Raw genomic sequence first — 111,263 nt, 5'->3', positions numbered from 1 at the left:
GAAATCGCCGGGGCGAGGAAATTCTTCGGCTGGGATTCGGCGCCGTTCGATGTCCCTGCCGACATCCTCGATGCCTGGCGCGACGCCGGCAAGACGGGTGTCAAGGCACGCACCGACTGGGAAGGCCGCCTCGCCAAAGCCGATGCCAATTTGCGCAGCGAATTCGAGCGCCGCATCAGCGGCACGCTGCCGGCGAATTTCGACGCCGTCATCACCGACTACAAGAAGAAGCTCGCCACGGACAAGCCAAAGGTCGCCACCCGCAAATCGTCGGAAATGGCGCTCGAGATCATCAACGGCGCGGTGCCGGAAACCATCGGCGGCTCGGCCGACCTGACTGGCTCCAACAACACCAAGACCAGTCAGACCAAAAACATCACATCAGACGATTACGGCCAGCGCTACGTCCACTACGGCATTCGCGAGCACGGCATGGCGGCCGCGCTCAACGGACTGACGCTGCATGGCGGCCTCATCGCCTATGGCGGCACCTTCATGTGCTTTTCCGACTACGCCCGTCCTGCGATGCGGCTTGCGTCGCTGATGGGCATCCGCTCGATCTTCGTCATGACCCATGATTCCATCGGTCTCGGCGAAGACGGCCCGACCCATCAACCGGTCGAGCATCTGGCCGCACTGCGCGCCATTCCGAACCACAATGTCTTCCGCCCAGCCGACGCGGTCGAGACCGCCGAATGCTGGCAATTGGCCATTGAGCAGGAAAAGACGCCTTCAACGTTGGCGCTGACCCGGCAGAACCTGCCGACGGTGCGCAACGACTTCGTTGCGGAAAACCTCAGCCGCCAGGGCGCCTATGAGCTGGCCGCCGCCAATGGCGATGCGGCGGTGACGATCTTCTCTTCGGGCTCCGAGGTCGAAATCGCGCTGGCGGCGCGCGAGGCGCTGGAAAAGCACGGCCATCCGACCCGCGTCGTCTCGGTCCCCTGCTTCGAATTGTTCGACAAGCAGAGCGCCGACTATCGCAAGAAGACGATCGGCAACGCGCCGATCAAGATCGCCATCGAAGCCGGCATCCGCCAGGGCTGGGATCATTTCATCGGCACCGACGGCATCTTCATCGGCATGACCGGCTTCGGCGCCTCTGGCACGATCGAACAGCTCTATCCGCATTTCGGCATCACCGCCGAAGCGACGGTGAAGGCGGCGGAAGCCCGCCTGCACGGCGAATAAAGCTTGGCGCCCGCGAAAACGCGCGTAGCGGTTTTGCGGGCAGCCTCAGTTTGGTGGACTTAAATCCAACCCATCGACGGCTGGATTCTTTGGCAGCCCGCCGTTATGAAGCTGCGGACTTGATCTTCGGCCTCCAACTCCCAGGGAGAAAAAAATGACCGTCAGAGTTGCCATCAACGGATTCGGCCGCATCGGCCGCAACATCCTGCGCGCCATCCACGAATCCGGCCGCAAGGACATCGATGTGGTTGCCGTCAACGACCTCGGCCCGGTCGAGACCAATGCGCATCTGCTGCGCTTCGACAGCGTGCACGGCCGCTTCCCGCACGAAGTGACGGTTGACGGGGACCAGATCACTGTTGGCACGGAGAAGTTCAAGGTCACCGCGATCAAAGATCCGACGCAGCTGCCTTGGAGGGAGCTCGGCATCGACATTGCGCTCGAATGCACCGGCATCTTCACCGCCCGCGACAAGGCAGCGGCGCATTTGACCGCCGGCGCCAAGCGGGTCCTGGTCTCGGCGCCTGCGGAAGGCGCCGACCTCACCGTCGTCTATGGCATCAACCATGACAAGCTGACCAAGGACCACATCGTCATCTCCAACGCCTCCTGCACCACCAACTGCCTGGCGCCGTTGGCAGCCGTGCTGCATGAGGCCGTCGGCATCGAGAAGGGCATGATGACGACGATCCACTCCTACACCGGCGACCAGCCGACGCTGGACACCATGCATAAGGATCTCTACCGCGCCCGCGCCGCGGCCCTGTCGCAGATCCCGACCTCGACCGGTGCGGCCAAGGCGATCGGCCTCGTGCTGCCCGACCTCAAGGGCAAGCTCGACGGCATCTCCATTCGCGTGCCAACCCCGAACGTCTCGGTTGTCGATTTCAAGTTCATCGCCAAGCGGCCAACGACCGTGCAGGAGATCAACGAGGCGGTGATCGCCGCCTCCAAGGGCAAGCTGAAGGGCATTCTCGCCGTCACCCATCACCCGAACGTGTCGATCGACTTCAACCACGATCCGCATTCCTCGATCATGGCGCTCGACCAGACCAAGGTCATGGACGGCAACTTCGTTTCGGTGCTGTCCTGGTATGACAATGAATGGGGTTTTTCCAACCGCATGGCCGACACAGCCGTTGCATTCGGCAAGACCATCGCCTGATCACAGGACCATCTTCTCGCGACTTGGAAACGCCCGGCTCTCTCCGGGCGTTTTTCATTGGAGCGCCGCGTTCTTGTGTCGGCAGATCGCACGTCTTGGAGATTGGCCTGACGGCCATCGCGCTTCGTCATCCTGGGGCGGAGCAAGGAGCGAAGCGACGCGGCGCAGACCCCAGGATCCATGCCGTGCCGTTGGAGCGTTGCGGCCGTGCAGAATTCTGTTCCGCCGCATTCCGGCTGATGTCACGGCATGGATCCCAGGGTCTGCGCGACGCCGCTTCGCGGCTGCTTCGCCCTAGGATGACGAAGTTGGGCGGGATAGGGCAAAAAACCACCCTCCCGCCTTGCACCGGTCATGTCTTCGCCTCACTCTCCCGTAAAGCGAGAGGTACACGAAATTGAGGGGGCGGTTTTCGGATGGAGCATGCGATCTATCTCGTGACGCTGGTTGGCACCGCACTTGTCGTTGCAGCCGCGTTTTCGAGCCTGATCGCCTTCCGCTTCGGCGCTCCTCTCTTGCTGTTGTTCCTCTGCATCGGCTTGGCCACGGGCACCGACGGCCTCGGCATCCAGTTCGACAATGCGCGGCTGGCTTATTTTGCCGGCTCACTGGCGCTGGCGGTGATCCTGTTCGATTCTGGTTTCGGCACGCCGCTCAATGTCTTGCGGCAGGCGGCCGGACCGGCGCTGTCGCTGGCAACGATCGGCGTCCTTGTGACCACTGGCCTGTTCGGCGTCGTCGCCTACTACCTGCTCGATCTCAGCTGGCTGGAATCCTTCCTGCTCGGTGCCGCAGTTGCCTCGACCGACGCAGCAGCGGTGTTCTTCCTGTTGCGCGCCGGCGAGATCAATTTGCGCGAGCGCGTGCGTTCCACGCTCGAGGTGGAATCCGGCACCAATGACCCGATCGCCATCTTCCTGACCATCACCCTGGTCGAAATCATCGCCGTCAACGCCAATCTCGAGGCCGGGGTGCTGGCTACCGACCTCGTCCTCGGTTTCCTTCTCAACATGGGGCTTGGCGCTATCGTCGGCATTTTCGGCGGCCTTGCCATCGTGCGCCTCGTCGACCGGCTCAATCTCGACCACGGGCTGCTGCCGATCTTCGTGCTGACACTGTCGCTGATGGTGTTCGCCGCCGCGGGCGCCATTGGCGGCTCCGGCTTTCTGGCGGTCTATCTCGCCGGCCTCATTGCCGGCAATTCCGACATCCGCGCCGTCACCATCCTCAAGCGCTTCCAGGACGGCATGTCGTGGCTGGCACAGATCATCATGTTCCTGATCCTCGGCCTGTTCGCGACGCCCTCGCAATTTCCGGCGATCCTGCTGCCGGCGGTGCTGCTAGGCCTGTTCCTGATCTTCGTGGCGCGGCCAATCGCCGTCTGGCTTTGCCTGATGCCGTTCCGTCTGCCGCGCCCGGAAGTCGCCTTCATCTCATGGGTGGGCCTGCGTGGCGCGGTGTCGATCCTGCTCGCCATCACGCCGCTGCTTGGCGGCCTTGAGAACGGCCGCCTCATCTTCAACACCGCCTTCATCGTCGTGCTGGTGTCGCTGGTCATCCAGGGATGGACTGTCGGACCGCTGGCGCGCCGCCTCGGCCTGATCGTGCCGGCCCGCCTGGGGCCACTGGACAAGGTCGAGCTCGAATTGCCCGGCTCCGCCCATCACGAGCTTCTCGCCTATCGCGTAGCACCTGGCAGCCCAGTGGCGCGCGGTGAGCGCATTCCGCGCTGGGCGCGGCCGTCGCTTGTGCTGCGCGACGGGCGCTCGATGCGCTTCCAGGACATGGGCAGGCTCGCCGCCGGCGACCATGTCTACATCTTCGTGCCGGATCGCTATCCAGCCCTGCTCGACAAGCTGTTCGCCAGCCGCGCCGTGGTCGATCCCGAGGATGCGGACTTCTTCGGCGCCTTCGCCGTCGATCCGGCGCGCTCCGCCGCGGAACTGGAAGCGGCCTACGCGCCGGGCCTGACCGAGGAGGAACGCAAGCTGACTGTCGGCGACCTGGTGACGGAGCGGCTCGGCGGCCATGCCGAATATGCCGACCGCGTGCTGATTGGCCCGATCGAGCTGATCGTCCGCGACGTCGACGACAAAGGCAAGATCACCGGCCTCGGTCTTTCCCTCGAGCCGACCGCGCCGGTGGCACGGGTGCCGGTGTTCCTGAGTGCCGGGGAAATCGCTGACCGCATCGTTGCCTTTGCGCGCAATTGGCGCAAGCGGGTCAAAAAGCAGAGTGCCGAGGCGCTGGCGGACGCGGAACCGGCTCCACAGCCGATGGTGGAAAAGGCAACCGACGAGGGCTGACTGCTCCCGACACGGGCCTAGGTCATATTTTCCGCGTAGCACCATTGCAGGTCTTGCATCGTCGTTGTTGCGGGTTAAGGTCCCGGCGATTTTCGCGAAAGGGAACAGCATGGCCGGCTTCAAGACACTGGACGACATCGGCAATATCGATGGTAAGCGCGTGCTGGTGCGCGTCGACCTCAACGTTCCCGTCGCCGACGGCAAGGTCACCGACGCCACCCGTATCGAGCGCATCGCGCCGACCATCGCCGAGCTTTCCGGCAAGGGCGCTAAGGTCATCCTGCTTGCCCATTTCGGCCGACCAAAGGACGGACCGTCGCCTGAATTCTCGCTTGAGCCGATCGCCACGGCGACCGCGGAGGTGTTCGGCCGCCCTGTCGGCTTCGCATCCGACTGCATCGGCGACAAGGCCGCGAGCGCCGTCGCCGCCATGGGCAACGGCGACGTGCTGCTGCTCGAAAACACCCGCTTCTACAAGGCCGAGGAGAAGAACGACCCGGCCTTCACCGAAAAGCTCGCCGCCAATGGCGACATCTTCGTCAACGACGCCTTTTCCGCCGCCCACCGCGCCCATTCGTCGACGGAAGGGCTTGCGCACCTGCTCCCGGCTTTCGCCGGGCGCACCATGCAGGCCGAGCTCGACGCGCTGGAAAAGGGCCTCGGCAATCCCGTCCGCCCTGTCGTTGCCATTGTCGGCGGCGCCAAGGTCTCGAGCAAGATCGACCTCCTGATGAACCTGGTAAGGAAGGTCGACGCGCTGGTCATCGGCGGCGGCATGGCCAACACCTTCCTGGCCGCGCGCGGCACCGATGTCGGAAAATCGCTGTGCGAGCATGATCTCGCCAACACCGCCAAGCAGATCATGATCGAGGCGGCCGAAGCCGGCTGCGCCATCATCCTGCCGGTCGACGGTGTCGTCGCCAAGGAATTCAAGGCGGGAGCCGCCAGCGAAACCGTCGCAATATCAGAGGTGCCGGCCGACGGCATGATCCTCGATGTCGGCGAAAAAACCGTGAAGACCATTGCCGACTGGATCGATCGCGCCGCGACGCTGGTCTGGAACGGTCCGCTTGGCGCCTTCGAGATCGAGCCGTTCGACCACGCGACGGTGGCGGCAGCCAAGCACGCCGCGGCCCGCACCAAGGCCGGCAAATTGATCTCGGTGGCCGGCGGCGGCGACACGGTGGCCGCACTCAACCACGCCGGCGTCGCCGACGACTTCACCTACGTCTCGACCGCCGGCGGCGCCTTCCTGGAGTGGATGGAAGGCAAGCCGCTGCCCGGCGTCGATGTGCTGAAGCGCTGAGGCGAGAAAGCAAACGGGGCGTTTGCGCGTTTCAATCGATTCGAGCTTTCCGCTTGGAATGGTTCGACTTGAACCTGCCTTGCTCTAGTGGTCTGCTAGGCTGGAACAATCGTTTCAGGAGGATGCATCATGAGCGAACGTCTCGAAGACATTGCCGCCGCGATGGTGGCCGACGGCAAGGGTCTTTTGGCCGCCGACGAAAGCTCCGGCACCATCAAGAAGCGCTTCGACGTGATCGGCGTCGAATCGACCGCCGACAGCCGCCGCGACTATCGCGAGATGATGTTCCGCGCCAAGGAGGCGATGACCAGATACATTTCCGGCGTCATCCTCTATGACGAGACCATCCACCAGAAGGCCGCCGATGGCACGCCGCTTGTCGACATCATCAAGGCGACCGGCGCCATCCCAGGCATCAAGGTCGATGCCGGCGCCAAGCCTCTGGCCGGCTACCCCGGCGACACGATCACCGAAGGCCTCGACGGCCTGCGTGAGCGGCTCGCCGACTATTACAAACTTGGCGCCCGTTTCGCCAAATGGCGTGCAGTGATCGACATCGACGCCGCGAAAGGCGTGCCTTCCGCCACGTCGATCGGCTCGAACGCGCATGCGCTCGCCCGCTATGCGGCGCTTTGCCAGGAGGCCGGCATCGTGCCGATCGTCGAGCCGGAGGTGCTGATGGACGGCGCCCATGACATCGGCACCTGCTACGAGATCAGCAAGGCAACGCTGACGAAGCTCTACACCGAGCTCTACGCAGCCCGCGTCTTCCTCGAAGGCACCATCCTGAAGCCGAACATGGTTCTCGCCGGAAAGAAGTCGGGCAAGGTGAGCAGCCCCGAGGAAGTCGCCGAAAAGACCATAAAACTGTTCCGCGAAACGGTGCCGGCCGCAATTGGGGGCATCGCCTTTCTCTCCGGCGGACAATCGGACGAGGAGGCGACCGCCAACCTCAATGCCATCAATGCCATCGGCCCGCATCCGTGGAAATTGACCTTCTCCTACGGCCGCGCCTTGCAGGCGGCGCCACAGAAGGCGTGGAGCGGCAAGTCGGCAAACGTCGCCGCTGCCCAGGCCGCCTTCGCCCACCGCGCCCACATGAACCATCTGGCCGCGCTTGGAAAATGGCAGCCGGAACTGGAACAGGCCGCCTGACCGGTTTTTTCTGCCTTCATCCGGACCCGGGTCATGTGCCCGGGTTCCATGTGCTCTGAAATCGCTCCAAAAATGCGAGGACCGTGTCGGCTTGCGTTGAGCCCAAACGTCCTTGGGTCTCAAAGAGGAGCAGACCCATGCCAAACAACAAGATCGTTTCACGGGAAGACTGGTTCCAGGCGCACAAGGCGCATCTGGCCCGCGAGAAGGAATTGACGCGATTTCGCGACCGCATCGCTGCCGAACGGCGGGAATTGCCTTGGTTGAAGGTCCGGAAGGACTATGTCTTCGAGACCGAACAGGGCCCGAAGAAACTGGCCGAACTATTCGCCGGCGCAAGCCAGCTGATCGTCTACCACTTCATGTTCGGGCCGGGCGCCGATTACCGTTGCGAAGGGTGTTCCTTCCTTGCCGACCACATCGACGGCGCCAACCAGCACCTCAAGCACCACGATGTGTCGCTTGTCGTGATCTCGCGGGCGCCGTTGGCTGAATTTCTGCCCTACAAACAGCGCATGGGCTGGAAATTCGACTGGGTGTCGTCCTACGCCTCGGATTTCAACTTCGACATGCAGGTTTCCTTCACCGACAAGCAGATCGCATCAGGCGACACGACCTACAATTTCGAGCAGCGCGCGCGCAAATCAAAAGACCTTCCCGGCGTCAGCGTGTTCTACAGGGATGACAACGGTGACATCTTCCTGACCTTCATGTCGCGCTCCAGGGGCGGCGATCCGCTGATCGGCGCTTATCATTATCTCGACCTGACGCCGAAGGGCCGCAACGAGACCGGCCCCTACCACAGCCTGATGGACTGGGTGCGGCTGCACGATGAATATGCAGACCGGCCCGAGATGCCGGACGCCTGTTGCCATTGACGACGGGCCGTCGACGCAAGGTCTTTCGCCTTTAGCCCGATATGCGCTAAGTGCTGCTCGCTATGCCCTTTAACGGACTTGCCCATTAACGGTTTGCGATGCAGCGCTTTCTTGCCCTCCTCACCTGGCTCGCCTTTCCGGTCTATGTCTGGCAGGGGCTCGGCGTGCGCCGCCGCACCACCCGCATGCTGCCGGCGCAGGGTCCGGTCATGCACGAGATATCAGGCCAGGCGCCGGCGGTCTCGCTTCTGATGCTTGGCGATTCTTCCGCCGCTTCGGTCGGCATCGGCAATTCCGAGTATGGGCTGGCCGCGCAACTGGCTGATCTGATCTCGAAACGCACTGGCCGTGCGGTGCGCTGGCGGGCAGCCGGCTTCAACTCGGCGACCTCAGGCCAGATCCGCGACCATGTGCTGCCCAATCTGTCGGCCGATCCTTGGACGCATATCGTGCTCGCCATCGGCACCAATGACACCAAGAACTTCCACTCGGTGCCGCGTTTCAAGAGCGATTTTGGCGGCCTGCTCTACGCGCTGCGCGCCAAATGGCCGGAGGCGCGCGTGGTGTGGTCGCCGGTGCTCGAATTCACCCGGGCACCGGCAATGCCGCCGCTGCTCGGAAAGATCCTGGAAATCCGCGCCGCCGAGATGAACCGGATGGGCGAGCGCCTTTGCCTCGAACGCGGCGCGGTGCCGGCGCCGCGCCTGCCGATCACCGATGCCGAAGCCGGCTTTGCGTCCGACGGATTTCATGCCTCGGAAGCCGGCTACCGGGCCTGGGCGGAACATCTCGTCGGCTTGGTGCTCGCCAACGAACCACGCGTCGCGTAGCGGGCCGCCGGCCCTAATGCATGTCGCGCAAAAGTGTGCAGCGGTTTTGCGATAACGACATGCATAAAACAACAACCTAAAGCGCGTCGCGTGAGGTCGGTCGAACGCGACGCGCTTTAGGTCCAATGCCCCAGCGCCGCTGTGATCGAAATCGCCGCCATCGCCAGCACCGCCAGTTTCCAGAAATCGCTGCGCCGCTTCAGCCCCGGCCAGCCGAGCGGCTTGATCAGCTGGATGACCATCATGGCGACGATGACGAGCGCGAGGAGTTTCGACATGCCGCCTTTGACCAGCATCACAAGCGGCTGTCAAAGCGCTCCTTTCGCTCGCTCGCGATAGAGTTGCTATGCCAGCGGCTTGAGGCCGGCCTCGATCGCAGCCCGGTTCGGTTCGAGGAACGGCGGCAAGGCCAGCCTTTCGCCCAGCGTTTCCAGCGGCTCGTCGGCGGTGAACCCGGGGCCGTCGGTGGCAATCTCGAACAATATGCCGTTCGGCTCGCGGAAATAGAGCGAGCGGAAGTAGTATCGTTCGACCTCACCGCTTGACGGCAGACGGAACTCGGCCAGCCGCGCCGTCCATTGATGCAAGGTCTCCTGGTCGGGCGCCCTGAACGCGACGTGGTGGACCGCCCCGGCGCCTTGACGTGCCGGCGCAAGACCCGGCTGCACCGCGACATGAAGCTCCGCCGCCGGCCCGCCTGCTCCCATTTCGAAGACATGAACCAGACCCTCGCCATCTGGCGACGCATAATCACGCGCCTTGCGCATGTTCATCACCCGGGTCAGCACGGCCTCGGTGTTGGTGATGTCGGGAACGCTGATGACGATAGGCCCGAGCCCGCGTATCTGGTGCTCGACTGGGACTGGGCTTTGAGACCAGGGATGGCTGTCGCCCTTGCCGCCATCGCTGACGAGGCGCAGGCGCTGGCCCTCTGGATCTTCGAAATCCAGCGACGGATAGCCGCCGATGTCGCCGATCTCTCCCGTCGCGACGGCCTCGCCGGCCAGGCGATCCTTCCACCAGGCAAGACTTTCGGGGCTGGCGACCCTCAGGCTCGTCCGCACGATGCTGTTGGTGCCGCGCCGTTCGCGTCCGACCGGCCAGTCGAAGAAGGTGATGTCAGTGCCAGGCGTCGCCTCTGCATCGGCATAGAAGAGGTGATAGGCTGACGTGTCGTCCTGATTGACCGTCTTCTTGACCAGCCGCAGCCCCAAAGTGCCGGTGTAGAAACGAAGGTTTCCCGGCGCATTGGCCGTGATTGCGGTCAGATGGTGAATTCCTGTCAGTTGCAGGCTCATGGTCATCTCCCTGATCTCCGAGGAATTTTCTCCCTCAATATCAGAACGCCGGCCCTATCGCTGCTGCGAATTCCAACCGTCCGTCGTTGAAAGCTAAACGACTCAACCCCGGCAGAGCGACAAAAAAGCCTGCTTCTCTCGTGCAGGCGGGATCGGAACCGGCAAAACCTGGCACGCTCGCCAAAGACCGCTCAGCCTCCTGACAGACTGCTGTCAGGAGGGGTGTGCGATAGTGTCTCCATCGAAAGAGAGGAGACCAGCCATGAACGGTTTTACCATTCTGCACAGCGTGCAGCGCTATGTCGGCAAGATCCGGACGATGCGCAACGAGATCCGCACCCGGCGTTTCATGAATGGCTTGCCGCAGAGCATCCGCAAGGACATCGGTTGGCCGGATAATTACGAAGGCCGCCACGGTCGCGGGTGATTTTTCGCGGCAGCGGCTGGATGCGGACGCCAAGGCGCCCAGATATAGATCCGGCGGGCCGAAGGACGGAGCAGGAAATGTCCGAACAGAAAACCATCGGCGTCGTTTTCATCGATCGCTTCGCCGACTGGGAATACGGCCTGCTGGCGGCTTCGGCGGTCGAATGGTTCGGCGCACGCGCGGTGTCGCTGACGCCGAACGGCAAGCCGGTGACCTCGGCCAGCGGATTTATGCTGACGCCCGATCGCTCCACCGAGGTTGATGAAAACACCGATCTCGACGCCGTCACGGTCATCGGCTCCGACCTATGGGTCGATGCACCGCCTGATATCTCCGGACTGCTGACGGCAATTGCGGCACGCGGCGGCGTGATCGGCGGCATCTGCGCCGGCACATTGGCGTTGGCGCGTGCCGGCCTGTTCGACAAGGCCAAACACACCAGCAATGGTCGTGACTGGATCAATGAAAAGGAACCGGCTTACCCCGGCGCCCAGAACTATCAGGACGTGCCCTATGCCGTCGCCGACGGCCGCATCGTGTCCGCGCCGGGTTCGGCTCCCGGCACCTTCGCTCTTGCCTATTTGAAGACGCTCTATCCCCAGAGAACAAGCGACCTCGCGCAGATGCGCACGCTGTTCGCCAGGGAGTATGCCGAAGGGGAACATGCTGAAGTCTCCTGACAGTATGGTGTCAGGAGCGGCGTGCAATAGTGCGACAGTATCAGGAGACTGACATGGCCTTCATCCCTGCAAAAGCCTCGGCATGGTTCGAGATCCCCGTCACCGACATGGATCGGGCGCGCGCCTTTTATGGATCGGTGCTTCAGAACGATCTCGCTCTGGAGGAGAGCGGCCCGAACCCACTGGCCATGTTCGCCACGCAGGACCGAATGGCATCCGGTCACGTCTACCCCGGAAAACCCGCGGCACCGGGAACCGGCCCGACCATCCATCTGTCGGTTGCCGCACCGATCGAAGATGCCATGGAACGGGTGAGGCAGAACGGCGGCCAGGTCGTCTCGCCGGCGATCTCCATTCCGGCCGGCACATTCGCCTATTGCCTCGACCCGGACGGCAACAGCTTTGGGCTCTTCGTCTAGGTGCCGCATGGCAAAAAGCTGGAACGACAGGCTGAACGCACCGGGCATCAACGGTATCAAGCCGACGCCGCGCACTGTTGGCGACGTCGTCGAGGGCCAGCCGATGCTGGTGCCGACGGCACGGCAGGTCGATGATTTCATCCGCTCCATCCCCAAGGGCGTGGACATGGACGTCCGTGCATTGCGCACCGCGCTCGCCATCGAGCACGGTGCCGAAGTGACATGTCCGGTCACTATCGGCTATCATCTGCGCACTGTCGCCGAGGCCGCCAACGAGGATTTGGAACGCGGCATGCCGCTGAGCGACATCGCGCCGTTCTGGCGGGTGCTGGATGCAAAGACGCCGACAACAGGGAAATTGTCCTTCGGCGCGGCATTCGTCGCCGCGCAGCGCAAGCGCGAAGGGCTCGAACCATAATGCATGTCGCCCAAAAGTGGGAACCGGTTTTGGGACCACGACATGCATAGAAACAACACCGAGGGACCATACGATGCGCCGCGCCGACAGGCTCTTCCAGATCGTGCAGCATCTGCGCGGTGGCCGTTTGGTCACCGCCCAGAAGCTGGGCACGTGGCTCGAGGTTTCCGAGCGGACCATCTACCGCGACATCGCCGACCTGCAATCGACTGGTGTGCCGATCGACGGCGAGGCCGGCGTCGGCTACATGATGAGGGAGGGTTTCGACCTTCCGCCGCTGATGTTCACGCGTGATGAGATCGTCGCGCTGGTCGCCGGCGCCCGCATGGTGCGCGCGTTTGGCGGCGCTGCCATGGCGCGGGCCGCCGACGAGGCGCTGGTCAAGATCGGCGCCGTGCTGCCCGACGCCGAGAAGGACCGCATCGCCCGCACCGAGATCCACACGCCGATGTGGGTGGTGAGCGACGCCGCCCGCGAGGCAATCGACCTGATCGAGCGCGCGGTGGAAAAACGCCAGGTGCTGACCATCGACTATTCCGACGAGGCCGGCCGCAGCACCGCGCGCGACATCAGGCCGCTAGGCCTATGGTTCTGGGGCAAGGTGTGGACGCTGGTCGCATGGTGCGAGATGCGCGACGATTTCCGCGCTTTCCGTATCGATCGCATCGCTTCGGTGGTCATAGCCGGCCGCGTCTTCAAGCCGGAGCGCGGCAAGCAGCTCGCAGATTTCTATCGTGCGGTTGAGCGCAGCGAGGATTACGGCATGGCACCGGACCGAGCCGCGCGAACTTAGGCGCGGCGCCTTTCCTTCTCCCCTTGTGGGAGAAGGTGGATTGGCGCGCAGCGCCAAGACGGATGAGGGGTGTTGGAAGAAACTCCAACGCCGCGATCCGTCCAGCACCCCTCATCCGACCGAGCTTCGCTCGGCCACCTTCTCCCACAAAGGGGAGAAGGAAAGGGCGCCGTTCCTCAAGCCTCGTCGTCGGTATCCTCGTCCTTCGACTTCAGCGCCGAAAGCTTGGCGAAGACGGCGTTGGCGTCGAGTTCTGCATCCTCGTCCTTTGGCTTCTCCGGCGCCGGCACCAGCCGCTCGGTCAATGCCGCCGGCAGCAGCGTGTCGCCGGCTGGCTGTGCCTGCTCGCGGCCACGCGAGGCGCGGTTGACTTCCATGTCGAGGTCGATCTGCGAGGCGAGACCCAGCGTCACCGGATCCATCGGCTGCAGATTGGCCGAGTTCCAGTGCTTCCTGTCACGAATTTGGTCGATCGTCGACTTGGTGGTACCGACGAGGCGCGCGATCTGCGCGTCCTTCAACTCGGGATGGTTGCGCACCAGCCAGAGGATGGCGTTGGGCCGGTCCTGGCGCTTCGACAGTGGCGTGTAGCGCGGACCCTTGCGCTTGGATTCCGGCACCCGCACCTTGGGGTCGGACAGCTTCAGCCGATGGTTCGCATCCTTCTCAGCGCGTGCGATCTCGTCGCGGGTCAGCTGGCCAGTCATGATCGGGTCCATGCCCTTGATGCCTTGCGCCGATTCGCCATCGGCGATCGCCTTGACCTCGAGCGGATGCAGCGAGCAGAACTGCGCGATCTGCTCGAAGGACAGCGCGGTATTGTCGACCAGCCAGACGGCGGTCGCCTTGGGCATCAGCAGCGTATTGGCCATTGCAAAATATCCTTCTCGTTCGCCCGCGTTCCCGCGCGGGCGGTGGTTTTAGAGCCACCAAAATGGGAAATTCGCGGTCTGTATAACCGCTCTCTCGCCATTTCGCAACGTTTTTGGCGCGTGGCGGCGAGGACGGCGGGAGATATCGAACCTGTCAAGGCAGCCCTTCAGCTTCGGCGCCGTGCATCGGCGTTTCGGCTCCGCAGGTTATGGCTTGGCCGAGCGCCAGAAGAGTAGTCCTGCTCAGGTTCAGCCCGCCATCGGCGAGGTGGGATTGAGGGCAGCATCGCCTGATTCAGCGGCGATGCAACTTGCGCGAGAGCTTCCGTGTGCTAGGCTTCATCAGCCAAATGTGCGCAGCAACGGAAGGCCATCATCATGGCTGACGTGACCATCCATTCAGTTTCCACCGTTGTTGGTCAGATCTACGAGGCCGCCTATGATCAGGAGCGCTGGCCTGATGTGGTCGTGGGGCTGCGCGATCTGTTCAAGGCATCGCGAAGCTGTATCGCGCGGCTCGATCAGCAGGCGTTCAGCGCGGTCGGGACTGTCGATGACCCGGGGCTGTGTTCTCCCGAGGCGGCAGCGGCACACATGCGTGACCCCATCAGCACGGTCGCGGCAGCGCTGCCGGTGGGCAAAATCTATGATCGCACGCGGATAGCTGGAGACGTGGCGGCGTTCCGTCGCCGCGAACTCTGGCAAGACTGGATGAGGCCGCGCGACATGCATCACGGGCTCGCCTCCAATCTTCTGGCTTCCAACGGCTCCTATTGGTTTTTCGATATCCATCGCGGCTCGAAGCAGGGCGCATTCGGTGCCGACGACATCGATCTGCTGCAGAAGATCGTGCCGCATATGCTGCGCGCTGGGGAGATCGGCCGGCAGTTGGAGAACACGTCGGCGCTGGCATCGGCCTTCTCGCATCTGCCCTTCGGCGTGTTTCTGGTGGACGGCTTTCAGCGTGTCGCCCAAATGAACGAGGCCGCCGAGGCAATGCTGGCACGACCCGACAGCCCTCTGGCACTGAATGGCGGCACGATCGTCGCCTCCAATCTCAGGGATGCGCAGCAGCTTCAGCGGCTGGTCGCGAATGCCTGCTCGCTACATGGCGGCGCCATGCTCGGGACCGGAGGAACGCTGCTGGTGCCATCGGACCGCGAGCGATTTGACCTGACACGGTTGGTGCTGTCGGTTGCCCCATTCGTCGACGCCCGCGCCTATGGCCTGGCGTCGGAGCGTTGCGCGGTGATCATGGTCACGGAGGTCGCCCGGCGCATTCCCGACGGTTTCGAGACCCATATCCGCTACCTGTTCGATCTGACGGCGGCTGAGGCGAAGCTTGCAACAGCCTTGGCATCGGGGCGGTCGCTGAAGGAAACCGCGGCGAATTCGAACATAACCGTGAAGACCTGCCGCACTTATCTGGAACGGATCTTCTCCAAAACCCGCACCCATCAGCAGAGCGAGTTGGTTGCATTGCTCAAGAACACGGAGCCGCTCAGCGGGCGCGGCCCGTAACCCACCAACAAAACGTCCTCATGTCGGCATTTGCCGACTGTTAGAGGGGAAGTGTTTCATCCACATTTCGCTTCGGTAGCGGCGACCTGCCCTTGGGAGAGCAGACGCCGCCGATGTGGGCTGATCGATGTTGGAAACCGGGCACGCTGTCGCGGCGGGGTTGTTTCCGTTCGCCATTTCCTATGCGCTATTGGCAATGCTGCCGGGCGCCAACTTCGCTGTCGTCGCGCAGGCCGGGCTAACCGCTTCGCGCGCCACGGCGCTTTCGGCTGCCGCCGGTATTGCCCTTGGCGCGAGTTCGCTGGCGGCGATCGTCGCAACGGGAGCCAGCGCGCTGCCGCCGGGAGGCATCGCACATCAGATGGCCGCCAGCCTTTACGGCGCAATGCTGGTCTTCATCGGCTGGAATTCGATGCGGCGGGCGCTGTCGATCAAGGCTGGCGCCAACGAGCCGAAGCCGGTTCCAATCGTTCGATACTTCCGGCTGGGATTTATCACGGCAGCGGCAAATCCTGCCACCGCGCTGTTTTTCGCATCCTCGACGCTGAATTTAAATGCTCGCGGGGCAACTCACCTGTCCGTGGTCGCATTGGTGTTTGCCATTGCGATCGCCTGGTTTGGTCTTCTCGGCCTTTCCATCTCCCAACCGGCCACACGGCGATTTTACAGACGTTTCCGAAAGCATGCGGACATCGTGCTGGGAGGGGCCCTGGTGGCGCTCGGCTTTGCCGCACTTGGTTATTGAGAAAGATGCACGCAGCCGCCGCTACTCCCTGGACCTCAAAACGACAAAACCCGCCGGACAGGGTCCAGCGGGCTCGGAACCGGCGACGGAAAAACCCGTCTGTTGCGGCTCTGGCTTCTAAAGCATGATCTCGGACCGAAACGCCGCTGCACAAAAAGGCGGCTTGATGCTTTCGGGCGAGATCACGCTCGAGATCAAAGCGCCTTGCGGGCGATCCTCTCGATGTCACCACGGTTGATGCCAAGGTCGTTGAGCTGACGGGCGTTCAAGCGGTTCAGTTCGCGCACGGTTTCATTGTACATGCGCCAGTTACGGAAAGCACGGATCGGGTTCATGGTAGTCCTCCATCGTTTCGATGCCGCTCAAATAGGCATCGTTGATGAAAAGTTGAACAGACGCTTTTGCATGGCCGCAATGCGTTTGTTGCATTGCACAATTAAGCTTTTGTTCAGCTTGTTACCGCCCGTCAGCCGACGTCGAGCACGATCTTGCCGATATGCTCGCCCTCCTCCATCCGCTCATGCGCCCGCCACGCTTCCTTGAGCGGGAGGATCATGTCCATCACCGGTGCCACCTTGCGGGTGCCGAGCAGCGGCCAGACCTGCGCCTCCAGCGCTGCGGCGATTGCCGCCTTGAACTCGACGGTGCGCGGCCGCAGCGTCGAGCCGGTGTGGGTGAGCCGCTTGACCATGAGCTTCGAGAAATCGGCGGTGGCTGTCGCCCCGCCCTGCGTGGCGATCTGGACGATGCGGCCTTCCACCGCCGCGGCCTCGTAGTTTCGCGCCACGTAGTCGCCGCCGACCATGTCAAGGATAACGTTGGCGCCGCGGCCGTCGGTCGCGTCCTTAACCGCTGCGACGAAATCCTCGTCGCGATAGTTGATCGCCCGGTCGGCGCCGAGCTTCAGACAGGCGTCGCACTTTTCCTGGTTGCCGGCAGTGGTGATGACATAGGCGCCGAAGGCCGAGGCGAGCTGGATCGCCGTGGTGCCGATCCCCGACGAGCCGCCATGCACGAGCAGTGTCTCGCCGCTCTTAAGGCCGCCGCGCTCGAAGACATTATGCCAGACAGTGAAGTAGTTTTCCGGCACTGCCGCCGCTTCGGTGTGGGTGAAGCCTGCGGGCAGCGGCAGCACGCTGCCGGCATGGACCTTGACATATTCGGCATAGGCGCCGCCGGGCGTCAGCGCGCAGACCCGATCGCCGACGCGCCAGCGCGATATCTCATCGCCAAGGGCTGCAACTTCGCCCGACGCTTCGAGACCCGGCAGGTCCGACGCACCGGGCGGCGGTGGGTAGACGCCCTTGCGTTGCTGCACATCCGGCCGGTTGATGCCGGCGGCGCGCACCCGGATCAGGATTTCGCCGGGACCCGGCACCGGCACGTCGCGCGTTTCGGGTTTCAGCACCCGTGGTCCGCCGGGTTCCGAGATCGCAATGGCGATCATCGTCGCTGGAATTCTGTTCTGTCCATTCGCCATGAATTTTCCCGTCTCGCTTCGCCAGTTTCTGGCCAGCGGCCAGTTTCTTGCCGACTATTTGCATCCATGCCCCTGCCCTATGTATGCTGATTGCCAAATCAGGCAAATGGCCACTGCAGCGCCGGGCGTCCGATTGGACGCGCTATGGATGCTGTAGCAGTCTAATTTTTGCGCATCAGGGAGGAGCGACGATGGCGATCTTCGACGACGAACCCAAAAAGAAAGCGCGCCCGCACGAGATCGGTCAGGATCTGTCGCTGCTTTCGGTCGACGAACTGTCCGAGCGGATCGGCATCCTGCGCGACGAGATCGCCCGGTTGGAAGCCGAGCTCAAGTCCAAGGGCACCACCAAATCAGCGGCCGAGGCGCTGTTCCGCCGCGGATAGTCTCCAGAGCCGAAGCGCCCGCCGCCGAAAAGCCCGAATGCGACTGTCTTCAGATCCTCCCTAATTCCAGCCGGATCAGCTAAATGTTTGCAAGCTACCGACCGATCCTCTCGCTGCTTCGCGGCACCGCTTTCCTGCTGGCGGCGACCGGATTGCACGGGCTGCTATTGCCGCTGCGCGGCCAGTTGGAGGGTTTCTCGACCGCATCGCTCGGCCTGATGGGCACGGCCTGGGCCGGCGGCTTCGTCACCGGCTGCTTCTTTGCGCCGCGCATCGTGCGTCGCGCCGGTCACGTACGCGCTTTCGGCGCCTTTGCGGCATCGGGAGCCATCGTCGCACTGCTCACCGGCCTGATCATCGACGAATATTTTTGGATCCTGCTGCGCGCCTTCACCGGTTTCACCATGGCCGGCGCCTTCATGGTCATCGAAAGCTGGCTGAACGAGAAGTCTACCAACGAGAACCGCGGCGCCGTCTTTGGCCTCTACATGATGGTCACCTATGCCTCGATCATGGGCGGCCAGATGATCGTTGCCGGCGGCGACGTGAAGTCGGCCTCGCTGTTCATGATCACCGGCATTCTGTTCTGCCTGTCGCTCATCCCGACCGCGGTGTCGACGGCGTCACACCCCAAGCCGTTGCAGGACGTCTCGCTCGACGTCAAGGGGCTCTATCTCAATTCGCCGGTATCGGCGATCGCCTGCGTCTTGATCGGCATCGCCAACGGCGCCTGGGGCACGCTTGGCGCCGTCTATGGCGCCCGCATCGGCATCTCCACGGCCGAGATCGCGCTGATGATGAGCCTGGTGGTCGTCGCCGGCGCCGCCATGCAACTTCCGGCCGGGCGTCTCTCCGACAAGACCGACCGCCGCTTTGTGCTGGCGGGCCTGGCCTTCGGCGCGGCGCTGTTCGCCGTCGCCGTCTTCCTGTTCGAGCCGCGCTCCGGCGTCTTCGTCATCGTCTGCACCGCGGCCTACGGCGCCTTTGCCTACACGCTGTATTCGATCGCCGTGGCCCATGCCAACGACCACGCCCGGGCCGAGGATTTCGTCAAAGTGTCGGGCGGCCTGCTGCTGCTCTATGGTTTCGGCACGATGATCGGGCCGCTGCTGGCCGCCGGCCTGATGGGCTGGATGCGGCCGGAAGCCTTGTTCCTTGCAACGGCCTTCGCGCATCTTTGCCTGGCAGGCTATACGCTGCTGCGCATCAGCCGGCGCGCGCCGGTGCCGATCGAGGACCGCGACGCCTTCAAGACACAACCGGCCGAGCGCTCGATCACGCCGGAAGCACTGCGGCTCGATCCGCGCAGAAAGCCTGAAACCAACGGTTGAGATTTGGAAAACTTTGCCTCACAAATAAGGCATGATGTTTTCCGACGCCTTCATGGCGATTGCCGACCCCAACCGGCGCTATCTCTTGGAAGAGCTCCGGCGCGGCCCGAAGACCGTCAACGAATTGGCCGCCGGGTTGCCGGTCTCGCGCCCGGCTGTTTCGCAGCATCTGAAAGTGCTGCTCGATGCCGGACTGGTCAATGCCAAGCCGGAAGGGACAAGACGCGTCTACACGGTCAGCAGTGCCGGCTTCCTGAAGCTCAACATCTGGCTCGACCAGTTCTGGGACGCAGAGCAGCTGGGTTGACCCGGAGATGCGCCGTCACGTCTTGGCCAGTGAAGCGCTAAGCGCGTCGTTGGGCGGGACGTACGTCGTTGGGCGGGATCGTGCAGCATCGGGCCTAACCGTTGTTATAGGGGAAGAGCTTAAAATAGGGCTGCGCTTCCTCGATCACGCGGGCGACAGACGGCCGCCGCAGCAGCCGGTCGTGGTAGCGCCTCACCGCGGGATATCTGTCGCCGAACGGCTCGACCTTGTTGGCATAGAACAATGCCGGGGCGGCGGCGCAGTCGGCCAGGGTGAAGCGTTCGCCCATGCCCCATGTCCGCGACTGCATGTCCTGCTCGATGATGGCGTAGGCGCTGCGCAGCTGGGCGCGCGCCTCCTCGACGCCGAACGGATCGGTCATGCCTTCCGGCCGCAGGCGGTCGCCGACGATCTTCTGCATCGGGTGCTGCACGTAGAAGTCATAAAATCGGTCGGCGAGGCGGGTCTGGCGGGCGAGATCGATATCGGCAGGGATCAGCTCGACCGGTCCGGGATAATGCGCGTTGAGATATTCGATGACGATCGTCGATTCCGGCACAGTCTGGTCCAGCGCTTCATCGCGCAGCACCGGCATCTTGCCGGCCGGCGACAATTTCAGGAACGCCGCGCGCGACTGTTCATTGCCGAGATCGACGACGACCGACGTGAACGGCGTGCCGTTCTCATAGAGCGCGATCAGCGGCTTCCAGCAGAAGGACGCCAGGGGATGAAGATGCATCGTCAGGGACATTGTTTTGTTCGTTCCTTTGGTGGTTCGCCTCGCGGACGGGCGGTATCGAGGTTCGGCCCGTCACTCACCTGGTTTGGCTATGGGCGACGATGGCATCGACGATCACGGTCCAATCGTCGGGATGCAATTCGTGGCCACCGCCTTCGATGCGGACAAGCCTCGCGCCGGCAACTGCTTCGGCGAGAGCGGCGCCATGCTCGATCGGAAAGATCGGATCGTCGGTGCCGTGGATGACGAGGAGCGGAACCTTCAATCCGTGCAGGCGGCCCTTCCCGTCCTCGCCGCCCCGGTCTTCGCCGCTCTTGAGCATGAAATGATTGGTCGCGCTCAAGAAGCCGCCGGATCGGTCGTAATCCTGCTCGACGAACGCCCTCGTCCGCTTCTCGTCGAAGGGATGCGCGGTGCCGGCGATCGCGTGCGCGTCCTTGACGATGAAGTCGACCGCCTGGTCGCGCTCCGACCAATCGACATCAGCGCCTTCGGCCGAATGTTTCATATAGGCCTCGGTCATCCCCGGCAGCTGCGACGTGTCGGTTCCCACAGGAGAGGTGCTGATCGCCGTAAGTGAGATGACCCGCGATGGATGCTTCAGCGCCACAAGCTGCGCGATCATGCCGCCCATCGACATGCCGACCACATGCGCTTTCGCGATGCCATAACCGTCGAGCACGCGGATAGCGTCGTCCGCCATGTCGTCGAATGTGTAAGGCGGTTCGCCCGGCGCATATTTGGTCGAACGGCCGGTATCGCGATTGTCATAGCGGATCACCAACAGACCCTTACCGGCCAATTTCCGGCAAAACGCCTCCGGCCACCAGAGCATCGAAGCCATGGCGCCCATGATCAGCAGTATCGGTGGATGCGCGGGATCGCCAAACGTCTGGGATGCGATTTCGGGTTCCGCGGCCTTCATCATGATCGCCGTCTCCTTTTTGCAAAACCGATTGCATTTTGCAATCAGTTGCACAATAATAAAACCGATATGATAATGCAACCGGTTTCTATCGGAGAATCGCATGAGCATCGATCGCCGGTCTGGGTGCCCGATCAACCTGTCGCTTGAAGTGTTTGGCGACCGGTGGAGCCTGATCATCCTTCGCGACATGATTTTCGGCGGCAAACGCCATTTTCGCGAGCTGCTCAACGGGTCGCTGGAAGGCATCGCTTCCAACATCCTCGCCGATCGGCTGAAGCGGCTGATGGAGCTCGGCATGCTGACCAGGGCCGACGATCCCACCCACAAGCAGAAGGCGATCTACTCCCTGACCGAAATGGCGATAACGCTGGTGCCGATCCTGGCGCATCTCGGCGCCTGGGGTCGCGTCTGGCTGCCGGTCAGCGAAGAACTCTCGATCCGCGCCGAGCTTCTGGAAAAGGGCGGCCCGCCTATGTGGGAGAAGTTCATGGACGAGCTGCGCCACGAACATCTGGGCACACCTTCCGACACGCCGCCGGACGCCACCGTGCGTGCGACCTTGCAGGCTGGATACGAGGCGGTTGTCGCCCGAAAGGCGCCGGGCACCGGGTGCGATCCCCGCGCCTGACCAACTTATTTTTCCCCATCGCAGGCCGGCTCTGCTATTAAAGGCATTGAAAACTATAATTTACGGGATTGGAAAAGCCCTTGGTTGAGAACTCTAAGGATACTGCCCGCGCGCGGGCCGATTTGCGTTTCAAAAAGCAGGAAGAGGCAGCCACGGTTCGTCAGAAGGCGATGGCGGAATATGTCGCCGAGAGCGACGCCCGCCAGATTAAGACCAACAAACTGCGGGCGCTGCGCCTCGCCAAGGAAGCCGAAGACCTCGCCAATGCGCCGGCTGCTCCGGTGAAGAAGCCGGCGCGCGCCAAGAAAAAATAGAGTTGGTTCGCGACCAGCGCCGTCGTCGGCGTTGTCGGCATTTCCGACAATGATGAAGCGGCGGCCATCGCCGGTATCGAGGCGGCTGGCTTCACCGCCGCCTCCGGCTAAGGCCGGCCTCAAGTCTAGTTCATGTTTATGTCACGGGTGGCCGCTCGCATCGACACCGAGAAGCCGGCGAGAACGTCGACCAGCGCGATGACCATCAGCGTGAAGAAAACCGAGTGCGCCGCGCCCTTCACCAGCAGGAACTCGACCAGGAACGCCACGAAGACGAAGGTCGACAGCAGGTGGTCCATGATCGAGGCGCTCGTCGTGCGCGTCGATTTTACGATTTCGACGAAGAAGAGGATTAGCCCGATCAGCACGATCAGATCGCCGAGTGTCAGCGAGAACACCCCGCCCGACATCATGCGGATCGAGAACAGGTCGCTTGCCCAGGGGTCGTCGCCACCGCCGAATATTCCCAGAAGCCCGAGATTATAAAGGACGAAGGGCACGATCAGCAGCGGGATAGCACCGAACATCAGGCGGCTCCGGTTGGACTGCCTTCTGTAGAATGCGCCCGGCGTTCGCCGTCAAGAATTTTCGTACGTGACCGCGAACACGGACAAAGACCGTGCGAAACAACAATGTCAGCCGGCCCGGCTGCCATCCTATATGGTTGCTGGATGGCTGAAATTGGTTCGGTGAGCGATCCTCAGCGCCAAAATGCAAAAGACCGGCGCGATGGCCGGTCCTTCGGTAGTCACAAACCGTCGAAAGCTGTCTCAGCTTTCCTTCGGCTCCAGAACCTGGCGACCGCGATACATGCCGGTCTTCAGGTCGATATGGTGCGGGCGGCGCATCTCGCCGGAATTCTTGTCCTCGACATAGGTCGGGGCCTTCAATGCGTCGGCCGAACGGCGCATGCCGCGCTTCGACGGAGAGGTTTTTCGTTTCGGTACGGCCATGGATATGCTCCACTACATGGTCAAAACGCCCCGGCTGCCCTCGTGAAAGGGCCGCGTCAGGGCCGGAATCTGAGAAAGTCGGGTGCCTATACACGCCCTGCGCCGTTTTGGCCAGCGCCGTCGCGAATTTTTTTAAGCTATCGCAGGCAGCCGATATAGGCGCCGGACCGGCCTGCGCGCCGCTCGATCAGCGCAGCCAGCCGCCTCAGCCCCGGTCCGGGCTTCGCCGGGTTGCGCGCGATCGGGTTCGGCAAGGTGACGGCAAGCAGTGCCGCCTGGCGACGCGACAATCGTTTTGCCGAAACCCCGAAATGGTGCTGGGCGGCGGCCTCGATGCCATAGATGCCCGGCCCCCATTCGGCGATATTGAGATAGATTTCCATGATGCGCCGTTTCGACATCACCATGTCAAAATAGACAGACAGCGGCAGCTCGACGACTTTCCGGACCGAGCCCAGCGGCCGCGACCACAGATAGAGGTTCTTCACGGTCTGCATGGTGATGGTCGAGGCGCCGCGCGTCATCTCGCCGGCCAGCGCGTCGTCCACGACGCCTCTCAACTCGCCAAGGTCGATGCCGCGGTGAAAGCAGAACTGCCCGTCCTCCGACATGATGACCGAATTCGCCAGCGCCGGCGCCACATCGTCGATCGAGACCCAGCGCCGGTCATAGCCGGAAAACGTCGCCAGATCCTTCAGCATCAGGGTCGACACCGGATGCACGAACGGCGGCAGATACAGAAACGTCAACACCACCGGCATCAGCGCCAGCACGACGGCGACGGTGATGCCGCGCCGGACCCAGAGCCGGGGCCAGCGTTTGAGACCGATGCGGTTGCCGCGTTTCGGCCTCACCATGTCCAACCCTTCGGTTTCGTGATCGACGATCGGTTCCGCCAAGCCGCCCAATCCATGCTGCTCCCTGCCCCGGCATAATGGCGCTTGGCTTCTTGCGCAACGTCTGAGTGTCGGCTACCGGTCCCGGCGATGACGAAAGACGATCAAATTCCGTTCGAGGCAGCGCTTCTCGCGCGCGCAGGTCCGATCGAGGCGCTGCTCAGGCGTCTGCTCGACGACCGCCCGCTTTCGGGCGAGATCGCGCGGCCGCAACGTCTGATGACGGCGATGCGCCATGGCGTGCTGAACGGCGGCAAGCGCCTGCGCCCCTTCCTGGTCATGGAAAGCGCCGCGCTGTTTTCCGCCGACAGCGAGGCGGCGCTGCGCGTGGCGGCGGCGCTCGAATGCGTGCATTGCTATTCGCTGATCCATGACGATCTGCCGGCCATGGACGATGACGATTTGCGCCGTGGCCAGCCGACCGTGCACAAGGCCTTCGATGAGGCGACCGCCATCCTCGCCGGCGACGCCTTGCTGGCGCTCGCCTTCGACATCATTGCCGACGAAGCGACGATGCTACCGGCCGAGCGAAGGGCGGCGCTGGTGCTGGCGCTGGCCCGCGCCGCCGGAGCCGGCGGCATGGTCGGCGGCCAGATGCTCGACCTTGAGGCCCAGCGCATCGGGCCGGACGAAGCCGGCATCATCCGGCTTCAGGCGATGAAGACCGGCGCGCTGATCCGCTTCGCCTGCGAGGCGGGCGCAATCATTGCCGGCGCGCCACCGGTCGACCGCGAAAGGCTGGCCGAGTTCGGCTCGGCGATCGGGCTTGCCTTTCAACTTGCCGACGATTTGCTCGACCTGACGGCGGACGCGCACCAGATGGGCAAGGCGACCGGCAAGGATGCAGCAGCCGGCAAGGCGACGCTGGTGGCGCTGCACGGCGCGAACTGGGCGCAGGACCAGCTTCAAGGCCTCGTCGACCAGGCCCACGCGCTGCTCGATCCCTATGGCGAAGCCGCCGCGCTTCTGAAGCAAGCGGCGACATTCGTGGCGACCCGCAACAGCTGACGCTGCTCTAAACTGTATGCCCGACGTCTTGTGGCGCGCTGCGTAGCCAAGGAGGGTTGGTGAACTGTTCGGCCAGGAAATCCACGAACACGCGGACACGCGGCGACAGTATCCGGCCAGGCGGATAAACAGCGCAGATTGGCGGTCCGTCGTGATGATTGTATCCGGTAAGCAGTGCGGTCAGCCTGCCTATCCTGATATCCGGTCCGACCAATATCTCCGACATGCGGATGATGCCGACACCGGCGAGCGCCAGCCGGCGCAGGGCTTCCGTGCTGTTGGCCTCTATCGGGCTGCGGATACGCATGCTTTGCGGACCGTCCGGGCCATCGAATTCCCAGATGTTAAGGCCGCCGCGTGATGTGATGCCGAGGCAAGTATGATGTTGAAGGTCGCCTGGCGTCATCGGTATGCCGTGTTTTTCGAGATACTGAGCTGACGCGCAAATGACACGGTGATTGGGCGCCAGCCGCCGCATCACCAGCCTGGAATCGCTCTGGGCGGCAACGCGCACGGCGACGTCCGTTTCCTCAGCCAACAGGTCGACAATCGCATCTGTGAACATCAGCTCGAGCTCAATGGCCGGGTAGCGATCGATGAAAGCCGGTAGCATCGGCACGATTAGACGATGGCCGAAGGCGCTCGGAAGACTGACGCGCAGCCGGCCGCGCGGTTCTGCGCCGGGTTGAATCGCGATTTCAGCCTCTTTGATGTCGTTCAGGATCCGGCGAGCGCTATCGGCATAGCTGCTGCCTTCCGCTGTCAAGCTGATGCGCCGCGTCGAGCGTTGCAACAAGCGCACGCCAAGGCGGGACTCAAGGCGACCGATGATTTTGCTGACGGCCGATGGGGTCATTCGCAGCCGGCGTGCCGCTGCCGAGAAGTCGCCTTCCTCGACAACTGACAGGAACACACCCATCGTTTCCTGTCGGTCCATGATATCTATTCCAATTCGTCACAGATGAACGGAAATTATCACCAATTATCAGTATTTGCGATACATAATATGATTCCCTCCTCAGCATCGAAATGCTGGTGAGGAGAGTGCGATGCGTTCAGAACAGCCAAACCTGCGCGATGGTCACGAGCTGCATCGGTGGGCACGTCGTCAGCGCAGCGCCGCAATCGGGCGGTGGTGTCTCCGGATTATCCGCGTGCTCAACCGGTCACCGCAAAAGATGGGAAAACGCCCAGAGCGAAGCAACGTCCGGGCTAGCGCAACCGGCCAATCGGGATGATTTCCGGCGAGGCCGGGCCATACGGCTCGCCCTGCCAGTTGCCGAGCCATTCTTCGACGACCAGCCCGCTCTGGTCCATCATCCCCGCAAGGCTTTCCTTTGTCGGGAAGGCTATTTTCGATTCGGCGCTGAGCACCCGCCCGCTGTCGGGGATTTCATAATGGGTCGAGTAGGTGACGACACCGGTAGCGGGATCGCGCCGGAAATCGTTCCACGCTCTTACGGTGCTCAATCCGGGATGACTCAGGTCCCGTTCGGACCTTTCCGGCGTCCACTCGAGCCATTCCTCGGTGGCTGGATTTCGCGTGTCGAAGATGAAGCGCCCATCGGGAGCCAGATGAGCAGCGATCGTGGCAAGCACCGCCTCTCGATCTTTCGGCGTCAGAAACACCTGGAAGGCGTGCCCGGTCAAAAGAACCAGATCGAAGCGTCGTCCGAGCCGGACGGTTCGCGCATCGGCCTCGACCCAGTCGACCCTCTGCCCGCCGGCTCGGCGGCGCGCGATGTCGAGCATCGCCGGCGCCGGATCGACACCGGTCACATTACGCCGATCGGCGAGCGCGGCGGCCAATTGCCCGGTGCCGCAGCCGAGGTCGAGAACCGATCCGGCACCCTTGGCAAAGCCGACGCAATAGTCGAAGTCGACGCCGCCTTCGTTCTCGATATCGTAGAACTGGGCGAGGTCGGGATCGCTGTAGAGACGGTCGGTCATGGAAGGCCTGGAGTTGGAGCCGTGGAGCAGCAGAATTCGTGGAGTCAAAGCGCAGCTTCGATGGTTTGTCGGGCAAATCGGTCGGTACCCATCACCGGTTCCGCACCACAATGCATGCACCGCCGACGCTTTGCAGTTTCTGGCAAATGTTGTCGGCCTTGGCTTTGGAGTCGGCGCCGATCCGGACCGCATAGATGCCGCGCCTGCCGATCGGCGAGCGCACCCGGCTGACCACCGGATTTTGGCCCTTAAGCAAGGCCGGAAACCGGCGCTTCACACCATTCCATTGACTGAGCGCCGCGGCGCGGCGGAAATTGCCGGCCACCTGCACGCCCCACGGCTTGATGTTGATCGACGCCATGGCCACGGTTTGGGACTTGATGACCGGCAGCTTGCGGCAGGCGACCGCGAAGCTCGCTTTCTTGTCGAGCGGCCGGATGGTGCCGGCATAGGCGGTGTCGGTGAACCTGTCGGCTGGCTCGCCCATGATGTCCAGAACGTAGCTTTCGGTCTCCATCGGCAGGAAACCGCCAGAACTCAGCCAGCGCGACACCCGGCTTTCACCGGCATTGTAGGCGGCGGCGGCCAAGCCGAGATTGCCGAAGCCGGTTTTCATTTCGGCGAGATATTTTGCCGAGGCCGGGATGGCCTGCTCGATATCGAAGGAATTGGCGAGGCCGCGTATCTTGGCTGTACCCGGCATGAACTGGGCAATGCCTTCGGCGCCGACCGGGCTGACCGCACTGGGATCGAAGCGGCTTTCCTTCCAGATCAACCGGGCAAAGAAGTCCTTGGGCAGGCCGTTTTGGTCCGCATGAGCCTCGATCAGGTTGCAAACCCGGTCGAGCAGTCGTTGTTTGGCGGGGCGCGGCGGATCGGCCTGGACGGCTGTCACCCAGCCCAGCCCACAAAGCAAGACAAACCCACCAAGCAAGACCGGCGTCGCCCAAGGGAGCCGCATAGATCTACTCCGCCGCGGCCTTGCCAAGTTGCCCAAACCGCTGCTCGATATAGTCGGCGACCATTTTCTCGAAGTCCGCAGCAATCGACGGGCCGCGCAGCGTCGCCGCCTTCCTGCCGTCGACGAATACCGGCGCCGTCGGCGTCTCGCCGGTACCGGGCAGAGAAATGCCGATATCGGCATGCTTGGATTCACCTGGACCGTTGACGATGCAGCCCATCACCGCGACCTTGAGGTTCTCGACGCCGGGATATTTTTCACGCCACACCGGCATGTTCTTGCGCAGATCCGCCTGGATGTTCTGGGCGAGTTCCTGGAACACGGTAGAGGTCGTGCGGCCGCAGCCGGGGCAGGCGGCGACGATCGGCACGAACTGCCGGAACCCCATGGTCTGCAGGAGTTCTTGCGATACCTGCACCTCCCGGGTGCGGTCGCCATTCGGCTCCGGTGTCAGCGAGATGCGGATCGTGTCGCCAATGCCTTGCTGGAGAAGGATGCCCATCGCTGCGGACGAGGCGACGATGCCTTTTGAACCCATGCCGGCCTCGGTGAGGCCAAGATGCAGCGCGTGGTTGGAGCGGGTGGCAAGCTCGGTATAAACGGCGATCAGGTCCTGCACACCGCTAACCTTGGCCGACAGAATGATTTTCTCGCGGCCAAGACCGATCTCCTCGGCCATTTCGGCCGAAAGGATCGCCGACTGCACGATCGCCTCGCGCGTCACTTCCTGCGCGGTCAGCGGAAAGCCTTGGCGCTGGTTGTCGTCCATCAGCCGGGTCAGAAGCTCCTGGTCGAGCGACCCCCAATTGACGCCGATGCGCACCGGCTTGTCGTGCCGGATCGCCATCTCGACGATATCAGTGAACTGCCGGTCCTTCTTGTCCTTGAAGCCGACATTGCCGGGATTGATGCGGTACTTGGCTAACGCCTCGGCGCAAGCCGGATGGTCGGCGAGCAGCTTGTGGCCGATATAGTGGAAATCGCCGACCAGCGGCACGTTGATGCCGAGCCGTTCGAGCCGCTCGCGGATGGCGGGCACGGCGGCAGCGCTCTCGTCGCGGTCGACGGTGATGCGCACGATCTCGGAGCCGGCACGATGCAGCGCCGCAACTTGAGCGACTGTCTGGTCGACATCGGCGGTGTCGGTGTTGGTCATCGACTGAACGACGACAGGGGCACCCCCGCCGACCATCACGCCGCCGACATCGACACCGACCGACGTGCGGCGCGGGAAGGGAGAGGAAAAATATCCGGTCATGGCCGGCTGCCCTTTGTTAGCGCATCACCCCGAATCCCGGAATCGGTTTCCGGAAAGGATCACGCGCAAAAATCAAAATACAGTGTCCTTTGCGCGCCCGAAAGGGCGCGCGGCGCTGTAGAAGGTCCGGGCATGAGGTGGAGGAGCAAAGATGGCTTGTCAATGGCGACAGGCAGGCAGACCTGCCAAATCGATAACGGGAGAGGAGACAAACAGCCCATCGTATCCGTGCCGCTGGCGGCCGGAACCATCTCCGAGTCGTGTGAAGCAGCGCTCCGGCGGCATGGCCGCCACCGGAAAGATGCTCGTGCGCCGAAACCGGCGCAGCTATTCGAGGAAAAGCGTCAATGCGTGGTCGGTTTCGCTTTCAGTTTTTCAATCTCGTCCTTGAGTGCCAGCTTGCGCCGCTTGAGATTCACGATTTCGAGGTCATCCACTGATGGATGATTCATCGCGTCATCGATTTCGCGTTCGATGTCGCCGTGTTTCCGCTGCAACTCATCAAGATGGGATGCAAGAGACATGATTGGTTCTCCCTTTCATGGTTTCCTCGATTGCAGCCGTCAAGGCGTGTCCACCGCAGGCTCGCTTCTGTGACGGCATAATGACAGTGTGCCACCATCGGGCAGCGATGTCGAATGCTGCGTGGTAGCATTCCACGACAATGTGAAATGTGATATTGGCTGCGCGCCGGTGCAAGAGAGCCCCCGGCCCCGCCCAATCAGGCCCATTTTTGGGCGCCGCAGACGTGCAGACGGTAGATAATGTCCGAACAGGAACAGGCCGATATCCGCCTCGAATATTCTCGGCTGAAGCAAGAGCACGCCGATTTCGACGCGGCCATCAACGCGATGATCGCCATGGGCTGCGACCCGCTGCAGATCCAGCGCATGAAGAAGAAAAAACTATTCCTGAAAGACCGGCTGATGGCGCTGGAAGACCGGATCATCCCCGACATCATCGCGTGAGCGAATTCCCACTTGGCGACTCGGCAAACCTGCTCATCCTGTGATCGAAAGCCTCGCAGCGCGTTCGCGCAGCATGGCGATGAGATCGTCGGTCTTTTCTCCGGAAGTGTCGATGGGAACCACAAGGCATATCGTCGCCTCGACCTTGCCGGGCGCTGAAAAGACCGGCGCGGCAAGGCATTTTGTGTAGGCGTCGACAAGACCCGAGGTCACGCAGTAGCCGACACCGCCAGCCACGGCGATATCTTCTATGAAGTCGTCGAGCAGCAATCTGCGGCCGTCTGGCAGGACGAGATCGTCTTCGGACACCATGTCTTCGATCACGGCCCTTTCGAACCCGGCGAGAAGCAACCGCCCCGAAGCGGTCCAGGGAAGCGGGATCTGCAGACCTGTGGCCGAGCTGATCCGGAACGGCCTGGTGCCCGGACTTGAATGGACGATTGTGTAGCGGCCGCTTTGCAGCATGCACAATTCAGAGGTCTCGCCTGTCTCGCGCGACAGATTGTCGACCTCCTGCCGCCCTCTCCTGAGCAGGTCGTTGCCGCGCACATAGTCCATTCCGTAGAGGTAAAGCTTTTTTCCGAAATAGACGCGATTGCCGTCGCCGGCCATTTCCAGCAGGCCCGCATCGACCAGCGAGCGCACAAGCGTGTAGGTCGTCGAGCGAGGCGCATTCACTGCCTTGGCGAGATCGCCAATCCCGATCGCACGCTGGGTCGTGTGGAGAAACTCCAGGATCTGGAGCACCCGGTTGAGACCCTTCTCGCGAGAGCCCGATGCCCTGTCTTCGTCCAGGCCGGCGTCCGGTCGAACTGCCAAGGCATTGCCATCTTGCATTACCGGCTCCTGATGTTAGTATCTGTCTTGTATAGAGTACATGCGTCTCTTGTAAGGGACAATCACGTTCATTGCAACGACGCATGTTGCTCATCCAAAGGGGAACACAACACGAAGGAGGTCGCCGTGAACGACACATCCAAAAGACGTGAATTTCTGAAAATGGCCGGGCTTGCAACGGCCGGAGTGATGGGCGCAGCAGCAACGGTCGATGTTCAGAAGGCGGCGGCGCAAGCGGCGCCGGACAGCCTGCTGCGTACTGTTCTCGATCGCGGCAAGCTGATCGTCGGCACCGGCAGCACCAACGCACCCTGGCACTTCGAGAACGATGCCGGCGAACTCGTCGGCATGGACATCACCATGGGGCGCATTCTTGCCAAGGGGCTTTTCGACGATCCGACCATGGTCGATTTCGTCATGCAGGATCCGGCCCAGCGCATTCCGAATGTGACCACCAACAAGGTCGACATCTCGATCCAGTTCATGACCATGACCGCCCAGCGCTCGCAGCTGATCAACTTCTCGCGGCCCTATTACGTCGAAGGCATCGCTCTGCTGACCCTTCCGACCGCCGAGAACAAGACCTTCGACAAGCTGCTTGCCGGCGGTTCGGCAACGCGTATTTCCATCCTGCAGAATGTCGATGCCGAGGCAAATGTGCACATTGTCCTGCCGGAGTCGCAGGTGATGCAGATAGACACCCAGGCCAACGTGCTGCAGGCACTCGAGTCGAAGCGCGTCGACGCGGCCGCCGTCGATCTTTCCACGGTGCGCTGGCTCGCCTCACGCAACCCGGACCGCTACTTCGATGCCGGCAAAAGCTGGTTCAGCATGCTTTACGGCGCGGCGCTGAGGCAAGGCGATCTCGACTGGCTGACCTTCGTCAACGCATCCTTCGCGACGGCAATGTTCGGTCATGAAACGGCGCTCTACGACGCGGCGTTCAAGGACTATTTCGGGCTGGAGCCGCCGGCCCGGCATCCCGGTTTTCCGGTCATCTGATGCAGCTGGCGGAAGGGCAGCAATCGGCGCCCTTCCGCCTCCTTCTCCTCGACGGCCCTCGGCACTGAGGCAGACGCATGGGCTACGCCCTCAATTTCAACCTGATCTGGCGGCATTTCGACAAGCTGTGGGGCGGCCTGCTGCTCAGTCTCGAGCTCGCCGTGATCTCCATAGCCATCGGCATCGTCATCGGGCTCGTTCTGGCGGTCTGGTACGTCTCGGCCGGGCGCGTCGTCCGGTCCATAATCGCCGCCTATGTCGAATTCATCCGCAACGTGCCGCTGATCCTGCTTGTCTATCTCGTTTTCTACGGCCTGCCGACCGTGGTCGATCTCGCCTACAGCGCCCAGACCTCGTTTGTCGCGACACTGTCGCTCTATAGCGGCGCGTATCTGGTCGAGGTGTTTCGCTCGGGGCTCGAAGCCGTGCCGCGCGGACAGATCGACGCTGGCAAGGCGATCGGCCTGACGCCCTGGCAGCGGCTGCTCCATGTGCGCCTACCGACGATGCTGCGGATAACGCTGCCCGCGCTTTCCAACACGTTCATATCGCTCTTCAAGGACACGTCCGTCGCCTCGGTCATTTCGGTGCCCGAGCTCACCTACGGCGCCCAATGGATCAACTTCAACACCTTCCGGATCGTCGAGGTCTACCTTGTGGTGACGGCGATGTACCTCTTGACCGGCTACGCGCTTCTCTATGCGCTTCGGCTTGTCGAGCGCCGGTTCAGGGCGGCGCACTAACATGCTTGGCCAGATCGCCTATGCCTTGCCCTTCCTAGCCCAGGGTTTTGCCGTGACACTGTGGGTGTCGCTGCTTGTCGTGGTGTTGTCGCTCGTCGCCGGCGTGATGATGGGCGTCGGCCTTGTCTACGGCCCTACGCCGCTGCGCTGGGTGGTGCGCATTTTCAGCGACACCATACGCGGCATTCCGATCCTGGTGCTCATCTTCTTCGTCTATTACGGCCTGCCTGCCATCGGCATCCATCTGGAGTCCTTCTGGGCCGCCGTGCTGGCGCTCACCCTGTTCAAGACGGCCCAGGTCATCGAATATCTGCGCGGCGCGGTCGGTTCCATACCGAAGGGGCAGTCCGAGGCGGCGATGGCGATCGGGCTGACCTTTCGCCAGCGACTGGCCTACGTCATCTTTCCGCAAGCGTTCAGGCGCTTCCTGCCGCCATGGATCAATGGCGTCACCGATGCGGTAAAGGGCAGCGCGCTGGTCTCGCTGCTGGGCATCACCGACCTGATGCACGCCATCAACCAGGTCATCGGCCGCACCTACGAGGCGATGCCGCTCTACATCCTCGGCGCAGTCATCTACTTCGCCGTCAATTACGCCCTCTCCCTGGCCAGCCGACGGCTGGAGCGGCGTTTCTCCTTCATCCGGGAATAGCAAGATGTCCATCGCCCCGCCCGCCAATCCGGCGCTTCTCGATATCCGCGACGTTTCCAAATCCTTTGGATCCGTCGAGGTCCTGCGCTCCGTCAGCCTAAAGGTGACACGCGGCGAGGTGGTGACTGTCATCGGGCCTTCCGGCAGCGGCAAGACCACGCTGCTGCGCTGCGTCAACTTTCTCGAGAGCTACGATAGCGGCTCCATCCGCATCGACGGAAAGGAGGTTGGCTTCCGCGAGACGGGAACACGCCAGCGCCGCAGTGAGCGCGACCTGGCGAAGATGCGGGCCGAGACCGGAATGGTGTTCCAGAGTTTCAACCTGTTCCCGCATCTGACGGCGGCCGGCAACATCATGCTTGGCCTGCGCAAGGTGCGCGGCAAAAGCAGCGCCGAAGCCCGCCAGATTGCGGAGCACTGGCTGGGCCGGGTCGGCCTCGCCCACAAGGCAGACAGCCTGCCCGCCGAGCTTTCCGGCGGCCAGCAGCAGCGCGTCGGCATCGCCCGCGCGGTGGCGATGGAGCCAAAAATCCTGCTTCTCGACGAGATAACCTCGGCGCTCGATCCGGAACTCGTCGGCGAAGTGCTTGAGGTCGTGCGCAGTCTGGCCGAAGACGGCATGACCATGGTGATGGTCACGCACGAGATGGCCTTTGCACGCGACGCCTCGAGCCGCATCATCTTCATGGCGGATGGCGGCGTCAGTGCCGCAGGCCCGCCTGCCGAGATTCTGGGCGAGGAGATCGACAACGAACGTCTTCGCAGCTTTTTGGCGCGGTTCCGCGCCTCGCATTTCTGACATCGGACGGCGAAAGCTGTCGCAAGGAGCCTTTTCATGTCGCCTTACATCCGGCTCGCCGAACTGGGCCTGACGCTGCCCGAGCCGCCGACGCCGATCGCCAATTTCGTCACCCACGCCGAAAGCGGACGGCTGATCTTCCTCTCCGGCCAGGGGCCATTGCGCGCCGATGGCACGCTTTGCACCGGCAAGGTGGGCGAGGACGTCACGGTGGAGGAGGCCTATGGGCATGCCCGTCTCACCGGCTTGAACCTGCTTGCCGTCATGCACGCCGCAGCGGGTGACCTCGGCCGCATCGTGCGCGTCGTCAAGCTGCTGGGTTTCGTCAACGCGATCCCGACCTTCAGCGACCATCCGAAGGTGGTCAACGGCTGCTCCGATCTTTTCGCCGAAGTCTTCGATAGTATCGGCGGGCACGCCCGCTCGGCGATCGGTGTTGGCTCTTTGCCGGGAAACATCACGGTCGAAATCGAGGCGGTCGTCGAGACCGCCGCCTGACGTCTACCAACGGGACCTCTAGAGATGAAAACCTATTCCGAAAACGGCTCCAACACGACAATTCGTCAACGACTCGGCCTTCGCCCGATCATCAACGTTTCCGGCACGATGACGGCGCTCGGTGCCTCGATCATCGTCCCGGAAGCGATCGCCGCGATGTCGGAAATCGCTTCGCAGTGGGTGGAGATGGACGATCTGCAACGCGCCGCAAGCACGGTCGTCGCGCGCCTCACAGGGGGCGAGGCCGGCTTCGTCACCGCTTGCTGCGCCAGCGGCATCACCATGGCGATTGCCGGCACGATGACCGGCACCAACCTTCTGGCGATCGAGCGGCTGCCGGACGACACCGAGGGCCTCAAGTCGGAGGTCATCGTCCAGCTCGGCCACATCGTCAATTACGGCGCGCCGATCGACCAGTCGATCCGGCTTGCCGGGGCCAAGGCCGTCCCGGCCGGCACGGTCAGCGTGACGCAGGATTATCATGTGCGCGACGCGATCCGCGACCGCACCGCGGCCGGCCTCTACGTCGTTGCGCATCACACAGTGCAATACGGCATGCTCTCGCTCGAGGAATTCTGCGAGATCTGCCACGCCAAGGGCGTCCCGGTGATCGTCGACGCCGCCTCGGAATACGACCTGCGCGGCTTTCTCGCACGCGGCGCCGACATCGTCGTCTATAGCGGGCACAAATTCCTCTCGGGGCCCACTAGCGGCATCGTGACGGGGCGCAAGGATCTGGTGCGAGCCGCCTATCTCCAGAATCGTGGCGTTGCGCGGGCGATGAAGGTCGGCAAGGAAAGCGTCGCCGGCACCATGGCGGCGCTGGAGGCCTGGGAGCGTCGCGATCACGCCGGCATCCGCAAGCGGGAGGATGCGGCCTTGCATCTGTGGGAGGACGCATTGCAGAGCCTGCCCGGCATCGCCGCGCATGTCATTCCCGATCCGACCGGCAATCCGCTCGACCGCCTGCAGGTTTTTGTTACGCCTGAGAGCAGGTTCAGCGCCGCCGGCCTTGCCTCGGCGCTGGCGGCAGGCTCGCCTCCTATTATCGTGCGCAACCACGAGGTCGAGCGCGGTCACTTCTTCCTCGACCCGTGCAATCTCCATCCCGGCGAGGCGGAGATCGTCGCCGAACGCCTGCAGGCTGTGTTGAACGCAACCGACCGCCCGGCGGATGCGATGAAGCCGGCTCGCAAGGACACCGCCGGCGCGTTGCGCTGGCCGGATTAGGTGACGATGGCGCCATGCGCCCGAATGGACGCAGAGGCATCGCATCCTTGCCGTCGATCCCGAATTCCGCTAATGCGCGCCTTTGCCGCCGGGAGCAGAAGCTTGGACGATCAACGCGCCGACGTCGCCATCATCATGGGCAGCCAGTCCGACTGGGCGACGATGCGCCACGCCGCCGAAACGCTGGAGGCGCTGGGCATCCCGCACAAGCGGCTGATCGTCTCGGCCCATCGCACCCCCGACCGGCTCTATGACTTCGCCAAGGGCGCCAAGGCGGCCGGTTTTCGGGTGATCATCGCCGGCGCCGGCGGTGCGGCGCACTTGCCGGGCATGACAGCGGCAATGACGCCGCTCCCCGTTTTTGGCGTGCCGGTGGAATCGAAGGCGCTTTCCGGACAGGACTCGCTGCTCTCCATCGTGCAGATGCCGGCAGGCATTCCGGTCGGCACGCTGGCCATCGGCAAGGCGGGCGCCATCAATGCCGCGCTTCTGGCTGCGGCCGTGCTGGCGCTAACCGACGAAAAGCTCGCTGCCCGGCTCGATGCCTGGCGCGCCGCCCAGACCGCCAAGGTCGCCGCCGAGCCCACGGACACGCCATGAGCCTGCCTGCGGGATCGACCATCGGCATCATCGGCGGCGGCCAGCTCGGCCGCATGCTGGCCATGGCTGCCGCCCGCCTCGGCTACCGCACGGTCGTGCTGGAACCGCAGCCGGATTGCCCGGCGGCACAGGTCGCCAACCGGCAGATCACCGCCGCCTATGACAATACGGCCGCGCTCGCCGAACTGGCTGCAGTCAGCGCGGTCGTCACCTACGAGTTCGAGAACGTGCCGGTCGTGGCCGCCAGCGCGCTTGCCGTCACGGTCCCGGTCTATCCGCCGGCACGCGCACTGGAAGTGGCGCAGGACCGGGTGGCGGAGAAGAAGTTCCTCAACGGCATCGGCATTCCCACGGCGGATTTCTGTCCCGTCGACAATGACGACGAATTGACGGCGGCGCTGAAAAAGTTCGACGGCAGCGGCATATTGAAGACGCGGCGCATGGGCTATGACGGCAAGGGCCAGCGTGTCTTCCGCAACATGGAAACGGGCGGCTTTGCCGGCACCTGCGAGGCGATGGGCAACGTGCCGTTGATCCTCGAATCCTTCGTCGCCTTCGAACGCGAGATTTCGGTGATCGCGGCGCGCGGCGTAGACGGTTCGCTCGCCGCCTACGATCCGGCAGAAAACGTCCACCGCGACGGCATCCTGCACAGCTCGACCTTGCCAGCCAGGATAGGGTCCGAAACCGCCGCTGCGGCGCAGGCAGCCGCGGCAAAAATACTTGCGGCGCTCGATTATGTCGGCGTCATCGGCATCGAGTTCTTTGTCCTTGCCGACGGCTCGCTGCTGGCCAATGAGATCGCGCCGCGTGTTCACAATTCCGGCCACTGGACGGAAGCCGCCTGCATCGTCTCGCAGTTCGAGCAGCATATTCGTGCTGTCGCCGGCCTGCCCTTGGGAAATCCCGGTCGCCATTTCGACTGCGTCATGGAAAACCTGATCGGCGACGACGTCTTGCGCGTCCCAGCCCTGCTCGCCGAGCCCGATCTGATGCTGCATCTCTACGGCAAGGCGGAGGCGCGTCCTGGCCGCAAGATGGGCCATTTTACGCGAATGAGCCGTCGCCGTTGAGGCTATTGGACGGCGCCGCTCTAACGCCGTCGATAGAGCAGAAACTCAAAATCCGCCGCACCATGAAGCATGCTGCGGTTGACACGGGCAAGGCTCCTCGTTTATGAGCCACGCACAAGTTGAGAGGCGCGCTTTCCGAGCGCGCCTTAATAATTCGGCCCAAGCGGGCCCAGACCGACGGGCAAGACCATGAAGATCAAGAATTCGCTCAAGGCGCTCAAGGCGCGTCACCGCGACAACCAGCTGGTTCGCCGCAAGGGCCGCGTGTACATCATCAACAAGACCGCTCCGCGCTACAAGGCGCGCCAGGGCTGAGTCTTTTCGCGTGGAGGCCTGCCTCCACGCTTGCATGATGTAATTGCTGGCCTCCCGGCCCTCTCACGCTAAATTCAGTTTGACGATCTGCCGTCCGGGGTTAGATTCTCGGCCATGCGGATTCGTTTTGCATTCTTCGCGGCGCTTTTTCTTTTCGGCTCCGCCGTACCTCCGGCTCAAGCGGAGGACACGGTCGCCCCTCCGATTGCCACGACCAGGGAGGCAAGGCTCGACCAGCTGTTTGTCGACCTGAAGCGCGAGCGCAACGAAAAAGCCGCAGAGCGCATCGCCGCGCGCATCTCGAACGAGTGGGTGCAATCCGGCAGCGCCTCGATCGACCTGATGATGCAATGGTCGCAAAAGGCGGTCGAAGAGAAAAAGTTCGACGTGGCGCTCGACTTCCTCGACCAGGTGGTGACCTTGCAACCGGCCTATGCGGAAGGCTGGAACCGGCGCGCCACCGTACATTTCATGATGAATAATTTTGGGAAATCGATGGCGGACATCGACCGCACGCTGCAGCTCGAGCCGCGCCATTTCGGCGCGCTGTCCGGCCTGGCACAGATCATGGCCGTAACCGGCCACAAGGAATCGGCGCTGGAAGCCTGGCAGCGCGTGCTCAGCATCTATCCGATGCTGCGCAGCGCCCAGGATCAGGTCGGCACGCTTTCGGAAGAACTTGCCGGCGAAGGGATTTGATGCCGGTGGACCAGTGCGCCTGGCTGCGACGCTCCACGGCAATTTCAACATTGCTGCCGTTCTTGCAGTGCTGCTTGTCGGTGAGCGCGAGGTGTGGTTTCCTGTCTAGGGTTGGAGCGGTTCGGCAATCATGATCGCAGCTTACATCGACGAATTCATAATGTTTTGCGCCGGTCTATGGATGTCGGGCGTCGGCTACGGGTTCTTTCAGCTGCCGAACCAACCCCAAACCGGACAACAGACTTGGCTGGCACGCCTTCCCAGCCATTTCAAATGGATGGGACCGCTCTTGCTGATAATCGCGATCGTGCTCGCCGTCGCCTCACCTTCTTGATCGGCAATAAGTCGCTACGCTCCCAGTCCCATCGAGGCGAGGCTTCAGCTTGGTGAATTCGGCGTGAGCGGCCTAAAGCCGTCGCGTTTGAATGGATTCTTGCGACGCGCTTTAAGTCTTTGTTTTTACCCAAATCGCTGCGCATCTTTGGGTGATTTGCTCTAGCGCCTGATCTGGGCGTCCGAACCGACATAGGCGATGCGCAGCATGTTGGTGGAGCCCGGCGTCCTCAGCGGCACGCCGGCCGTGATGATGACCCGGTCGCCCGGCTTGCCGAACCCTTCGTCCAAAGCGATGCGGCAAGCGCGGTCGACCATGTCGTCGAGGTCGATGGCATCGGGCGAGACGACACAATGCGTGCCCCACAAAAGCGACAGCCGCCGCGCCGTGTTGACGATCGGCGACAGCGCGACGATCGGCACCTGCGGCCGCTCGCGCGCGGCGCGCAGGCCGGTCGTGCCCGACGCCGTATAGCTGATGATCGCCGACAGTTTCAGCGTCTCGGCGATTTCGCGGGCGGCGAGCGAGATGGCGTCGGCGCCGGTCGCTTCAGGCTCCGAGCGCTGTGCATTGATGATGCCGGCATAGGTCGGGTCGGTTTCGACCTTGCTGGCGATGCGGTTCATCATCGCCACCGCCTCGACCGGGTAGGAGCCGGCCGCGGATTCGGCCGAAAGCATGATGGCGTCGGCGCCTTCGAACACGGCGATCGAGACGTCCGACACCTCGGCGCGGGTCGGCACTGGCGCGGTGATCATCGATTCCAGCATCTGCGTGGCGATCACCACCGGCTTGCCGGCGCGGCGCGCGGCGCGGGTGATCTGCTTCTGGATGCCGGGCACGGCTTCGAGCGGCATTTCAACGCCGAGATCGCCGCGAGCAACCATCAGTGCGTCCGAAAGTTCGATGATCTCGGCCAGCCGGGCGACGGCTTGCGGCTTTTCGATCTTGGCCATGATGAGCGCCCGGCCGCGCGCGATCTTGCGCGCTTCCGCCAGATCCTCCGGACGCTGCACGAACGACAGCGCCACCCAGTCGACGCCGGTGGCCAGCACCGCATCCAGGTCCCTGCGGTCCTTTTCGGTCAGCGCGCCGACCGGTAGGTCGGTGTCGGGCAGGCTGACGCCCTTCTTGTCGGAGATGGTGGTGCCGGCGACGACGGTGCAGACGATCGCCTTGCCGTCGCTTCTCACCGCCTTCAGCTCGAGCTTGCCGTCATCGATCAAAAGGCGGTGACCGGCCTCGACCGATCTCAGGATTTCGGGGTGGGGCAGATAGACCCTGGTCGAATTGCCGGGCTCGGGATTGTCGTCGAGCGTGAACGTCTGGCCGAGTGTCAGCGCCTCCTTGCCGTTGGCGAATTTGCCGACCCGCAGCTTGGGCCCCTGCAGGTCGGCGAGAATGCCGATCGGCCGGCCGACCGCTTTCTCGACGTTGCGGATGCGACCGACAAGTGTGCGCATCAATTCATGATCGGTGTGGCTCATATTGATGCGAAACACGTCGGCGCCGGCTTCGAAGAGCTTCTTCAGCATGTCCTCGGAGGAGGAGGCCGGACCGATGGTGGCGAGTATCTTGACCTTGCGGCTGCGTCTCATTGACTGTTTGTTCCCGGGGCGGCTGGAGCGCCCCCCGTTGCGGGGTCATCGGTCAGCTGGACCATCCAGCTTGCCTGCTCGCCCGTGTCATATTCCTGGAATCCGGCGCGCTGGAAGCCCCGTGCGACGCAATCGGCAACGCCGGCGATCTTGAACTCTTTTTCGGCCACGCACATGTTGATCGGGCCATCCCAGCGCCCGCCACGCTCGGCGTCTTCTGCATAAAGATAGTAAAACCTTGATGACAGCGGCCCTTCGATCAACGTCTTGCAGCTCGATCCCTCGATATGCCACCAGCCCTCGGTGATCCAGCCGGCCTTGGCGCGATAGCCGATGCCGACGCCGACCAGATTCTGCGTGGCGTTGCAGACACGGAAATCGGCGCGCGCGGGCGAGGCAGCAACCATCGCGGCGAAGCCCACGGCAAGGGTCAGGAGCGGCATGGCGAAGCCGTAGCGCACGCGCGACCTGCCGGCGGAACCCATCCTGAAACCCTTCAAGAACCACATTTGCATCTCTCAACGCCCCTTTTCGGAAAAGTCCGGGCGCATGTCAACGCGCCCTTTTGCTCAATTCCAATCGATTTAGAAAGGCTCCGGCGCATGGTCTGTCACCTTCCGCCAGATTTCCGCAGAAACCGTGGCCAAACGACGGCATTGCGCACGCGTCCTCTTCGTGGAATGACGATACCACCCTCCCCGGAAGCCAGCGAACAGACCATCTCCCGCCAATGACCCGATCCACAGTTTTCGCGCCATTCGACATCGTCGAAGGCGACCGCAAGCGAGGCATCGTGCTCCTGGCCGATCACGCTCGTCGCGACCTGCCGGAAGAGTACGGCAGCCTCGGCCTGCCGGCGGCGGAATTCGACCGCCATATCGCCTACGACATCGGTGTCGATACAGTGACGCGCGAGTTGGCGGCTTTGCTCGGCGTGCCGGCGGTGCTCACCAACTTTTCGCGGCTTCTGATCGACCCCAATCGCGGCGAGGACGATCCGACGCTGATCCGCCAACTCTATGACGGCACCGTCATTTCGGGAAATTATCCGCTTGCCCCGGGAGAACGTGAAAGGCGGCTCGATCGCTTCTACCGGCCCTATCACGATGCGGTCGGCGCCATGATCGCCTCGGTGGCCCAGGCTTCCGCGAGTGCGCCCTTCATCTTTTCGGTACATTCCTTCACCCCGTTCATGCAGGGCTTCGTGCGCCCCTGGCATGTCGGTATCTTGTGGGATCGCGACGACCGAGTGGCGCGACCGCTGATCGATATGCTGGCCGCCGACAAGGACCTCGTCGTCGGTGATAACGAGCCTTATGACGGCGCGCTACGTGGCGACACCATGTTCAGGCATGCCATCGTCAACGGCTTTGCTCATGCGCTGATCGAAATCCGCCAGGATCTGATCGCCGATCGGAAGAATGCAGGCGCCTGGGCCGAACGGCTGGCGCCGATCGTTGACGCGATCAACAGCCGTCCCGATATACATCAGGTCAAACGATTCGGCTCGCGCACCGGGCCGCTGTAAGGAGGGCCCAAGGAGGCCAAGAACACATGACCGAACTCAGCGACGAGCAAAAACGCGATTTCGAAGCCGCCGCCTTCCGCCGGCTGGTCGCGCATCTGCGCGAACGCACGGACGTGCAGAACATCGACCTGATGAACCTTGCCGGCTTCTGCCGCAACTGCCTGTCCAACTGGTATCGCGACGCCGCGGAAGCCGAGGGCGTCGATCTCAGCAAGGACCAGTCGCGCGAGATCATCTACGGCATGCCCTATGCCGAATGGCAGACGCTCAACCAGCTTGACGCCTCCGATGCCAAGAAGGCGGAGTTCGAGGCAAGACGCCCCAGGGATCATTAGGATCGCCGAACGACCGAGTTCGGCCCGAGCCGGTCAGCGCAAAGCGAGAGGAACGCTGCGAAGGGAGGAGAGCATCATGTCAACAGTCAAGGACGTCTTGCGCGAACTCGTCGCGCTCGAAGATCCGAAGATGCGCGAGGCCAATGAACGCCGTGGCGACGATCACGGTGTGAACCTCACCCATCTTCGCGCTCTCGCCAAGCGATTGAAGACCCAGCATGAGCTCGCACTTCAGCTCTGGGCTACAGGCGACACCGCCGCGCGCCTTGTCGCGACCCTGGTGTGCAGGCCGAAGGCCTTCTCTGCGGCCGAGCTCGACACGATGATAAGCGACATCCGCTCTCCCAAGCTGCTCGATTGGTTCATCGTGAACGTGGTGAAGCCCGGTCGCCACGCCGAAGAACTTCGTCTGGGCTGGAAGGACGGCGACGACCTTGTCGGTCGCGCAGGCTGGAGCCTGACGACCGAAAGGGTCGTCAGGAACGCCGAGGGCCTCGATCTCGATGCCCTGCTCGACCAGATTGAGAAGGAGCTGAGGAAGGCGCCTGCTCAGAAACAATGGGCAATGAACCACTGCCTCGCCGAGATCGGCATTCACCACCCGAAACTTCGAACGCGAGCAATCGGGATTGGCGAACGGCTCGCTGTCTTCATCGACTATCCTGCATCACCCGGCTGCACGCCACCTTACGCACCGATGTGGATCGCCGAGATGGTTCGCCGACGCGAGGGAACGAGAGGTCCATGAAGGAAGCTTTTGGCTTGGCCCAAGCACTTTCAGCCCTGAGCGCTTGACTGGAAATTGAATCGATCTAATTTGCCTCGCGAGGCCATTTTTCAGACCGGATTCTACGCGATGCACGCGCAAAAAATCATGCAGACCGCCATTCGTGGACGATGGGCCGTGGCGGCCATGTTCCTGGCCAACGGCTTTCTGACCGGCGCCTGGGCGCCGCAGATCCCGGTGTTCCTGACCCGGCTCGACATCTCGAAGTTCACGCTCGGCCTGTTGATCCTGCTGTTCGGCGCCGGCGCGGTCACGGCGATGACCTGGTGCGGCCACCTGATCTCCAGGCATGGGTCGCGCACCGTGCTGCGCTGGTTCGGTCTCATCGGAAGCTTCGGCCTGCTGGTTGTGGCGCTCGCGCCCAATGTGCCGCTTGCGGCCATCGCCATGTTCATCTTCGGCGGTTCGATCGGCGGCATGGATGTCGCCATGAATGCCAATGCGGTGGTGGTGGAACGGCGGTTGTCCCGCGCCATCATGTCGTCCTCCCACGGCTTCTGGAGCCTTGGCGGTTTCGCCGGCGGCGCTCTCGGCGGGTTCGCCATCCAGAACTATGGTCATCTCACCCATGCGATCGTAGTGACGGCGTTCGCTTTCGCCCTGATTGCAGTGGCAGTCCGCTATCTGATCGCCGAGGACAAGCCGCTCCGAGGACCATCAAGGGGCACCGGGCAGCGCAAATTTGCCCTGCCTGGAAATCCGCTGGTCTATCTGGTCGGGCTGATGGCGCTGATGACGATGATCTCCGAGGGCGCGGTGCTCGACTGGGCGGCGCTGTATCTGCAGCAGGAACTCGGCGCCGATCTTGCCATCGCTGGCCTTGCCTACGCGGCCTTTTCCGGCATCATGGCCGTGATGCGTTTCTTTGGCGACGGCGTGCGCAACCGTTTCGGCGCGGTGACGACGCTGCGCGTCTCGGCTCTTGTCGCCGCCGCCGGCATGCTGGTGGCCGGGCTGGCACCCTCGCCCTGGCTCGCCATCGCGGCTTTTGCCTTTTGCGGCTTCGGCATCGCCAATATGGTGCCGATCCTGTTTTCGGCCGGCGGCAACCAGGAAGGCATGTCGTCCGGCACCGGCATGAGCGTCGTCACCACAATGGGCTATTCCGGCATTCTGGTGGCGCCGTCGGCAATCGGCTTCATTGCCGAGCACTCAAGCTTCGGTCCGATCTTCGTCGCCCTGTCGGGGCTGCTGGTCGTCGTATTTTTGATGGCCAGTCTGGCTCATCGCGCCGAATTCGCTCCCGACGCAGCACCAGCCGAATAGCGCTTCAACTCCTCGTAGAGGAAATCCGCAACACGGCGGATGCGCACGCTGGTGCGCACGTCGCGGTGCATGGCCAGCCATACCGGCAGCGTCGGCAGCGCGAGGCCCGGCAGCACTGTCTCCACCAGCGGATCGCGGTCGGCCAGCGGCTCCTGGCCAAAACCGATGCCGTTTCCCGCCCGCACCGCCTCCCACAGCACGATCTGGTTGTCGGTCCTGAAGCGGAAGGCATTGCGGGTGAGCGGGACACCGAACTGCGCAAAGCCACGAATGATCTCGTCGCTGCGGTCGAAGCCGATCAGATCATGGCCGACGAGATCGCCAGGCTTGAGCGGACGACCGCGTCGGCCGAGATAGGATTTTGCCGCGCAGGCACGGAGCGGAATGTCGGTCACCTTGCGCGCCACCAGTTCGTTCTGCGCCGGCTTGACCATACGGATGGCGATATCGGCATCGCGGCGCAAAAGGTTCTCAACCTGGTTCGACGCGACAATCTCGACCTCGATGCCGGGCTCCTCGGCACCCAGCCGCGCCGTCATCTCGGGCAGGACATAGGCCGCCACCACCTCGCTGGCGGCAATCCGCACCGTGCCCTCGATCGCCTCGACCGATCCCAGTGCCAAAAGCGAAAAGGCGCTCGCCTGCTCGCTTACCGCTCGGCCGCGTTCATAGAGCGTGCTACCGGCTTCGGTCAGCGCATAGCCGCGCCGCCCGCGCCGGAACAGGGTGACGCCGAGCGCCTGCTCCAGCTCGGCGATATGGCGGCCGAGCGTCGGCTGGCTTGCGGCCAGCTTACGCGCGGCAGCGGACAGGCTGCCGGTTTCCGCCACGGTGACGAAGCTCTTGATCAGGTTCCAGTCGATTCCCATTCAAAACTGAATATCATATCGCCAAATTCAGTCAATTTCCATTCGTTTTCGAGCGGGTCATATTGCGAGCGTAACGCAAACACGGAGACGAAAAATGACCAAGATCGCAATTCTCGGTGCCAATGGCCGGCTCGGCCGCGTGGTGGCCAAGGCCTTTATCGACGCCGGCTATGATGTCCGCGCCGTCACCCGCAGCGGCAAGATACCGGCAGAGCTCACCGGCGCCACGGCCGCCGCCGGCGATGGCCTCGATCGCGAGGCGCTTATCCGCGCCACCGAAGGCGTCGACATCATCTTCAACGGCCTCAACCCGATCTACACCGACTGGGGGAAGTGCCTGCCGATGGCCGAGAACGTCATGGCCGCGTGCCGGGCGAACGACGCATTGCACCTCGCTCCAGGCAACGTTTACAATTACGGCTCGCCGATGCCGGCGGTGATCACCGAAGACACGCCATTTCTCCCGACGACCGAAAAGGGCCGCATCCGCGTCGCCATGGAAGGCCTCTTTCGCCGCGAGGCTGAAGCGGGCCGCGTGCGGACCATTCTGCTGCGCGCCGGCGACTTTTTTGGTGGCACCGGCACCGGCTCGTGGTTCGATTTGATTGTGGCCGCCAAGATGGACAAGGGTGTCTATACGGCCCCCGGACCGGCCGATCTCGTGCATGAATGGGCCTATCTGCCAGACCTGGCCAAGGCTTTCGTCGGATTGACCGAAAACCTCAACAAGCTCGGCTCCTACGAGGCGCTGAACTTTCCGGGCCACGCCGTCACCGATCTGGAGATCAAAGCGGCCGCGGAACAGGCCCTGGGGCGCACGCTGAAACTAACGTCGATGCCGTGGTGGGTGCTGCGCGCCGGCAGCCCGTTCGTGGCGATGTGGCGCGAGCTCGTCTCGATGTCCTATCTCCGCTTCGAGCCACACCAGCTAACCTCGGCAAGGCTGGAAGGCATCATTGGCACGATCCCGCATACGGAGCTGGATAAAGCCATCGCGGATGCCCTGAACGACATCGGCATTCCAACCGCCGGTGCAGGAGGCAACCGGATCGCCGCCTGACAGAAGATGCCTGATCAGGAGAAGCAGCGGCGGCCGATAGGCCTCCGCGGCTTGCCGTACGCACAAGGCTTCAGATCCTGCCCATCAACAGCAGCACCAGCAGCACGATCAGAATGACGCCGACGATACCGGAAGGGCCATAGCCCCAGGATCGCGAATGCGGCCACGTCGGCACTGCGCCGATCAGGATGAGGATCAAAATAATGATGAGAATGGTGCTGAGCGTCATGAGAGATTCCTCGCCATGAGGTGCTACTATACCGCTACAATGCGAAAGGCCGCCCGGTTGTTCCCGAGCGGCCTCTTCTTTGAGCGTCCAATGGACGCGCGGCACTCCAAGCAAAATCGGCCTATTCGGCGGCCTTCGGAAAGGCGATCGCCGGTTCGGCGTCCAGCTCTGGTGTCGACTCCTCCGGCGAGATCGCACCCTTGCCGCGCCCAAACAAGCGGCTGAACCAGCCGCGCCGTGCGCCGGGCTTGACCTTGGCCCGGGTGAACACCATCAGCATCGACGGCGTTACCACCAGCGTCAGCACGGTGGCGAACGACAGGCCGAAGACGATCGCCGAGGACAGTGAAATCCACCATTGCGTCGACGGCGCGTTGATCGTCGTCTCGTGATGGAAGATTTCGAGGCCGAGGCCGAAGGCGATCGGCAACACGCCGAGAATCGCCGACACCGCCGTCAGCACGACGGGGCGCGCGCGTTCGCGGCACGTCTGCAGAACCGCTTCGACCTTATCCCAGCCCTCTTCCCGCAGCCGGTCATAGGTGTCGATCAGCACGATGTTGTTGTTCACCACCACGCCGGCCAGCGCGATGACGCCGATGCCCGACATGACGATGCCGAAGGTCTCCCCTGTTATCAGAAGTCCCAGGAACACGCCGACCGTCGCCATGACCACGCAGGACAGCACCAGCCAGACGCTGGTGAACTTGTTGAACTGCGCCAGAAGCACGATGAAGATCAGGAAGATCGCGGCGCCGAAAGCTTTGCTGAGGAAGGCGCTGGCCTCCGCGCTGTCCTCGTTCGAGCCTGCGAGCTTCCAGCGTATGCCGCTGCCGAGGTCCATGTCGGCGACGGCCTGGGTGACCTGCTGCTGGACAGCAGCGACCTGTTCGCCGGCGGCGACATTGGCCTGGATGACCACCGTGCGCGCGCCGTCGATGCGGTTGAGGATGCCGACGGTCGGCTCGGGCTTGCGCACGACGAAATTCGAGATCGGCACCGACCCTTGCGAGGTCTGCACCCTGAGGTCATCGAGTGTCGACAGCGTGCGCCGGTCCTCGGGCAGACGCAGCCTGATGTCGACGGCGTCGTCAGCACCGGCTGGCCGATATTCACTGAGCTTCAGCCCGTTCGTCACCAGTTGCACCACCGTTCCGACCGAGGTCGGGCTGATGCCGTATTGTGCCGCCTTGGCGCGATCGACCTCGAGCGCCCAGTCGACGCCGGGCGGCGGCAGGCCGTCGGAAATGTCGATGACACCGGGCACCTTGGCAATGCGGGCGGCGACCGCGCGCGCCTTGTCGTCGAGACCTTTCGGGTCGACGGCCGAAAGCCTGATCTGGATCGGCTTGCCGGTGGGCGGGCCGGCCTCGGGCACGCGAACCTCGACGTCGACGCCGGGAATGCCGGCCATGACGCCGCGCAGTTCGTCCAGGATCGCGTTCGCCGATTTGCGCTCGCGCCAGTCGACGAACTCGTACTGGATCACGCCGACCACGTCTTCAGGAATGTCCTGGCCGCCGCCTTGCGTCTTGCCAACACGAGTATAGACCGATTTCACGCCCGGCCAGCCGAGAAGCCGGTTCTCGGCGGTCTTCGTGGCGGCATCCATTTCGGCGAGCGAAAGGTTGCCGCGGGCGTGCACATAGAGCAGGCCGTAGTCAGGCTCGACATTCGGGAAGAACTCGACGCCGGCGCCGTATTTCGAATAGGCAAAGCCGACACCGAACAAAAGCGCGACGGTGAGCAGAAGCACGGTGACGGGAAAGCGCACCGCCTGCTTGACCACGGCCATGTACCAGCCGTCACGGTTGTCGTCCTCGTCATGGGGCGGCGCCTTGGCGAACAAGGCGCCCAGCGTCGGCGCAAAGACCAGCGCATAGAGCATCGAGGCCGAGAGCGTGACGATCAGCGTGATCGGCATGTATTTCATGAAGTCGCCGATGATGCCTGGCCAGAACAGCAGCGGCGAAAAGGCGGCGATGCGCGTCATCGTCGCGGCGATGACCGGACCGGCCATGCGCTTGGCGGCAAGCTCGAAGGCCTCTGCCTTCGGCATGCCTTCGCTCATGCGTCGCTCGGCGAATTCGGTGACGATGATGGCATCGTCGACCAGCATGCCGACCGCCAGGATGAGGCTGAACAGCACGATCATGTTGATCGTGTAGCCCATCATCGCCAACAGCAGGATGCCGATCAGGAAAGACGATGGAATGGCGAGGCCAATCAGCACCGAGGCACGGCCCGACAGTGCATAGAGAATGACGATGAACACCAGGATCACGGCGATCATGACGTGGTTCTGCAGATCGCCGAGCAACTGGTTGACGAAGACCGACTTGTCCTGCGTGTAGGTAACGTGCATGCCTGCCGGCATGGTCTTTATGAAGGCGTCGGACACCTCCCTGACCTTGGCAGTCGTGTCGATCAGGTTGGAGCCGATGCGCTTCTTCACCTCGATGGCGATCGCCGGCTTACCGTCGAGACGGGTCACCGTCTCGGCGTCCTTGAAGGTGGAGCGGACGGTGGCGATATCCTTGGCCTGCACCACGGCATTGGGGCCGGCGACGATCGGAAGCGCCGCCACGTCCTCCGGCGTCTCGATCAGCGAAGGCACCTTGATCGCGTATTTGCCTTCGGACCCTTCGATGTTGCCGGCAGCGACAAGACTGTTGGAATCGCCGACCGCACCGATCAGCTGCTCGAGCTGAAGCCCGTAGGAAGATAGTTTCATCGGATCGATGACGACTTCGACGAGGTCGTCGCGGGCACCTTGCAGCGTGCCTTCCAGCACGCCGGGCACCTCCTCGATGCGGTCGCGCAACTCGCGCGCCGCCGCCGTGAGCACGCGCTCGGGCACCTCGCCCGACAGCGTCACGACCATGACTGGGAATTCGGAGATGTTGACTTCGGTAACCACAGGCTCCTCGGCTGCCTGCGGCAGGTCGGCCTTGCCGTCCTGGACCTTGCTGCGTGTGTCCTGCAACGCCGTCGCCAGATCCGTCTGCGGCTGGAATTCGACCAGCACATAGCCGCCGCCCTGGAAGGCGGCCGAGCGCATCTCCTTGAGACCCTTGAGGCTCTTCAGCTTGGCTTCCATCGGCCGCAGCAGAAGGCGTTCCGAATCCTCAGGCGAGATGCCCTGATAGATCAGGCTGACATACATCATCGGAATCGGAACGTCGGGTTCCGCTTCCTTCGGCGTCGACTGATAGGCGACCGCACCCGCAAGGATGAGGAAGATCAGGACCGAAATGGTCAGCCGGGCATTGTTGATTGCGAGCTTGACGATATCCATGATTATTGCGTCCCGGCTGTCGCTTCGCCCAACAGCTTCTGAATGGTCGCCTGATCGGCCTCGACCGGCTTGATAACTTCGCCTTCCTTCACCAGTTCCTGGCCGGCGACGATGACACGCGCATCGGCTGGAATGCCGCCGAGCACCAGGCCGGTTGGCGTGTCGTCGACCAGGTCGATCGGGAAGAACACGACTTTGTCGTCCTTATCGACGGCGCGAATGCCGAGATCGCCCTTATCGCCGAGCGTGACCACCGATCGCGGCAGCATGACGGCGTCGGTCGGTTGCGCGCTCAGCGCGATCTCGGCCGTCATCCCGGCTGGGATGGTGCCTTCGGGATTAGGGATTGCGATCTCGACGCGGAAGGTGCGGGTGGCGGAGGAGGCGTCGCGGCTGATATAGCGCACGGTCCCTTCGACATTCTGGCCGCTGACCAACCGTACATTTGCCTTGTCGCCATTCTTCAGAAAGCCGAGATCGCGTTCGCTGACTTCGCCGCGGGCAATTACCGGATCGAGCTTCAGAATGGTCGCCACCTCACCGCCCTGCATCACGGAACTGCCAAGCTCCACCGGCACCCGGTCGATGACGCCGTCGAACGGCGCCTTCACCTCGTTGCGGTCGAGCTCGGCCTGCGCGGCTTCCAGGTGCGACTGGGCCAGCGTCAGGTTGGAGCGGGCCGTGTCGAGCTGCAGCTTGGGCAGATTGCCGGTTTTCATCAGCCGCAACGCTGCATCGAGTTCGGCCTGACGCTGAACCAAAAGCTGCTTGGCGTTGCTGACCGCCGAAAGCTTTTCCTCGGCTGCCAACATCAGCACGAGGTCGCCGGTCTTGACGCGCTGTCCCTGCTTGACCGGCAGCTTGTCGATGACGCCGGCGACACGCGTCGCCAGGACCGCGCGCTTATCGGCTTCGGTCAGTCCGGAAATCCGGATGGCGCGCGCATAGGTGCGCCGCGGCGGGGTAATGACCGCGACGGTGCGTAAGGCTGCCTTTGGCTGTTCTGCCTCAGTGGGCTTGGGCTTACCCGCGTCAGCCGTGTTTGGCTGCTCGACTTCGCCTGCCTTGGGCTTGTTGTCGGCAGACGCGCTCCCGACGGACGAGAACTCGCCCGTCACCATCCAGGCAGCGAACCCGACAAGCACAACAATGGCTGCAAGCTTGTGAAACCTGTATTTCGGCATCATCGTTTTTCCAGTGCGCGGGAATCGGCCAGGCCGCGTCTTCTAACTCGGCGCGTCGCCGATATGGGTGCGCGCAAGGCCGTGTTCAACTTGCCGTGATCGGCGAACGAGCTTCTACATCAAAGTTGCACCGCAATATAGTCAGAAAAGTTGATGGGTTATTACTTCGCTGGGCAGGACGCGCTCGCCGCCATGAGGCGCGCCGGACCAGCGCGGCCGTTCGTCTGCGACATCGCACTCGGCGCAACGCGGATGCAAGAGTACCGTGTAGACCGCATTCCTCGGGCAAACCCTTGGTTGCGTCGACCATCATCGGTTCTGTGTTCGGCTTTCCGGTGCCGTTGGGAAAGGCGCCATCGAAACAGCGTGGCAGCAGCTGTCAGCATGGTGGAAACCAGTTTCATGCGAAGGTCACCTCCCTCGACATGGGCAGTGTCCGGATGCGCTTGCCGGTCAGTGCGAAGATGGCGTTGGCGAGTGCCGGTGCCGCCGGCGGCGTGCCGACCTCGCCGACGCCGCCCATCTTGTGAAAATTCTCCAGTATTGCGACTTCGAACGCCGGACACTGGGAGATGCGCATGGCATCGTAGTCGTGAAAATTCGACTGTTCGACCATGCCGTCGGCAAAGCTGATTTCCTGAGCCATCGCCGCCGACAGGCCATAGATGGCGGCGGAGATGAGCTGCGCCTCGATGATGCCGGGATCGAGTGCGGTGCCGACATCGGCGGCGATCCACACCTTCTCAATGCGGATTCCGGCTGGCGTGTCGGCGACCTGGACGATCTCGCCCACCCAACTGCCGAAGGACAGCGTGAACGCCATGCCCTTGGCCTTGCCGGCGGGCAGCGCCTCGCCCCATTTTGCCATTTCGGCGACCTTCTCGACCACCTTCACCGCTGCCGGATAGGCAGCCATCAGCCTCTTGCGCAGTTCGACAGGATCGGTTTTCCCGGCGACGGCGATCTCGTCCAGAAATCCTTCATGGAAGAAGCCGTTGATTGAACTGCCGACCGATCGCCAGGAGCCGACAGGGATCGAGACGGGTGCGGCGACGCCAGTCACCCGGTAGTTCGGGATCGTATAGGGCTGGTTATGGGCTCCGTCGACGATCGACTTGTCGGGGCCGAGCGGCGATATCGAGGGAAACAGCCGGCGCAAGGTGCTGGCTATCAGCGATGGCGAGGCGATTGTCATGTCGACGGCGACCGGCATGCCGTCGCCGCCAAGCCGCGCCTGGAATTTGCCGATCGCGGCTGGCCGGTAGGCGTCGTGGCGCATGTCCTCCTCGCGCGTCCAGATCACCTTGATCGGCCGGCCTGCCGTTTCTTTCGCCATCAGCGCGGCACAGAGCGCATAATCCACCTCGACACGTCGACCGAAGCCGCCGCCCATGAATGTGGTGTGGACGTTGACCTTGTCCTGTTCGATGCCGACAACACTGGCGCAAAGCTGGCGCACCAAGGTCGGCGCCTGATTGCCGCACCAGATGTCGAGGACGCCGTCCTTCAGCCGCGCCGTGGCGTTCATCGGCTCCATCGTCGCATGTGCCAGATAAGGCACCGCGTAGTCGGCCTCGACTATTCTTTCGCGCGGCGCGTCGGCGAAGGCGGTATCGACATCGCCATCGTCGCGCATCACCGAGCCTTTGGTCCCAAGCGCCTGCTTCAGCACGTCGGAAATGGCGGCGCTGTCCAACGGATATTCGGGATCCGCCCATTCAGCGTCGATCGCCTCCGCCGCCTTGAATGCTGCCCAAGTGTTTTCGGCGATAATGCCGAAGCCGTGGCCATAATTCGTTTCGATCGGCGCGATCTTGATCACGCCAGGCATTTTCTCGGCCTTGGAGAGGTCCGCCTCGACCGGCTTGGCCCAGAAGCGCGGGCTCATCTTGACCGTCCCGTACAGCATGTCCGGCAGCATCACATCGATGCCGAAGATCGGCGCCCCGCTGACCTTGGCCAGCATGTCGATGCGCTTCTGCGGTTTGCCGAGCAGCTTCCAGTCGGCTTTGTCCCTGAGCCGCACTTCCGCGGGCGGCGCCATCGTCGCAGCGGTCGCAGCGACAGCGCCATAGGTCACCGACTTGCCCGACGCCTTGTGCAGGACCCTGCCATTGGCCGTTTCCAGCTCGGCGGCGGCTATGCCGAGCTTTTGCGCGGCCGCTGCAATCAGCATCTGCCGCGCGGCGGCACCTGCCTGCCGCATCTTCAGGAAAGCGTCGCGCGTCGAGGCCGAGCCGCCGGTGCCTTGGAGGGCGAGGAATTTTCCGACCACGCCCATGCCGGCGCGCACTACTTCCGCGGTCATGCTTTCGTCGAAGAAGGCGAACGGACCGCCCTCTTCCAGGATCGCTGAGTTGTAATAGGCGTAGGAGGCCGGGCCGTGCTCGACCTTGACCTGGTCGAGCCCGACATCGAGCTCTTCGGCAACCATGGCGGCGAGCGTCGTCGAGATGCCCTGCCCCATCTCGGCGCGCGGCGCGACGATGGTGATGGTGTTGTCGGCGCCGATCTTCACATAGGGATTGAAGGTCGCTTCATCAGCGACGAGATCGCCTTCCAGCGGATTCGGATAGGGTTTGCGGTAGTAATAGTAGCCGACGGCGACGCCGCCTGCGATGGCAGCCGCGCCGATGAGAAACGTGCGGCGGGCGATCTTTCCGACACTGGCCATGGTCAGATCCCCGCCGTCTTGAGGACGACCGCTCGTCTGATCGCCGCGCGGATCTTCGGGTAGGTGCCGCAGCGGCAGAGATTGCCGCCCATGGCATTGTCGATGTCGGCATCGGTCGGGTCGGCAACCTCGTCGAGCAGCGCCACCGCGCTCATGATCTGGCCGGCCTGGCAGTAGCCGCACTGAGCGACCTGCTCTTCCAGCCATGCCTGCTGTACCGGATGCAGTCTGCCTTCGGTGCCGATGCCTTCGATCGTGATGACCGCGCCGGTGACCTCACCGACCGGCAATGAACAGGAGCGCACGGGCTGGCCGTCGACATGCACCGTGCAGGCGCCGCAGGCGGCAATGCCGCAGCCGAACTTCGGCCCGGTCTTGCCCATGAGATCCCGCAGCGCCCACAGCAGCGGCATTTCGGGATCGGCATTGATATCGAATGCCTGCCCGTCGACGGTGAGGCGCATGGGGATACCCTTCGTTGTCGTCCACAGCCCAAGGGAGAAGCGCTCGCTTCGTCCCTCAAACATCTTGACAAATTTCGTTATTTTGTCAACAGAGCTTTTGCAGGATAAAGTTGCACCATGATCGAGATCGAAGACATCGCCGACATAGACCCCAAACGCGCCCGTATCCTCGACGGCGCGATGAAGGTGTTTTTGGCCTATGGTTTCGCCCGCACCACCATGGACGACATTGCGCGGGCCGCCGACATGTCGCGGCCGGCGCTCTATCTCCAATTCAAGAACAAGACCGACATCTACCGCGCCATCGCCATGATGCTGCTTGGCCGTTCGATCGAGCAGGCGAAAGCGGCGCTTGCCGGCGACGGCGCCTTCGCCGAGCGCATGACGCGGGCCATCGACGAAGCGCTGATCTCGATGATGCGCACCGTCCACGCCTCGCCGCACGGCGCTGAACTCCTCGACATGAAATCGAGCGTGGCCGATCTGGTCGGATGCTGGCGCGGCGGCCTTGTCGAGCATGTCGCAACCGCAATCGAGGACGAGGCCGTCGAAAATGGCGTCGATCTCACCGCCAAGGGCCTGTCGGCAAAATTGCTGGCCGACATGCTGCTCGACGGGCTGGAAGGCATGAAGACGCGCATCAGCGATCCTGACGAACAGCGGCAAGCGGCGGCCGCACTGATCAGGGTGATCGATCTAGCCTTGAAAAAAGGCTGACGTCTCCAAATGCCTCAGGCTTGGCGGCGCGCCGCCTCCGGCTTCTTGCGTGCCGCGAGGAACTCCTTGACCCGCCGGCCCGGTGCCGGACCACGCACCGGCTTGAAGCCGTCGTCGAGCTCGCCTGAGAGATCAAGCGTCGGCCGCTTGCCGACGGCGTCGTAATTCTCCTCCAGCCAGTCGCTGGCGGCGGTGCGGCCAAGGTCGCGCAGATAGGTCAGGAACGCCCATTCGGCATTGACCTTGGACGACGCCGACAGGTCCTTGAACGCCTCGTCGGCATCGATCCGGTGCATGCGGATGTCGCGGTATTCGCCATGCGGCAGCCGGCCGGCGGCGATCAGTTCCTTGACGAAGGCGATCGAACGGAATTCACGCAGCAGCCCGGCATTGAAGGTAATCTCGTCGATGCGGTTCTGAATTTCGTTGGCGCTCTTCGGCGTCCCCTCGCGGACCACCGGATTGATCTGCACCAACAGCACATCCTCGGTGGCAGCCGTCTTGAAGAACGGGAACAGCGCCGGATTGCCGCCATAGCCGCCGTCCCAGTAGGGCACGCCCTTGATCTCGACGGCGCGGAACAGCTGCGGCAGGCAGGCCGACGCCATCACCGTGTCGAGGTCGATCTCGCCATCGGAAAAGACGCGCAACTGCCCTGTCTCGACATTGGTCGCGGAGATGAACAACTCCATCGACTTGCAGGCGCGCACATTGCCGAAATCGATCTCCTGCTCGATCACGTCGCGCAGCGGGTTGAGGCCGAGCGGGTTGGCGACATAGGGCGAGAACACCCGCGACATGGTGTCGAAAAAGAGATAGCCGGGCGTATTCTCGATCGACCAGTTGCCCCAGGCCACGTCCCACGGCATGCGTTGCACCGGGCTGAACCGCCCCTTCAGCGCCACTGCGCGCCAGAAATCGTCGAGTTTCCGCCGCGCGCCCTCGACGCCGCCGCGGACGAAGCCGTCGGCCAGCGCCACCGCGTTCATGGCGCCGGCGCTGGTGCCCGAAACCGCCGCGATGTCGAGCCGTCCGTCCTCAAGCAGCCGGTCGAGCACGCCCCAGGAAAAGGCGCCGTGCGAGCCGCCGCCCTGCAGCGCGACGTTGATCTTCTTAGGCTCCTCCGCCTTGCCGTTTGTCGTCATGGCGTTGCCCTTGATTTGTCGGCCAGATGTGTTTTGCGCGCCCAAATTCACTGGGCGGTCCAGCCGCCGTCGACCGAAATATGCGTGCCGTTGATCTGCGCTGCCGCATCCGAGCACAGGAACACCGCGGCAGCGGCAACCTGCTCGACCGTGACGAATTCCTTGGTCGGCTGCTTTTCGAGCATGACCTCGCGGACCACCGTGTCGCGGTCCATCTTGTTCGCCTTCATCTGGTCGGGGATCTGCGCCTCGACCAGCGGCGTCAGCACATAGCCGGGGCAGATGGCGTTGCAGGTGATCTTGTCGCGCGCCAGCTCCAAAGCGACGGTCTTGGTCAGCCCCATGATGCCGTGCTTGGCCGCGACATAGGCCGACTTGAACGGCGAGGCGACCAGCCCGTGGGCCGAGGCGATGTTGACGATCCTGCCGCCGCCGGCTTCTCTCATCAGCGGGATGGCGGCGGCGATGGTGTGGAAGGCCGACGACAAATTGATGGCGATGATGGCATCCCACTTCTCGATCGGAAATTCTTCCACCGGCGCGACATGCTGGATGCCGGCATTGTTGACCAGTATGTCGACCGAACCGAAGGTTTCGGCTGCCTTCGCAACCAGCGCCCGGCATTCGGCCGGTTTCGACATGTCTGCCTTGATATAGGCGGCCTTCACCTTGTGATGTTTGGCGATCGCATCGGTGATGGCCCGGTCGTCGGCCGTGTCGGAAAAGGAATTGACGACGACGTTGTAGCCTTCCGCCGCGAGCGCATGGGCGATGGCCAGACCGATGCCCGAGGTAGACCCGGTGACGATGGCGGTTTTTCTGCTGGGCAAGGCGGAATCCTTCGGTAGGTGCTAACGGAAGCATATTGCAGTGCAGCATATATGTCTCGTGCCGCGCAAGAACAGCGGCACGGATCGGCGACGACATGAAATTTTTGTCATGAAGAGGCCGGCCTCAGTCGAAGTTGTGCGCCTGACAGGCCCTGTGAAAACAGTTTCGTCAGCGATCCCGGGGAGCCTCTTTGGGGTGTTCCTAAGACCGCGTTTTGGAAATGGTCATCTGGCTCATGAAAAGACGCAGGGCCCTCCGCACGGCGAGGGACGGCTGCTCCGACGGATGCCACTCCGGAAAATGGCCATCAATCGCCATGCGCGCCAACCCATAGACAAAGGCACGTGCGGCAAGCACCAGATGATCGAAGTCGGTGTCCGGGGAAAGCCGACCCTTTTTTTGCGCCTGGGTCAGCAGGTCGATCATCTTCCGGCGAATGGCTTCATTCTGATCACGAAGATTGTCCGACGCGTCGAAATCAATCAGCGTTCGAGAACTGATGATCTGGAAATGCGTGGGATTGCTGATCGCCCATTCCAGATAGCCTTGTCCGATTGCTTCGAAGGCCGCAATGGGATCTGCACTGTCGGCTTTTGACTGCGCATCGGCAACGGCCTCGGTCAGCCGGCTCATGGCCTGTTCGGCGACTGCGGTCAGCAGTGCTGTTTTCGACCGAAAATGCCGGAATGGAGCGCCGGGCGAAACGCCGGCACGCTTTGCGGCCTCGCGCACAGACACATGCTCCGCGCCGCGCTCTTCGATGATCTCCACGGTTGCAGCGATCAAAGCCTCGACCAGATTGCCATGATGATAGCGCTTGGGGTTGGCGGCTTCGCCGGAATCCGTGGTGCTGGTCATGCCTTTCCAATAGCACAAGGCCAAAATGTAATCACTGATTATTTTCTTGCTCCGGAGCGATTCATATGTAATCGGTGATTACACAACAACGGAGGTTACCATGCATCGCATCATCGCAACGACTGCCCTCGCTTTCTCCTTATTGCTCGGGTCTGCCCAGGCCGAAGATCGGCCTACCCTGGAAATTGTTTGGCCGGCCGCCGGTTCGGTCATCGAGCTCGGCAATGATGCGGAAAAGGCGATAGGCGTCATCGTCAGGAGCAACCTCACGCTGCTTCCTGCAGGCAAATGCGGCGACAACAGCCAATGCGGCCACGTGCATATGAAGATCGATCCCGACGGAGACAGTTGCAACATCCCCGGCAGGCCATACAACAGCATGAATAGCGACCTTGGCGGCGATCTTATCAAGGCTCGTTTCGGCCATTGCCCGGATGCCGCCGGCAAGCACGTGATCGGCATCCTGCTTGCCGATGATCATCACAAGCCCGTCCTTGTGGACGGCAAACCCGTTACCGCCCTGGTGACCGTGACGACGAAATAGCGTGGGCCGGATGGCATCTCTGCCTCATTCGAGGCGGAGATGTTCTGACAAGGCTGCAGAGGATGGTTTCGGCCGGACCTTGTCCGGCCAGTGATCACGACATGGTGTCGAGCTTGCGCTGCATGGCGGCGATCTGTTCCTTCAACTCCTGAAGGTCATCGGGTTTTTCCGACCCTTCTTTCCTGGCCGGCTCTGCCGGCGGCGCAGACGAACCATTCGAGCCTGCGGGTGGGAAGGGCGTGAACAGGCGCATGGCATTCTGGAACATCTCCATGTTGCGGCGCGTCTGCTCTTCCAGCGCCTTGATCGGCGTGGCGATCTTCATCATGTCCAGCGGCGACTTGCCCAAGGCACCCTTCATCTGCTCGCGGAAGCGTTCTTGCTCCTTTGAGAAGGCGATCATCGACTGCTCGAGGAAGCTCGGCACGATCATCTGTATCTGGTCGCCGTAAAAGGCGATCAACTGGCGCAGGAACGGGATCGGCAGCATGTTCTGCCCATCCTTGTTCTCCAGCTCGAAGATGATCTGGGTCAGCACAGGATGGGTAATGTCGTCGCCGGTTTTGGCGTCCTGGACGGTGAACTCCTCGCCCTTCTTGACCATGTCGGCAAGATCCTCGAGCGTCACATAAGTGCTGGTGCCGGTGTTGTAGAGGCGGCGATTGGCATATTTCTTGATGATAATCGGTTCGTCTTTCGCGGCCATCAGTATCCTCCCGGGACACCGGCGCACTTGAGTAAGCGGCCGGTAACGATTGCGCTTTTCAAGGATATGCGCAAAAGCGTCACAATTCCAAGTGGTTTGTGCAGTGCGGGATCGATTAATGCTGCACGGCAGCCTAAATATGCTGCGCGGCAACGGGCGGGCTGTTTCCATGGCGACGCGCAACCTGCTTGCCGCGCATGGGCGGCATGCCCATTTCCGGTTTGACTTGGGTCACGGAAAGGGCAAGAAAAGTCCCTAACCGCGCCTCAAATTCGACCCCTGAAGTCTGGAGAAGAACATGCCCGCTTCCAATGCCATTGTCGTCGCCAGTGCGGCGCGCACGCCCGTCGGTTCCTTCAACGGCGCCTTTGCCAACACACCGGCCCATGAACTGGGCGCCGTCGCCGTCAAGGAAGCGCTCGCCCGTGCCGGCGTCGACGGCAAGGAGGTCGATGAGGTGATCCTCGGCCAGATCCTGACCGCGGCTCAAGGCCAAAACCCGGCACGGCAGGCGGCGATGGCGGCCGGCGTGCCGCAGGAAGCGACCGCCTGGGGCCTCAATCAGCTCTGCGGCTCGGGCCTGCGCGCCATCGCGCTTGGCATGCAGCAGATCGCTATAGGAGATGCAAAAATCATCGTCGCCGGCGGTCAGGAATCGATGTCGATGGCGCCGCATGCGCAGCACCTGCGCAGCGGCGTCAAGATGGGCGACTTCAAGCTGATCGACACCATGATCAAGGACGGCCTGACCGATGCCTTCTACGGCTACCACATGGGCAATACGGCGGAGAACGTTGCCCGGCAGTTCCAGATTACCCGCGACGACCAGGACACATTCGCCGTCGGCTCGCAGAACAAGGCCGAGGCCGCCCAGAAGGCCGGAAAATTCAAGGACGAGATCGTTGCCTTCACCGTCAAGGGCAAGAAGGGCGACACCATTGTCGACCAGGACGAATACATCCGCCACGGCGCCACGATCGAGGCGATGATCAAGCTCAAGCCCGCCTTCGACAAGGAAGGCACCGTGACCGCAGCCAATGCTTCCGGCATCAACGATGGCGCCGCTGCCGTGGTGCTGATGACCGAAGCCGAAGCCGCAAAACGCGGCATCACGCCGCTTGTGCGCATCGTTTCCTGGGCGACCGCGGGCGTCGACCCGCAGATCATGGGCACCGGGCCTATCCCCGCCTCGCGCAAGGCGCTGGCCAAGGCCGGCTGGTCGGTCGGCGACCTCGACCTGGTCGAGGCCAACGAGGCCTTCGCCGCGCAGGCCTGCGCCGTCAACAAGGACATGGGCTGGGACCCGTCCATCGTCAACGTCAATGGCGGCGCCATCGCCATCGGCCATCCGGTCGGCGCCTCGGGGGCCCGCATCTTCAACACGCTGGTCTACGAGATGCGCCGCAGAAATGCCAGGAAAGGCCTCGCCACGCTGTGCATCGGCGGCGGCATGGGCGTTGCTATGTGCGTGGAAGCGCTGTGAAGACAGGCTACAGCGCCGCGCGTCCCTTGGGACGCGCACGCTGTAGCACTTTGAGCTTGCGCATAATCCTTTCCGAAAAATCGATTTCGATTTTCGGGGTTCATGCACCAGGCAAGCCGTGAAATAGTCGGTGGCGAACGGGGCTCAATCGCCGTTAGAGCGTTCCCCGCCTGCCACGCACGAATTAAGAAAGGGGAGGACAGCATGACAAAGGTAGCACTCGTCACCGGCGGGTCGCGCGGTATTGGCGCCGCGATTTCAATCGGACTGAAAAACGCCGGCTACAGGGTTGCCGCGAATTACGCCGGCAATGACGAAGCGGCGCAAAAATTCAACGCGATGACCGGCATCCCGGTCTACAAATGGTCGGTCGCCGACTACGATGCCTGCGCCGCCGGCATCAAGCAGATCGAGGCCGATCTCGGCCCGGTTTCCGTTCTGGTCAACAATGCCGGCATCACCCGCGACGCCATGTTCCACAAGATGACGCGCGAGCAGTGGAAAGAGGTCATCGATACCAACCTGTCGGGCGTCTTCAACATGACGCACCCGCTGTGGGGCGGCATGCGCGACCGCAAGTTCGGCCGCGTCATCACCATCTCCTCGATCAACGGCCAGAAGGGACAGGCCGGCCAGGTCAACTATTCGGCGTCGAAGGCCGGCGACATCGGCTTCACCAAGGCGCTCGCACAGGAAGGGGCGCGGGCCGGCATCACCGTCAATGTCATCTGCCCCGGCTACATCGCCACCGAGATGGTCAGGGCGATGGATGAAAAGGTGCTCAACGAGCGTGTCATTCCGCAGATCCCGGTCGGCCGCCTCGGCGAACCGGAAGAGATCGCACGCTGCGTCGTCTTCCTCGCTTCCGACGATGCCGGCTTCATCACCGGCTCGACCATATCAGCCAATGGCGGTCAGTATATCGCCTGAGGCGTCGGCTCCTCGCCGATAATTGATCTGCCACTCCAGCGGCCGGTACGGGCAAGATCGACGCTGGCCCGGATAATCGCGGCTGTCAGGCGACAAACTTCAGCCCTGGTTCGGCTGCAGGCTTGGTCTGGGCGATCGGACCTGGCTCGCGCGAAGGTGTGCGGGCAGGCGGGCAAGCGGCGCCCGGCTGAGGCCTGACAGTTTCAAGGCGATGCGACGCTTCAGGAATGGGTTGAGGTTCAGCACGGAAAGCACGAGATTGCGGACGAACCGCTTCACCGGACTGCGGGTAAGTGCCATCTCGGTCATCGTGCCCGCCAATTCAAGCACCTCTTGGGCCGCAGGACGCCGCAGCGCTTCGTAGAGGTCGAGCTCCGCTTCCGGGCGCACGCCGTTCACCACGTCGCCAAGCAACTGACCAAGCACGACCGCGTCGATGATGCCGGTGTTCATGCCTTGCCCTCCCGCCGGGCTGTGCACGTGCGCGGCATCACCCATGAGGAACAACCGGTCCTTGCGGTACGAGCGGACCAGGCGGTGATGCACGCGAAAACGCGAACTCCACGACAGCTCGAGCACCCGGGTTCTGTTTTTGGTCGGTCCACGGCTGTCGAGCAGCGCCTGGATGTCGGCGACCTCGGGCTTTTCCGGCGCATCATCCATGGTTGCGACGACCCGGTATGATCCGTCCGGAAGCGGTGCCACCACCACCAGCCCGGCTGGTGCAAAGAACAGCGACACTTCGGTCGGCCCAACCGGCCAGTCGAGACGAACATCGGCGAGTACGAACGAAGCGTCATAGGCCGCGCCGTCGAACTCGATGCCGGTCGACTTACGCACCAGGCTGTGCATGCCGTCGGCACCAACGACATAGCGCGCCGATATCAGTTTCTCGAGGCCGTTCTCGACCACCGTCACGCGCGCGCCGTCAACGCCCTGAACGACCGCCTTGGCCTCGACCATGCGGTGAACCACGCCGCCAAGGGCGGCAATCCGTTCGGCGAACACCTGCTCGGTCAGGTTCTGAGGCAGCATCATCAAATAGGGATGCCTCGACGGAAGCTTGCCGAAATCGAGCTTGAGCAGCGCCCGATTGCGGTCGCGAATAGCGAAATTCTGCAGCTTCAGCGCAAGTTCGCTCAGCCGCTGCGTGACGCCGAGAGGCTCCAGCGATTCCAGCGTCTGGGCGTGGATGACGCCAGCCCGCGAGGTCTGAAGCCCCTGCGCCAGTCTGTCGATCAGAACATGATCGACACCGGCCTGGTGCAGCACGATGGACAGCGCCATGCCGGTCGGGCCGGCGCCAATGATCAGGACTTCTGTTGTATCTGTTGTATCGGGCAACATTTCTCTCTCCATTTGTCAACGATCGTTGACTTTCTAGTTGGACCTATTGCATTTGTCAACGGTCGTTGGCATATGAATTTTCATGACCGAGAATCAGCCGAAGAAACCCAGCAAGTCGGACCGCACGCGCGCCCAAATCCTTAAGGCCGCGAGGCTTCTGTTCGCCGAGCACGGCTACGACGGCGCCTCCATCCGCGACGTCGCCGCGCATGCCTCGATCGATCCGGCCATGGTGATCCGCTATTTCCGCAGCAAGGACGAGCTGTTCGCCAGGGCGGCGGTAATCGACTTGCAATTGCCGGCACTGCGGGTGCTCGACCGAAACGCCGTCGGCGAAACGTTGATCAGGCGTTTTCTCGAAATCTGGGAGAGCCCGGCCAGCGGTCCTGGCATGGCCATTCTGCTGCGTTCGGCGACGTCGAACGAATTCGCTGCCGAAAAGTTGCGCGACGTATTTGGCAACCAGGTGAGGCCGGTGGTCGCGGCGGTCGCCGACCCCGCCGACGCCGGCCGACGGGCGGGGCTCGTTTCGAGCCAGTTGCTGGGTTTGGCGATGTGCCGATACCTGCTGCGGCTTCCGCCCGTCGTCGCCCTGTCCCACGACGAGATCATCCAGAACATCGGCCCTACTTTGCAGCGCTATGTCGTGGGAGAGGACGTATCTTGAACCTGCCGTTCAGCGGGTGGCCGAGTCTGGTCCTGCAACGACTGCTGCCGACCGATTGCGGGAGGCCGATTTGTGCCGAAGCGGCACGCAAAGGTTAACGGCGGTCGCGCAGCCTGTGCAAACCCCTGTTCCCGCCTGTGGATTCTCGGTGGAAAACCTGTTCACAACACAACATGTTGGGGTGAACAAACGGGGAAACTTCCGCCAGCGCTGATTCGTCGCCGTTTCGTTCCGGCTTTGACCGGAAGGTTAACGACAAAGGCTGAAAACACCCCTCGAACCGTTAAGGCGCGTTAGGAAAGATCAATAATTTCATAATGTTGGGTGACGCCTGCCGGCCTGCGCCGATCGTTCACCGGCAAATGTTAACGACGACGTCCGCCCTGCATGAATCGGGCCAGTTCAGCGATTCAGCATGTGGTGAGACTCGCCGGCAAAAAACCCAGATATAGCCGTGAACAAAACCTGAATCAGCAAGAGTCAGCGATTCGTAGCTGATTCGTTCCAGACTCGTTCCAACTGTTAAATCAGGACCGGTTGACAACACCAGACGGGAGCCTTCGAGCTGCCGTTGGAACATTCCGCTTTCGCTTCGCGCCCGAAATCCCTATGTGTCGCTTGTCACACGCGCCACCATGGGGCGCGCTCCCGACAACGCGAGGCAGAGAGCCTTATTTCCAGGTCGATGAACATCCAGTCGAAACACACTGAGCCGCTGATCCTGTCGGGCCGCGACGTGACTGCCGTGCTCGGGCCGACCAATACCGGTAAGACCCATCTCGCCATCGAGCGCATGGTGGCGCATGAAAGCGGCATTATCGGCCTGCCGCTCAGGCTGCTCGCTCGCGAGGTTTATACACGCGTCTGCGAGAAGGTCGGCGCTCACAAGGTGGCGCTCATCACCGGCGAGGAGAAGATCCAGCCCGACGGCGCCAGATATTCGGTCTGCACGGTGGAAGCTATGCCGCGCCAGACCGACGCCGCCTTCGTCGCCATCGATGAGGTCCAGCTGGCCGGCGATCTCGAGCGCGGCCACATCTTCACCGACCGCATCCTGCATCTGCGCGGCCGTCAGGAGACGCTGCTGCTGGGCGCGGCCACCATGCACGGCATCCTCCAGCGTCTGCTGAAGGGCGTGTCGGTGGTGACTCGGCCACGGCTGTCGCATCTCGCCTATGCCGGCTCGAAGAAGCTGACCCGCCTGCCGCGGCGCACGGCGATCGTCGCCTTTTCCGCCGACGAGGTCTACGCCATCGCCGAACTGATCCGCCGCCAGCAGGGCGGTGCGGCCGTCGTGCTCGGCGCGCTATCGCCGCGCACTCGCAACGCGCAGGTGGCGCTGTTCCAGTCAGGTGATGTCGATTACCTGATCGCCACCGATGCGATCGGCATGGGCCTAAACCTCGATCTCGATCATGTCGCCTTCGCCCAGAACCGTAAATTCGATGGCTACCAGTATCGCAACCTGACGGCGGCCGAGCTCGGCCAGATCGCCGGCCGCGCTGGCCGGCACTTGCGCGACGGCACCTTCGGCGTCACCGGCCAGGTCGATCCGCTCGACGAAGATCTGGTCAAGAAGATCGAAGGGCATGAGTTCGACCCGGTGAAGGTGCTGCAATGGCGCACCGCGCATTTCGATTTCGCCAGCCTCGATGCGCTGAAGCGCTCCATCGAGACCAACGCACCGGTCGAAGGCCTGACCCGTGCGCTGCCGGCAGTGGATGCACAGGCGCTCGAGCATTTGTCCCGCGACGAGGACATCCGGGCGCTTGCCACCGACGCCAGGCGCGTGGCGCTGCTGTGGGAGGCCTGTGCCCTCCCCGACTACAGGAAGATCGCGCCGGCCCAGCATGCCGACCTGATCGCCTCGATCTACACGGACCTTGCCAGGCATGGCCATGTCGACGAGAATTACATGGCAGAGCAGGTCCGCCGTGCCGACACCACCGAGGGCGACATCGACACGCTGTCGCACCGGATTGCCCAGATCCGCACCTGGACTTTCGTCTCCAACCGGCCCGGCTGGCTGGCCGATCAGGCACACTGGCAGGAAAAGACGCGCGAAATCGAAGACAGATTGTCGGATGCGCTGCATGAGCGGTTGACGAAACGCTTCGTAGACCGCAGGACTTCCGTCCTCATGCGGCGCCTTAGAGAAAATACCATGCCTGAAGCCGAAATTAGCCCAACCGGAACCGTCCTCGTCGAAGGCCACCATGTCGGCGAGCTGCAGGGGTTCCGCTTCACCGCCGACCAGAGCGCCGGCGGCGAGGACGCCAAGGCGGTGCGCACGGCAGCCCAAAAGGCGCTTGCAGCCGAATTCGAGGCGCGGGCCGAGCGCTTCGGCGCCTCGGCCAACGGCGACATCGCGCTCGGCTCCGACGGCACGCTGCGCTGGATCGGCGCGCCGATCGGCACGCTGGTCGCAGGCGACGAGCCGCTGAAGCCGCGCCTTGTGCTGCTGGCCGACGAGCAGCTCACCGGTCCAGCCCGCGACAAGGTCGCGGCGCGCGCCGAGCGCTTCGTCAATTTTCAGATCGAGTCCTTGCTGAAGCCGCTGGTCGACCTCAAGAACGCCGAGCAGATCACCGGCATCGGCCGCGGCATCGCCTTCCAGCTCGTCGAGCATTTCGGCCTCATCAACCGCCGCGACATCGCCGAGGAGATGAAGTCGCTCGACCAGGAAGGCCGCGCCGCCCTTCGCCGGCTCGGCGTGCGCTTCGGCGCCTACCACGTCTTCGTGCCTGCGCTGATCAAGCCGGCCCCGGCCGGACTGGTGACGCTGTTATGGGCCCTGAGGAACGACGGCAAGGACAAGCCCGGCTTTGGCGACGTGGTTCACGCGCTGGCCTCCGGCCGCACCTCGGTGGTCATCGATCCCACCTTCGACAAGACCTTCTACAAGCTGGCCGGCTACCGCAATCTCGGCCGTCGCGCGGTGCGCGTCGACATCCTTGAACGGCTGGCCGATCTGATTCGGCCGGCAACCAACTGGAAGCCGGGCCTCGGTCAGCGGCCCGAGGGCGCCTATGACGGTCAGTCCTTCATGGTGACGCCGCCGATGATGTCGATCCTCGGCGCCACTGCCGACGACATGGAAGAGATTTTGAAAGGTCTCGGCTATCGCGCCGAGCCGAAGCCGGTGGCCGAGGTGAAGGCGCGGCTCGAGGCACAGGACAATGCCGCGCGTGAAGCCGCCGCGGCTAAGCAGGCGGCGCAAGAACAAGCCGAGCAGGCCAAGGCAGTGGAAGCCGCGATTGCGGACACAGCCGCCGAGGCGCCGGCCGAGAGTTCGGAATCGGAAGCGGCTACCGCGGCAGAGGCCACAGCCGAAGTTCCCGCGGAACCCGCAACCGAAGCGGAGCCTGTCGCGGAACCTCAGCTGGAAACTCCGGCTGAGGTCACGGAAGAGGAGCTGCCTGCAGCGGAAACCGCAGCTGAAGTGCCTGCGGTATCAGCGGCTCAGCCAGAGGCAGAACCCGAAGCCGCCGAGGTTGAGGTCGCACCGGCAGAGCCGGCTTCCGAAACCTCGCCTGCAACGGAAGCAGTTTCGGCCGAGCCTGCCGCGGCGGCGGAAGCCGCCACTGGCGAGGCTGTTCCAGAGGCCGAGGAACCAAAACCCATTCTGTTGTGGCGGCAGGGCCGCTTCGACCAGCGCCCGCGCCACCGCCACCATGACAACCGGCCCCGTGACAATTCACGGGACAATCGCCCGCGCAACGGGCAAGCCGCGCGCGACGGCCGTGGCGACGCGCCCGCAGATGCCACCGGCGGACAACCGGCCGGCGCTCCAGGCAGCCGGCCCACCCATGAAGGACGCCGCGACGGCGCCGGCAAGCCGCGCTTCGACCGCAGCAAATTCAAGCCCAAGCCCCAGGGCGAGGCGGGAGAGCGGCGCGACGGCAAGCCGCAGGGCGAGCGTTCCGATCGTCGCGAAAGCCGGCCTGACTGGAAGGGCGGCAGGCAGGACGGCAAGGGTGGCGCGCCAGGTGGAAAGCCCGCGTTCCAGCCTAAGCCTCGCGAGGAGCGTCCTGTGCGCTTCGACCCGGATTCTCCATTCGCCAAGCTCGCCGCGTTGCGCGACCAGCTGAAGAAGTAAGCCCCGCTCGCTCCGATGGTCACTGATGCCCGCCAGCGCATCGACAAATGGCTGTTCTTTTCGCGTGCGGTGAAATCGCGATCGCTTGCCGCGAAGCTGGTGGTGGCCGGACGCGTCCGCATCAATCGCGACAAAGCAGCGCAGGCCTCCGATATGGTTCGGGTCGGCGACGTCCTGACCATCACTCTTGAGCGACGCATCTTCATCTGGAAGGTGCTCGGCACGGGGAGCCGGCGCGGCCCGGCCGAGGAAGCGCGCCTGCTTTACGAGGATATGTCGCCACCGCCGGTGCCAAAAGGCGAGGCCGTTCCGGATGCGATTCCCGCGCTGCGCGATGCCGGCAGCGGCCGCCCGACCAAGAAGGAACGCCGGGATACCGACCGGTTGTTCGACGACGACTGACGCATAACAGGGCTTAGCCGCATCGCCCCTCTGGAATTCCATTCCGGAACATCGGTGTCGCGCGGCAATGGCTGCCCTTGCAAGCAGCGGGTAAAGGCGTTACCTGACCAAAAAAGCCCAACAAAAACGGGACGTCCCGGAGCCGACTGATGACCTATGTCGTGACCGACAATTGCATAAAATGCAAATACATGGACTGCATCGAGGTCTGTCCGGTCGACTGTTTCTACGAAGGCGAGAACATGCTCGTCATCCATCCCGACGAGTGCATCGACTGTGGCGTCTGCGAACCCGAATGCCCGGCCGACGCGATCAAGCCGGATACCGAGCCGGGTCTCGACAAATGGCTGCAGATCAACACCGAATATGCTGATAAATGGCCCAACATCACCGCCAAGAAGGAGCCGCCGGCCGACGCCAAATCCTTCGATGGCGAGGCCGGCAAGTTCGAGAAATATTTCTCCGCCGAGCCCGGCGAAGGCGACTGACAAGACCGCTGAGTCAGCCAGCATAACGCCGCGTAATAGGCACGGCACATTAACCGCCTTGACAGGCGGCGATGGCGCATGGCCTTCGCGCGTGCAGCAAAACCTTGATTCTTCCGACTTTTTGTGCTACATCAACCAAACATGCCGGTGACACAACGTCGATTTATGGCGCAAACGCCCCAAATCACTGAAAGGTGAATTTCTCAATCCGGACCAGAGTGATCTGGGGCAGGCGATCGCAATTATGCGGTTTGCCGGCCTCGGCTTTTCCGGTGGGTTCATCGTTGCGCGGCTAACGATCGGTTACCCGATCGCGCGAGTTCGGCCGGCAGAATGCCGGTACCACACCAAGGAGTTCATGGCGTAATGGCAACTATCACCCCGCAGAAGAAGTCCAGCGCAGCGCGTCACGGTTTTAAGACCGGCGAGTACATCGTCTATCCGGCGCATGGCGTCGGCCAGATCGTCTCGATCGACGAGCAGGAAGTTGCGGGCCACAAGCTGGAACTGTTCGTCATCGACTTCCAGAAGGACAAGATGCGCCTGAAGGTGCCGGTTGCGAAGGCGACCTCCATCGGCATGCGCAAGCTGTCGGAAGAAGATTATGTCGATCGCGCGCTGAAAGTTGTGCAGGGCCGCGCCCGCGTCAAGCGCACCATGTGGTCGCGCCGCGCCCAGGAATATGACGCGAAGATCAATTCCGGCGACCTGATCTCGATCTCGGAAGTGGTGCGCGACCTCTACCGCGCCGACAACCAGCCGGAGCAGTCCTATTCCGAGCGCCAGCTTTATGAGGCGGCACTCGACCGCATGGCGCGAGAGATCGCGGCCGTCAACCGCATGTCGGAAACCGAAGCGGTGCGCCTCATCGAGGTGAACCTCAACAAGGGTCCGAAGCGCGGCGCCAAGGCCGACAACGAAGAAGCCGAGCAGGAAGAAGCTGCCTGAGCGCTTTCGCCTTAGAATTCAGAAAAACCCGGCCTCGCGCCGGGTTTTTTGTTTTTTGCATGTCGTTATGCCAAAACCGCTACGCCCTTTTGGGGCAGCATGCATTAATCTTCGCCGCCGCCTTCCTTCTCCGCCTCCTGCCTCAGCGTCGCGATGAACCGCTTGGTTCGCTGGCGCTCCGGATTGCTGAACAGAACAGCGGCGGGGCCTTTCTCGACGATGGCGCCGGCGTCGAGGAACACCACCTCCTGCGCGATCTTGGAGGCGAGGCGCAGATCATGCGTCGCCATCACCATGGTGGTGCCCTCGCGGGCGAGCTGGCTGAGCACGTCGACCACTTCCTGCGCCAATTCCGGGTCGAGCGCTGAGGTCGGCTCGTCGCACAGCAGCACCTTCGGCGACGGCGCCAGCGCCCGGGCAATCGCCACGCGTTGCTGCTGGCCGCCTGACAGGGTCGCCGGCCAGGCATCGGCCTTGTGCGCCATGCCGACCTTTTCGAGCAGGGCGAGCGCCCGCTCGCGCGCCCTCGCCGTCGGCCATTTCAGCACCGTCACCAGCCCCTCCATGACATTTTCGATCGCCGTGCGGTGCGGAAACAGCTGGAAATTCTGGAACACCATGCCCGTCTGCAACCGCAGGCGCTGGATGGCCCTGCCGGGAACTTTGCCGCCCGGTTGGAATTCGAGCGCGTCGTCGCCGATGCGCACCGTGCCCGAAGTCGGGATCTCGAGCAGGTTGATGCAGCGCAGCAGCGTGCTTTTCCCGCCGCCCGAGGGACCGACAAGGGCGGTGACGCTGCCTTCCTCGATGGTGACGGTCACGCCCTTCAGCACGAGGTTGTCGCCAAAGCGCTTCTCGATGTCGGTGAGGCCGATCATGAGCGCGCCTCCAGGAAGCCGCCATAGCGGTTGAGCCGCTTTTCCAAGCGCGTCTGCAATGCCGACAGCACGGAGCTCAGCGCCAGATAGAGAGCCGCCGCCTCGATATAGAGGATCAGCGGCTCATAGGTGGTGGCGACGATGCGCTGCGCCGCCTGGAACATCTCCGGCACGGTGATGGCGGCGGCCAGCGATGTATCCTTGACCAGCGAGATGAAGGTGTTGGATAGCGGCGGCACCGCGACGCGGCCGGCCTGCGGCAGTATGGTGCGCCGCATCGCCTGGCTCCAGGTCATGCCGATCGAATAGGCCGCCTCCCACTGCCCCTTCGGCACCGAGCCTATGACGGCGCGGATGATTTCCGACGTATAGGCGCCGATGTTGAGCGTGAAGCCGATCAACGCGGCTGAAAAAGCGTCGAGCAGGATGCCGACCGAAGGCAGGCCGTAGAAGATCAGGAAGAGTTGCACCAGAAGTGGCGTGCCACGGAAGATCCAGACGTAGAAGCGAACCACGGCGACCAGCGGCTTCGGGCCGAACAGCCGGACCAGCGCCGCGACCAGCCCAACGAACAGCCCGAAGGCGAACGACAGCAGCGTCAGCGGCACGGTAAAGATAAGCGCCGCCCACAACAGCGTCGGCAACGAGTCCAGCATCAATTGCAGCCAATGCGGCACGAAAACCCTCCTTGCGAGATTGCCGCCCAAAAACCGGCCCGGCAGCATCAAGGCGCGACCATACGGTCGTCATATCACGCGAAAAGCGGCGGCCGTCAAAGACGGCTCGCCGCGAGACTTGCTTGCCATGCGGGCCGGCAAACCCGGCCCGCTCCATGAAATGCGCTTACTTCGAAACGTCCTGGCCGAAATAGGTGTCGGCGATTTTCTGGTAGGTCCCGTCGGCCTTGATGTCGGCCAACGCCTGATTGATGGCGGCGACCAGTTCCGGATCGCCCTTGCGCACGATGACGCCGGAATAGTCGGCGTTTTCTTCCTGCGCGGCGATCTTCACATCGGCGTCGGGCTTGTGCTTCTTGAAATCGAGGAAGGACAGGCTGTCGTTGATGGTGGCGTCGGCGCGGCCGGTAAGAAGCAGCTGGATCGACTGGTCGAAACCGTCGGTGCCGACGAGCTCGGCGCCGTTCGTTTCGGCGAGTTTGCCGAAATTCGAGGTCAGCGACTGCGCTGCCTTCTTACCCCTAAGGTCGGCAAAGCTCTTGATGTCGGTATTGTCGCCGCGCACGATCAGCACCGCCTTGGAAGCGATGTAGGGATCGGAGAAATCATACTTGGCCTTGCGCGCCTCGGTGATGCCGACCTGGTTGATGACTGCGTCATAACGCTTGGCGTCTAGGCCGGCGATCAGCCCGTCCCATTTGCCTTCGAGGAATTCGGCCTTGACGCCGAGGCGCTTGGCGATCGCCTGGGCGATCTCGACGTCGAAGCCGACCAACGCACCCGAGGCATCATGATAGGTGAAGGGGGCATAGGTGCCTTCCGTGCCGACCTTGAAGACACCGGCCTGCTTGATCTGATCGAGATTGGCGCCGGCATGGCCTGATGTGACGGCCAGAACCTGCAATGTTGCGGCGACGATAAGCGATTTGAGCCATTTCATTTTTCTGTGATCCCGTCCTTGGCCGGTGTCCGGCGCATTTGTGAGCGCCGGAAACTGACAGATGCAGGCTTGCAAAATAAGGAATAAGATTTCAAAAATGATATGATTTCGAAATCCAATTCTAAAGCCCACATCGAGTCACGCCAACCGACCGCGTAGCGACCGCCGCAACGAGCTTTCGGACAGTGCAATCCACGCGACCTCAGCGGCGGAACCATTCACCCGCGTGGCACGTTCTTGGCTGTTGTAGGGCGCGGCGTCGCCAATTCAACCACGATGCCAGCTCAGGGTCGCACCACAACGCCCGGAACAGGGAGCGTGGCATGATGGAAGATACGGCAGGGCGAACCATGGTCCGCGCGGCGATGAAAGCCCCCTATCTCGAGCGCGACGAGGAGCATCTTCTCGCGCTGCGCTGGAAGGAAGACAACGACCAGCAGGCGCTGCACCAAATCGCCATGGCACATATGCGGCTGGTCATTTCCATGGCCTCGAAGTTCCGCCACTATGGCCTGCCGCTCGGCGACCTGGTCCAGGAAGGCCATGTTGGCCTGCTGGAGGCAGCGGCCCGCTTCGAACCGGAGCGCGAGGTACGGTTTTCGACCTATGCGACATGGTGGATCCGCGCCTCGATGCAGGACTACATCCTGCGCAACTGGTCGATCGTGCGTGGCGGCACCAGTTCGGCGCAAAAGGCGTTGTTCTTTAATCTGCGGCGCCTGCGCGCCCGCTTGGCAAACGGCGCCGAGCCGATCTCGAATACCTCGCTCTATCGCGAGGTGTCAGTGGCGCTCGGCGTCTCCGAGGCCGACGTGGCGATGATGGATTCCCGCCTTTCGGCACCGGACAGCTCACTCAACCAGCCGCTCGCCGACGATGCGGGCGCCACCGAGCGGATGGATTTCCTGGTTTCGGACGATCCTCTGCCGGACGAGGTCGTGGGTGACACGATCGATGTCGAACGCCGCTCTGTCTGGCTGAAAACGGCGCTCGGCGCGCTCAACGCCCGCGAGCTCAGGATCATTGAGGAGCGCCGGCTGAGCGACGAGGGCGCGACGCTCGAAGCGCTCGGCGAGGCGCTCGGCATCTCCAAGGAGCGCGTCCGCCAGATCGAGGCACGCGCCATGGAAAAGCTCAAGATAGCGCTGGTGAAGCAAAACCCCGAGTTTCTGGCGACAGCCGCCTAGGGTGTGTCGGGATTCAGGTTAGGCCGAGCCGAAAACGGTGGTTTCCGAGAACCGGAGCGGAGCGTACTTAAAGTACGTGAGCACCGGAAGCGCAGGAACTGCCGTTTGCAGGCCGGCATCACCTGAATATCGACACACCCTACCTGTCGGTGATGATCTTGACTTTATCACCGGCCGAAACGGCAGCACCGGGCGACATCGCATTGAGCACCCTGAACAGGTCGAGCTTGCGGTCGACGCCGACCATCTGCGCGGCGAGCGAACCCATGGTCTGTCCGGGCTGCACCGTGACGACGCGGATATGCAGCGGCTTCAGCGCCGCTTTCTCGGCCGCGCTCAAGATACGGAAGGAGCCGCTGACCGAGCGCGCCACCGCGTCCAGCGAGGTGCTGGCAGAGGGGGCTGCCGTCAACAGCCGGTAGACCTGACCGCCGGCGCGGATCACCGCGATGTCGAACTGCCAGCCCTCGGCGCTGGCATGCGCCGTCGCCGCCTCGTTGCCGTTGATCGTTTCCTGGCGCACGCTGCTTTCGTCGAGACCAGCCACCCAACCGCTGCGGATGTAGTCGGTCAGCGGGCGGCTCTTGTCGATCGAAACGCCGTCGAAGCGGATCGCTATGTCGCCCGGCCCGGTTGCCGTCACCGCCGCGGCCGAGTTGTCGATGATGAAGCCGCCGGGCACCGAGAATGACACGCCGAGCCCCGGATGCAGGAAGGTTTCGCCACGCACATAGCCTTCCTCCGGCGTGTCGCCATAGAGCAGGCCGTCTATACCGGCGAGGAAGGGGTCACGGTCGCGCGTCCCGACGCCAGGCGCGCCGAACTGGCGGGCATGGCGCTGCGCCAGATCGATGCGCTGCGGCGTGTTGGGGTGCGTCGCCAGGAAGTCGAGGCTGGCGTCGGTGGCGCCGCTGATCGAGCGGAAATCGGTGTAGGCCGACATGGACTGCAGGAAGCGGCCGGCGGCAAAGGGATCGAAGCCCGCCTCGCCGATCGACTTGATGCCGATGCCGTCGGCCTCCAGCTCCTGATTGCGCGAGAACTGGGCAAGCCGCAGCTTGCCGCGGATCAGTGCCGCCTTGGCGGTCGGGCTGTCGCCGAGCACATCCGAGACGACCTTCGTAGCAAACCCCTCCTCGGCCTCAAGCTGCTGGCGCTGCAAGCCATGGTTGGCAGTGACGTGGCCCATCTCATGCGCGATCACCGCGGCGAGCTCGGCCGAATCGTTGGCCAGCGCCAACAGGCCGCGCGTGATGTAGAGATAGCCGCCCGGCAATGCGAAAGCGTTGACGTTGGGCGAATTGAGGATGGTGATGCGGTAGGTCTGGGTCGGGTTGGCCGACACCACGGTCAGGCGGCCGACGACCTTGGCGACCATGCGCTCGAGCTTGGGATCGGAATATTCACCGCCATAGGTGGCGAGGATACGCGGATGCTGCGCCTTCGCCATTTCGGCGAGCTTGCTGTTGGCGGCGACATTGTCGACTGTGATCGGTTTGCTGGAAGGCTGGAAGCCGGATTCCTGAACGTCCGGCGGCGTGAACATCTGGCAGCTTGCCAGCGCCATGGCAAAGCCGGCCAGCGCGAGGAAGCGCGCCAGCGGTTTCCTTCTCACTCTGTCGGTGCCGGTCGGCAGAACAGCTTCCTTTCGGGTCTCGGCACATGACCCCGAAAATCGGGCATCGATTTTCAGAAAAGGATCATGCGCAAAATCAAACTGCCACAGCATCCTTCGCGCGCACGAGCACACGCGGCACTGTAGTGGCAAATCACAGTCTATGCCGGACCAGTATCGGAGGACCTAGCCACACTACTTTGACCAAGGCAAGCAAACGCCACATCGCCTGAAGCCGGTTTGGCCGTAAATTATGTCCGCTTCCGGGCAACATCTCGTGATCCTTGGCCAAACGGACCTGCACCGATATAACGCCGGAATGCTTCCGGTCCAGCCTTGGTGAAAAAATCGGCGACAGCCCCAGTCGCGGCAACCGCGCCATTGTCCAGGAACACCATGTCCTGGCCGATACGGTGGGCGTCTTCCGGCTGATGCGTGACGAACAGCACCGTCATGCGCCGCTCCGCATGGACGCCGGCTACCAGGTCGAGCATGTCGTCACGCAAGGCCGGCCCGAGCGAGGCGAACGGCTCATCGAGCAAAAGAACCGGCCGATCGCGCACGAGGACGCGGGCGAGTGCGACACGCTGCCGCTCGCCACCGGAGAGTTCGCGCGGCAGGCGCCGTTCCTTGCCGGCAAGGCCGACGCGCTTGAGTGCCCCCGCGATTGCCACGTGGTCGGCCTCAGCCAGCCTGAGCGACGGCGAGCGGCCAAGGCCGACATTTCGTTCGACCGAAAGATGGGCGAAGAGATTGTTCTCCTGGAACACCATTGACACGGGCCGCGCCGAAGGCGGTTTGGCGCCGACATCGGCGCCGCTGATCAGCACGCGGCCCGATCGTGGCGTCTCAAAGCCGGCCACCAGATTGAGCAGCGTCGATTTTCCCGAACCGCTCGGCCCCATGATCGCAGTGATCTTCGAGGCGGCGAACGCGACATCGAATAAAAACGGCGCTTCGCCATAGCTGAACGAGACCTTTTCCAGCCGCACAGCCGTGCCGTTTTCAGCGCTGCTGAACGTCATGTCTTTTCTCCCCGCCCCAGCCGATCCGCGGCCAGCACAAGCGCGAGACAGACCAGGCCGAGCAGCAGCGCTAGGCCGGCGGCATCCATCGTGCGGTAGCTGCCCATGCGCGCCAGCAAGAGATAGGGCAGTGTCTGCAGGGAGTCGCTACCGAACAGGGCGATGACGCCGAGATCGCCGAGCGACAATGCCATGGCAAAGGCGAAACCCGTGGCGAGCGGCCGCCGCAGCGACGGCCAGTCGATCAGCCGGAACCGGTTCCAGCCCGAAATGCCAAGCAGCAAACAGAGCCGTTCGTGGCGTTCGCTCGCCGCATCATAGCCGGGGCGAATAGCGCGGATGGCAAACGGCATCGCCATCACCGCGTTGACGGTGACGACCATGACAGGGGCGATCGCGAAGACGTCGCTGACGGTACGCAGGAGCAGAAACCAGCCGGCGCCGATGACGATGGGCGGCACGACGAGCACGAAGCCGGCGCCGGTATCGGTGGCATGCTCGAGCAGCGTCTTGGCGCCGACGCGACGCTTCAGGGCCAGTGCCCGTCGTCCCATGACGAGCGACAGCGACAGCGCCACCGAAAGCAGCGCCGCCAGCAAGGCGAGCACTGCGCTGGTCAGCGTCGCTTGCCGCACAGCGCTCTCGCCCGCCAGCCGGCCAAGATCGGCGCCAAGGCCCGACATCACCGTGGCCGCCATCGGCCCGGCGACGAACAGCAATGCCAGAACGATCAATGCTGCGTTCAGCACGGTCTCGCCGACGCTTGCCGAAAGATACCGGCGCGGTGCCACCGACAGGTTGGCATCGCCGACGGTGTTGGCGCCGAGCCGCATCAACACCAGCACCACGACGAAGGTCAGCGCGATCTGCAGCAGTGTCAGCGTCACCGCGCGGGCAGGATCGAAATCGAAACGCAGCGCCTGGTAGATAGCGACCTCCAGTGTCGTCGCGCGCGGCCCGCCGCCCAGCGTGAGCACGATGGTGAAGGATGTGATGCACAGCATAAAGACAAGCCCGGCGACGCCCGGCAGCGCCGCCCGCAGCGTCGGCCATTCGATCAGCCGGAAGGCGGGTCTGGCGCCCATGCCGAGCTGGCTCGCCAGCCGCCACTGGTCGGCCGGCACTGTCCCCAGCGCTTCAAGGAACAGCCGCGTTGCCAGCGGCAGGTTGAAGAAGACGTGGGCGACGAGGATGCCGGACAGGCCGTATATGCCCGGCCAACCCTGACCGCCAATCGCGCTGAGCAGGCCGGCGAAATAGCCGGCACGGCCATAGAGGGCCAGAATGCCGAGCGCGGCGACGATGGCCGGCAGCGCCAGCGGCACGGCGAAGAGCTGCAGGATCAGGCCGCGGCCAAAGAACCACGGATGCCGCGACAGCGCCCGCGCAACGAGCAGCGCCGGCAGGACGGACAGCAGTGTCGACAGAAGCGCTTGCCATAAGGTGAAACGGACAACGCGGAAGAGATAGGGGTCGAAGGCCGACGCGGCGCCGGACGGGTCGCGGGCGCCTTCGACGATGAGCCCGGCGAACGCTCCACCGATCAAAAGTGCTATTGCCGCAAGCGCGAGAATGCCAGCTGTGACGCGGGAATCCGATGATGGCGCGCGTTGCACGCTAGACCACCAGATTCGAGATTCTTAGCGAGGATTGCGTTCCTTCGCGCCCCCCTCTGTCCTGCCGGACATCTCCCCCACGAGGGGGGAGATTGGCAGGTTCAGCGCTCCGCTCATTCCGGCAATGTCGGAGATTGGCGAAAGCCGGCATGATGGCCGATCTCCCCCCTCGTGGGGGAGATGTCCGGCAGGACAGAGGGGGGCGCCGTAGAGTGATCATCGTCAATCAGAAGCTACTTGCTCATCACCGCCAGCCATTCGTCGACCCAGGCCTTGCGGTTGGCGGCGACCTCTTCGGGGCTGAACAGCAAGGCCTTGGTCGGCTTGACGAGCTTGTCGAAGGCTGGGTTGAGCGGCTTGTCGGTCTTGCCGGCAGGAAACATCCAGTTGGTCTCGGGAATGACGTTCTGGAATTTCGGACCGGTCATGAAGGCCAGGAACTTTTCCGCCAGCGGGTTCTTCGCACCAGTCGTGGTGATGCCGGCAACCTCGATCTGCAGGTACTCGCCCTCCTCGAAGGACGCCGCCTGATAGCGTTCGGTGTTTTCGGCGACCATGTGATAGGCCGGCGACGTGGTGTAGGACAGCACCATCGGCGCCTCGCCCTTGGTGAACAGGCCATAGGCCTCGCTCCAGCCCGGCGTCACGGTGAGCACCTTTGCCCTGAGCTTCGCCCAGGCTTCCGGCGCCTTGTCGCCATAGACCGATCTCACCCACAACAGCAGGCCGAGACCGGGCGTCGAGGTGCGCGGATCCTGGATGACGATCTTCTCATCGGCATCGCCCTCGACCAATTCCTTCAGGCTCTTCGGCGGGGTCTTCAGCTTTTCGGTGTCGTAGACGACGGCGAAATAGCCATAGTCGAACGGCACAAAAATATCGTCGCTCCAGCCGCCCGGCACCTTGACGTCCGATACCGGGCCATGCGGCGAAAACAGGCCGGTAGCCTTGGCTTCCACCGTCAGATTGGTATCGAGGCCGAGCACGATGTCGGCCTTGGTCGCGGCCCCTTCCAATCTGACGCGATTGAGCAGCGCGACGCCGTCGGCGACCGCAACGAAATCGAGAGTGCAGCCGCATTCCGCCTCGAAGGCCTTCTTGACCGCGGGGCCTGGACCCCAGTCGGCGGTGAAGCTCTCATAGGTATAGACGGTGAGTTTCTCCTGCGCGGATGCTGGCCCGGTGCCGAGAACGGACGCGGCAAGCAGCATTGCCGAAACAAGAGAGTATGAAAACGTGCGCATCGGCGCCTCCTTCGTTCGCATTGAAAGGAATTGAGGCGTCGGGCTGTCCGAAACGTCTAATCCCTCCGCCGGTACAAACCGGATCAGGTTCAGCGGGTTGGCATGGTTGCCTCTCAGCTGGTCCGCGAAGATCGCGTCCAGCACCCCGTTAGAGCGTTTCGACACATAGGCCCGGCCGAAGTGCTGCGCAAGCTGAAGTTTGCAGGGCATCTGGAGCGCGGCCTTCCGTTTCGCAAGCAGGGCTGGTAAGGGCCACGCATATGAGCAAATTCACCATCCTGCTTGGCGGCGATCTTATCCGCACGCCGCTGCTCGACCGCCAGGTCGAAGGCTCCCGTGTCATCGCCGCCGACGCCGGCATCGGCCATGCCCGGACGCTGGAGCTGACGCCGGAACTCTGGGTCGGCGACTTCGATTCGGTGCCGGCGGACTTGCCGGACGATCTGGCCGCCGTGCCCCGCCAGGTGTTTCCGGCAGAAAAGGACAAGACCGACGGCGAGCTGGCTATCGCCGCTGCGCTCGAACGCGGCGCGACCGGGCTCGTGCTCGCCGGCGCGTTCGGCGGCAAGCGCACCGACCACGCCTTCCTGCACCTCGCGCTCAGCATCCGGCTGGCCGAGGCAGGCATAGAGGTGCTTTTGACCAGCGGCGCCCAGGAAGGCATCCCCTTGCTTCCCGGAAAGACCGGCTTCGACTACGCCGACAGCACGCTGTTTTCGATCCTCGGCTTCTCCGACCTTTCCGGCTTGACCGTTACCGGCGCCAAATGGCCGCTGAACCACGTCGAGGTCGCGTTCGGCTCATCGCTGACCATTTCCAACGAGGTCAAGGGCCGGCTCGAAATCGCGCTGGGCAGCGGCCGCGCGCTGTTGCTCGCCCATCCTTTTCCCCTACCTGAAAGCTGACATGGCGCCGCCACTTCTCAATCTCGACGGGATAAGGCTGACTTTTGGTGGCACGCCGCTGCTCGACGGGGCGGAACTGACAGCGTCGGCGGGCGACAAGATCGCTTTGGTCGGCCGCAACGGCTCGGGCAAGTCGACGTTGCTCAAGATCGCTGCGGGATTGATCGAGCCGCAGGACGGCGAGATGTTCCGCCAGCCTTCGGCGACAGTGCGCTACCTGCCGCAAATGCCAGACATGGATGGTTTCGCCAGCGTCCGCGCCTATGTCGAGGCGGGGCTTGGACCCGCCGATGACCCCTACCGCGCCACCTATCTGATGGAGCATCTCGGCCTGTCCGGCGAGGAACGACCGAACGACCTGTCCGGCGGCGAGGCGCGGCGCGCTGCCCTTGCCCGCGTCATGGCGCCGGAGCCCGACATTCTCCTCCTCGATGAGCCGACCAACCATCTCGACCTGTCGGTCATCGAGTGGCTGGAGGAGGAGCTTGCCCGCACCTCTTCGGCGCTGATTGTCATCTCGCACGACCGCCGCTTCCTCGAGCGCGTGTCACGCGCCACCGTCTGGCTCGACCGCGGCCAGACCCGCCGTCTCGACAAGGGTTTTGGCCATTTCGAGGAATGGCGCGACACGGTGCTGGAAGAAGAAGAGCGCGAGCAGCACAAGCTCGGCCGCCAGATCGTGCGCGAGGAGCACTGGCTGCGTTATGGCGTGACGGCGCGACGCAAGCGCAACATGCGCCGGCTCGGCGAGTTGCAGACCATGCGCCAGCGCTTTCGTGGCCATCGCGGCGCCGAGGGCGCGGCGACCATGGTGGCCAGCGACGCCGCCGAATCCGGCAAGCTGGTGATCGAGGCCAAGAACATCGAGAAGAGCTTTGGCGACCTCACCGTGGTCAAGGGCTTCTCGACCCGTATTCAGCGCGGCGACCGCGTCGGCTTGGTCGGGCCGAACGGCGCCGGCAAGACGACGCTCTTGAAGATGCTGACCGGCGAATTGAAACCGGACTCAGGCACGGTGCGGCTCGGCACCAATCTGGAGATCGCCACACTCGACCAGAAGCGCGAGGCGGTCGATCCGCAAGAGACACTGGCGCAATACCTCACCGACGGACGCGGCGAGAACCTTGTCATCAATGGCGAGCAGCGCCACGTCGTCTCCTACATGAAGGATTTCCTGTTCAAACCGGAACAGGCGCGCACGCCGGTGCGTGAGCTTTCGGGCGGCGAGCGAGCGCGGCTGTTGCTGGCCCGCGTGCTGGCACGGCCGGCAAACCTTCTGGTGCTCGACGAGCCGACCAACGATCTCGACATGGAGACGCTGGAACTGCTGCAGGAGCTGGTCGCCGGTTTTGCCGGCACCGTCATCCTGGTCAGCCACGACCGCGATTTCCTCGACCGCACCGTGACCAGCCTGATCGCGCCGGACGGCGGCGGCCGCTGGATCGAATATGCCGGCGGCTATTCCGACATGCTGGCGCAGCGCGGCGGCACCAGGCTGGACGACCGCAAGGCGCGGACGAAGGCCGAGACCAGCGAAGCGACGGCGGCAGCCAGGACCGAAGCAGCTGCGCCGAAGGGCCCGGCAAAGAAACTGTCGTTCAAGCAGAAATTCGCGCTGGAATCGCTGCCCAAGAAGATCGAGGCGGTGACCGCCTCGATCTCACGGCTGGAGGACAACATCGCCGACCCGGCCTATTACGAGCGCGATCCGGCCTCGTTCCAGAAGACCATCGCCGCCCTCGACAAGGAAAGAGCCACGCTGGCCGCGCTTGAGGAGGAATGGCTGGAACTTGAAATGTTAAGGGAAGAAATGGAGGGATGAGGAGCGTTCGGCCGCGGGCCGATCGATCGACAATTATTTGTAGATTGGAGCGACGAACGCCGAAGCCATAGCGGAGGGCTGGGCGCACGATCAGACGCCGTTTCGTCGTTGCTACGCCGGGCAAATGCGCATACATTATGCGCACACTGCGGAGGTCACAATGCGCAAGCTAGCCTTGAACGCGGTTCGCCAGCCGGCAAACCTGTCGATCGACTCAAAACTCATGAAGGAAGCCAAGGGGCTTGACGTGAACGTCTCACGCGCCGCGGAGGCCGGCATCGCAGAGGCTGTCGCTGCCGAAAAGGCGCGACTATGGAAGCTTGAGAACCGAGCCACGATCGAGGCGTGGAACGAATACGTCGAAAAGCACGGTATTCCGCTGGAAGAACATCGGCAGTTCTGATGGCACGCTATGATGTCTTCGCGGGCCGGGTCGAAGGCAGCTATTTGCTGGACGTTCAATCCGACCTGCTCGACGATTTTAAAACACGGGTGGTGATCCCGCTTCTGCCGATAGCAATGACGCCGCCGCCGATGCGAAAGCTCCACCCCATCCTCGAGATCAATGGACGAAAATTGATAATGGCGACCCATCTGATCGCCACGGTTCCGGCCAAGGAATTGGGTGAAAGTCGACTGAATATCACCAGGCACCACGACGACATCGTGGCAGCACTCGACATGCTGTTCCAGGGCTTCTGAGCCAAAGGGGAGCGTTAGGCTGGTGAGGCCGCTCAGCCCGCCGTCTTTGTCTGCCAGGCCTTCAGCGCCTCATCGAACACCTTCTCGCCGGGAATGCCCTTTTCCATGGTGAGCAGCGCCCGCCGTCCGGTCTTGTAGACGACCGGCACGTCGATCCAGTTCTGGCCCCGGAGCAGGGTCAGATTGGCGTCTTCGTCCGCCTTGGTGTCGTTGAGAGCGACTAGGAAGAAGCCGTCGGCGATTTTGGCCGGGATGCCGATCAGCGGACTGCCGGCATCCTGTTCAGAGCCCTTCATGGCGACGCGCAGGATATTGTCGACGCCGCCGCCGTCGAAACCGTCGGGCGTCAGGAAAATCATTTCGATGATATGGCTGGCCGGCAGCGTTTGGTCGGTGTTGCGGCGGATGGTCATGCGCAACTGCACGTCCTTGCCCGGAATGCTCGCCTCGGCGCGGATTGCCGGCTCGGGCGGCAGATTGCCGCCGGGCGATTCCTGCACCAGCGACCAGACGATGCTGCCGGGCTCGGCTGAGCCCTGGGCGGTGCTGGTGCGCTCCTCGTAGAAGATCGCCTTCTGGCCGACCGCCAGCGCGGTTTCCGCAGGCGCGGCTGTCGGCGCGGCCGGTGTGGCACTCGGGTTCGGCGCCGCCGGAGCGGCTGCGCTATCGGCCGGCGGCGCCGGCGCTGTTCCGACGGCAGGCGGTGTCGCAGGGGCTGCACCTGGCGTGGCGGGCGCATTCGTGGCTGGCGCATCGCCGCCCGGCGCTGCGGGCGCAGGTGCGGCCGGAGGCGGCGTGGTCAGTGCTGCGACGGATTCGCCCTCTCCGATGCCGCTTTGTCCTGAAGCGGCGGGGCCGGGATCGACCTCACCGCCCTCGGGTGTCAGGCGCTGGGTGAACTTTGCGCCCTCGGCATCCGTTGGAGCCGCTGCGGCCGGAGGCCTTGCCGCGGCATCGGTAGCCGGCTCGGCCGGAGCAGGCTTGACCAACGGTTCGATCGTTGCGACCTCGGTGCTGTTGAGACCCAGCATATTGCTGAACGCGTCCTTGTTCAGCCAGATGCCGTAGCCGCCGCCGGCAACGACGAGCAGAGCGACGACAGCAGCGATCAGCCCGCCATAGCTGCGCTTGCGCTCGGCAGGACGCAGACGCGGAAAGGTGTCCGCCGCCGGTTCCTCCTCGTTGGAAAAGACATCGCTTCTAAAGACGTCGCCCTTTTCGTCCGCCGCTGGAAAATCCCTGTCCGAAGGCACCGGATCGGTGCGCTCTGGAGGAGAAGCAACGGACGGCGGCTTTTGCCAGTTCGGCGCGGCTTTGGCGGCAGGCGTCGGCTGCCATGCCGGTTCGGTCTTTGCCGGCTGCCATGCTGGCTCGGCCTTTGCCGGCTGCCGGACATGGCTGGGTTGGTTCTTGTTACGGTCGATGGAGGAGAAGATGTCTTCCAGTTCCGCCAGCGGATCGGATGCGGGCGGAGGCTTGGCATAGCCCCGCTCGACGCTGGCGATGGCGTCTTCCAGGGTGCGCTTATGCTGGGCAACGACCGAAGGCGCCAGCGGCGGTGTGTTCTTGGCCAGCTTGTCCGCGATGGTCGAGCGAGCCTTCTCATAGACCCTCGCGCGTATCTCCGGCGTCGGATTGCCAAGGCCATCGAGCGTCTTTTTCAGAGCACCAACAAAATCTGCCATGCTTCAGTCGACCTGCATTTCGTTTCTGGGCCGGCCCCCGCAAATCGGCCGCGATGCCCGGAACGGCTGAGAATCTAGTCTTGAAACGGATCGGTCACAAGTATTGTGTCGTCCCGTTCAGGGCTGGTGGAAAGGAGTGCGACCGGCGCGCCGATCAGTTCCTCGATATGGCGGACATATTTGACTGCCTGGGCCGGCAGATCGTTCCAGCTTCTGGCGCCGGCGGTGGTGCCTTTCCAGCCCTCCAGCGTCTCGTAGACGGGTTCGACTCGCGCCTGCGCGCCCTGGCTGGCCGGCAGATAATCGATCGCCTCGCCGTCGAGGCGGTAGCCGGTGCAGACCTTGATCTCGTCCAGACCGTCGAGCACGTCGAGCTTGGTCAGAGCGATGCCCTTGATGCCGTTGACGGCGACGGCCTGGCGAACCAGCACGGCATCGAACCAGCCGCAGCGGCGCTTGCGGCCAGTGACGACGCCGAACTCGTGGCCGCGCGTGCCCAGGAACTCGCCGATCTCGTTCTTCTGTTCGGTCGGGAACGGACCCTCGCCGACACGCGTCGTATAGGCCTTGGTGATGCCGAGGACATAGCCGATGGCACCCGGGCCGACGCCAGATCCGGCTGAGGCCTGGCCGGCGACCGTGTTGGACGAAGTGACGAACGGATAGGTGCCGTGGTCGATGTCGAGCAGCGTGCCTTGCGCGCCTTCGAACAGGATGCGTTCGCCGGCGCGGCGCTTGTCGTCGAGGATCTTCCAGACACGGTCCATATAGGGCAGGATCTCGTCGGCGACGGAAATCAGCTCATTCATGATCGCGTCATGCGTGACTTCGGCGTGACCGAGCCCGCGGCGCAGAGCATTGTGGTGCGTCAGCAGCCTGTCGACCTTCAAGGGCAGCGTTTCCAAATCCGCCAAATCCATCACCCTGACTGCGCGCCGGCCCACCTTATCCTCATAAGCGGGGCCGATGCCGCGACGGGTCGTGCCGATCTTCGTTCCGGAATTGGTGGCGGCGTCCTCGCGGAATCCGTCCAGTTCCCGGTGCAAGGACAGGATAAGCGCGGTGTTTTCGGCTATTTTCAGGCGCTCAGGTGTCACCTCGACGCCTTGCGCCTTCAATTTCGCCACTTCCGCGACGAAGGCGTGCGGATCGAAGACGACGCCATTGCCGATGATGGACAGCTTGCCTTGCCGCACCACGCCGGACGGCAGCAGCGACAGCTTGTAGACCTTGCCGTCGACAACCAGCGTATGGCCGGCATTGTGGCCGCCCTGGAAGCGCACGACGACGTCGGCGCGCTCCGACAGCCAGTCAACGATCTTGCCTTTGCCCTCGTCGCCCCATTGCGAGCCGACGACCACCACATTGGCCATGTTTCTTTTCCCTTGAGGCGCCGCTCGGAGCGGCTTGAAATGGTTTCGAAACGACAGGCTTCTATCGCATCGGCCCGAAAATCGGAATCGATTTCGGCGAGCACGATGCGAACATTCAAAGCCTCGAGACGCGTACTGTGTGCGACCAAGTGGACGCACGTCGCTCTATAACGTCAAGACCCGGCGAGCGCGACCATTCTTTACCGCCGAAGGCGCCCCCAGGCACAACAATTTTCGCCTTTGACATCATTTACTTGGGCGAACCATCACAATAGGTCGGTAAAAGCCCCTTCGCCCGCCCGCCCCGGCTGGAAATTTCGCGATGCATCGAACCGCCTATCTGTTCCTGCTGTTCACCACCTTGCTGTGGGGCGGCAACTCCGTGGCCGGCAAGCTGGCGGTCGACCACATTTCGCCGATGACGCTGGTCTTCCTGCGCTGGGTTCTGGCCGTTCTGATCATGCTGCCGATCGGCTGGCGAACGTTGCGCGAGGACTGGCCGGTGGTGCGCAAGCATTGGTTGCTGCTCGGCGGGCTCGGCGCTTGCGGCTTCACCTTCTTCAACGCCATCTTCTACACGGCGCTCAACTACACCACGGCGATCAACGTCTCGATCGAGCAGGCGGCGATACCGATCGTGATCATCCTCGCCAATTTCGTGCTGTTTCGCCTGCGTGTGAACCGGGTGCAGATCGCCGGCGTCGTGCTGACGATCATCGGCGTCGCCCTGACCGCCAGCCATGGCGATCTGCGCCAGCTCCTCAGGCTGGATCTCAATTTCGGCGACGCCATCATGCTGATCGCGGTGCTTTGCTACAGCTTCTACTCGGTCGGGCTGCGGCTGAAGCCGGCCATACGCTGGCAGAGCCTGATGCTGGCGCTGTCGATTGCCGCACTTGCCACTTCGCTGCCTTTCTTCCTGTGGGAGGTGGCGGCCGGCAAGGTCATCGTTCCCGATGCACGCGGCTGGGCGGTCGCGTTCTACACCGCGATCGGCGCCTCGGTCATCTCGCAGATCTTCTACATCAGGGGCAACGAGCTGATCGGCGCCAACCGGGCCGGCCTGTTCATCAATCTGGTGCCGATCTTCGGCACGCTGCTCTCGGTGCTGATCGTCGGTGAGACATTCCAGCTCTATCAGGCGCTGGCCCTCGTGCTGGTGCTCGGCGGCATCAGCCTCGCCGAATACAGCGGAAGGAAGATGGCGATTTAGCCGGCAAATGTTCGGCGCCGGATGCGGATGGTGCGATCCAGAGCCTGTCGCAGCCTCATGGTGAACCAAGCCCCTACAACAGTGGCCGGACGAATATCCAAAACAACTAATGTATTAAGAATCATAATAACCAGTACGGGTGTATTAAGGATACGAACATTACAATATACGGCGCCATTCCCTGGAGATTGATTTTTTCAGCTTTCGCAACTCATCTTCCCAGCGCCAGTTTAGCTGATCTCGGTGAAATGGAGACGATCATGAATTTTCGAATGCTCACGGCGCTTGTCCTTGCTTTTGTTGGCTTGGCAGCCTTTCCCATATCGGCCTCCGCAGCCACCGCCTATACAACCGGGACCTTGAATGTGCGAAGCGGCCCTGGCCCCGGCTATGCAAGGATCGCAACATTGCCGGCCGGCCACAGGGTGACGGTGATCGATTGCCAGGGCAGCTGGTGCGCAATTCGTGCCGCCGGGATACGGGGCTGGGCCAGCGCAAACTATCTGGACCGCGTCAATGTTTCCCGACCGATCGTCGTGCGGCCGCACATTATCGTTCGCCCGCCGCATTACCGTCCGCATCGGCCGCACCGGCCGCATAAGCCGCACCGGCCCCGTCCCGGCAAATGCAAGATCGCGCCCGGCTTCGCCTGCAAATAACGGCCGTCAAAGGATTATCCAAACGCTCTGACGTCATTGTCGAAACGCCCCGTGTGCTTTTGGAAGCACGCGGGGCGCGGATGATTCAGGCGCCGCCCACATCGAAATGCAGCCGCTTGGCGGAGTCGATCGACTTGTGCGCCCGCACCTGCTCCAGCACGTTTTCCGGGAACGGCGCATCGAGATAGAGCAGCGCGATGGCATCGCCGCCAGGCCGGTTGCGGCCGAGCTGGAAGTTGGCGATGTTGACGCCGTTCTCGCCGCAGACCGTGCCGAGCAGGCCGATGATGCCGGGCGCATCGGCATTGGTCGTGTAGAGCATGTGCTGGCCGACCTCGGCGTCAAGGTTGATGCCCTTGATCTGGATGAAGCGCGGCTTGCCGTCAGAGAAGCAGGTGCCGGCGATCGAGCGCGTCCTATGCTCGGTCTTGACCGTGAGCTTGATATAGCCGTCGAACACGCCGGATTTGTCGCGCTTGACCTCGGCGACGATGATGCCGCGCTCCTTAACCATGATCGGCGCCGACACCATGTTGACGTCGGAGACCTGCGGCCGGATCAGCCCGGCAAGGGTGGCGCTGATAAGTGCTCGCGTGTTCATCGTCGCGGTCGACCCGTCGAACAGGATCTCGACCTCTTTGATCGGATCCTCGGTGACCTGTCCGACAAAGGCGCCGAGCACTTCGGCAAGCTTGACGAAAGGTTTCAGGCGCGGCGCTTCCTCGGCGGTGATCGACGGCATGTTGATGGCGTTGGAAACGGCGCCCTTGATCAGATAGTCGGACATCTGCTCGGCGACATGCAGGGCGACATTCTCCTGCGCTTCGGTGGTCGACGCGCCGAGATGCGGCGTCGCCACGACATTCTCCAGGCCGAACAGTTCATTATACTCCGCCGGTTCGACCTCGAACACGTCGATGCCAGCACCTGCCACCTTGCCGCTTTTCAGCGCCGCGATCAGATCGGCCTCGACGACCAGCCCGCCACGCGCGCAATTGATGATGCGCACACCGGTCTTCATTTTGGCGATCGCCGCGGCGTCGATGATGTTACGCGTTTTGTCGGTAAGCGGTGTGTGCAGCGTGATGAAGTCGGCGCGGGCGAACAACTCGTCGAGCTCGACCTTCTCGACGCCGAGTTCCTCGGCGCGGCTGTCCGACAGGAACGGATCGAAGGCGATGACGTGCATCTTCAGGCCGACGCCGCGTGTGGCGACGATCGAGCCGATATTGCCGCAGCCGATGATGCCCAGCGTCTTGCTGGTGATCTCGATGCCCATGAAGCGGTTCTTTTCCCATTTGCCGGCATGGGTCGAGGCATTGGCTTCCGGTATCTGGCGGGCCAGCGCAAAGATCATGGCGACGGCATGCTCGGCGGTGGTGATCGAATTGCCGAAGGGCGTGTTCATCACGATGATGCCCTTGCGGCTTGCCGCCGGGATGTCGACATTGTCGACGCCGATGCCGGCGCGGCCGACCACCTTCAATCTGGTGGCGGCGTTGATCAGCTTCTCGGTGACTTTCGTCGCCGAACGGATGGCGAGGCCGTCATACTGACCGATCACTTCAAGGAGCTTTTCCTTGTCCTTGCCGAGATCGGGCAGGTAGTCGACCTCGATGCCGCGATCCCTGAAGATCTGCACGGCGGTGGTGGAGAGTTTGTCTGAGACGAGAACGCGGGGCGCCATGGCGACCTCCTTCAAATGGGATTTGAACCGTTTGGGAATGGGCGGCCCGAGGGCCGCCACGGGAAAACTCAGGCGGCCGCCTTGAGCGATGCCTTTTGCGCGGCAAAGGCCCAGTCGAGCCACGGCAGCAGCGCTTCGAGGTCGGAGGTCTCGACCGTCGCCCCGCACCAGATGCGCAAGCCGGGCGGCGCGTCGCGATAGGCGCCGATGTCGTAGGCGACGCCTTCCTTGTCGAGCGTCGAGACGATGCCCTTGGCGAACGCCGCCTGGCCGTCGGCATCGAGCGCGGCGACATCCGGGTCGGTGAAGGAAAGGCAGACGGAGGTGTTCGACCGCGTCGCCGGGTCGGTGGCCAGATGGCCGAGCCATGCGGATTTGCGGACGAAGCCGTCGAGAACGGCGGCATTGGCGTCGGCGCGGGCAATCAGCGCATCGAGGCCGCCGATCGACTTCGCCCAACGCAGCGCGTCGAGATAGTCCTCGACGCACAGCATCGACGGCGTGTTGATGGTCTCGCCCTTGAAGATGCCTTCGATGAGCTTGCCGCCCGAGGTCAGGCGGAAGATCTTCGGCAGCGGCCAGGCCGGCTTGTAGCTTTCCAGCCGCTCGACGGCGCGTGGGCTGAGGATCAGCATGCCGTGCGCACCTTCGCCGCCCAGCACCTTCTGCCAGGAGAAGGTGACGACGTCGAGCTTCTGGAAATCGAGCCTTTGCGCAAAGGCCGCCGAAGTGGCGTCGCAGATGGTCAGGCCTCGGCGAGCGGCCGGGATGAAATCGCCGTTCGGCACACGCACGCCTGATGTCGTGCCGTTCCAGGTGAAGACCACGTCGCGGTCGAAGTCGATTTTTGTCAGGTCCGGCAGCGCGCCGTAGCCGGCTTCGATCCTGCGCACGTCGGCAAGCTTCAGCTGCTTGACCACATCGGTGACCCAGCCGGAACCGAAACTCTCCCAGGCGACCATGTCGACGCCGCGTTCGCCGAGCAGCGACCACAGCGCCATCTCAACCGCGCCGGTATCCGACGCCGGCACGATGCCGATGCGATAGTCTGCCGGAACCTGAAGTATCTCCCGCGTCAGCTCGATCGCCTGCTCGAGCTTGGTCTTGCCGATCTTGGCGCGATGCGAGCGTCCGAGCGCGGCATTGATCAGCGCCTCGACCGACCAGCCGGGGCGTTTTGCACAGGGACCTGAGGAAAAATTGGGATTTGCCGGACGGAGTCCGGGCTTCGTATGCGTCGTCATCGTGGTCTATCCTTCCAGATAGTGGCCCCTCGTTGGGGAGGGGTGGCCCACGGACGGCGATATGCGTTCAGGCGTCAGGCGTCAAGGGGAAAGTTTTTGTCGCTGGCAGGATACTGGTCACCTGTGGTGAGAATGTCATGGCCTAAAAACACGAACGGCGAACCCGAAGATCCGCCGTCTTGATTGTCGCCTGCGCGGCTCCTACCAGAGGTCGTAACGCAACCCGATCTTGACCTGATGATTGCTGATCCCTTTGCGGATCGGATACGAATCCAGATCCTCTGCGGTGGCATATTCGGCGTCGGGCGCGGAAAAATACTGATAGCCCAGATCAACGGAGACATTCTTGGACACTCGATAGGCAAGGCCCGCATTCAGCGTATAGGCAAGGGAATACTGGGTCTTGTTGTCCTGCAGAACGAAATCGTCGGCGGGGTCATCATTGTCGGTGAAATAGCTCGCCGAAAGCTTGCGCTTGCTCTGGACGACGCCGATACCCGCGCCGAGATAGGGCGTGATCCCGACATAGGTGCCAAGATCGACATAGCCATTGAGCATGCCCGAAAAGGCGTAGTTCTCCAGGGATGCTGATGCCACGGTCGCCTCTGCCGCAATCGCTGAATCGTCATAGCCGATGCCAATCTCGTTGCCGGGCAGATAGCCGAGATTGAGGTCGGCACGCAGATAGTCGTTGAAATGGTAACCGAAGCCGATGCTGGCAAAGATCGGATCTTCTTTGTCGCTGAAGCTCGCCGGCGTGAAGGCGAAATCCTCATTTTCGAAGCTCTCTTCCGGTAAATAAGCGACATCGCCGCGCAGATACCATCCCGAACCGACTTCGACCGGCACGTAGTCCGGCGCCTGGTCGACATAGATCGGCGGGTCGTAGTCGGCGCCGAGTGCCTGCGACAGCGGCGTCAGGGCGATTGCTGCAAGCGCCAGCGCTATGCGCGATTTGACTGTCATGATCCGGCTCCCGAAGGTGGCGCCATCGCAATCGCAAGCGCCGTTTGAGAGCATTGTTAACCATAGTGGTTAAGTGGCGGTTAAGGATAACAGGACGTTAGCGAATTGATTTTGATGAGCTTCCCGACACAAACGAAAACCGCCCGGCTTTGCCGGGCGGTCCGTAAACCTGCTGTCGAAGCGATTACTTGGTGTAGACCGGTTCGGGTTCATAGGCGATCGGTTCCGGCTGGGCGCAGCCGGAGTTGCCGAACTGATAGCGCAGACCGCCGCGCACTTCGTGCACATTGATGCCCTTGTCATGTCCGGGACCGACATCGCTGGCGAAGTCGAACATCTTGCCGCCTTCGATATGACTGAAGCGGTAACCGAGATCGAGCTTGACACGATCGGTCAGGCAGTAGGAGGCGCCCGCCATCGCCGCATAGGCAAAGCGCCAGCCCTTGCCGCCGCTATGCTCAAACGTATCGTCGTCAATGGTGTTGTGCAGCTTGTCCCACTTGACCCAGGCGCCGCCGATGCCGGCGCCGACATAAGGCGTGATGCCGTGCCAGGTGCCGATATCGACATAGGCATTGGCCAGGAGCAGCAGCGCCGTATAAGACGACGTGTCGGTCGAAGTGCAGGGGTTGATGCCGCAGAAGCCGCTGGTCGAGCCGCGGAAATCGGATTTGCTCATCCAGTCCGCGGTCAGGTCGGTGCGAAAATGCTGGTTGATCTGGTAACCGACGCCGGCACCGGCCGAGAAGGCGCTCTCCAGCTTGCCGCTGTCGAAGCGGCCGGTACCGGGTGTGTCACCGTAGGTGATGTAGTCGGCGCCGCGAAACTTCGACCAATGATAGTCGATGTCGCCGCGAATGTACCAGCCGCCATATTCGGCCGGCTGCTCGTAGACGGCCGGTGGCGGGGCCGGCTCGATCACGGGCGGCTCGACGAAGTCGGCGGCGAACACTGGTCCGGCTACGCCCGCGAACAGCGCGGCAAAGAGGGCCATTCTTGCTGTATTGAACATGCTTGTCACCCCTGAGAACCCTCGGCACAGCGAACGCGTCCGAATGTGATTGGCTTCAGTCGTGGATAATGAATTGGAAAAGTTAAAAGGCGTTTAACCGTATCGCTTAACCATGAATCTCTAGAATTCGAGGAAACTACGGGCAGCGTTGACCTGCAACCCAACGAAAAAGCCCGCCGGAAGGCGGGCTTTTCAGACCAGCAAAAGCTGCAGGATCAGGCGGCGCTGCGTGTTTCCGAGATGATCTCGACGATGTCGTTGACGACGGCCTCGACCAGTTGCTGGTCGTCGCCTTCCGCCATGACGCGGATGAGCGGCTCCGTGCCGGATGGCCGGATGACCAGGCGACCGGCCTTGCCCAGGCGGTGGCGTGCATCTTCGATCGCTGCCTTGACCGGGGCTTCCTCGAGCGGCTTACCGCCGGAAATGTGGACGTTCTTCAGAAGCTGCGGCACCGGCTCGAACTTCTTCGACAGCTCGCTGACCGGCCGGTTCTGCCGCTTGATGCAGGCGAGCACCTGGAGCGCCGAGACGAGGCCGTCGCCGGTCGTGGAAAAATCGGACAGCACGATGTGGCCAGACTGCTCGCCGCCGACATTCAGGCCGTGCGCACGCATGTGCTCGACGACATAGCGGTCGCCGACCTTGGTGCGGTGCAACTGCAGGTTCATGTCGCCGAGGAAGCGTTCGAGGCCGAGATTGGACATCACCGTCGAGACGACGCCGCCGCCGGCCAGCCGTCCGCTCTGATGCCAGGACTCGGCGATCAGCGCCATGATCTGATCGCCATCGACGATCGCGCCATTCTCGTCGACGATGACGACGCGGTCAGCGTCGCCGTCGAGCGCGATGCCGATATCGGCGCGCACTTCGTGCACCTTCTTCTGCAGGCCGGCCGGATGGGTCGAGCCGCACTCCTTGTTGATGTTGAAGCCGTTGGGATCGACATTGATGGCGACGACCTCGGCGCCGAGTTCCCACAGCGCCTCGGGCGCCACCTTGTAGGCAGCGCCATTGGCGCAATCGACGACGATGCGGAGGCCGGAAAGCGACATCGATCGCGGCAGCGTGCGTTTGGCGAATTCGATATAGCGGTCATGGACGCCGTCGACGCGCTTGGCGCGGCCGAGCCCGTCCGAATCGGCGAGCGCCAGCTCGATATCCTTGTCGAGCATCCCCTCGATACGCTCCTCGATCTCGTCGGAGAGCTTGTAGCCATCCGGGCCGAACAGCTTGATGCCGTTGTCATAGTAAGGATTGTGCGAGGCCGAGATCATCACGCCGATGTCGGCGCGCAACGAGCGCACCAGCATGGCGACTGCGGGCGTCGGAATCGGGCCGAGCAGGAACACGTCCATGCCGGCGGCGCAGAGGCCCGACACCATCGCATTCTCGATCATGTAGCCGGAAAGTCTGGTGTCCTTGCCGAGCACGACGCGGTGGCGATGATTGCCGCGCTGGAACGAAAGGCCAGCGGCCATGCCGACCCTCATGGCGATCTCCGCCGTCATTGGAAACCTGTTGGCGCGCCCGCGAATGCCGTCCGTGCCGAAATAACTTCCTGCCATGCTAGTCAGCTTCCCGATGGTTCTTTCCCGGCACGTCATGCCACAAATTGGCCCGAGCCCTATCATCACAATGCATGATTATATGCCTCCAATCCTTAGAAAATTGTTGTTTTGTGTGTTTTGTGTCACGCCACTGTATTGATTTTCAAGTTCCCTGCTCTGATTGCGGCAGCAGCGTTCAGGAACTTCAACTCAAACCGCATCTGGATTCTTGATGTGTGTCAGTATGGCTTTGAATTCGGAATCCGCGCGTCGTTCTGCTCCAGACCGAGGTGAATTCAGGATCCGCCGCACCAGCCGGTTCGACTGGCTGTCATGCGAGGCAGTCTCCTGACTGCGAACCGCTATATACGCGCTCTCCGTGCAAATGCACCCGGAAAAACTTGGCTGCGAGACAGCGCCCGGCAACGATTTCATCACCTTATCGGAAAGAATACACTTTCCGGCACTTTTTACGCTACTTGGCATCTGGCGCAACCAGCCGTTGAGCGCTATTGATTTGCTGGGACATATCATGAACCGCTGTAGGGAGAAAATGCATGCTCATCCATCGACTTGCCACTTTGACGGGTCTTGCCGTCGTGACCTTGTTCCTGGCGGCGCCTGCCAATGCGCTGACCATGGCCGAGTGCAGCACCAAGTATAACGCGGCCAAGGACGCCGGAACACTTGGCGGGCAGAACTGGAACCAGTTCCGCAAGGCCGAATGCGGCACCGACGCCAGCGCCACGGCAGAACCCGCCAAGCCGACGACCAAGGCGGCAGCAGCCACTGGCGATGACGTCGCGCCGGGCCTGACGGCGAAAGAGTGCAGCACCAAGTATCAGGCAGACAAGGCCGCCGGCACACTGAACGGCCTGACCTGGAACCAGTATCGCAAGACTGAATGCACCGCCGGCGCTACCGCTGCGGCAGCACCGGCCGCGGCAGCACCGGCTGCGACGGCAGCGGCCACTGATGACTCGGCACCGGGCCTGACGGCGAAAGAATGCAGCACCAAATACCAGGCTGCAAAGGCTGCCGGCACGCTGAACGGCATGAAGTGGAACGACTTCCGCAAGAGCGCATGTGCCGCCGGCGGCAGCGCTACGGTAGAACCAGCCGCAGCGACGACCAAGGCAGCGGCAACTGCTGACGCCGGCAAAGGCCTCAGCATGGCGGACTGCAGCGCCAAGTATCAGGCGGCCAAGACCGGCAACACGCTGAACGGCATGAAGTGGAACGACTTCCGCAAGAGCCAGTGCGGTGCCGGCGCATCGGACGACGACACCGTGCCGGCTGCCGATGAGGCGAGCTACACCAGCGACCCGGAAACACCGACCGTCACCGCTCCCCAAGGTGTGAAGTTTCCGAAGGCGATCTCCCAGAAATATGGCACCGAGACCCCGGCCAAAGGCCGTATGCATACCTGCCTCGATCAGTACTACGCCAACAAGGACGCCAACGCGCTGGGCGGCCTCAAGTGGATCCAGAAGGGCGGCGGCTTCTACAGCCTGTGCAATGCCGCGCTGAAGAGCTGATAGATAGCAGCATCTGAACGAAAGCCCGCGAACCGCAAGGTTCGCGGGCTTTTTTGTTCGCCGCTTCAGGAGAGGCCACTCTTGCGTTGCAAGGAGGCGCCATCGACGACGCTGCCAATCTCCCCCCACGAGGGGGGAGATTGGCCGCCACACCGGCTTTCGCCGATCGCCAACGTTGCAGGTCGGGTACAGGTCGCGGACAATTCCGCAGTCCTCTCCACCTCCTGAACAAAAAACGCCGCGGTCCAAGCCGCGGCGTTTTCGAAATCAACCTCTTGGGCCGGACCCTAGCTTGACGGCTGAGGCTCCATGCCGCCTTCGGGCTCCGGACCCTTCTTGCGTCGGCTGCCGGACTTCGGCACGGCCGAGCCACGGCTCGGCGGCGTGTCGTCGCCGAGATCGCGGGCGGGCTTGTGGCCGGCGATCAACTGCTTGATCTCCTCGCCTGACAGCGTCTCATATTCCAACAGCCCCTGCGCCAGCGCGATCCATTCCTTCTTCTTCTTGGTCAGGATGGATTTCGCCGTCGAATAGGCCTCGTCGATCAGCCGGCGCACTTCGGCGTCGATGATCTGCGCCGTCTCTTCCGAGACGTTCTGCGTGCGCGCCACCGAATGGCCGAGGAACACTTCCTCCTGGTTGTCGCCATAGGCGACGTGGCCGAGCTTGTCGGAGAAGCCCCAGCGCGTGACCATGGCGCGCGCCAGCTTGGTTGCCTGCTCGATGTCCGAGGAGGCGCCCGAGGTGATGTTCTCCTTGCCGAACTTGAACTCCTCGGCGACGCGGCCACCCATCATGATGGCGAGGCGCGAGATCATGTATTTGTAGCTCATCGAATAGCGGTCGCCTTCCGGCAACTGCATGACCATGCCAAGCGCCCGGCCGCGCGGAATGATGGTCGCCTTGTGCAGCGGATCGGCCGACGGCACGTTCAGCGCCAGGATGGCGTGGCCGGCCTCGTGATAGGCGGTGAGTTCCTTCTCGGCCTGGGTCATGGCCGACGAGCGGCGCTCGGCGCCCATCATGATCTTGTCCTTGGCGTCCTCGAACTCGGCCATGGTGACAAGGCGCTTGTTGCGCCGTGCTGCCATCAGGGCGGATTCGTTGACGAGGTTCATCAGGTCGGCGCCGGAAAAGCCCGGCGTGCCGCGTGCAATCACCTTGAGGTCGACATTGGGCGCCAGCGGCACGTTGCGCACATGCACCTTCAGGATCTTCTCGCGGCCGACGATGTCGGGGTTCGGCACCACCACCTGGCGGTCGAAACGGCCGGGCCTGAGCAGCGCCGGGTCGAGCACGTCCGGCCGGTTGGTGGCAGCGATCAGGATGATGCTTTCGTTGGATTCGAAGCCGTCCATTTCGACCAGCAACTGGTTCAGCGTCTGCTCGCGTTCGTCATTGCCGCCGCCGAGGCCGGCGCCGCGATGGCGGCCGACCGCGTCGATTTCGTCGATGAAGATGATGCAGGGCGCATTCTTCTTGGCCTGGTCGAACATGTCGCGGACGCGGCTCGCGCCGACGCCGACGAACATCTCGACGAAGTCCGAGCCGGAGATGGTGAAGAACGGCACGTTGGCTTCACCGGCGACTGAGCGGGCAAGCAGCGTCTTGCCGGTTCCGGGAGGGCCGACAAGCAGCACGCCGCGCGGAATCTTGCCGCCAAGCCGCTGGAACTTCTGCGGATCACGCAGGAATTCGACGATCTCCTCCAGATCCTGCTTGGCTTCGTCGACGCCGGCGACATCCTGGAAGGTGACGCGGCCATGCGCTTCGGTCAAAAGCTTGGCCTTCGACTTGCCGAAGCCCATTGCGCGGCCGGAGCCGGACTGCATCTGGCGCATGAAGAATATCCAGACGCCAAGGATGAGGATCATCGGCAGCCAGGAGATAAGATAGCCGAACAGCGAATTGGAGCCGTCGGATTCAGGGCGCGCATTGATGGTGACGTTCTTGTCCTGCAGCCTCGAAACCAGCGACGGATCGCCAGGCGAATAGGTCTGGAAGCCGGTAGAGGTGTCGGTATAGGTACCGGAAATGCGGGCACCCGCGATGGTCACCGTCTTGACCCGGCCGGCCGCGACATCCTGCAGGAACTGCGAATAGGGGACATCGCTCGCTGCTCCGCGCGTCTGCGGCGTCTGGAACAGATTGAAGAGAGCGATGAGCAGGACCGCTATGATCGCCCAGAGCGCGAGATTGCGATAATTCGGATTCATCAATTGTCCCGTTGGCGTCCGCTGGCGGACACGCGTCGTGAGAGGAAACTTGGGTCTAACATAGGGATGGCGTCCTCCCTTGCCAAGCAGAACAGCATGTCGCGGTTAAGCTTTCGCCCATCATCAACCGGCAGTGTGGCCGCTGAAAGGCGTGGCAGGGAGGAGCGGCGCGCCGATCAGCGCGGCGACAGTTCCGGCCGGCGCCAGGTCGAAGGACGGCAGGAAGCGGGCAAAAGGTGCGACGACCGGGCATGCCGCCATTCGTGGCAAGGCCGGGCTGTCCTGCACCGGACTAAGGCTTTCGCCAAGAGGTCCACTTGAGCGCCACAACGCCGGCTCGGCCGCCAGGGCCGCGCGGACAAGGCTTGGCGGCGTGCCGTCTTCGGCAATTTCCCGTTTTGCGGCACGAGCCGCGCCGAGCGGCGCGATCAAAAATGCACCTGGCTCGTCGCCCAATGTGATCCTCCGGCGGCCGTCCCAGAGAGCATCGTCCACGGCAGGAGCAGCGGGCGGCAAGTTGCGGGTTTCGCGACGCAGGAAAATGCCGGCACGCCGTGCATCGACCACCGTCCGCGACAATGTGGCGCAAAATGGCGCGGCCCTCAGCCGGTCGAGCAGCGCCTCGCTGCGCGCCTGGTCGGGCAGAAAGGCGACGCCGCCGACAGTCGCCAGCAGGATACGCAGCGCGTAGACGGCCGCCGGCTCGTCGCCGGCCGTCGCAAACCCCGGATCGAGACGGATAAGGCCATCAGCCGGCCTGCTGGCAAAGCCACGGATCAACGCGGCCGCGCGATGGCCAAGCTGTTCGCGCTCCACCGCAGCCCGCGCGGCCAGCGCCACCGCATCTGCCACGCGCTGCGCGCCATTGTCGCCGGCAAGCGCTGCGCGGATGCGCGGGCGCTCGAAAGCCTCGTCGTCATTGGTCGGGTCTTCGGCCCAGCCGACGTTCGCGCGTCGCAGGACTTCGCGCAGCGCCGCACGCCGCGTGCCGAGAAGCGGCCGAGCGATCCAGATCCGCCAGTCGTAAAGGGTTGCGGGCGCCATGCCGGCAAGGCCTCGCCCTGCCTCTCGCGGCCCCTCTTGGCGCGCGTGCCGCATCAGCACGGTCTCGGCCTGGTCGTCGGCAGTGTGGCCGGTCAGGATCAGGCCGATGCCCTCCGCCTGCGCTGCCTCGGCCAGCAGCCGGTAGCGGGCCTCTCGCGCGGCAGCCGGCAGGCCGGTCGACGGCTTGCGCCCGGACCAGACCAGAATGCGGTGGGCAATGCCGCGCGCGGCGCAAAGCCTGGCCACGGCTTGCGCTTCTGCCGCCGAGCCCGGCCGCAGATTGTGATCGATCGTCACAGCCAGCAATTTCGTTGCGGGCGCGCTGCGGTCGAGGTGATCTTTGATGAGAAGGAGAAGGGCGGTGGAGTCGCTGCCGCCGGACACGGCCGCAACAGCGCCGTTGGTAAAGTCGATCCGCGAAAAAATCGAAAGGTCAGGCTCGGTTTCGAGCATCAATGCATGTCGCCCAAAAGTGGGTCCGGGGCAACGACATGCAAGAAAAAAACTAGCACGCCGCGAGCGCCCTTTCCTGCTTGACGCGTTCCCTAAGCGCGCCGGAAACGTTGGGATACCGCTTGCCGATCTCGCCGAAAGTGGCGCAGGCCACGTCGCGCTGGTTCAATCCAACCAGCGACACGCCGAGCTTCAGCAGCATGTCGGGAGCCTTCTTGGCCTTCGGATAGTCCTTGCTGGCGGCGAGGAAAGTCTCGGCCGCGTCGCGGTATTTCTGCTGCCCAAGTAGCGACTCACCCAGCCAGTAATGCGCGTCCGCCGCCTTGGCGTCCTTGGGGAAGCGGGCGATGTGGTCGCGAAAGCCCTGTTCGGCAGTGCTGTAGTCGCCCGACAAGATGAACTGGTAGGAGTTGCGGTAAAGTTCCTCCGGGTCGTCGGTGGCAGGCAGCGCCGCAACCACCGTATTGTCGGACTTGCCAGCCTGCGTGCCGGCTTGATCGTTAGTGGCTGGGGCGGTGTTCTGCGCCGGTGCATGTGCCTGCGTGTTGCCGTCGGCGTCGACCACATTGCCGTTCTTGTCGACGGTGATGGTGCCGAACGTCTTCGGAGGCGTGCCCGGGATCACCCTGCCGGGTTCGCCAGTCGGCGATTCGACGATGACGTCCTCGCCCTGGGCGCCGGCGGGCGGTGTGCCCGTATCGGCCGGCGCATGCGTCGCCGGAGCCTCGGCGACGCTGCTGTCGGTGTTGGTGGTGGCGTCCGACTTTTTCTGCTCCGCTGGTTGCGGCGCGCCTTGCGAACCGCCTTCCAGCTGCTGGAAGCGGAACTCGTTGTCTTCCTGCTGCTTGCGGATCTGCTCCTGCATCTGCAGGACCTGGAAGTTGAGCTCCTCGATCTTGCCGTTCATTTGCCGGAGCTGCTCCTGCAGTGCGGTAGTGCCGGTGCCATCCTGTGCGAACTGAACCTGATCCGGCTTTTTCTTTTCACCGAAAATGCCGAGCGTCGGCAGGTGGAAGGAAAAACCGCCTTTCGACGGTTGTTGCTCGTTGCCGCTTGCCCCGGTACCGGCAGCAAGTGCGGCGACGCTTGATACGAGCAGCAGCGCAAGCGTGCCGCTCAAGACCGATCTGAAATGCATGTGCCTCTCGCCGTGAAATTGTTTGCCTGTTGCATGCCTTCCGATCGGAGTGGGACCGTCAGGCGCCTTGGCTCTTAGCAGGACGCAGGACTTCGGCCAAATTTTGTTTCAAGTCTCATATCCGGGTGCCGGACATGAAAAAGGCGGCCGTCGCCGCCTTTCGCATATATGTGTTGCATTTCTGCCGATCAGGAATTGCCGATCAAGAACCGGCGCCGCTGAGCGTGGTGACGGCGCGGCGGTTCTGCGACCAGCAGGAGATGTCGTCGCAAACCGCGACCGGACGTTCCTTGCCGTAGGAAATGGTCTTCAGGCGCTGGCCGGAAACACCCCTGGCGACGAGGAAGTCGCGGGTGGCGGCGGCACGGCGGGCACCGAGCGCCAGATTGTATTCGCGCGTGCCGCGCTCGTCGGCATGGCCTTCGATGACGATGGCATACTGCCCATACTGGTTCAGCCACTGCGCCTGGCGCGAAAGCGTCGTCTGCGCGTCGGCGCGGATCGAGGACGAATCCGTGTCGAAGAAGATGCGGTCGCCGATGTTGACGGTGAAGTCCTGGGCCGATCCGGGCGTTGCCGCGCCGGCGCCGCTGAGGCCGAGATCGGCGGCGCTGTTCGGGGTCTTCTTCGAGGCGCAACCGGCGATGGCGAGCGACGCCACCAGCGCGATCATCACCGGGTTTCTGGTAAGTGCTGCGATACGGCCCATGCCGCCTCTCCTTCGCAATTCGAGTGATTTCGTTGATCGTCCAGTAACCACGTTTGGGTTAACCGGCGTTCAAGAAACACGGTTAAAATTTGGTTTCGGCTGCCGTCCGCAGCCGTTTTGCCAGGGGCCGCCCAAGGGGTCCACAATGTGCGCGGACCCTAGGCGGAAATGCGGCTAAAACGCGACCAAGCCGTGGAAAGGAGTGAATTGAAGAGTTGAGGAATCCCGTTTTCTTCATCTCTTCAATTCTTCAATTCTTCATTTCTCCAATTCCTCTCACTCGAGCAGCGGCGACCAGGCTGGATCCGACGCGAAATTCGCGGTCGGGATCGACTGTTCGTTGCGGCCGGTGAGATCGACCGAAACGAGTTTCGGACCGCCGGCTGAATCGCGGAAGAACATCAGCACCCGGCCGTTGGGCGCCCAGGTCGGCCCCTCCTGCTGGAAGCCGGTTGAAAGGATGCGCTCACCCGAACCGTCGATGCGCATGACGCCGATCTGGAATTCACCGGCGGTCTGCTTGGTGAAGGCGATCAGATCGCCGCGCGGCGACCACACCGGCGTCGAATAGACGCCGTCGCCGAAGGAGATGCGGGTCTGGCCCGAACCGTCGGCGCCCATCACATAGATCTGCGCGCGGCCGCCGCGGTCGGAAGTGAACACCACCTTGCTGCCATCAGGCGAATAGGACGGCGAGGTGTCAATGGCCGCCGAATTGGTGAGCCTGGTCGTCGAGCGGCTTCTCAAATCCATGGCGAAAATGTTGGAATTGCCGTCGTCGCGCAGCAGGCTCATGATCACCTTCTGGCCGTCGGGCGAGAAGCGCGGTGCAAAGGTCATGCCGGGAAAGTCGCCGACCAGCTCGCGCTGCCCGGTCTCGATCTGCAGCAGATAGACCTTCGGCTGGCCGCTTTCATAGGACATGTAGGTGATTTCCTGCCGGTTCGGCGAGAAACGCGGCGTCAGCACGATCGACTTGCCGTTCGACAGGTAGCGGACATTGGCGCCGTCCTGGTCCATGATGGCGAGGCGCTTCTTGCGCGCATTCTTTGCGCCCGATTCGTCGATGAAGACGACGCGCGTGTCGAAATAGCCCTTCTCGCCGGTCAGCCGCTCATAGATGGCGTCGGCAATGATATGGGCGACGCGCCTTGTATTGGCATCGTTGGCGAAGAACTGCTCGCCCGACATCTGCTGACCGGCAAAGGTGTCCCACAGCCTGTACTGGGCGCGGACGCGGCCGTCGGCCTCCTTGCTGACGCTGCCGGTGACCAGCGCCTGGGCATTGATCACCTTCCAATCCTCGAAGCGGGGCGTGGCATCCGGGTTCGAGATCTTTTCGATGAAGGCGCTCTTGTCGATCGGCGCGAACAGGCCGGAGCGTTTCAGGTCTGCGCTGACGATGCCGGAAATCTCCGCACCCAGCGCATCGCCGCCCTGGAAATCGGTGATGGCGATCGGCAGCGGCTCGACATTGCCTTTGTTGACGTTGAGCTCAACGAGCGCCCGCGCCGGCAAAGTGGCGGCGGCAGTCATACCCAGCGCCATCGCTGCGATCATCAGGAGCGGCTTGAGGATGGATTTCATGTCTTCTCGCTTCTCTTCAATGATTTTAGGGGCGCTAGGCCTACAGGCCCAGCATCTCTCTCGGGTCGAAGGTGACCCGAACGTCGGCCCAGATGTCTTGTTTGCCCGCGGGAACCTGCAGGCCGGCCACATCGCATTTCTGAACCGCACGAACGGCACTTTCGTCGAACGGGCGGTTTCCGCTCGACTGTTCGACGGACGGCCGTCCGTCCAGCTTGCCGGAGGCGTCCAGGTTGAACCGGACCACGACGACGAAATTCTCCGAACCCTCGAGCCCCGCCGGCAGCGTCCAGCAACCGCCAAGCTGGGCCTCCAACGCCCCCTGCTCCGACCTTGAAAGCTTCTGGCCCTGGTCCTTGTCGCCACCGAGCGATGCCTGCTGGGTTGAACGCTTGGCGCCGCCGCCGGACGGCTTTCGCTTGTCGAGCAGCGCGGAAATCTCGTCGGCGTTGAACTGCTTGTCTTCCGACTTCGGCTTGGATGACGCTTCCTTGACTGGCTTGTCGGCGTCCTTCCGCTCCGGCGCCTTGGCGCTTTCGGCCTGGGCCGGCTGCGGCTTCGGCCGCGCCTGCGGCGCAGGCGCAGAGTCCGGAAGCTGCGTCGTCTCGGTGGGCTGCTCTTTCGTTATTGCTTCGGCGACGGCGTCCGGCTTGACCTCGGGCTTCGGGTCGATGGCGGCGGTCTTGTCCTGCGGCGGCGTCGGCGCCGGCTCCTTGGCCGGTGTCGGCTTTGGCTCCGCCTGCTTGACCGGCTCGGGCTTGACCTCTTCCTTCGGCTGCGGGACCGGTGCGACCTCCGTCGCCGGAACAGGCTTGGGCTGTTCCTTCGGCTTCGGCACATCCTCGGGCTTTGGCTTCTCTTTCGGTGTCGGCGCGGGCGGCGGCGCCTCAGCCAGATCCACGGGGTTGGGCCTGGCTTCCGGCGTTATCGGCTTGTCGGTGTCGACGCTGTTTTCGCCGACTTTCTGGGCATCGGGAACGATGTCGGGGCGCTGTGTGGGCACCGGCGCCGGTTTCTCGTGCATCACGGCCTTCTTGTCGCCTTGCAGAATCTGCGCGGTTGCTTCCATCGGCACGATCTCGACCGACACTGATTCCACGTCGGACGCGGGCATGGCAGGCGGCGACGACAGCGTGAACAGCCCGAAGGCCAACGCTACCGTATGCAAGATCACCGATGTGGTGAGGCCCGTCCTCATCTTGCGTCTACTGATCCTGTTCCTGCAGCGAAACCAGGCCGATGTTCTTGTAGCCCGCGGCCGAGATGCGGGCCATCACCTTCATGGCCGTGCCATAGTCTGTCGACTTGTCGCCACGGATGAAGATGCGCTCGTCATAGCCAGTCTTCGAGATCGCCTGCAGTTTCGCCACCAACTCCTCGATCGGGATTTCGGTCTCCTGGAGGTATATCTGGCCGGCCGGATTGATCGAGACGGTGATCGGCTGCGTATCGACGTTCATCGCCTTGGCCTGCGTGTCCGGCAGGTCGATCGGCACGCCAACCGTCAGCAATGGTGCGGCGACCATGAAGATGATCAGCAGCACCAGCATCACGTCGACCATCGGCGTGACGTTGATTTCCGATATCATCGCGTGATGGCGGCCGCGCCGCCTGTGGCCACGACCACCGCGTCCACCACCACCCGCGCCTACAGACATTCCCATGATTGTTCCTCAGGTCTTCTGCGCGACTTTTTCATCGATTTGGCGCGAGAGTATGGCGGAGAACTCGTCCGCGAATCCCTCCATGCGCACGGCGATCTTGCTCGCGTCCGACGACAGCTTGTTGTAGGCGATGACGGCGGGGATGGCCGCGAGCAGGCCGATGGCGGTGGCCAGCAGCGCTTCGGCAATGCCGGGCGCGACCACCGCCAGGCTGGTATTCTTGGATGCGGCGATCGCCTGGAACGAGGTCATGATGCCGATGACGGTACCGAACAGGCCGATGAAGGGCGCTGCCGAGCCGGTGGTGGCGAGAAAACCAAGCCGCCCTTCCAGCTTTTCCATTTCGCGGGTCAGCGCCAGGTCCATCGCCTTGTCGATGCGGTTCTGCAGGCCAAGCGGCGATTTCGCGCCCTTCTCGAAGCTCTTCTTCCATTCGCGCATGGCGGCGACGAAGATGGCGCCCATGCCGGTGGTCTTGCGATCTGCGAGCGTGCGATAAAGCTCTTCCAGCGACTGCCCGGACCAGAACACCTGTTCGAAGCGATTGAGCGCGAGCCGCATGCGGCCATAGGCGACGAGCTTGTCGACGATGATCGCCCAGGTCCAGATCGAGGCGCAGAGCAGCCCGATCATGACCAGCTTGACCACCCAGCCGGCCTGCATGAACAGCGCCCAAATCGACAAATGCGCGCCCGGTTCGGCGAGTGCGATATTTTCCATGGTTACGTCCTTAAGATTTTCCGGGCACGGCTGGCGGCTGGCCCATGGGCATCCCTTGTGGTCCGTTCGCGCAAAGCTTCCGGAATAACCCCAAAATGCACCGTTGGCGGCCTTTTCGGGGCAAATGTTGGTGAAAGGAAGGCGCTGGATTCCTCCAATCTTCACCACTCTCTTCATGAACCGTTATGGTTAAGGATGGGTTAGGACGTACAGCGCGGCGCATTGCCGCGCCTTGGGCATGCCGCCAGGCATCGTCAGCGGATCATCGGCGTCAGTAATTTATCCATTTGCCTTGGGCATGAAGGCCGCGATCCATTCCTTCGGGAAACGTCTTGGCCGGCCATTCTCGCCGACGATCGCCGCCTCGACCCGCGCCTCGACCAGCACCTCGCCGCCGCGCTTCAGCTGCTGCGCCATGAAGATGCGGGCGCCCGAAATGTCCTCGGTTCGCGTCTCGATGGTCAGGATGTCGTCCATGCGGGCGGATCCGCGAAAATCGATCTCCATGCGCCGCACCACCCAGACTATTCTTTCGCCGTGCTTGCCCTCGGCGAGCTCGGTGTGATGAACGCCGGCAAGCCTGAGATAGTCGGAACGGCCGCGCTCGAAGAATTCGAGATAGCGCGCATGATAGACGACGCCGGAGAAATCAGTGTCGGCATAATAGACCCGTGCCATCAGCCGGTGGCCGAATTCCGTCAGCGCGCCGGAAAGCCCGGCGCCGAGCGCCGCCGATTCACCATGATCGTCCATCGCGCTTTCCTTTTTGGGCCTGACCGGGCACCTAAAGCGCGACGCGCTTTAGGTAGTTGTTTCCGTGCGTGTCGTTGTCCCAAAGCCGCTACACACTTTTGGGCGACACGCATTAGCTTGAGCTTGGCGCATGAACCCGATGGCACTGTTGACGGCGATGATCAAGACCTTGATGGCGGCGCTGCTTGTGCTGACCGCGCTGGCGCTGCCGGGCCAGGCGGCGAGCTTTTCGGTGAAGCGCGGCCTCAATCTCGACCAATGGACGACTTGGCCGAGCGAGGACAAATGGGGCGACCGGCAGGCAATCCTGCCCTATCCGGAATGGCGCAAGTTCCTTGGCGATGATGACCTCGAGGCGCTGAAGGGCGCCGGCTTCGATTTCCTGCGCATGCCGGTCGATCCGTCGCCGTTCCTGTCGGGCGAGACGCTGGCGCTGCGCGACGAGCTCTATGCCAGCGTGCTGGACTCGGTGCGCATGATCAATCGTGCCGGCTTGAAGGTGATCGTCGACATGCACCTGATCCCCAGCGGCAGCAGCCGCAAGATCGGCATGGGCGAGGTGATGGACGACCCGAAAGTGTTCGAAGCCTATGTCGAAATGGTGCGCAAGATGGCGCGCACGCTGGCCGATGAGGATCCGCGCCAAGTCGCCTTCGAGCCGATGAATGAGCCGGTCGTCGACTGCGACAGCGACGTCACCAGCCTCTGGCCGGAGCGCCAGCAGAAACTGTTCGCCGCTGCGCGTTCGTCGGCCACCAAGCTCACCCTGATCCTGACCGGCGCCTGCTATTCCAATGCGGCATCGCTGGCAAAGATCGATCCGAAGGTGATCCCGGACGACAACATCATCTGGACCTTCCACTCCTACGATCCGTTCCTGCTCACCCACCAGGGTGCGACCTGGGCCGGCGACTTCATCCCCTACGTGACCGGCCTGCCCTATCCGCTCACCGCCGTCCCGCGCGCCCAGCTGGATGTTACGCTCGATACGATCCGAGCAAGGATCAAGGCCGAGGCGCCATGGACGCGGCAGAGCGGGCTGCTTGCCTATCTCGACGAGCAGGTCGCCAGCATGGACACGGATGAGAAGCTGCGCGAGATGATGGATGCGCCGTTCACCAAGGTCGAGGCATGGGCAAAGGCCAACGGCATCAAGCCGCAGAACATCACGCTCGGCGAGTTCGGCATGATCCTCCAGGAATACGGCAATGCCTATGTGATGCCGGCCAAATACCGCGCCGCTTATGTCAGGGACATGGTCGCGCGCGCCGAAGCTCATGGCTTCTCTTGGTCGGTCTGGAGCTATGGCGGCGCCTTCGGCATCGTCGACGCTTTTGACAGAGAAAAAGCCGAGCCGGATGTGATGGAGATGATCAAGTCGCTTCATTGAAGCGGTTCAGGCTGAACCCAGTTCGATCGAAAGAATCTCTGGGCGCACCCCAAAACGCACCGGCAGGATGCTGAAGCCGAGCCCTCCGGAGACGATCAGGTTGCGGCTCTCCTCCACGACATGGCCATAGGCAAAACGGTTGCCGAAGCGGGATGGCACGACCGGAGAATAGCCGAGCAGCCGCACCTGTCCGCCATGGGTATGGCCCGAAAGGGTCAACGATATCCGTGACGGGACCTTCGGAAATATGTCGGGCTCATGCGCGAGCAGAATAACGGGAGCCTTGTCGCTCACCTTTGCCAGCGTGCCATGCAGGTCATCCAGCCCTTTGAATCTGCTGCGGCCCCAGGCTTTGCCCGGCCGCAGCGCAAGTTGGTCCGCAAGCCCGGCGACCCAGAAGCCATGCCCGTCCTTTTCAAGGCGGACGGCATCGTTTTCCAGGACCGGGATGCCAGCGCTCTCGAGCGCCCTGCGCGCCACCGTCGGCCCCAACCCGGCCTTCTGCGCGGAAAGGTCCTCCCACCAGTCGTGATTGCCAAGGATCGACCACACGCCGAGCGGCGCCTTCAGGCCGGACAAAGCCGGCGCCCATTCGGAGGAATCCACCCAGTCCGTCACCAGGCGTGTGCCAGACACATAGTCGCCAAGCAGGACAATCAGATCCGGCTGCAGGGTGTTCGCCCGTTCGGCAACCGACCTAATCCGCTCCGGCGTCATCCATGGCCGGCAAGCGTGAATATCGGCGAGAGCGACAACGCGAAGCCGCAATCCTGCAGGCCAGTTTGGCGGCGTCAATGAATAGCGCTTTACATGCGTCAGCAACATCGGCTCCAGGCCAACCGCATAAGCGCTCAGCGACACGGCCGATAAGAGCGAACCGCCGATGAGGCGCAGGAAGCCACGTCTGGTGATCATCGCTCAGCTCCGTCGTTCGTGGGATCGACGGTCCCACAGCGCGACGCGTTAGAGCCCGCAAATGCGCCGGCAAGCTGACCGCGATTAGGAGATTTTGCGCAGGAACGAAGGGCCGCGCGGACGCTACTCTTCCTGGAACAGGCTGATCTGCTGCTGCGCAAGGTCCTTCGGCGCATCGAGGCCGAGATGCCGCCAGGCATTGGCGGTCAGCACGCGGCCGCGCGGCGTGCGCTGAATGAAACCCTGCTGGATCAGATAGGGCTCGATGATGTCCTCGATGGCGTCGCGCGGCTCGGAAAGCCCCGCCGCGATGGTCTCGATGCCGACAGGCCCGCCGCCAAAATTCCGCGCGATCATCGAGAGATAGCGGCGGTCGAGCGCGTCGAGGCCGAGTGCATCGACCTCAAGCCGCGTCAGCGCCTCGTCGGCGATCTGGCGATCGACATGACCGTCGCCGGCGACGGAGGCAAAATCGCGCACGCGGCGCAACAGCCGGCCGGCGATGCGCGGCGTGCCGCGTGCTCGCCGCGCGATCTCCTGCGCGCCATCGTCGCCGAGCGGCATGGCAAGGATGCGGGCGCCGCGCCGCACGATCTGCTCTAGTTCCTCGACCGAGTAGAAATTGAGACGAACCGGAATGCCAAAACGGTCGCGCAGCGGATTGGTCAAAAGACCGAGCCGGGTGGTTGCGGCGACCAAGGTGAAGCGGGCAAGATCGATCTTGACCGAGCGCGCCGCCGGCCCTTCGCCGATGATCAGGTCGAGCTGGAAATCCTCCATCGCCGGATAGAGGATTTCCTCGACCGCCGGATTGAGCCGATGGATCTCGTCGATGAACAGCACGTCGCGATCTTCGAGATTGGTGAGCAGCGCTGCGAGATCCCCAGCCTTGGCGATGACCGGACCGGAGGTCGAGCGGAAATTGACGCCGAGCTCGCGCGCCATGATCTGCGCCAGCGTCGTCTTGCCGAGGCCGGGCGGGCCGACGAACAGCACGTGGTCGAGCGCCTCGCTGCGGCCCTTGGCGGCCTCGATGAACACTTTGAGATTGGCCCGCACCGCCGCCTGGCCGACGAACTCGCCGAGCGTCTGCGGCCGCAAGGTCTGCTCGGCATCCTCGCCGCGCTTGTCGGGAGCAATGAGGCGTGGCGAAAGGCTCATGCCGCCTTCCTTGCACAGGGCAGGGAGCTGGACAAGCGTAGACTCACCGCGCCAGTTCCTTCAGCCCGAAGCGGATCAGCTTCGACGCATCCGCGTCCCCACCGGCGCTTTTCAGCGCTGCCGCCACCGCATTGGCGGCGGTATCGCGCGAATAGCCGAGATTGACCAGCGCCGAGACGGCGTCGGTGATCGGCGCCGGCGCGACGCCTTCGCCGAGCTCCTGCTTCAGGCCGATGGTGCCGGAGGCAGTGCCCGCGTAGGCCGGCGCCTTATTCTTCAGTTCGGTGACGATGCGCTCGGCCACCTTTTTGCCAACGCCCGGCGCGCGGCTAACCATGGCAATATCACGTAGCGCGATGGCATTGGCGAGATCGGCCGGCGCCAGCGTCGACAGGATGGCCAGCGCCACCTTGGCGCCGACGCCCTGCACATTGCTCATCAACAGCCGGAACCACTCGCGCTCGAGCACCGACTGGAAACCGTAGAGCCGCAGCATGTCCTCGCGCACATAGGTCTCGATGAACAGCACCACCGCCTCGCCGGGTGCCGGCAAAGCGGCAAGCGTGCGCGCCGAGCAGTGGGCGACATAGCCGACGCCGTGCACATCGACGATGCAGAAATCCTCGTCGATCTCGTCGAGCGTGCCTTTGAGCTTGCCGATCATGCCAAGGCTCTCATGGATACAAGGCCCTCATGGATAGGTTTCCGGAGACATGATGTCGAGGTCCGGGAAGTAGCTGCGATAGCGCGCGGCATCGCGTGTCAGCAGACGATGTCCCGCAACGACGGCGTGGGCTCCAATAAAGAAATCCGGCAGCGTTCGTTCGCGGAGCCCCCCTGCGCGGCGATATCGGGAATGCGTGACGCCGGCAAGGAACGCCGCTTCCCATGGCAAGAGTTCGCGATCCACCTTGAGCGTCTCGACTGCTTTACGAAGTGCGGCTTCCGTCGCTATCAGCGGCGCGAGTTCGGACCAGACGATTGTGTTGATAACGAGTGCGCCATCGCGCCGGCATGCGGTGATCGCCGACGCCGACCACTTCGTCGCCCGTCCGGCAGGACCCCAAACGTCGATCAGGACATTTGTGTCAATCAATGTCGAGATCTTCACGTGGACCCCTCAGCCACTCGATGTACTCGTCTGCCGTCATCCCTCCCAGATCCAGCGTGCCGGCCATCTGATCGAGCAGCCGGCTGAAGCTACGGGAAGCCTCCTCTTCGGAAATGTTCTCGTTGACCGCAACGACACGAACTCCATCGTCAGTGGGCAAGAACTCCACCTCCGAGCCTGGGCCGATGCCCAGGCGATCCCGTATCTCTTTCGGGATCGTCACCTGTCCTTTGGTTGTCACCCGCATGGTAATACCTCTCAGGTATTACTTATTGCCAACCCTGAGAACAAGTCAAGAACAAACTTATCGTATCGTTCCGAAATCGGAATCGATTTTCGGAAAGCACGATGCGTAGATTCAAAGTGCTAGAACGTGCTTTGTGCGTCCAAATGGACGCTCGTCGCTCTAGGCGAGCGCCATCCTATAGGCAACACTCTGCCGGTGATGCGCATGGCAGATGGCAATGGCCAGCGCGTCGGCGGCATCGTCGGTATCGAAAGTCGCCTTCGGCATCAGCACCTTGACCATCATGTGGATCTGCTTCTTGTCGCCATGACCGACGCCGATCACCGCCTTCTTGACGGCGTTGGGCGCATATTCGGCAACGACCAGGCCTGCCCGCGCCGGCACCAGCATGGCGATGCCGCGCGCTTGGCCGAGCTTCAGCGTCGCTGCCGCATCCTTGTTGACGAAAGTCTGCTCGACCGCCGCCTCGTGCGGCATGGCGGCATGCAGGATCTCGGCGAGCCCATCATGCAACTGGCAAAGACGCGTCGCCAGCGCCGCCTTGTCGTCGGAACGCACGGTGCCGGAGGCGACGAAGCGCAGCGAATTGCCGAGGCTCTCGACGATGCCCCAGCCGGTGCGCCTCAGCCCCGGATCGATGCCGATGATGCGAATCGTTTCCCCCATCCGCCAAGTCTACCCCTGGCGGACAGCGATGCCAGCGAAATGTGAACAAACCAGAAACGAAGAAGCAATTGCCTGTCAGCCGCGGGCAAAAGCCGTGTTGAGCAGCGTGATCTGATCGGAAACCGGATTGACCCGGCGGCCGGATGGCGACACGTCAGGCACGGCGCCGCCGTAGATTTCCTCGTCCATGCGACGCACCAGCGCCTGCAGGCGCAGCGAACGGTTGATGAGGTCAAGAAAATCCTTGGGCAATTCGACCCAGCCTGCGGCATCGTTGTTGGCGGAAGCGGTGTCGAGACGCACCTTGGATTTTTCGGAAGCAACCTGATCGCGGGTCATCTCTCCGGAATTCGCCGCACGCTGCAAGAGCAGCCAGGAAGCGACCTGCATCAGCCTTGTGGTCAGTCGCATCGACTCGGCCGCATAGAGCGTCGCCGCCAGCCTGGATAATTTCTTCGCCTCGGCCCGGCCCTTGCCGTCCAGATATTCGGCCGCCTGCTCGACCAGGCCCATGCCTTCCTGGTAGAGCGGCTTGAAGGATTGGGAGAAAACCCGGCGCTCCGCCAGCTTGATGGTTTTCGCGCTTCCCTTCGAAGTCTCG

At 63.0% G+C, this 111,263-nt stretch carries 114 protein-coding genes, 1 pseudogene and 1 riboswitch (2 of these 116 only partly in view); of the genes and pseudogenes, 56 read left to right on the top strand and 59 right to left on the bottom strand.

What is annotated here, in order from left to right:
- From tkt to EOC94_RS02005, 7 genes are all read left to right on the top strand, one after another.
- Positions 1-1,191, top strand: partial view of a transketolase gene (gene tkt / locus EOC94_RS02040; protein ID WP_127288425.1) — the 3' portion only. The gene continues 801 nt to the left of window position 1, outside the view; only the last 1,191 of its 1,992 coding nucleotides appear in the window; its start codon lies off the left edge, out of view; its stop codon occupies positions 1,189-1,191.
- A 154-nt stretch (positions 1,192-1,345) separates the two neighbouring features.
- Positions 1,346-2,356, top strand: a complete 1,011-nt coding sequence (gene gap, locus EOC94_RS02035) for a type I glyceraldehyde-3-phosphate dehydrogenase (RefSeq protein ID WP_095487247.1) — start codon at positions 1,346-1,348, stop codon at positions 2,354-2,356.
- A 416-nt stretch (positions 2,357-2,772) separates the two neighbouring features.
- A complete protein-coding gene (locus EOC94_RS02025; protein WP_095487249.1) occupies positions 2,773-4,662 on the top strand; it encodes a potassium/proton antiporter in 1,890 nt (629 codons plus the stop codon).
- A gap of 109 nt (positions 4,663-4,771) precedes the next feature.
- Positions 4,772-5,968 carry a phosphoglycerate kinase gene (locus EOC94_RS02020; protein ID WP_095487251.1) on the top strand — a complete coding sequence of 399 codons (1,197 nt, stop codon included), beginning with the start codon at positions 4,772-4,774 and terminating at the stop codon, positions 5,966-5,968.
- A gap of 129 nt (positions 5,969-6,097) precedes the next feature.
- Entirely contained in the window at positions 6,098-7,123 is a 1,026-nt protein-coding gene (locus tag EOC94_RS02015) for a class I fructose-bisphosphate aldolase (RefSeq protein ID WP_127288424.1), read from the top strand.
- A 137-nt stretch (positions 7,124-7,260) separates the two neighbouring features.
- On the top strand, positions 7,261-8,001 hold the full coding sequence (locus tag EOC94_RS02010) for a thioredoxin family protein (RefSeq protein WP_127288423.1): 741 nt from the start codon (positions 7,261-7,263) through the stop codon (positions 7,999-8,001).
- Between the two features lie 98 nt (positions 8,002-8,099).
- Positions 8,100-8,831 (top strand): SGNH/GDSL hydrolase family protein, encoded by a 732-nt coding sequence (locus EOC94_RS02005; protein WP_095487257.1) that lies wholly within the window; start codon positions 8,100-8,102, stop codon positions 8,829-8,831.
- A gap of 116 nt (positions 8,832-8,947) precedes the next feature.
- Here the strand turns inward: EOC94_RS02005 and EOC94_RS02000 are convergent, their stop codons facing one another.
- Positions 8,948-9,109, bottom strand: coding sequence for a hypothetical protein (locus EOC94_RS02000; RefSeq protein ID WP_023797063.1), 162 nt, complete (start codon positions 9,107-9,109; stop codon positions 8,948-8,950).
- Between the two features lie 66 nt (positions 9,110-9,175).
- Positions 9,176-10,129, bottom strand: coding sequence for a ring-cleaving dioxygenase (locus EOC94_RS01995; protein WP_126104592.1), 954 nt, complete (start codon positions 10,127-10,129; stop codon positions 9,176-9,178).
- Between the two features lie 262 nt (positions 10,130-10,391).
- Between EOC94_RS01995 and EOC94_RS01990 the strand changes: the two genes are divergently transcribed.
- The 5 genes from EOC94_RS01990 to EOC94_RS01970 all read left to right on the top strand — a co-directional run bounded on the left by EOC94_RS01990 (position 10,392) and on the right by EOC94_RS01970 (position 12,866).
- Entirely contained in the window at positions 10,392-10,556 is a 165-nt protein-coding gene (locus EOC94_RS01990; protein ID WP_126104591.1) for a hypothetical protein, read from the top strand.
- Between the two features lie 77 nt (positions 10,557-10,633).
- The gene (locus tag EOC94_RS01985) at positions 10,634-11,236 is read left to right on the top strand and encodes a DJ-1/PfpI family protein (RefSeq protein ID WP_127288422.1); all 603 of its coding nucleotides are present in this window, start codon (positions 10,634-10,636) and stop codon (positions 11,234-11,236) included.
- 53 nt (positions 11,237-11,289) lie between these two features.
- Positions 11,290-11,655, top strand: coding sequence for a VOC family protein (locus EOC94_RS01980; protein ID WP_126104589.1), 366 nt, complete (start codon positions 11,290-11,292; stop codon positions 11,653-11,655).
- Positions 11,656-11,662: 7 nt separating this feature from the next.
- The gene (locus tag EOC94_RS01975) at positions 11,663-12,073 is read left to right on the top strand and encodes a hypothetical protein (protein ID WP_095487265.1); all 411 of its coding nucleotides are present in this window, start codon (positions 11,663-11,665) and stop codon (positions 12,071-12,073) included.
- 73 nt (positions 12,074-12,146) lie between these two features.
- Positions 12,147-12,866, top strand: a complete 720-nt coding sequence (locus EOC94_RS01970; RefSeq protein ID WP_095487267.1) for a YafY family protein — start codon at positions 12,147-12,149, stop codon at positions 12,864-12,866.
- Between the two features lie 176 nt (positions 12,867-13,042).
- Here the strand turns inward: EOC94_RS01970 and EOC94_RS01965 are convergent, their stop codons facing one another.
- Positions 13,043-13,738 carry a DUF1013 domain-containing protein gene (locus EOC94_RS01965; RefSeq protein ID WP_127288421.1) on the bottom strand — a complete coding sequence of 232 codons (696 nt, stop codon included), beginning with the start codon at positions 13,736-13,738 and terminating at the stop codon, positions 13,043-13,045.
- A gap of 378 nt (positions 13,739-14,116) precedes the next feature.
- Here EOC94_RS01965 and EOC94_RS01960 point away from each other — a divergent pair, with 378 nt between their 5' ends.
- Positions 14,117-15,259: a helix-turn-helix transcriptional regulator gene (locus EOC94_RS01960; RefSeq protein ID WP_127288420.1), complete on the top strand. Its 1,143-nt coding sequence runs from the start codon at positions 14,117-14,119 to the stop codon at positions 15,257-15,259.
- A gap of 127 nt (positions 15,260-15,386) precedes the next feature.
- Positions 15,387-16,004, top strand: coding sequence for a LysE family transporter (locus tag EOC94_RS01955; protein ID WP_127288419.1), 618 nt, complete (start codon positions 15,387-15,389; stop codon positions 16,002-16,004).
- Positions 16,005-16,198: 194 nt separating this feature from the next.
- On the opposite strand, the gene EOC94_RS01950 is transcribed toward EOC94_RS01955, so the two are convergent.
- Both EOC94_RS01950 and EOC94_RS01945 read right to left on the bottom strand, forming a co-directional pair.
- Positions 16,199-16,339: a DUF1127 domain-containing protein gene (locus tag EOC94_RS01950; RefSeq protein WP_065011316.1), complete on the bottom strand. Its 141-nt coding sequence runs from the start codon at positions 16,337-16,339 to the stop codon at positions 16,199-16,201.
- 131 nt (positions 16,340-16,470) lie between these two features.
- Positions 16,471-17,484, bottom strand: a complete 1,014-nt coding sequence (locus tag EOC94_RS01945) for an NAD(P)H-quinone oxidoreductase (RefSeq protein WP_127205758.1) — start codon at positions 17,482-17,484, stop codon at positions 16,471-16,473.
- Between the two features lie 191 nt (positions 17,485-17,675).
- Here EOC94_RS01945 and EOC94_RS01940 point away from each other — a divergent pair, with 191 nt between their 5' ends.
- From EOC94_RS01940 to EOC94_RS01930, 3 genes are all read left to right on the top strand, one after another.
- Positions 17,676-17,870, top strand: a complete 195-nt coding sequence (locus EOC94_RS01940; RefSeq protein WP_126104587.1) for a DUF1192 domain-containing protein — start codon at positions 17,676-17,678, stop codon at positions 17,868-17,870.
- Positions 17,871-17,953: 83 nt separating this feature from the next.
- Positions 17,954-19,201 carry an MFS transporter gene (locus EOC94_RS01935; RefSeq protein ID WP_127288418.1) on the top strand — a complete coding sequence of 416 codons (1,248 nt, stop codon included), beginning with the start codon at positions 17,954-17,956 and terminating at the stop codon, positions 19,199-19,201.
- A 31-nt stretch (positions 19,202-19,232) separates the two neighbouring features.
- On the top strand, positions 19,233-19,508 hold the full coding sequence (locus tag EOC94_RS01930) for a metalloregulator ArsR/SmtB family transcription factor (RefSeq protein ID WP_095487281.1): 276 nt from the start codon (positions 19,233-19,235) through the stop codon (positions 19,506-19,508).
- Between the two features lie 94 nt (positions 19,509-19,602).
- Here EOC94_RS01930 and EOC94_RS01925 read toward each other — a convergent pair whose 3' ends face one another.
- Positions 19,603-20,259: a glutathione S-transferase family protein gene (locus EOC94_RS01925; RefSeq protein ID WP_127288417.1), complete on the bottom strand. Its 657-nt coding sequence runs from the start codon at positions 20,257-20,259 to the stop codon at positions 19,603-19,605.
- Between the two features lie 64 nt (positions 20,260-20,323).
- Positions 20,324-21,175 carry an alpha/beta hydrolase gene (locus EOC94_RS01920; RefSeq protein WP_127288416.1) on the bottom strand — a complete coding sequence of 284 codons (852 nt, stop codon included), beginning with the start codon at positions 21,173-21,175 and terminating at the stop codon, positions 20,324-20,326.
- Positions 21,176-21,275: 100 nt separating this feature from the next.
- Between EOC94_RS01920 and EOC94_RS01915 the strand changes: the two genes are divergently transcribed.
- From EOC94_RS01915 to EOC94_RS34475, 3 genes and pseudogenes are all read left to right on the top strand, one after another.
- Positions 21,276-21,803 (top strand): helix-turn-helix domain-containing protein, encoded by a 528-nt coding sequence (locus tag EOC94_RS01915; protein ID WP_127288415.1) that lies wholly within the window; start codon positions 21,276-21,278, stop codon positions 21,801-21,803.
- An 80-nt stretch (positions 21,804-21,883) separates the two neighbouring features.
- Complete coding sequence (locus EOC94_RS01910) at positions 21,884-22,117, top strand: hypothetical protein (protein ID WP_029348749.1); 234 nt, start codon at positions 21,884-21,886, stop codon at positions 22,115-22,117.
- 21 nt (positions 22,118-22,138) lie between these two features.
- Positions 22,139-22,228 (top strand): annotated as a pseudogene (locus EOC94_RS34475) (heme-binding protein); the annotation flags it as partial.
- Positions 22,229-22,242: 14 nt separating this feature from the next.
- Here EOC94_RS34475 and EOC94_RS01900 read toward each other — a convergent pair.
- The 3 genes from EOC94_RS01900 to EOC94_RS01890 all read right to left on the bottom strand — a co-directional run bounded on the left by EOC94_RS01900 (position 22,243) and on the right by EOC94_RS01890 (position 23,978).
- Entirely contained in the window at positions 22,243-22,644 is a 402-nt protein-coding gene (locus EOC94_RS01900) for a hypothetical protein (RefSeq protein WP_127288414.1), read from the bottom strand.
- 243 nt (positions 22,645-22,887) lie between these two features.
- On the bottom strand, positions 22,888-23,070 hold the full coding sequence (gene rpmF / locus EOC94_RS01895) for a 50S ribosomal protein L32 (RefSeq protein ID WP_006203806.1): 183 nt from the start codon (positions 23,068-23,070) through the stop codon (positions 22,888-22,890).
- A 137-nt stretch (positions 23,071-23,207) separates the two neighbouring features.
- On the bottom strand, positions 23,208-23,978 hold the full coding sequence (locus EOC94_RS01890; protein ID WP_127288413.1) for a transglycosylase domain-containing protein: 771 nt from the start codon (positions 23,976-23,978) through the stop codon (positions 23,208-23,210).
- A gap of 78 nt (positions 23,979-24,056) precedes the next feature.
- On the opposite strand from EOC94_RS01890, the gene EOC94_RS01885 reads away from it, so the two are divergent.
- Positions 24,057-24,974 carry a polyprenyl synthetase family protein gene (locus tag EOC94_RS01885; protein ID WP_127288412.1) on the top strand — a complete coding sequence of 306 codons (918 nt, stop codon included), beginning with the start codon at positions 24,057-24,059 and terminating at the stop codon, positions 24,972-24,974.
- Positions 24,975-24,981: 7 nt separating this feature from the next.
- Here EOC94_RS01885 and EOC94_RS01880 read toward each other — a convergent pair whose 3' ends face one another.
- The 5 genes from EOC94_RS01880 to EOC94_RS01860 form a co-directional block, all read right to left on the bottom strand.
- Entirely contained in the window at positions 24,982-25,911 is a 930-nt protein-coding gene (locus EOC94_RS01880; RefSeq protein WP_095487295.1) for a LysR family transcriptional regulator, read from the bottom strand.
- A gap of 275 nt (positions 25,912-26,186) precedes the next feature.
- Positions 26,187-26,924: a class I SAM-dependent methyltransferase gene (locus tag EOC94_RS01875; RefSeq protein WP_095487297.1), complete on the bottom strand. Its 738-nt coding sequence runs from the start codon at positions 26,922-26,924 to the stop codon at positions 26,187-26,189.
- A 91-nt stretch (positions 26,925-27,015) separates the two neighbouring features.
- Complete coding sequence (locus tag EOC94_RS01870) at positions 27,016-27,885, bottom strand: lytic transglycosylase domain-containing protein (RefSeq protein WP_095487299.1); 870 nt, start codon at positions 27,883-27,885, stop codon at positions 27,016-27,018.
- A gap of 4 nt (positions 27,886-27,889) precedes the next feature.
- A complete protein-coding gene (gene ispG / locus EOC94_RS01865; protein WP_095487301.1) occupies positions 27,890-29,143 on the bottom strand; it encodes a flavodoxin-dependent (E)-4-hydroxy-3-methylbut-2-enyl-diphosphate synthase in 1,254 nt (417 codons plus the stop codon).
- Between the two features lie 344 nt (positions 29,144-29,487).
- Positions 29,488-29,667, bottom strand: coding sequence for a YdcH family protein (locus EOC94_RS01860; protein ID WP_095487303.1), 180 nt, complete (start codon positions 29,665-29,667; stop codon positions 29,488-29,490).
- Positions 29,668-29,907: 240 nt separating this feature from the next.
- Between EOC94_RS01860 and EOC94_RS01855 the strand changes: the two genes are divergently transcribed.
- Entirely contained in the window at positions 29,908-30,111 is a 204-nt protein-coding gene (locus EOC94_RS01855) for a YdcH family protein (protein ID WP_023797035.1), read from the top strand.
- A gap of 33 nt (positions 30,112-30,144) precedes the next feature.
- On the opposite strand, the gene EOC94_RS01850 is transcribed toward EOC94_RS01855, so the two are convergent.
- Positions 30,145-30,948, bottom strand: a complete 804-nt coding sequence (locus EOC94_RS01850) for an IclR family transcriptional regulator (RefSeq protein ID WP_095487304.1) — start codon at positions 30,946-30,948, stop codon at positions 30,145-30,147.
- 126 nt (positions 30,949-31,074) lie between these two features.
- Here EOC94_RS01850 and EOC94_RS01845 point away from each other — a divergent pair, with 126 nt between their 5' ends.
- The 11 genes from EOC94_RS01845 to EOC94_RS34470 all read left to right on the top strand — a co-directional run bounded on the left by EOC94_RS01845 (position 31,075) and on the right by EOC94_RS34470 (position 38,893).
- Positions 31,075-31,950: a transporter substrate-binding domain-containing protein gene (locus EOC94_RS01845; RefSeq protein ID WP_126104582.1), complete on the top strand. Its 876-nt coding sequence runs from the start codon at positions 31,075-31,077 to the stop codon at positions 31,948-31,950.
- Positions 31,951-32,027: 77 nt separating this feature from the next.
- Positions 32,028-32,693 carry an amino acid ABC transporter permease gene (locus tag EOC94_RS01840; RefSeq protein ID WP_095487308.1) on the top strand — a complete coding sequence of 222 codons (666 nt, stop codon included), beginning with the start codon at positions 32,028-32,030 and terminating at the stop codon, positions 32,691-32,693.
- 1 nt (position 32,694) lies between these two features.
- Positions 32,695-33,345: an amino acid ABC transporter permease gene (locus EOC94_RS01835; protein ID WP_095487310.1), complete on the top strand. Its 651-nt coding sequence runs from the start codon at positions 32,695-32,697 to the stop codon at positions 33,343-33,345.
- Positions 33,346-33,349: 4 nt separating this feature from the next.
- A complete protein-coding gene (locus EOC94_RS01830) occupies positions 33,350-34,144 on the top strand; it encodes an amino acid ABC transporter ATP-binding protein (RefSeq protein ID WP_127288411.1) in 795 nt (264 codons plus the stop codon).
- A gap of 36 nt (positions 34,145-34,180) precedes the next feature.
- Positions 34,181-34,642, top strand: a complete 462-nt coding sequence (locus EOC94_RS01825; protein ID WP_127288410.1) for a RidA family protein — start codon at positions 34,181-34,183, stop codon at positions 34,640-34,642.
- Between the two features lie 24 nt (positions 34,643-34,666).
- Positions 34,667-35,872, top strand: a complete 1,206-nt coding sequence (locus EOC94_RS01820) for an aminotransferase class V-fold PLP-dependent enzyme (RefSeq protein ID WP_126104579.1) — start codon at positions 34,667-34,669, stop codon at positions 35,870-35,872.
- Positions 35,873-35,974: 102 nt separating this feature from the next.
- Positions 35,975-36,472 carry a 5-(carboxyamino)imidazole ribonucleotide mutase gene (purE, locus tag EOC94_RS01815; RefSeq protein WP_126104578.1) on the top strand — a complete coding sequence of 166 codons (498 nt, stop codon included), beginning with the start codon at positions 35,975-35,977 and terminating at the stop codon, positions 36,470-36,472.
- Positions 36,469-37,545 (top strand): 5-(carboxyamino)imidazole ribonucleotide synthase, encoded by a 1,077-nt coding sequence (locus tag EOC94_RS01810; protein WP_127288409.1) that lies wholly within the window; start codon positions 36,469-36,471, stop codon positions 37,543-37,545. The genes purE and EOC94_RS01810 overlap by 4 nt, the downstream gene beginning before the upstream one ends.
- Positions 37,546-37,734: 189 nt before the next feature.
- Entirely contained in the window at positions 37,735-37,860 is a 126-nt protein-coding gene (gene ykgO / locus EOC94_RS01805) for a type B 50S ribosomal protein L36 (protein WP_006327841.1), read from the top strand.
- 114 nt (positions 37,861-37,974) lie between these two features.
- Complete coding sequence (locus EOC94_RS01800) at positions 37,975-38,559, top strand: hypothetical protein (RefSeq protein WP_095487320.1); 585 nt, start codon at positions 37,975-37,977, stop codon at positions 38,557-38,559.
- A gap of 130 nt (positions 38,560-38,689) precedes the next feature.
- Positions 38,690-38,893, top strand: a complete 204-nt coding sequence (locus tag EOC94_RS34470) for a hypothetical protein (protein ID WP_095487322.1) — start codon at positions 38,690-38,692, stop codon at positions 38,891-38,893.
- 161 nt (positions 38,894-39,054) lie between these two features.
- Here the strand turns inward: EOC94_RS34470 and pyk are convergent, their stop codons facing one another.
- Entirely contained in the window at positions 39,055-40,491 is a 1,437-nt protein-coding gene (pyk, locus tag EOC94_RS01790) for a pyruvate kinase (protein ID WP_095487324.1), read from the bottom strand.
- On the bottom strand, positions 40,488-40,934 hold the full coding sequence (locus EOC94_RS01785; RefSeq protein ID WP_240546960.1) for a DUF1036 domain-containing protein: 447 nt from the start codon (positions 40,932-40,934) through the stop codon (positions 40,488-40,490). The genes pyk and EOC94_RS01785 overlap by 4 nt, the downstream gene beginning before the upstream one ends.
- A 287-nt stretch (positions 40,935-41,221) precedes the next feature.
- Here EOC94_RS01785 and EOC94_RS01780 point away from each other — a divergent pair, with 287 nt between their 5' ends.
- The 4 genes from EOC94_RS01780 to EOC94_RS01765 all read left to right on the top strand — a co-directional run bounded on the left by EOC94_RS01780 (position 41,222) and on the right by EOC94_RS01765 (position 44,407).
- Positions 41,222-42,019 carry an N-formylglutamate amidohydrolase gene (locus EOC94_RS01780; protein ID WP_127288408.1) on the top strand — a complete coding sequence of 266 codons (798 nt, stop codon included), beginning with the start codon at positions 41,222-41,224 and terminating at the stop codon, positions 42,017-42,019.
- Positions 42,020-42,045: 26 nt separating this feature from the next.
- The gene (locus EOC94_RS01775) at positions 42,046-42,354 is read left to right on the top strand and encodes a DUF1244 domain-containing protein (protein WP_095487328.1); all 309 of its coding nucleotides are present in this window, start codon (positions 42,046-42,048) and stop codon (positions 42,352-42,354) included.
- A gap of 76 nt (positions 42,355-42,430) precedes the next feature.
- Positions 42,431-43,102 (top strand): DNA alkylation repair protein, encoded by a 672-nt coding sequence (locus tag EOC94_RS01770; RefSeq protein WP_127288407.1) that lies wholly within the window; start codon positions 42,431-42,433, stop codon positions 43,100-43,102.
- Between the two features lie 108 nt (positions 43,103-43,210).
- The gene (locus EOC94_RS01765; RefSeq protein ID WP_127288406.1) at positions 43,211-44,407 is read left to right on the top strand and encodes an MFS transporter; all 1,197 of its coding nucleotides are present in this window, start codon (positions 43,211-43,213) and stop codon (positions 44,405-44,407) included.
- On the opposite strand, the gene EOC94_RS01760 is transcribed toward EOC94_RS01765, so the two are convergent.
- The gene (locus EOC94_RS01760; protein WP_127288405.1) at positions 44,365-45,276 is read right to left on the bottom strand and encodes a LysR family transcriptional regulator; all 912 of its coding nucleotides are present in this window, start codon (positions 45,274-45,276) and stop codon (positions 44,365-44,367) included. The two genes, EOC94_RS01765 and EOC94_RS01760, sit on opposite strands and share 43 nt — an antisense overlap.
- A gap of 94 nt (positions 45,277-45,370) precedes the next feature.
- On the opposite strand from EOC94_RS01760, the gene EOC94_RS01755 reads away from it, so the two are divergent.
- Positions 45,371-46,336 (top strand): NAD-dependent epimerase/dehydratase family protein, encoded by a 966-nt coding sequence (locus EOC94_RS01755; RefSeq protein ID WP_127288404.1) that lies wholly within the window; start codon positions 45,371-45,373, stop codon positions 46,334-46,336.
- A gap of 70 nt (positions 46,337-46,406) precedes the next feature.
- Here EOC94_RS01755 and EOC94_RS01750 read toward each other — a convergent pair whose 3' ends face one another.
- The 5 genes from EOC94_RS01750 to EOC94_RS01730 form a co-directional block, all read right to left on the bottom strand.
- On the bottom strand, positions 46,407-46,565 hold the full coding sequence (locus EOC94_RS01750) for a DUF3309 family protein (RefSeq protein WP_077375416.1): 159 nt from the start codon (positions 46,563-46,565) through the stop codon (positions 46,407-46,409).
- Positions 46,566-46,686: 121 nt separating this feature from the next.
- Positions 46,687-49,863 carry an efflux RND transporter permease subunit gene (locus EOC94_RS01745; RefSeq protein ID WP_127288403.1) on the bottom strand — a complete coding sequence of 1,059 codons (3,177 nt, stop codon included), beginning with the start codon at positions 49,861-49,863 and terminating at the stop codon, positions 46,687-46,689.
- 2 nt (positions 49,864-49,865) lie between these two features.
- Positions 49,866-51,047: an efflux RND transporter periplasmic adaptor subunit gene (locus tag EOC94_RS01740; protein ID WP_095487673.1), complete on the bottom strand. Its 1,182-nt coding sequence runs from the start codon at positions 51,045-51,047 to the stop codon at positions 49,866-49,868.
- 400 nt (positions 51,048-51,447) lie between these two features.
- The gene (locus EOC94_RS01735) at positions 51,448-53,721 is read right to left on the bottom strand and encodes a xanthine dehydrogenase family protein molybdopterin-binding subunit (protein ID WP_127288402.1); all 2,274 of its coding nucleotides are present in this window, start codon (positions 53,719-53,721) and stop codon (positions 51,448-51,450) included.
- A gap of 2 nt (positions 53,722-53,723) precedes the next feature.
- Positions 53,724-54,185, bottom strand: a complete 462-nt coding sequence (locus EOC94_RS01730; protein ID WP_095487340.1) for a (2Fe-2S)-binding protein — start codon at positions 54,183-54,185, stop codon at positions 53,724-53,726.
- 117 nt (positions 54,186-54,302) lie between these two features.
- On the opposite strand from EOC94_RS01730, the gene EOC94_RS01725 reads away from it, so the two are divergent.
- Entirely contained in the window at positions 54,303-54,902 is a 600-nt protein-coding gene (locus EOC94_RS01725; protein ID WP_095487342.1) for a TetR/AcrR family transcriptional regulator, read from the top strand.
- A 14-nt stretch (positions 54,903-54,916) separates the two neighbouring features.
- On the opposite strand, the gene EOC94_RS01720 is transcribed toward EOC94_RS01725, so the two are convergent.
- The 3 genes from EOC94_RS01720 to EOC94_RS01710 form a co-directional block, all read right to left on the bottom strand.
- Entirely contained in the window at positions 54,917-56,047 is a 1,131-nt protein-coding gene (locus tag EOC94_RS01720; protein WP_127288401.1) for a patatin-like phospholipase family protein, read from the bottom strand.
- 47 nt (positions 56,048-56,094) lie between these two features.
- Positions 56,095-56,877, bottom strand: coding sequence for a 3-hydroxybutyrate dehydrogenase (locus EOC94_RS01715; protein WP_095487344.1), 783 nt, complete (start codon positions 56,875-56,877; stop codon positions 56,095-56,097).
- A gap of 202 nt (positions 56,878-57,079) precedes the next feature.
- The gene (locus tag EOC94_RS01710) at positions 57,080-57,736 is read right to left on the bottom strand and encodes a TetR/AcrR family transcriptional regulator (protein WP_095487346.1); all 657 of its coding nucleotides are present in this window, start codon (positions 57,734-57,736) and stop codon (positions 57,080-57,082) included.
- Between the two features lie 100 nt (positions 57,737-57,836).
- Here EOC94_RS01710 and EOC94_RS01705 point away from each other — a divergent pair, with 100 nt between their 5' ends.
- Entirely contained in the window at positions 57,837-58,280 is a 444-nt protein-coding gene (locus EOC94_RS01705; protein ID WP_127205831.1) for a hypothetical protein, read from the top strand.
- A 94-nt stretch (positions 58,281-58,374) separates the two neighbouring features.
- Here EOC94_RS01705 and phaR read toward each other — a convergent pair whose 3' ends face one another.
- The gene (gene phaR / locus EOC94_RS01700) at positions 58,375-58,986 is read right to left on the bottom strand and encodes a polyhydroxyalkanoate synthesis repressor PhaR (protein WP_127288400.1); all 612 of its coding nucleotides are present in this window, start codon (positions 58,984-58,986) and stop codon (positions 58,375-58,377) included.
- Between the two features lie 298 nt (positions 58,987-59,284).
- Between phaR and EOC94_RS01695 the strand changes: the two genes are divergently transcribed.
- Entirely contained in the window at positions 59,285-60,469 is a 1,185-nt protein-coding gene (locus EOC94_RS01695; protein WP_095487352.1) for an acetyl-CoA C-acetyltransferase, read from the top strand.
- 204 nt (positions 60,470-60,673) lie between these two features.
- Positions 60,674-61,399 carry an acetoacetyl-CoA reductase gene (gene phbB / locus EOC94_RS01690; RefSeq protein WP_095487354.1) on the top strand — a complete coding sequence of 242 codons (726 nt, stop codon included), beginning with the start codon at positions 60,674-60,676 and terminating at the stop codon, positions 61,397-61,399.
- Positions 61,400-61,498: 99 nt separating this feature from the next.
- Here phbB and EOC94_RS01685 read toward each other — a convergent pair whose 3' ends face one another.
- Positions 61,499-62,746, bottom strand: coding sequence for an NAD(P)/FAD-dependent oxidoreductase (locus EOC94_RS01685; protein ID WP_245329982.1), 1,248 nt, complete (start codon positions 62,744-62,746; stop codon positions 61,499-61,501).
- Between the two features lie 82 nt (positions 62,747-62,828).
- Between EOC94_RS01685 and EOC94_RS01680 the strand changes: the two genes are divergently transcribed.
- The 5 genes from EOC94_RS01680 (at position 62,829) to EOC94_RS01660 (ending at position 69,350) form a co-directional block, all read left to right on the top strand.
- Positions 62,829-63,413: a TetR family transcriptional regulator gene (locus EOC94_RS01680; protein WP_127288399.1), complete on the top strand. Its 585-nt coding sequence runs from the start codon at positions 62,829-62,831 to the stop codon at positions 63,411-63,413.
- A 685-nt stretch (positions 63,414-64,098) separates the two neighbouring features.
- Positions 64,099-67,512: a helicase-related protein gene (locus EOC94_RS01675; protein WP_095487358.1), complete on the top strand. Its 3,414-nt coding sequence runs from the start codon at positions 64,099-64,101 to the stop codon at positions 67,510-67,512.
- A 15-nt stretch (positions 67,513-67,527) separates the two neighbouring features.
- Positions 67,528-67,914 (top strand): RNA-binding S4 domain-containing protein, encoded by a 387-nt coding sequence (locus tag EOC94_RS01670; RefSeq protein WP_095487360.1) that lies wholly within the window; start codon positions 67,528-67,530, stop codon positions 67,912-67,914.
- A 149-nt stretch (positions 67,915-68,063) separates the two neighbouring features.
- Positions 68,064-68,402, top strand: coding sequence for a ferredoxin FdxA (gene fdxA / locus EOC94_RS01665; protein WP_095487362.1), 339 nt, complete (start codon positions 68,064-68,066; stop codon positions 68,400-68,402).
- Between the two features lie 366 nt (positions 68,403-68,768).
- A complete protein-coding gene (locus EOC94_RS01660; RefSeq protein ID WP_027152934.1) occupies positions 68,769-69,350 on the top strand; it encodes a CarD family transcriptional regulator in 582 nt (193 codons plus the stop codon).
- Between the two features lie 104 nt (positions 69,351-69,454).
- Here EOC94_RS01660 and EOC94_RS01655 read toward each other — a convergent pair whose 3' ends face one another.
- The 3 genes from EOC94_RS01655 to EOC94_RS01645 all read right to left on the bottom strand — a co-directional run bounded on the left by EOC94_RS01655 (position 69,455) and on the right by EOC94_RS01645 (position 71,845).
- Positions 69,455-70,228 (bottom strand): amino acid ABC transporter ATP-binding protein, encoded by a 774-nt coding sequence (locus tag EOC94_RS01655; protein WP_095487364.1) that lies wholly within the window; start codon positions 70,226-70,228, stop codon positions 69,455-69,457.
- On the bottom strand, positions 70,225-70,905 hold the full coding sequence (locus EOC94_RS01650; RefSeq protein WP_029348816.1) for an amino acid ABC transporter permease: 681 nt from the start codon (positions 70,903-70,905) through the stop codon (positions 70,225-70,227). The genes EOC94_RS01655 and EOC94_RS01650 overlap by 4 nt, the downstream gene beginning before the upstream one ends.
- A gap of 166 nt (positions 70,906-71,071) precedes the next feature.
- Positions 71,072-71,845, bottom strand: a complete 774-nt coding sequence (locus EOC94_RS01645) for an amino acid ABC transporter substrate-binding protein (protein ID WP_095487677.1) — start codon at positions 71,843-71,845, stop codon at positions 71,072-71,074.
- Positions 71,846-72,168: 323 nt separating this feature from the next.
- On the opposite strand from EOC94_RS01645, the gene EOC94_RS01640 reads away from it, so the two are divergent.
- Positions 72,169-73,032 carry an RNA polymerase factor sigma-32 gene (locus EOC94_RS01640; RefSeq protein ID WP_095487366.1) on the top strand — a complete coding sequence of 288 codons (864 nt, stop codon included), beginning with the start codon at positions 72,169-72,171 and terminating at the stop codon, positions 73,030-73,032.
- A gap of 139 nt (positions 73,033-73,171) precedes the next feature.
- On the opposite strand, the gene EOC94_RS01635 is transcribed toward EOC94_RS01640, so the two are convergent.
- The 4 genes from EOC94_RS01635 to thiB form a co-directional block, all read right to left on the bottom strand.
- Positions 73,172-74,599, bottom strand: coding sequence for a M48 family metalloprotease (locus EOC94_RS01635; RefSeq protein ID WP_164547277.1), 1,428 nt, complete (start codon positions 74,597-74,599; stop codon positions 73,172-73,174).
- A 299-nt stretch (positions 74,600-74,898) separates the two neighbouring features.
- Complete coding sequence (gene thiQ, locus EOC94_RS01630; RefSeq protein WP_127288398.1) at positions 74,899-75,672, bottom strand: thiamine ABC transporter ATP-binding protein; 774 nt, start codon at positions 75,670-75,672, stop codon at positions 74,899-74,901.
- On the bottom strand, positions 75,669-77,288 hold the full coding sequence (gene thiP / locus EOC94_RS01625; RefSeq protein ID WP_127288397.1) for a thiamine/thiamine pyrophosphate ABC transporter permease: 1,620 nt from the start codon (positions 77,286-77,288) through the stop codon (positions 75,669-75,671). Before thiP ends, thiQ begins: the two co-directional genes overlap by 4 nt.
- A 233-nt stretch (positions 77,289-77,521) precedes the next feature.
- Entirely contained in the window at positions 77,522-78,532 is a 1,011-nt protein-coding gene (gene thiB, locus EOC94_RS01615) for a thiamine ABC transporter substrate binding subunit (protein ID WP_126104555.1), read from the bottom strand.
- Between the two features lie 43 nt (positions 78,533-78,575).
- Positions 78,576-78,690, bottom strand: a riboswitch (TPP riboswitch).
- A 102-nt stretch (positions 78,691-78,792) separates the two neighbouring features.
- On the opposite strand from thiB, the gene EOC94_RS01610 reads away from it, so the two are divergent.
- The 4 genes from EOC94_RS01610 to EOC94_RS01595 all read left to right on the top strand — a co-directional run bounded on the left by EOC94_RS01610 (position 78,793) and on the right by EOC94_RS01595 (position 81,961).
- Positions 78,793-79,437: a thiamine diphosphokinase gene (locus tag EOC94_RS01610; RefSeq protein ID WP_127288396.1), complete on the top strand. Its 645-nt coding sequence runs from the start codon at positions 78,793-78,795 to the stop codon at positions 79,435-79,437.
- A gap of 1 nt (position 79,438) precedes the next feature.
- The gene (locus EOC94_RS01605) at positions 79,439-81,259 is read left to right on the top strand and encodes an ABC-F family ATP-binding cassette domain-containing protein (RefSeq protein ID WP_127288395.1); all 1,821 of its coding nucleotides are present in this window, start codon (positions 79,439-79,441) and stop codon (positions 81,257-81,259) included.
- Between the two features lie 160 nt (positions 81,260-81,419).
- Positions 81,420-81,662 (top strand): type II toxin-antitoxin system CcdA family antitoxin, encoded by a 243-nt coding sequence (locus EOC94_RS01600; protein WP_095487682.1) that lies wholly within the window; start codon positions 81,420-81,422, stop codon positions 81,660-81,662.
- Positions 81,662-81,961, top strand: coding sequence for a CcdB family protein (locus EOC94_RS01595; protein ID WP_127288394.1), 300 nt, complete (start codon positions 81,662-81,664; stop codon positions 81,959-81,961). Before EOC94_RS01600 ends, EOC94_RS01595 begins: the two co-directional genes overlap by 1 nt.
- 32 nt (positions 81,962-81,993) lie before the next feature.
- Here the strand turns inward: EOC94_RS01595 and EOC94_RS01590 are convergent, their stop codons facing one another.
- Both EOC94_RS01590 and EOC94_RS01585 read right to left on the bottom strand, forming a co-directional pair.
- Positions 81,994-83,646, bottom strand: coding sequence for a hypothetical protein (locus tag EOC94_RS01590; protein ID WP_127288393.1), 1,653 nt, complete (start codon positions 83,644-83,646; stop codon positions 81,994-81,996).
- Positions 83,647-83,720: 74 nt separating this feature from the next.
- Positions 83,721-85,019, bottom strand: a complete 1,299-nt coding sequence (locus tag EOC94_RS01585) for an adenylosuccinate synthase (protein ID WP_095487377.1) — start codon at positions 85,017-85,019, stop codon at positions 83,721-83,723.
- A 322-nt stretch (positions 85,020-85,341) separates the two neighbouring features.
- Between EOC94_RS01585 and EOC94_RS01580 the strand changes: the two genes are divergently transcribed.
- Both EOC94_RS01580 and EOC94_RS01575 read left to right on the top strand, forming a co-directional pair.
- Positions 85,342-86,232 carry a DMT family transporter gene (locus tag EOC94_RS01580; protein ID WP_127205986.1) on the top strand — a complete coding sequence of 297 codons (891 nt, stop codon included), beginning with the start codon at positions 85,342-85,344 and terminating at the stop codon, positions 86,230-86,232.
- A 188-nt stretch (positions 86,233-86,420) separates the two neighbouring features.
- Positions 86,421-86,891, top strand: coding sequence for an SH3 domain-containing protein (locus tag EOC94_RS01575; RefSeq protein ID WP_245465467.1), 471 nt, complete (start codon positions 86,421-86,423; stop codon positions 86,889-86,891).
- Positions 86,892-86,976: 85 nt separating this feature from the next.
- On the opposite strand, the gene serA is transcribed toward EOC94_RS01575, so the two are convergent.
- The 5 genes from serA to glmM form a co-directional block, all read right to left on the bottom strand.
- On the bottom strand, positions 86,977-88,578 hold the full coding sequence (serA, locus tag EOC94_RS01570; RefSeq protein WP_127288392.1) for a phosphoglycerate dehydrogenase: 1,602 nt from the start codon (positions 88,576-88,578) through the stop codon (positions 86,977-86,979).
- 68 nt (positions 88,579-88,646) lie between these two features.
- A complete protein-coding gene (locus tag EOC94_RS01565; RefSeq protein WP_127288391.1) occupies positions 88,647-89,822 on the bottom strand; it encodes a phosphoserine transaminase in 1,176 nt (391 codons plus the stop codon).
- A 201-nt stretch (positions 89,823-90,023) separates the two neighbouring features.
- Entirely contained in the window at positions 90,024-90,788 is a 765-nt protein-coding gene (locus tag EOC94_RS01560) for an outer membrane protein (RefSeq protein ID WP_127288390.1), read from the bottom strand.
- Between the two features lie 184 nt (positions 90,789-90,972).
- Positions 90,973-91,800 (bottom strand): outer membrane protein, encoded by an 828-nt coding sequence (locus tag EOC94_RS01555; RefSeq protein WP_127288389.1) that lies wholly within the window; start codon positions 91,798-91,800, stop codon positions 90,973-90,975.
- 215 nt (positions 91,801-92,015) lie between these two features.
- On the bottom strand, positions 92,016-93,368 hold the full coding sequence (gene glmM / locus EOC94_RS01550; protein ID WP_127288388.1) for a phosphoglucosamine mutase: 1,353 nt from the start codon (positions 93,366-93,368) through the stop codon (positions 92,016-92,018).
- 539 nt (positions 93,369-93,907) lie between these two features.
- Here glmM and EOC94_RS01545 point away from each other — a divergent pair.
- The gene (locus EOC94_RS01545; protein WP_127288387.1) at positions 93,908-94,888 is read left to right on the top strand and encodes a hypothetical protein; all 981 of its coding nucleotides are present in this window, start codon (positions 93,908-93,910) and stop codon (positions 94,886-94,888) included.
- Between the two features lie 287 nt (positions 94,889-95,175).
- Here EOC94_RS01545 and ftsH read toward each other — a convergent pair whose 3' ends face one another.
- From ftsH to ybgC, 9 genes are all read right to left on the bottom strand, one after another.
- A complete protein-coding gene (gene ftsH, locus EOC94_RS01540) occupies positions 95,176-97,104 on the bottom strand; it encodes an ATP-dependent zinc metalloprotease FtsH (RefSeq protein WP_065011263.1) in 1,929 nt (642 codons plus the stop codon).
- 123 nt (positions 97,105-97,227) lie between these two features.
- Positions 97,228-98,601: a tRNA lysidine(34) synthetase TilS gene (tilS, locus tag EOC94_RS01535; RefSeq protein WP_127288386.1), complete on the bottom strand. Its 1,374-nt coding sequence runs from the start codon at positions 98,599-98,601 to the stop codon at positions 97,228-97,230.
- Between the two features lie 52 nt (positions 98,602-98,653).
- Positions 98,654-99,739, bottom strand: a complete 1,086-nt coding sequence (gene ybgF / locus EOC94_RS01530; RefSeq protein ID WP_126104541.1) for a tol-pal system protein YbgF — start codon at positions 99,737-99,739, stop codon at positions 98,654-98,656.
- A gap of 202 nt (positions 99,740-99,941) precedes the next feature.
- On the bottom strand, positions 99,942-100,448 hold the full coding sequence (pal, locus tag EOC94_RS01525; protein ID WP_095487393.1) for a peptidoglycan-associated lipoprotein Pal: 507 nt from the start codon (positions 100,446-100,448) through the stop codon (positions 99,942-99,944).
- A 276-nt stretch (positions 100,449-100,724) separates the two neighbouring features.
- The gene (gene tolB, locus EOC94_RS01520; RefSeq protein ID WP_095487395.1) at positions 100,725-102,035 is read right to left on the bottom strand and encodes a Tol-Pal system beta propeller repeat protein TolB; all 1,311 of its coding nucleotides are present in this window, start codon (positions 102,033-102,035) and stop codon (positions 100,725-100,727) included.
- A 40-nt stretch (positions 102,036-102,075) separates the two neighbouring features.
- Positions 102,076-103,233, bottom strand: coding sequence for an energy transducer TonB (locus EOC94_RS01515; protein WP_127288385.1), 1,158 nt, complete (start codon positions 103,231-103,233; stop codon positions 102,076-102,078).
- Positions 103,234-103,240: 7 nt separating this feature from the next.
- Positions 103,241-103,699 (bottom strand): protein TolR, encoded by a 459-nt coding sequence (gene tolR, locus EOC94_RS01510; protein ID WP_095487399.1) that lies wholly within the window; start codon positions 103,697-103,699, stop codon positions 103,241-103,243.
- 9 nt (positions 103,700-103,708) lie between these two features.
- Positions 103,709-104,419 carry a protein TolQ gene (gene tolQ / locus EOC94_RS01505; RefSeq protein ID WP_095487401.1) on the bottom strand — a complete coding sequence of 237 codons (711 nt, stop codon included), beginning with the start codon at positions 104,417-104,419 and terminating at the stop codon, positions 103,709-103,711.
- Between the two features lie 279 nt (positions 104,420-104,698).
- Positions 104,699-105,172 carry a tol-pal system-associated acyl-CoA thioesterase gene (ybgC, locus tag EOC94_RS01500; protein ID WP_095487403.1) on the bottom strand — a complete coding sequence of 158 codons (474 nt, stop codon included), beginning with the start codon at positions 105,170-105,172 and terminating at the stop codon, positions 104,699-104,701.
- 139 nt (positions 105,173-105,311) lie between these two features.
- Between ybgC and EOC94_RS01495 the strand changes: the two genes are divergently transcribed.
- The gene (locus EOC94_RS01495) at positions 105,312-106,562 is read left to right on the top strand and encodes a cellulase family glycosylhydrolase (RefSeq protein WP_095487688.1); all 1,251 of its coding nucleotides are present in this window, start codon (positions 105,312-105,314) and stop codon (positions 106,560-106,562) included.
- Between the two features lie 6 nt (positions 106,563-106,568).
- Here EOC94_RS01495 and EOC94_RS01490 read toward each other — a convergent pair whose 3' ends face one another.
- From EOC94_RS01490 to EOC94_RS01460, 7 genes are all read right to left on the bottom strand, one after another.
- On the bottom strand, positions 106,569-107,477 hold the full coding sequence (locus EOC94_RS01490; RefSeq protein WP_127288384.1) for a metallophosphoesterase: 909 nt from the start codon (positions 107,475-107,477) through the stop codon (positions 106,569-106,571).
- A 123-nt stretch (positions 107,478-107,600) separates the two neighbouring features.
- The gene (gene ruvB, locus EOC94_RS01485) at positions 107,601-108,638 is read right to left on the bottom strand and encodes a Holliday junction branch migration DNA helicase RuvB (RefSeq protein ID WP_127288383.1); all 1,038 of its coding nucleotides are present in this window, start codon (positions 108,636-108,638) and stop codon (positions 107,601-107,603) included.
- Between the two features lie 43 nt (positions 108,639-108,681).
- The gene (gene ruvA / locus EOC94_RS01480; RefSeq protein WP_127288382.1) at positions 108,682-109,302 is read right to left on the bottom strand and encodes a Holliday junction branch migration protein RuvA; all 621 of its coding nucleotides are present in this window, start codon (positions 109,300-109,302) and stop codon (positions 108,682-108,684) included.
- A gap of 27 nt (positions 109,303-109,329) precedes the next feature.
- A complete protein-coding gene (locus EOC94_RS01475) occupies positions 109,330-109,749 on the bottom strand; it encodes a type II toxin-antitoxin system VapC family toxin (protein WP_127288381.1) in 420 nt (139 codons plus the stop codon).
- On the bottom strand, positions 109,727-109,996 hold the full coding sequence (locus tag EOC94_RS01470) for an AbrB/MazE/SpoVT family DNA-binding domain-containing protein (protein WP_126104535.1): 270 nt from the start codon (positions 109,994-109,996) through the stop codon (positions 109,727-109,729). The genes EOC94_RS01475 and EOC94_RS01470 overlap by 23 nt, the downstream gene beginning before the upstream one ends.
- Before the next feature lie 159 nt (positions 109,997-110,155).
- A complete protein-coding gene (gene ruvC / locus EOC94_RS01465; protein ID WP_127288380.1) occupies positions 110,156-110,662 on the bottom strand; it encodes a crossover junction endodeoxyribonuclease RuvC in 507 nt (168 codons plus the stop codon).
- Between the two features lie 75 nt (positions 110,663-110,737).
- A protein-coding gene (locus EOC94_RS01460; protein WP_095487415.1) for a DUF1465 family protein crosses the window boundary here: on the bottom strand, positions 110,738-111,263 show its 3' portion. It continues 5 nt past the right edge of the window; 526 of the gene's 531 nt are visible here — the last part of the coding sequence; its start codon lies off the right edge, out of view — the gene reads right to left on this strand; the stop codon is at positions 110,738-110,740.

The organism is Mesorhizobium sp. M6A.T.Ce.TU.016.01.1.1 (genome assembly GCF_003997065.1).
GTDB lineage: Bacteria > Pseudomonadota > Alphaproteobacteria > Rhizobiales > Rhizobiaceae > Mesorhizobium > Mesorhizobium mediterraneum.
The sequence above is the reverse complement of the archived record's forward strand: the minus strand, read 5'-3'. Positions and strand labels throughout refer to the sequence as shown.

Bases quoted from the DNA above. Each gene is read 5' to 3' on its own strand.
- gap (WP_095487247.1), top strand. From the start codon at position 1,346: ATGACCGTCAGAGTTGCCATCAACGGATTCGGCCGCATCGGCCGCAAC.
- EOC94_RS02025 (WP_095487249.1), top strand. From the start codon at position 2,773: ATGGAGCATGCGATCTATCTCGTGACGCTGGTTGGCACCGCACTTGTC.
- EOC94_RS02020 (WP_095487251.1), top strand. From the start codon at position 4,772: ATGGCCGGCTTCAAGACACTGGACGACATCGGCAATATCGATGGTAAG.
- EOC94_RS02015 (WP_127288424.1), top strand. From the start codon at position 6,098: ATGAGCGAACGTCTCGAAGACATTGCCGCCGCGATGGTGGCCGACGGC.
- EOC94_RS02010 (WP_127288423.1), top strand. From the start codon at position 7,261: ATGCCAAACAACAAGATCGTTTCACGGGAAGACTGGTTCCAGGCGCAC.
- EOC94_RS02005 (WP_095487257.1), top strand. From the start codon at position 8,100: ATGCAGCGCTTTCTTGCCCTCCTCACCTGGCTCGCCTTTCCGGTCTAT.
- EOC94_RS02000 (WP_023797063.1), bottom strand. From the start codon at position 9,109: ATGTCGAAACTCCTCGCGCTCGTCATCGTCGCCATGATGGTCATCCAG.
- EOC94_RS01995 (WP_126104592.1), bottom strand. From the start codon at position 10,129: ATGAGCCTGCAACTGACAGGAATTCACCATCTGACCGCAATCACGGCC.
- EOC94_RS01990 (WP_126104591.1), top strand. From the start codon at position 10,392: ATGAACGGTTTTACCATTCTGCACAGCGTGCAGCGCTATGTCGGCAAG.
- EOC94_RS01985 (WP_127288422.1), top strand. From the start codon at position 10,634: ATGTCCGAACAGAAAACCATCGGCGTCGTTTTCATCGATCGCTTCGCC.
- EOC94_RS01980 (WP_126104589.1), top strand. From the start codon at position 11,290: ATGGCCTTCATCCCTGCAAAAGCCTCGGCATGGTTCGAGATCCCCGTC.
- EOC94_RS01975 (WP_095487265.1), top strand. From the start codon at position 11,663: ATGGCAAAAAGCTGGAACGACAGGCTGAACGCACCGGGCATCAACGGT.
- EOC94_RS01970 (WP_095487267.1), top strand. From the start codon at position 12,147: ATGCGCCGCGCCGACAGGCTCTTCCAGATCGTGCAGCATCTGCGCGGT.
- EOC94_RS01965 (WP_127288421.1), bottom strand. From the start codon at position 13,738: ATGGCCAATACGCTGCTGATGCCCAAGGCGACCGCCGTCTGGCTGGTC.
- EOC94_RS01960 (WP_127288420.1), top strand. From the start codon at position 14,117: ATGGCTGACGTGACCATCCATTCAGTTTCCACCGTTGTTGGTCAGATC.
- EOC94_RS01955 (WP_127288419.1), top strand. From the start codon at position 15,387: ATGTTGGAAACCGGGCACGCTGTCGCGGCGGGGTTGTTTCCGTTCGCC.
- EOC94_RS01950 (WP_065011316.1), bottom strand. From the start codon at position 16,339: ATGAACCCGATCCGTGCTTTCCGTAACTGGCGCATGTACAATGAAACC.
- EOC94_RS01945 (WP_127205758.1), bottom strand. From the start codon at position 17,484: ATGGCGAATGGACAGAACAGAATTCCAGCGACGATGATCGCCATTGCG.
- EOC94_RS01940 (WP_126104587.1), top strand. From the start codon at position 17,676: ATGGCGATCTTCGACGACGAACCCAAAAAGAAAGCGCGCCCGCACGAG.
- EOC94_RS01935 (WP_127288418.1), top strand. From the start codon at position 17,954: ATGTTTGCAAGCTACCGACCGATCCTCTCGCTGCTTCGCGGCACCGCT.
- EOC94_RS01930 (WP_095487281.1), top strand. From the start codon at position 19,233: ATGATGTTTTCCGACGCCTTCATGGCGATTGCCGACCCCAACCGGCGC.
- EOC94_RS01925 (WP_127288417.1), bottom strand. From the start codon at position 20,259: ATGTCCCTGACGATGCATCTTCATCCCCTGGCGTCCTTCTGCTGGAAG.
- EOC94_RS01920 (WP_127288416.1), bottom strand. From the start codon at position 21,175: ATGATGAAGGCCGCGGAACCCGAAATCGCATCCCAGACGTTTGGCGAT.
- EOC94_RS01915 (WP_127288415.1), top strand. From the start codon at position 21,276: ATGAGCATCGATCGCCGGTCTGGGTGCCCGATCAACCTGTCGCTTGAA.
- EOC94_RS01900 (WP_127288414.1), bottom strand. From the start codon at position 22,644: ATGTTCGGTGCTATCCCGCTGCTGATCGTGCCCTTCGTCCTTTATAAT.
- rpmF (WP_006203806.1), bottom strand. From the start codon at position 23,070: ATGGCCGTACCGAAACGAAAAACCTCTCCGTCGAAGCGCGGCATGCGC.
- EOC94_RS01885 (WP_127288412.1), top strand. From the start codon at position 24,057: ATGACGAAAGACGATCAAATTCCGTTCGAGGCAGCGCTTCTCGCGCGC.
- EOC94_RS01880 (WP_095487295.1), bottom strand. From the start codon at position 25,911: ATGGACCGACAGGAAACGATGGGTGTGTTCCTGTCAGTTGTCGAGGAA.
- EOC94_RS01875 (WP_095487297.1), bottom strand. From the start codon at position 26,924: ATGACCGACCGTCTCTACAGCGATCCCGACCTCGCCCAGTTCTACGAT.
- EOC94_RS01870 (WP_095487299.1), bottom strand. From the start codon at position 27,885: ATGCGGCTCCCTTGGGCGACGCCGGTCTTGCTTGGTGGGTTTGTCTTG.
- ispG (WP_095487301.1), bottom strand. From the start codon at position 29,143: ATGACCGGATATTTTTCCTCTCCCTTCCCGCGCCGCACGTCGGTCGGT.
- EOC94_RS01860 (WP_095487303.1), bottom strand. From the start codon at position 29,667: ATGTCTCTTGCATCCCATCTTGATGAGTTGCAGCGGAAACACGGCGAC.
- EOC94_RS01855 (WP_023797035.1), top strand. From the start codon at position 29,908: ATGTCCGAACAGGAACAGGCCGATATCCGCCTCGAATATTCTCGGCTG.
- EOC94_RS01850 (WP_095487304.1), bottom strand. From the start codon at position 30,948: ATGCAAGATGGCAATGCCTTGGCAGTTCGACCGGACGCCGGCCTGGAC.
- EOC94_RS01840 (WP_095487308.1), top strand. From the start codon at position 32,028: ATGGGCTACGCCCTCAATTTCAACCTGATCTGGCGGCATTTCGACAAG.
- EOC94_RS01835 (WP_095487310.1), top strand. From the start codon at position 32,695: ATGCTTGGCCAGATCGCCTATGCCTTGCCCTTCCTAGCCCAGGGTTTT.
- EOC94_RS01830 (WP_127288411.1), top strand. From the start codon at position 33,350: ATGTCCATCGCCCCGCCCGCCAATCCGGCGCTTCTCGATATCCGCGAC.
- EOC94_RS01825 (WP_127288410.1), top strand. From the start codon at position 34,181: ATGTCGCCTTACATCCGGCTCGCCGAACTGGGCCTGACGCTGCCCGAG.
- EOC94_RS01820 (WP_126104579.1), top strand. From the start codon at position 34,667: ATGAAAACCTATTCCGAAAACGGCTCCAACACGACAATTCGTCAACGA.
- EOC94_RS01810 (WP_127288409.1), top strand. From the start codon at position 36,469: ATGAGCCTGCCTGCGGGATCGACCATCGGCATCATCGGCGGCGGCCAG.
- ykgO (WP_006327841.1), top strand. From the start codon at position 37,735: ATGAAGATCAAGAATTCGCTCAAGGCGCTCAAGGCGCGTCACCGCGAC.
- EOC94_RS01800 (WP_095487320.1), top strand. From the start codon at position 37,975: ATGCGGATTCGTTTTGCATTCTTCGCGGCGCTTTTTCTTTTCGGCTCC.
- EOC94_RS34470 (WP_095487322.1), top strand. From the start codon at position 38,690: ATGATCGCAGCTTACATCGACGAATTCATAATGTTTTGCGCCGGTCTA.
- pyk (WP_095487324.1), bottom strand. From the start codon at position 40,491: ATGAGACGCAGCCGCAAGGTCAAGATACTCGCCACCATCGGTCCGGCC.
- EOC94_RS01785 (WP_240546960.1), bottom strand. From the start codon at position 40,934: ATGCCGCTCCTGACCCTTGCCGTGGGCTTCGCCGCGATGGTTGCTGCC.
- EOC94_RS01780 (WP_127288408.1), top strand. From the start codon at position 41,222: ATGACCCGATCCACAGTTTTCGCGCCATTCGACATCGTCGAAGGCGAC.
- EOC94_RS01775 (WP_095487328.1), top strand. From the start codon at position 42,046: ATGACCGAACTCAGCGACGAGCAAAAACGCGATTTCGAAGCCGCCGCC.
- EOC94_RS01770 (WP_127288407.1), top strand. From the start codon at position 42,431: ATGTCAACAGTCAAGGACGTCTTGCGCGAACTCGTCGCGCTCGAAGAT.
- EOC94_RS01765 (WP_127288406.1), top strand. From the start codon at position 43,211: ATGCACGCGCAAAAAATCATGCAGACCGCCATTCGTGGACGATGGGCC.
- EOC94_RS01760 (WP_127288405.1), bottom strand. From the start codon at position 45,276: ATGGGAATCGACTGGAACCTGATCAAGAGCTTCGTCACCGTGGCGGAA.
- EOC94_RS01755 (WP_127288404.1), top strand. From the start codon at position 45,371: ATGACCAAGATCGCAATTCTCGGTGCCAATGGCCGGCTCGGCCGCGTG.
- EOC94_RS01750 (WP_077375416.1), bottom strand. From the start codon at position 46,565: ATGACGCTCAGCACCATTCTCATCATTATTTTGATCCTCATCCTGATC.
- EOC94_RS01745 (WP_127288403.1), bottom strand. From the start codon at position 49,863: ATGGATATCGTCAAGCTCGCAATCAACAATGCCCGGCTGACCATTTCG.
- EOC94_RS01740 (WP_095487673.1), bottom strand. From the start codon at position 51,047: ATGCCGAAATACAGGTTTCACAAGCTTGCAGCCATTGTTGTGCTTGTC.
- EOC94_RS01735 (WP_127288402.1), bottom strand. From the start codon at position 53,721: ATGGCCAGTGTCGGAAAGATCGCCCGCCGCACGTTTCTCATCGGCGCG.
- EOC94_RS01730 (WP_095487340.1), bottom strand. From the start codon at position 54,185: ATGCGCCTCACCGTCGACGGGCAGGCATTCGATATCAATGCCGATCCC.
- EOC94_RS01725 (WP_095487342.1), top strand. From the start codon at position 54,303: ATGATCGAGATCGAAGACATCGCCGACATAGACCCCAAACGCGCCCGT.
- EOC94_RS01720 (WP_127288401.1), bottom strand. From the start codon at position 56,047: ATGACGACAAACGGCAAGGCGGAGGAGCCTAAGAAGATCAACGTCGCG.
- EOC94_RS01710 (WP_095487346.1), bottom strand. From the start codon at position 57,736: ATGACCAGCACCACGGATTCCGGCGAAGCCGCCAACCCCAAGCGCTAT.
- EOC94_RS01705 (WP_127205831.1), top strand. From the start codon at position 57,837: ATGCATCGCATCATCGCAACGACTGCCCTCGCTTTCTCCTTATTGCTC.
- phaR (WP_127288400.1), bottom strand. From the start codon at position 58,986: ATGGCCGCGAAAGACGAACCGATTATCATCAAGAAATATGCCAATCGC.
- EOC94_RS01695 (WP_095487352.1), top strand. From the start codon at position 59,285: ATGCCCGCTTCCAATGCCATTGTCGTCGCCAGTGCGGCGCGCACGCCC.
- phbB (WP_095487354.1), top strand. From the start codon at position 60,674: ATGACAAAGGTAGCACTCGTCACCGGCGGGTCGCGCGGTATTGGCGCC.
- EOC94_RS01685 (WP_245329982.1), bottom strand. From the start codon at position 62,746: ATGTTGCCCGATACAACAGATACAACAGAAGTCCTGATCATTGGCGCC.
- EOC94_RS01680 (WP_127288399.1), top strand. From the start codon at position 62,829: ATGACCGAGAATCAGCCGAAGAAACCCAGCAAGTCGGACCGCACGCGC.
- EOC94_RS01675 (WP_095487358.1), top strand. From the start codon at position 64,099: ATGAACATCCAGTCGAAACACACTGAGCCGCTGATCCTGTCGGGCCGC.
- EOC94_RS01670 (WP_095487360.1), top strand. From the start codon at position 67,528: ATGGTCACTGATGCCCGCCAGCGCATCGACAAATGGCTGTTCTTTTCG.
- fdxA (WP_095487362.1), top strand. From the start codon at position 68,064: ATGACCTATGTCGTGACCGACAATTGCATAAAATGCAAATACATGGAC.
- EOC94_RS01660 (WP_027152934.1), top strand. From the start codon at position 68,769: ATGGCAACTATCACCCCGCAGAAGAAGTCCAGCGCAGCGCGTCACGGT.
- EOC94_RS01655 (WP_095487364.1), bottom strand. From the start codon at position 70,228: ATGATCGGCCTCACCGACATCGAGAAGCGCTTTGGCGACAACCTCGTG.
- EOC94_RS01645 (WP_095487677.1), bottom strand. From the start codon at position 71,845: ATGAAATGGCTCAAATCGCTTATCGTCGCCGCAACATTGCAGGTTCTG.
- EOC94_RS01640 (WP_095487366.1), top strand. From the start codon at position 72,169: ATGATGGAAGATACGGCAGGGCGAACCATGGTCCGCGCGGCGATGAAA.
- EOC94_RS01635 (WP_164547277.1), bottom strand. From the start codon at position 74,599: ATGGCGCTGGCAAGCTGCCAGATGTTCACGCCGCCGGACGTTCAGGAA.
- thiQ (WP_127288398.1), bottom strand. From the start codon at position 75,672: ATGACGTTCAGCAGCGCTGAAAACGGCACGGCTGTGCGGCTGGAAAAG.
- thiB (WP_126104555.1), bottom strand. From the start codon at position 78,532: ATGCGCACGTTTTCATACTCTCTTGTTTCGGCAATGCTGCTTGCCGCG.
- EOC94_RS01610 (WP_127288396.1), top strand. From the start codon at position 78,793: ATGAGCAAATTCACCATCCTGCTTGGCGGCGATCTTATCCGCACGCCG.
- EOC94_RS01605 (WP_127288395.1), top strand. From the start codon at position 79,439: ATGGCGCCGCCACTTCTCAATCTCGACGGGATAAGGCTGACTTTTGGT.
- EOC94_RS01600 (WP_095487682.1), top strand. From the start codon at position 81,420: ATGCGCAAGCTAGCCTTGAACGCGGTTCGCCAGCCGGCAAACCTGTCG.
- EOC94_RS01595 (WP_127288394.1), top strand. From the start codon at position 81,662: ATGGCACGCTATGATGTCTTCGCGGGCCGGGTCGAAGGCAGCTATTTG.
- EOC94_RS01590 (WP_127288393.1), bottom strand. From the start codon at position 83,646: ATGGCAGATTTTGTTGGTGCTCTGAAAAAGACGCTCGATGGCCTTGGC.
- EOC94_RS01585 (WP_095487377.1), bottom strand. From the start codon at position 85,019: ATGGCCAATGTGGTGGTCGTCGGCTCGCAATGGGGCGACGAGGGCAAA.
- EOC94_RS01580 (WP_127205986.1), top strand. From the start codon at position 85,342: ATGCATCGAACCGCCTATCTGTTCCTGCTGTTCACCACCTTGCTGTGG.
- serA (WP_127288392.1), bottom strand. From the start codon at position 88,578: ATGGCGCCCCGCGTTCTCGTCTCAGACAAACTCTCCACCACCGCCGTG.
- EOC94_RS01565 (WP_127288391.1), bottom strand. From the start codon at position 89,822: ATGACGACGCATACGAAGCCCGGACTCCGTCCGGCAAATCCCAATTTT.
- EOC94_RS01560 (WP_127288390.1), bottom strand. From the start codon at position 90,788: ATGACAGTCAAATCGCGCATAGCGCTGGCGCTTGCAGCAATCGCCCTG.
- EOC94_RS01555 (WP_127288389.1), bottom strand. From the start codon at position 91,800: ATGTTCAATACAGCAAGAATGGCCCTCTTTGCCGCGCTGTTCGCGGGC.
- glmM (WP_127288388.1), bottom strand. From the start codon at position 93,368: ATGGCAGGAAGTTATTTCGGCACGGACGGCATTCGCGGGCGCGCCAAC.
- EOC94_RS01545 (WP_127288387.1), top strand. From the start codon at position 93,908: ATGCTCATCCATCGACTTGCCACTTTGACGGGTCTTGCCGTCGTGACC.
- ftsH (WP_065011263.1), bottom strand. From the start codon at position 97,104: ATGAATCCGAATTATCGCAATCTCGCGCTCTGGGCGATCATAGCGGTC.
- tilS (WP_127288386.1), bottom strand. From the start codon at position 98,601: ATGCTCGAAACCGAGCCTGACCTTTCGATTTTTTCGCGGATCGACTTT.
- ybgF (WP_126104541.1), bottom strand. From the start codon at position 99,739: ATGCATTTCAGATCGGTCTTGAGCGGCACGCTTGCGCTGCTGCTCGTA.
- pal (WP_095487393.1), bottom strand. From the start codon at position 100,448: ATGGGCCGTATCGCAGCACTTACCAGAAACCCGGTGATGATCGCGCTG.
- tolB (WP_095487395.1), bottom strand. From the start codon at position 102,035: ATGAAATCCATCCTCAAGCCGCTCCTGATGATCGCAGCGATGGCGCTG.
- EOC94_RS01515 (WP_127288385.1), bottom strand. From the start codon at position 103,233: ATGAGGACGGGCCTCACCACATCGGTGATCTTGCATACGGTAGCGTTG.
- tolR (WP_095487399.1), bottom strand. From the start codon at position 103,699: ATGGGAATGTCTGTAGGCGCGGGTGGTGGTGGACGCGGTGGTCGTGGC.
- tolQ (WP_095487401.1), bottom strand. From the start codon at position 104,419: ATGGAAAATATCGCACTCGCCGAACCGGGCGCGCATTTGTCGATTTGG.
- ybgC (WP_095487403.1), bottom strand. From the start codon at position 105,172: ATGGACGATCATGGTGAATCGGCGGCGCTCGGCGCCGGGCTTTCCGGC.
- EOC94_RS01495 (WP_095487688.1), top strand. From the start codon at position 105,312: ATGGCACTGTTGACGGCGATGATCAAGACCTTGATGGCGGCGCTGCTT.
- EOC94_RS01490 (WP_127288384.1), bottom strand. From the start codon at position 107,477: ATGATCACCAGACGTGGCTTCCTGCGCCTCATCGGCGGTTCGCTCTTA.
- ruvB (WP_127288383.1), bottom strand. From the start codon at position 108,638: ATGAGCCTTTCGCCACGCCTCATTGCTCCCGACAAGCGCGGCGAGGAT.
- ruvA (WP_127288382.1), bottom strand. From the start codon at position 109,302: ATGATCGGCAAGCTCAAAGGCACGCTCGACGAGATCGACGAGGATTTC.
- EOC94_RS01470 (WP_126104535.1), bottom strand. From the start codon at position 109,996: ATGCGGGTGACAACCAAAGGACAGGTGACGATCCCGAAAGAGATACGG.
- ruvC (WP_127288380.1), bottom strand. From the start codon at position 110,662: ATGGGGGAAACGATTCGCATCATCGGCATCGATCCGGGGCTGAGGCGC.